The sequence below is a fragment of the Bradyrhizobium sp. dw_411 genome, assembly GCF_018449695.1.
Classification (GTDB): domain Bacteria; phylum Pseudomonadota; class Alphaproteobacteria; order Rhizobiales; family Xanthobacteraceae; genus Bradyrhizobium.
On the sequence record NZ_JAAVUY010000025.1, the window covers coordinates 1 to 83,257 of the forward strand.

Annotated in this window: 53 protein-coding genes and 2 pseudogenes; 16 read left to right on the plus strand and 39 right to left on the minus strand. The window is 60.5% G+C overall.

The annotated features are described in order from the left end of the window. Nucleotides 1-162: 162 nt before the first annotated feature. From HB676_RS30555 to HB676_RS30575, 5 genes and pseudogenes are all read right to left on the minus strand, one after another. A pseudogene (locus tag HB676_RS30555) lies at nt 163-321 on the minus strand (DUF736 family protein); the annotation flags it as partial. Between the two features lie 198 nt (nt 322-519). Further along, nucleotides 520-750 carry a hypothetical protein gene (locus HB676_RS30560; RefSeq protein ID WP_213742219.1) on the minus strand — a complete coding sequence of 77 codons (231 nt, stop codon included), beginning with the start codon at nt 748-750 and terminating at the stop codon, nt 520-522. 343 nt (nt 751-1,093) lie between these two features. Next, nucleotides 1,094-1,645 (minus strand): hypothetical protein, encoded by a 552-nt coding sequence (locus HB676_RS30565; RefSeq protein ID WP_213742220.1) that lies wholly within the window; start codon nt 1,643-1,645, stop codon nt 1,094-1,096. 153 nt (nt 1,646-1,798) lie between these two features. Next, on the minus strand, nt 1,799-3,301 hold the full coding sequence (locus HB676_RS30570; protein ID WP_213742267.1) for a carotenoid oxygenase family protein: 1,503 nt from the start codon (nt 3,299-3,301) through the stop codon (nt 1,799-1,801). Between the two features lie 36 nt (nt 3,302-3,337). Next, nucleotides 3,338-3,880 (minus strand): DUF6790 family protein, encoded by a 543-nt coding sequence (locus tag HB676_RS30575; RefSeq protein WP_346347459.1) that lies wholly within the window; start codon nt 3,878-3,880, stop codon nt 3,338-3,340. A 206-nt stretch (nt 3,881-4,086) separates the two neighbouring features. On the opposite strand from HB676_RS30575, the gene HB676_RS30580 reads away from it, so the two are divergent. Next, nucleotides 4,087-4,710, plus strand: coding sequence for a WHG domain-containing protein (locus tag HB676_RS30580; RefSeq protein WP_213742221.1), 624 nt, complete (start codon nt 4,087-4,089; stop codon nt 4,708-4,710). Between the two features lie 216 nt (nt 4,711-4,926). Here the strand turns inward: HB676_RS30580 and HB676_RS30585 are convergent, their stop codons facing one another. The 8 genes from HB676_RS30585 to HB676_RS30620 all read right to left on the minus strand — a co-directional run bounded on the left by HB676_RS30585 (nt 4,927) and on the right by HB676_RS30620 (nt 16,203). Next, nucleotides 4,927-5,328: a DUF1398 family protein gene (locus HB676_RS30585; protein ID WP_213742222.1), complete on the minus strand. Its 402-nt coding sequence runs from the start codon at nt 5,326-5,328 to the stop codon at nt 4,927-4,929. Nucleotides 5,329-5,368: 40 nt separating this feature from the next. Next, a complete protein-coding gene (locus tag HB676_RS30590) occupies nt 5,369-5,821 on the minus strand; it encodes a MarR family transcriptional regulator (protein WP_213742223.1) in 453 nt (150 codons plus the stop codon). A gap of 154 nt (nt 5,822-5,975) precedes the next feature. Next, the gene (locus HB676_RS30595) at nt 5,976-6,209 is read right to left on the minus strand and encodes a hypothetical protein (protein WP_213742224.1); all 234 of its coding nucleotides are present in this window, start codon (nt 6,207-6,209) and stop codon (nt 5,976-5,978) included. Nucleotides 6,210-6,286: 77 nt separating this feature from the next. Beyond that, complete coding sequence (locus HB676_RS30600) at nt 6,287-7,225, minus strand: DUF2493 domain-containing protein (protein ID WP_213742225.1); 939 nt, start codon at nt 7,223-7,225, stop codon at nt 6,287-6,289. Between the two features lie 306 nt (nt 7,226-7,531). After that, entirely contained in the window at nt 7,532-8,587 is a 1,056-nt protein-coding gene (locus HB676_RS30605) for a toprim domain-containing protein (RefSeq protein ID WP_213742226.1), read from the minus strand. Between the two features lies 1 nt (nt 8,588). Then, nucleotides 8,589-12,884 carry a strawberry notch-like NTP hydrolase domain-containing protein gene (locus HB676_RS30610; protein WP_213742227.1) on the minus strand — a complete coding sequence of 1,432 codons (4,296 nt, stop codon included), beginning with the start codon at nt 12,882-12,884 and terminating at the stop codon, nt 8,589-8,591. Nucleotides 12,885-13,003: 119 nt separating this feature from the next. Then, nucleotides 13,004-15,124 carry a ParB/RepB/Spo0J family partition protein gene (locus HB676_RS30615; protein WP_213742228.1) on the minus strand — a complete coding sequence of 707 codons (2,121 nt, stop codon included), beginning with the start codon at nt 15,122-15,124 and terminating at the stop codon, nt 13,004-13,006. A gap of 128 nt (nt 15,125-15,252) precedes the next feature. Further along, complete coding sequence (locus HB676_RS30620) at nt 15,253-16,203, minus strand: zincin-like metallopeptidase domain-containing protein (protein ID WP_213742229.1); 951 nt, start codon at nt 16,201-16,203, stop codon at nt 15,253-15,255. A 358-nt stretch (nt 16,204-16,561) separates the two neighbouring features. Between HB676_RS30620 and HB676_RS30625 the strand changes: the two genes are divergently transcribed. Then, nucleotides 16,562-16,861 (plus strand): HU family DNA-binding protein, encoded by a 300-nt coding sequence (locus tag HB676_RS30625; RefSeq protein ID WP_213742230.1) that lies wholly within the window; start codon nt 16,562-16,564, stop codon nt 16,859-16,861. A 73-nt stretch (nt 16,862-16,934) separates the two neighbouring features. Here HB676_RS30625 and HB676_RS30630 read toward each other — a convergent pair whose 3' ends face one another. The 7 genes from HB676_RS30630 to HB676_RS30660 all read right to left on the minus strand — a co-directional run bounded on the left by HB676_RS30630 (nt 16,935) and on the right by HB676_RS30660 (nt 29,114). Next, nucleotides 16,935-19,622: an AAA family ATPase gene (locus HB676_RS30630; RefSeq protein ID WP_213742231.1), complete on the minus strand. Its 2,688-nt coding sequence runs from the start codon at nt 19,620-19,622 to the stop codon at nt 16,935-16,937. Between the two features lie 30 nt (nt 19,623-19,652). Next, complete coding sequence (locus HB676_RS30635) at nt 19,653-23,138, minus strand: AAA family ATPase (protein WP_213742232.1); 3,486 nt, start codon at nt 23,136-23,138, stop codon at nt 19,653-19,655. Nucleotides 23,139-23,141: 3 nt separating this feature from the next. Continuing rightward, nucleotides 23,142-24,413, minus strand: a complete 1,272-nt coding sequence (locus HB676_RS30640; protein ID WP_213742269.1) for a metallophosphoesterase — start codon at nt 24,411-24,413, stop codon at nt 23,142-23,144. Nucleotides 24,414-24,451: 38 nt separating this feature from the next. Further along, nucleotides 24,452-26,836, minus strand: coding sequence for a restriction endonuclease (locus HB676_RS30645; protein WP_249780540.1), 2,385 nt, complete (start codon nt 26,834-26,836; stop codon nt 24,452-24,454). Between the two features lie 2 nt (nt 26,837-26,838). Continuing rightward, nucleotides 26,839-27,585: a DCL family protein gene (locus tag HB676_RS30650; RefSeq protein WP_213742233.1), complete on the minus strand. Its 747-nt coding sequence runs from the start codon at nt 27,583-27,585 to the stop codon at nt 26,839-26,841. 79 nt (nt 27,586-27,664) lie between these two features. Next, nucleotides 27,665-28,564, minus strand: a complete 900-nt coding sequence (locus HB676_RS30655) for a nucleotidyl transferase AbiEii/AbiGii toxin family protein (protein ID WP_213742234.1) — start codon at nt 28,562-28,564, stop codon at nt 27,665-27,667. After that, nucleotides 28,539-29,114: a hypothetical protein gene (locus tag HB676_RS30660; protein WP_213742235.1), complete on the minus strand. Its 576-nt coding sequence runs from the start codon at nt 29,112-29,114 to the stop codon at nt 28,539-28,541. The genes HB676_RS30655 and HB676_RS30660 overlap by 26 nt, the downstream gene beginning before the upstream one ends. A 396-nt stretch (nt 29,115-29,510) precedes the next feature. Between HB676_RS30660 and HB676_RS30665 the strand changes: the two genes are divergently transcribed. Genes HB676_RS30665 through HB676_RS30680 form a run of 4 tightly spaced genes read left to right on the plus strand, consistent with a single transcriptional unit; the run spans nt 29,511 to nt 39,623 of the window. After that, a complete protein-coding gene (locus HB676_RS30665; protein ID WP_346347460.1) occupies nt 29,511-31,334 on the plus strand; it encodes an AAA family ATPase in 1,824 nt (607 codons plus the stop codon). Next, nucleotides 31,331-31,999, plus strand: a complete 669-nt coding sequence (locus HB676_RS30670) for a 4Fe-4S cluster-binding domain-containing protein (protein WP_213742237.1) — start codon at nt 31,331-31,333, stop codon at nt 31,997-31,999. Before HB676_RS30665 ends, HB676_RS30670 begins: the two co-directional genes overlap by 4 nt. Next, complete coding sequence (locus tag HB676_RS30675; RefSeq protein ID WP_213742238.1) at nt 31,996-38,271, plus strand: AAA domain-containing protein; 6,276 nt, start codon at nt 31,996-31,998, stop codon at nt 38,269-38,271. Before HB676_RS30670 ends, HB676_RS30675 begins: the two co-directional genes overlap by 4 nt. Beyond that, on the plus strand, nt 38,268-39,623 hold the full coding sequence (locus HB676_RS30680) for a hypothetical protein (protein WP_213742239.1): 1,356 nt from the start codon (nt 38,268-38,270) through the stop codon (nt 39,621-39,623). Before HB676_RS30675 ends, HB676_RS30680 begins: the two co-directional genes overlap by 4 nt. 169 nt (nt 39,624-39,792) lie before the next feature. Here the strand turns inward: HB676_RS30680 and HB676_RS30685 are convergent, their stop codons facing one another. The 4 genes and pseudogenes from HB676_RS30685 to HB676_RS30700 form a co-directional block, all read right to left on the minus strand. Further along, nucleotides 39,793-43,569, minus strand: coding sequence for a hypothetical protein (locus HB676_RS30685; RefSeq protein ID WP_213742240.1), 3,777 nt, complete (start codon nt 43,567-43,569; stop codon nt 39,793-39,795). 777 nt (nt 43,570-44,346) lie between these two features. Further along, nucleotides 44,347-45,045: pseudogene (locus HB676_RS30690) on the minus strand (oxidoreductase); the annotation flags it as partial. 27 nt (nt 45,046-45,072) lie between these two features. Further along, a complete protein-coding gene (locus HB676_RS30695; RefSeq protein WP_213742241.1) occupies nt 45,073-45,993 on the minus strand; it encodes a zinc-binding dehydrogenase in 921 nt (306 codons plus the stop codon). Between the two features lie 83 nt (nt 45,994-46,076). Then, a complete protein-coding gene (locus HB676_RS30700) occupies nt 46,077-47,363 on the minus strand; it encodes an MFS transporter (protein WP_275944986.1) in 1,287 nt (428 codons plus the stop codon). A gap of 117 nt (nt 47,364-47,480) precedes the next feature. Here HB676_RS30700 and HB676_RS30705 point away from each other — a divergent pair, with 117 nt between their 5' ends. Beyond that, a complete protein-coding gene (locus HB676_RS30705; RefSeq protein WP_213742243.1) occupies nt 47,481-48,332 on the plus strand; it encodes a LysR family transcriptional regulator in 852 nt (283 codons plus the stop codon). Nucleotides 48,333-48,401: 69 nt separating this feature from the next. Here the strand turns inward: HB676_RS30705 and HB676_RS30710 are convergent, their stop codons facing one another. From HB676_RS30710 to HB676_RS30735, 6 genes are all read right to left on the minus strand, one after another. Then, complete coding sequence (locus HB676_RS30710) at nt 48,402-49,148, minus strand: SDR family oxidoreductase (protein WP_213742244.1); 747 nt, start codon at nt 49,146-49,148, stop codon at nt 48,402-48,404. Nucleotides 49,149-49,207: 59 nt separating this feature from the next. Continuing rightward, a complete protein-coding gene (locus HB676_RS30715) occupies nt 49,208-49,579 on the minus strand; it encodes a hypothetical protein (protein WP_213742245.1) in 372 nt (123 codons plus the stop codon). A 557-nt stretch (nt 49,580-50,136) separates the two neighbouring features. Beyond that, the gene (locus HB676_RS30720) at nt 50,137-51,066 is read right to left on the minus strand and encodes an alpha/beta hydrolase (RefSeq protein ID WP_213742246.1); all 930 of its coding nucleotides are present in this window, start codon (nt 51,064-51,066) and stop codon (nt 50,137-50,139) included. A gap of 48 nt (nt 51,067-51,114) precedes the next feature. Further along, a complete protein-coding gene (locus tag HB676_RS30725; RefSeq protein WP_213742247.1) occupies nt 51,115-51,957 on the minus strand; it encodes an NmrA family NAD(P)-binding protein in 843 nt (280 codons plus the stop codon). 112 nt (nt 51,958-52,069) lie between these two features. Further along, nucleotides 52,070-53,044 (minus strand): zinc-dependent alcohol dehydrogenase family protein, encoded by a 975-nt coding sequence (locus tag HB676_RS30730; RefSeq protein ID WP_213742248.1) that lies wholly within the window; start codon nt 53,042-53,044, stop codon nt 52,070-52,072. A 179-nt stretch (nt 53,045-53,223) separates the two neighbouring features. Further along, nucleotides 53,224-54,333: an alkene reductase gene (locus HB676_RS30735; protein ID WP_213742249.1), complete on the minus strand. Its 1,110-nt coding sequence runs from the start codon at nt 54,331-54,333 to the stop codon at nt 53,224-53,226. 151 nt (nt 54,334-54,484) lie between these two features. Here HB676_RS30735 and HB676_RS30740 point away from each other — a divergent pair, with 151 nt between their 5' ends. Further along, nucleotides 54,485-55,000 (plus strand): winged helix-turn-helix transcriptional regulator, encoded by a 516-nt coding sequence (locus HB676_RS30740; RefSeq protein WP_213742250.1) that lies wholly within the window; start codon nt 54,485-54,487, stop codon nt 54,998-55,000. 95 nt (nt 55,001-55,095) lie between these two features. On the opposite strand, the gene HB676_RS30745 is transcribed toward HB676_RS30740, so the two are convergent. After that, on the minus strand, nt 55,096-55,920 hold the full coding sequence (locus HB676_RS30745) for an enoyl-CoA hydratase/isomerase family protein (RefSeq protein ID WP_275944987.1): 825 nt from the start codon (nt 55,918-55,920) through the stop codon (nt 55,096-55,098). 66 nt (nt 55,921-55,986) lie between these two features. Next, on the minus strand, nt 55,987-56,406 hold the full coding sequence (locus HB676_RS30750; protein WP_346347464.1) for a helix-turn-helix domain-containing protein: 420 nt from the start codon (nt 56,404-56,406) through the stop codon (nt 55,987-55,989). Nucleotides 56,407-56,586: 180 nt separating this feature from the next. Between HB676_RS30750 and HB676_RS30755 the strand changes: the two genes are divergently transcribed. The 6 genes from HB676_RS30755 to HB676_RS30780 all read left to right on the plus strand — a co-directional run bounded on the left by HB676_RS30755 (nt 56,587) and on the right by HB676_RS30780 (nt 62,588). Beyond that, a complete protein-coding gene (locus HB676_RS30755; RefSeq protein WP_213742253.1) occupies nt 56,587-57,429 on the plus strand; it encodes an alpha/beta hydrolase in 843 nt (280 codons plus the stop codon). 124 nt (nt 57,430-57,553) lie between these two features. Further along, nucleotides 57,554-58,450, plus strand: coding sequence for an alpha/beta hydrolase (locus HB676_RS30760; protein ID WP_249780545.1), 897 nt, complete (start codon nt 57,554-57,556; stop codon nt 58,448-58,450). Between the two features lie 143 nt (nt 58,451-58,593). Continuing rightward, the gene (locus tag HB676_RS30765) at nt 58,594-59,490 is read left to right on the plus strand and encodes an NmrA family NAD(P)-binding protein (RefSeq protein WP_213742255.1); all 897 of its coding nucleotides are present in this window, start codon (nt 58,594-58,596) and stop codon (nt 59,488-59,490) included. A gap of 76 nt (nt 59,491-59,566) precedes the next feature. Next, nucleotides 59,567-60,211, plus strand: coding sequence for a hypothetical protein (locus HB676_RS30770; protein WP_213742256.1), 645 nt, complete (start codon nt 59,567-59,569; stop codon nt 60,209-60,211). A gap of 200 nt (nt 60,212-60,411) precedes the next feature. Then, the gene (locus HB676_RS30775; protein WP_213742257.1) at nt 60,412-61,053 is read left to right on the plus strand and encodes an HD domain-containing protein; all 642 of its coding nucleotides are present in this window, start codon (nt 60,412-60,414) and stop codon (nt 61,051-61,053) included. Between the two features lie 77 nt (nt 61,054-61,130). Further along, nucleotides 61,131-62,588 carry a catalase gene (locus HB676_RS30780; protein WP_213742258.1) on the plus strand — a complete coding sequence of 486 codons (1,458 nt, stop codon included), beginning with the start codon at nt 61,131-61,133 and terminating at the stop codon, nt 62,586-62,588. Between the two features lie 201 nt (nt 62,589-62,789). On the opposite strand, the gene fabF is transcribed toward HB676_RS30780, so the two are convergent. The 3 genes from fabF to HB676_RS30795 form a co-directional block, all read right to left on the minus strand. Continuing rightward, nucleotides 62,790-64,070, minus strand: coding sequence for a beta-ketoacyl-ACP synthase II (gene fabF / locus HB676_RS30785; protein WP_213742259.1), 1,281 nt, complete (start codon nt 64,068-64,070; stop codon nt 62,790-62,792). 136 nt (nt 64,071-64,206) lie between these two features. Next, a complete protein-coding gene (locus HB676_RS30790; protein ID WP_213742260.1) occupies nt 64,207-64,425 on the minus strand; it encodes a hypothetical protein in 219 nt (72 codons plus the stop codon). 519 nt (nt 64,426-64,944) lie between these two features. Next, nucleotides 64,945-66,327 carry a PLP-dependent aminotransferase family protein gene (locus tag HB676_RS30795; protein WP_213742261.1) on the minus strand — a complete coding sequence of 461 codons (1,383 nt, stop codon included), beginning with the start codon at nt 66,325-66,327 and terminating at the stop codon, nt 64,945-64,947. An 80-nt stretch (nt 66,328-66,407) separates the two neighbouring features. Between HB676_RS30795 and HB676_RS30800 the strand changes: the two genes are divergently transcribed. Beyond that, nucleotides 66,408-66,848 carry a DUF983 domain-containing protein gene (locus tag HB676_RS30800; RefSeq protein WP_213742262.1) on the plus strand — a complete coding sequence of 147 codons (441 nt, stop codon included), beginning with the start codon at nt 66,408-66,410 and terminating at the stop codon, nt 66,846-66,848. Between the two features lie 1,445 nt (nt 66,849-68,293). On the opposite strand, the gene HB676_RS30805 is transcribed toward HB676_RS30800, so the two are convergent. From HB676_RS30805 to HB676_RS30815, 3 genes are all read right to left on the minus strand, one after another. After that, a complete protein-coding gene (locus HB676_RS30805; RefSeq protein ID WP_346347463.1) occupies nt 68,294-69,688 on the minus strand; it encodes a PAS domain-containing protein in 1,395 nt (464 codons plus the stop codon). Between the two features lie 476 nt (nt 69,689-70,164). Beyond that, the gene (locus tag HB676_RS30810) at nt 70,165-72,384 is read right to left on the minus strand and encodes an ATP-binding cassette domain-containing protein (RefSeq protein WP_213742263.1); all 2,220 of its coding nucleotides are present in this window, start codon (nt 72,382-72,384) and stop codon (nt 70,165-70,167) included. Then, complete coding sequence (locus tag HB676_RS30815; RefSeq protein ID WP_213742264.1) at nt 72,381-73,997, minus strand: ABC transporter transmembrane domain-containing protein; 1,617 nt, start codon at nt 73,995-73,997, stop codon at nt 72,381-72,383. Before HB676_RS30815 ends, HB676_RS30810 begins: the two co-directional genes overlap by 4 nt. A 578-nt stretch (nt 73,998-74,575) precedes the next feature. On the opposite strand from HB676_RS30815, the gene HB676_RS30820 reads away from it, so the two are divergent. Further along, entirely contained in the window at nt 74,576-75,904 is a 1,329-nt protein-coding gene (locus HB676_RS30820; RefSeq protein ID WP_213742265.1) for a sensor domain-containing diguanylate cyclase, read from the plus strand. A 203-nt stretch (nt 75,905-76,107) separates the two neighbouring features. Here the strand turns inward: HB676_RS30820 and HB676_RS30825 are convergent. Next, the coding region (locus tag HB676_RS30825) for a VCBS domain-containing protein (protein ID WP_213742266.1) at nt 76,108-83,257 on the minus strand (7,150 nt) is incomplete at its 5' end.

Consider the following 83,257-nt stretch of genomic DNA (forward strand, 5'->3'; position numbering starts at 1 on the left):
TTACACCCTCGTCTGGTCACGCTGACCGGCCGCTGCCGCGACGGCTCGCCCGCCGAGCCGTCGCGGCTCCTCCCTCGGGATTATGTGGAGCGCGGCGATCCCGAAACCGCGGAAAACCTGCACTCAGACGACACCACTCCGCATAATCTCGCGCTATGCATAATCGGCCCGGCCGACATAGGCGCGGTGGCTCGGGGCGTTCTCGTTGGCCCGGTTGGTCTCGGGGACGAGGCGGACGTTCTTGGCCTGGAAGCTGAGCGTGACGATTTCGCCGATGAATGCGCCAGCTTCGTTCTTGGTGAAGGTGCCGATGTTCGCCATGGTAGTTCTCCTTGCTCTCTGTTTCCGAGCCGCGACCATCGCGGTCTCGATGGCGATCGACAGGCCGGAGGCGATCGGCGCTGCATCCGTCTTCGGACCGAAGCGTAGCGGAGGACGCCAGGCGGGCAACTTTCTTGTCTTGCGCGAGGAATGGCGGCGTAGCCGCCAGGGGAAGAAAGTTGAACGACGGCATTGCAGCTAGCCGATCGAGGCGCAGCCGTCGTTCGGCCAGATCAGGCCATCGTAGAGACCCGATGACCCGCGCTCGGCGTGACAGAGCCTTGCAAGGAGATTGAACCAGCGAGCGTGCGCCTCACCACGTAACATCTGGCGGTCACGGATAACGTCGTCGACGTCCGGCCGTTGCTCGCCTATCATCCGAACATAACCGACCGAGTGCGCCGTGCCGTCACGACGTCGGCCAGCCATCGGCGCGCTGGCATCCATTCGTCCGCGATGCGCGGCCCGTTCGACGGTCAATGCACGAACATCCAGCGACGCTCCATTGGACACAACTCTCGCGACGGGCGGCGAACTGCAACAGGTCGAGGTCAGGCCGCCTCGCCGGCCAACGCCTCAAGTTGACCGCGATGCTCAGCCGTCGAGCGGGACGTCGGCCAGCCGCAGCCAGGCGGTTGCGCCGAACACGATGGCGTCGACGACAGCGAAGACGTGCGTCCACGCCGCCGACGGCATTGTGAGTGCGGCAAGGCCGTGTGTCGCAGAGAATCCCGCGAACGTGGCCAAAAACGGTACAACCGAATCGAGACGTCTAATTGCTCGCTTTCTGGCTGACATGATCCGGATACCAGCCCGTGAATTTCACGGCGCCGACGAGCGCGGCCACGATCGCCAAAATGGCGAGGCGATGAGGAACGTTCGCCATGTATAGCAGGGCCAGCTCTGCCGCGACCATGACGGCGAAGGCGATGGCCCACGCACCGGTGATCACGTAGTTTGTCCGCGCAAACTCAGGACGAGCCTGGTCTTCGGCCGTGACCTGTTCTCGTGCATATTGCAGAGTAAAAGGTCGGCCGATCGCCATCGAGCCGAGCACGATCGCCAAGAGGCCCGTGTCGACGCACAACCGCACGCCGATGACGGACCAAGTCGGCGTACCGAATACAGCGTAGAGGGCGAGAGCACAGAATAGGGTTGCCGTACCAATCTCCAGAATCTTAGGAGAGCGGCCCGCTGTCATCACATCGCGAGCGATCAGCGCGATTGAAACGAGCGCGCCAACGACGAGGCCCTCGTTCGATCCAGCAAATCTATCAATGACGGCGAAAGCAATGAATGGCGCGAAGGCTAGCAAAATGCCCATGTCACGGCACCTCGATATTCTGGAGGGAGTTAAACCCGCGATTGGATAACCGCGAGAACCTTACCGCTTTCCGTCGACTTCCGTCAGCGAAACAGATGTGGTCAGACGCACCGCGGCTCATTGGCGATCCTATCGGTTGCGCCTCCGATGAAATCAGGCCTTCGGAATCCAGTTGCCGTGCAGCCCCTGCGGCACGCGTTGCGGCAAGCGGATCACGGCGACCGGGTCGGCATCAATGTGCGCCGCGTCGAGCAGCACCAGGTCGCTGGTCCGCTTCTCCTGATCGAAGGCATAGATTGCGAGATAGCCGTTATCCTCGCCGTTCCCGCCGCGCGGGATGAAGACGGCCTCGCCGGCGATCTTGTTGCCGAAATCATGGCGGACGACATCGCCGGTCTCGGTGTTCACCTTCATCATGGTGTTGAAGGTGGCTGAGGGCGGCTTGGCCAGCCGCAACGTGTCCGTCAGCGTCGGCAGGTAGACGAACCGTGTCGGCAGCGCGTCGAGCGCATCGTTGACACGCGGGAATTCGGTGACCATTCCTGCCACCTGCGCGTCGCTGACCTTGCGCGCCGCCAGGTCGATCGTCATCCGGTGCAGCGTCGGCGATTTCTGCGTCTGTTGGGCGTAGCCGAGCGCGAGGCTTTCGTGCTGAACGTAGTCGATGAAGATGTTACCGCCGCGCTCGAAAGCATTGGCGAAATGAAAGACAAAAAAAGGATCGGCGTCGAGCCATTGGGTGGTGCTACCGTCGAGCGCGATCAGACCGATGCGCGTGCCCATGCTCGGCCGCCATTGCAGGAACGATTGTCCCTGCTGGGCGGCCGCGCTGTCGAACACGGCCGGACAGACGAGCAGCACGATATAGCGTTCCGTCAGCACGAAATCGTGGATCATGGTCGGCGCGGCGAGCGCGACCGGAAAACTGTTCACCAGAGTGCCCGACGCGCCGATCTGGTGGATCTGGACGGTCGGCTCTGCATGCGAATAGTCGATCGCGAACAGCGCGCCGGTTGTCGGGTGGCGGCGATTATGCGCGCCGAGCTTGAGCGGTTTGTCGGTCCCCGCTTTCCATTCACCGATGGTGTCGAGGTCCCTGGTGATTTCGAAGCTTGTCGTCGACTCGTTGAGCGCGACCAGATGACCGCCATGTTGAATCACATTGATGAAGGCGCCGTTCTTGAACGGGCCCGGCGGATCGCCGGGGTGCAGCAGCTTCGAATCGATCGGCACCGGCTGCGCGAAGCTGCCGTAGATCGCGCGCCCGGCGCGCCGCTCGGCCGCAAGGCCGGGCGTCTGCACAAAGCGGTTGCGATAGCGGGCGCGGCCATTGTCGAAATAGACCGCGTGAATCATGCCGTCGCCATCCATGGGATAGGTGAAGGCAATGGGTTTGTAGAGCGGATTGGGACCGTTGCGCATGTACGCGCCGCTCAGGTCCGGCGGGATGCGTCCTGCGATCACGGGCAGATCGGCGGCGTCGATCTCGGGACCGATCGGAGCATAGTTGCCGCTGAGATGCGGATCGTCGGAGGTCCAGGTGATGGCCGCCGTTTCCAGCGCCATCGCCGGCTCAATGTCCGGCCCCAGAACCGCCGCCGCCGCGCCGGCAGCCAGAAAATGGTGGAAGTGTCGCCGTGTGATGCCATCAATCATCGTCGTTCTCCACTCTTCACGGTTTTCCTGGTTCGATCAGGCCGCGGTCAGCGCTGCTCCCGGGCTCGCACTACGATGGCTCAGCCACAGCAGCACAAATCCGATGAGTGGGATGAAAATGTCGGTCCAGAAGATGATGCCGGCATTGCCCGGTGCGAAATTGTGCGCGGTGACCATCTGATTGATGTGACCAACTGCCGCCCCGAGCGTGAAGATGCTAGGACCGAGCACGGCTGCGAGGCGCAGATCATAATTCCGGAAAGCCGCGAGCAGCCCGACGGCGGCGAAGCCCAGGCTCGCGGTTCCGACCTCGAACTGGAATGGACTGTCGGCCCAGCCGATGAAGCTGGCGGAGAGCTTTCCGAAGAAGACGTGCATGACAAAGTTATAGAAGTTGTCGATGCCGATGCTGAAGAACACGTACCAGGAAAGGAGCTTTTCGACGACAAATGGCCGGTCGACGGAAGATCCCGATCGTGCGATCGCAACAAGAGAGACGATCAGCCCGAGGACGAAGAAGCTCAGCGAATAGTTCGACATCACGAATGTGATGGTCGCTTTGATCAGATCAGCCAGCATCACACTTTACCTTCATCAAGCCGCGGGGCGCAGGGCACCGGAAGGGTGGTCTCGGGACAGCAATGAACGTCGTCTTGGGGCAAGCCGAAGCGTAATCGATGCGGCGCGTCATTCACTTCACCGAAGCCAAATATTTACGGTGGAAACATCCGTAGGGGCGAAGACGGCGGTTGTCAACCACAATATTTCCAGTGTAAATATTGTACATGGTCAAACGTACTGCGCGCGCCGTTTCGCGATATCATCACGGCGATCTCAAATCGGCCGCACTTTCAGCTGCGGAGAAGATTCTGGAGCGTGATGGGCTGCAGGCCGTGACACTGCGCGCGGTGGCACGGGCAGTCGGCGTTTCCCACACTGCGCCGAAGAATCATTTCGGCGATCTCATGGGACTGTTAAGTGAGATCGCCGCCGTCGGCTATCTGAGGTTTGCCGCAGCGCTTGCCGAAGCGGTCAACCCGACTTCGGGTCACGCTCGCGACCGGTTGAGAGCAATGGGATCGGCGTATGTCACATTCGCGAGAGCTCACCCGAATCTGTTTCTCCTGATGTTCCACAGCGAACGGCTGGACATGAAAAGGCCCTCGCTGTTGGCGGCGATTGACGAGTCGCGCCAGTCTTTACGAACGGCAGTCATTTCTTCAGCCGACGCCAGGCCGATGAACCCTGTTGAAGTGGCGGCGAGAGCAACAGCGTCCTGGTCCCTCGTGCATGGTCTAGCCATGCTGTTGCTCGACGGCCGTCTGAAGAACACGATGGCCTCCCTGCCAGGTGTTGACGTTGAAACCTTTCTTGAAACTGTCCTCGACGTTGCGCGTGTGGGCGACTGAGACTTATTCGACTTCAGCCATCGCAAACGGCGAACTCGCGCCGAACGTCGATGCGAATTCAACGTCGATACCCATCATGGCGTTCACTCCGTCTCGGCTCCGAATGGACGTGCCGGCGCCGAGGCTCGCCCGCATCAACACGTGCAAAGCCCGAGGCAGATGGCGGGGATCGCCCCGCCAATCAAGAATCCGGAAAGCGTCATGACCGGTACCCCGTCACTTTGGAAAGTGCTCGACATGGGTCTCGGCGGTTCGGCCGAAATAGACGACGCGGCGGCCCAGGAACGAGACGAGATATCCCGCGCAACCGGCGGCTTTCGCCTTCTCACAAAAAGCGACGTAGCTGTAGTCGGCGGTGTTCGTCTGCGCCCATCGCACCAGGCGCTCGACTTCGGTGGCATCGAAGGCAGCGGCGACGCTGCCGGCGGGGGGCTGCATATCCATCGTTACGCTGTCGCCGTCCGCCAGATAATAGGTCTGGCTGTTGCGGCGATAGTCGACCGTGTAGCCCTCGAAGCCGGCGGCAATCAGCTTGCCGACAATCTCCGGAAAGCTCAGGCTTCCATCGTGAGCAGCACGCAGGCAGGTTTCGGCAATAGAAATCCGTTCCGCGTCCATGGCGGCTTCCTTTCATTTCAAAATTGCGTGGCCGGCGGGTTCAGTCCACCGGGGTTGCTTTTAGCCCGCGCCGCTCGACGAGAACCCTCAGGATACGGTCGAGCGTTTCGTGCTCTTCCTTCGTCAACACGCCGAAGAATTCAGCATCATTCTCGTCGGCAAGCGATGCCAGTACCGGGATCTTGGCCCGCCCCTCTGTCGTCAGGGACAGGCTGTGAGCGCGCTTGTCCTGCTGGCTTTCCGCTCGCTTCACCAATCCTTTGGCTACCAACCTTTCCGCAAGTTTGCTGATAGCCCCCTTCGTCATACCCATTCTCTCGGCCAGAACTGACGGAGGTGTGGGCTCCAAATCGTAGAGCGCCCGCATGAACGCCCACTCCGCGACGGTGACATCTTCGCCCGATACCTTGCGCGCGAACTCCTGCGACACGGCGTTTGACACCATTCGCATCCAGTACCCCGTATGATCGGTCAGTTGCGAGGCTGAGGTCATGAGACACCGCTTGTTGACTAGGAAACTAACTCAAAGTGATTTCCTAGTCAACGACAATTTTGCAGAGTCGACATTCGTTGAATGCCAACCCTCTCTCACAACCATCAGCCTGGGATGTGTGCAAGTGTGAGCGGCCCGCCCCTCATTTTCCTGCTTAGCGCGAAGCGACAGGGAAGCGGCCGGCCTGCGAGCGGGTGGCGGTCGCCGGCGACTGGAAGCGCCGCACCAAGAAGCTTTTTGGGAGGCGATCCAGGTCGCCACCAGCCTCGGCGCCGAGGATCCGAAGCCGCTGTCTAACTGCGAAAGGTTGGTGCTGCGGGCGATTGCCTACTTCCGGCCGATCACCGGCGGCGAGTTCGGCCAGTTCTTCGGCAAGGAGATTTCTCACGACACCATCTGCGCTGAGACGACAGCGATTCTCAAAGAAGAACGGCGCCTATGGCGCCGACGTTTTCACACAGCCTGTCACGCGCCACCGTTGCCGAATTTCCAGACCGGGATGCCGAGCTTCTTCGCCTTGTCGGCGAGATTCTCTTGAATGCCGGTGCCGGGAAACACCAGGACACCGATCGGCAGCACGTCGAGCATCGCGTCGTTGCGCTTGAACGGAGCGGCCTTGGCGTGCCGCGTCCAGTCAGGCTTGAAGGCGATCTGTGGCACCTTGCGGTTGTCGGCCCATTTGGACGCGATCAGCTCGGCGCCTTTCGGCGATCCGCCGTGCAGCAGCACCATGTCGGCGTGTTTGATGCGGGTCTTGTCGAGCACGTCCCAGATCAGGCGGTAATCGTTGAAATCGAGTCCGCCGCTGAAGGCAACCTTCGGTCCGGGCGGCAGCATCACTTCGGTCTCGGCCCGGCGCTTGGCGGCGAGATAGTCGCGGCTGTCGATCATGGTCGCGGTGAGCGCGCGGTGGTTGACCATCGACCCGGACCGCGGGCGCCACGCCGTGTGGGTTCGCCGTTCGTAGTGATCGGCTGCATGGTCGCGAAAGAATTCCATTGCGTTGCGACGCTCACTGAGTGTCATGCCCTCGGCGATGAGCCGCTCCAGTTCGACCGAGCGCACCTCGGAGCCATCCTGTTCGCGCTGGCCACGCCTTTGCGCCTGCTCGTTGTCGTCGAGGTGACGTCCGATCCGCTCGGTTGCGCGATGGAAGAGATTGACGGTCGACCACAAGAGGTCGTCGAGGTCGGGTTCGAGCCGGGTGTCATCGAGGCTGACGATGAGGGCGTCGAAGATGTCGGCGACGGCGCCGGCGGCGATGCGCGGGTCTGGCAACGGACGCGGATCGGGTTCGTCTTGGAACGGGCGGTGACCGTAGAGCTGGAGTTCGGTCAGCAGGTGATCGGTCGGGGATGATGCCTGTGGCGGCTCGTAGCCGGTGATATCGTCGTCGGTCGTCATGGCGGCTTCCTTGTGCTCGGATCGGCCGCGCCCATCGCGGCCTTCGTGGCGACGAAAGCCGTCAAACGGGCCGGACCTGCACCGCGAAGCGGCCGGAGCACAGCGGAGGATGGTGGGGGCCGACTATTTTGTTTCGCGATGTAAAGGCGGGCTTGCCCGCCGACGGAAAATAGTCGGCCATCCGCCATTGCGGAGCCGGACCGTTTGACGGCTCGATCGCCCTCTCAGAAGGCCGGGGACGCGGACCTCTCCGACACGATGAGAAGCCAAGACCGAAGGCAGCTCATGATCGGAACGCCGCTTGCCTCATCCCGTCCTAGCCCTGACGTCCGGATGCAAGAATCGGCCAACGTCTTCCGGGACGATCTGCACACGCACCGCCGCCCTCAGCGCATCGATGCCGAGACGCCGCAGATCCTCGTTGAAGTCGTCGCAACGTGGCGACAGCGTGATCGCCTCGATCCCGGCCGCCTGTGCTCGCGCACTTAAGCTCTCCATCGCACTATCGCCCGCCGGATCGTCATCACGGACGATATAAAGCCGGCGCAGCGTTGCCGGAAACAGGATGGCGGCGAGATGCGCGGCCGAGAGCGCGGCATTCATCGGCAGGGTCGTCATGACGCAGCGGAGCGACAACATGGTCTCGATCCCCTCGCCCGCCGCCATCACGTCATCGGCGACGCCGAAGCGAACGGCATTGCCCAAGAGATGGCCCATCGCGCGCCGCGGCGTGTCGACTGGCGCCTTGTCGCAACCGGATGGATCGAGCCAGGTGCGATGCGCGCCGGTGATGTGGCCTTTGAGATCGGTGACAGCAGCGATCATCGCGGGCCAAGTCTGAGTCGGCGCGTCGGCATCGGGGCGATAGTAGCAGCGTGGGTGGAATCGCAATGCGCTGACGTCGTCCAGATGGGTGATACCACGGTGGCGCAAATAGAAATCGACGAGAGTGCCAGCGATCGGCCTCGATATCGCAATCAGCCGGCGGGCTGATTCCGGCGAGCCCACCGGCGCTGGCGATAAGCGCCCAGGAATTCCGGGCCTCGGCTCGGGCCGTGGTAAACTCAGGAAACGTCGTGCTTCCTTGGCCACGTCATGGAAATCGACCAAGCCGCAGCTTTCGCGGATGACGTCGAGCAGGTCGCCGTGCTGGCCGGTCGCCGCGTCGGTCCATTTTCCGGGACGGCGCTTGCCGGACGGGTCGCCGGAGAGCCGCACGAACATCGAGCGGCCCTTCGTATTCTTGGCGTCGCCGACCTGCCAGTAGTTTCCGACCCGGCACCCTTGGGAGAGATAATGTCGGCACACCGCCACGGCCTCGCACGCGAGCCGGTGCGCCAGCTCTGCCGCATCATGCGCCATGTCACGCCGCCGCCCGGTCGGCGATGCGGGCAATGGGGTAGCGCTCCACAATCTTGGCAAGGATCGCCGGCCCGGTCGCATCGACCGGAACGAAGAACCGCAGCTTCCAGGAGATGATCTCGCTGAAGAGACCATAGGCGCGGAGCCGGTCGCGCATGGTGTCGGTGAAGCCGGTCAGTTCGATTCGGTTGGCGCCCATCACACGGGCACGACGAAGTTGGAGCCCCTCGGCGAGATCGAGAATGGTCTTGCCATCCATCAGCGCGGTGAATGCGGTGTCCGGAGACAGCGTCGAAGTCCCCGACGCCAAAGCACTGGCGACCCAGGCCGGCGAGACCTTGCGGCCGATGATGCGCTCGCCGCTGTCGGTCTGGAGCCGATAGACCCGTGTCGACTCGTTCGGGAGACGCTTCCAGATCGGCAACAACAGACCGGCGACAATATGAATCTCGCTGTCTGTGAACGGCGAGACCTCCGCGACCTCAGACTGCCAGGCTCTGGCAAAACCTTCGCGGTCGGCTTCCTGCCAATGGGTCTGCGGCATCGCCGCCAATGGCATCGCTGTATGCTCCATCGGACGGATCAGACGCACGCGGCGTTCCACCTCGCCGTCGTCCAACATCACGCTACGTGCCGGCACCTGCACGGCGGCGCGGCCCGACTGGGTGTTGACCAATAGCAAGGCGCGCGGGTCGGACAGCCGTTCCAACGCCTCGTCGAGTGTCACCGGACGGTTGCGCTCGCGCTGGGTGACGGTCAGCAGACGGGTTTCGGCGGATGTGCCCGGATGAGTGTAGATCGTCTCGCGCGCGGAGACGGTAAAGCTCTCGGCCCGCAGCGTCTCCAGCCCGACATCGTAGGTGCCGGATGCGATCGCGCCTTCGATCCGCGCGGTCAGCAACTGCTCGAACGCCGTGAACAGGATGTTCTGCAAGTCGATGGTCAGCGCCAGGAGGCGATTGAGGAACGTGGTGATTGGCGGGAGATCGTCCTTGATGCCACCCGAGTCCGTCAGCTTCAATCCGGTCGCATCCTCGAATGCTTGAAGCGAACAGCCAGCGACCTTGCCGGTGACGAGCAGGACATAGAGCTGGCGCAAGGCCTCGCGCGCGTAATGACTTTCCAGATTGTCCTCGGCGCGGAACAGGCCCTGCCCGCCGGTCTGGCGCTGGCCTTTGGTGATGGCGCCCAGCGTGTCGAGACGCCGCGCGATGGTCGAGAGGAACCGCTTCTCGGCCTTCACGTTGGTTGCAATCGGCCGGAACAGCGGCGGCTGCGCCTGGTTGGTGCGGTTGGTCCGGCCCAGTCCCTGAATGGCCGCGTCGGCCTTCCACCCGGCCTCCAGGAGATAATGTATGCGGAGGCGGCGGTTCCTGGCCGAAAGCTCGGCATGATAGCTGCGCCCGGTGCCGCCGGCGTCCGAAAACACCAGGATACGCTTGAGGTCATCCATGAACGCCTGGGTCTCGGCGAGATTGGCGGACCCGGCACGGTTCTCGACCACGAGCCGATCGACGTAGTCTGCCCCGGTCTTGCGGACGATGCGCCGCGAACGGCCCGTCACCTCCGCCACCATGTTGGTGCCGAAGCGCTGGAAGATCTGGTCGAGCGCGCCGTGGACCGGTGATAGCGATGCTAATTTCTCGATCAGCCGATCGCGACGCGCGACAGCGTCCCGACATTGCACCGGCTGGCCGTCGCGGAACACCGGCCGCGATGACAGATCACCCTCGCTGGTCGTGAACGGCTCATAGAGCTGTGTCGGGAAGGAGTGCGCGAGATAATCCAGCACGTATTCGCGCGGCGTGATGTCGACCTGGACGTCGCCCCACTCCTCGGTCGGAATCTCGGCGAGGCGCCGCTCCATCAGCGCCTCGCCGGTCGAGACGATCTGGATCACGGCGGCATGGCCGGCTTTGAGATCGCGCTCGACGGAAGCAATCAGCGACGGCGTCTTCATCGCGGTAACGAGATGATTGAAGAAGCGCTGCTTCGCGCTCTCGAACGCCGACCGCGCGGCCGACTTGGCCTGCGCGTTCAGCGTGCCCGTGGCGCCGGTGATGTTGGCGGCCTTCATCGCGGCGTCGAGGTTGTTATGGATGACGCTGAAGGCGCCGGCATAGGCGTCGTAGATGCGGATCTGCTCGTCGGTGAGTTTGTGCTCGACCAGTTCGTATTCGACGCCGTCATAGGAGAGTGAGCGGGCCGCATAGAGACCGAGCGCCTTGAGATCGCGCGCCAGCACCTCCATCGCGGCGACGCCGCCGGCCTCGATCGCCTCGACGAACTCGGCCCGCGTCGCAAACGGAAAGTCCTCGCCGCCCCAGAGCCCGAGGCGCTGGGCATAGGCGAGATTGTGCACCGTGGTCGCGCCGGTCGCCGAAACATAGACCACGCGCGCGTTCGGCAACGCATGTTGCAAGCGAAGTCCGGCGCGGCCCTGCTGGGAGGCGGCGATATCGCCGCGTTCACCCTTCCCGCCTCCGGCATTTTGCATCGCGTGAGACTCGTCGAAGATGATGACGCCGTCGAAGTCGACGCCCAACCATTCCACGATCTGTTTGACCCGCGATACCTTCTCGTCACGCGCGTCGGAGCGTAGCGTGGCATAGGTGGTAAAAAGGACGCCCTGCTCCAGACGGATCGGCGTGCCCTGGCGAAAGCGCGACAGCGGGGTGATCAGCAAGCGCTCCATGCCAAGCGCCGACCAGTCCCGCTGGGCATCCTCGATCAGCTTGTCGGATTTGGAGATCCAGACCGCACGGCGGCGGCCCTTCAGCCAGTTGTCGAGCAGGATGCCCGCGGCTTGCCGGCCCTTGCCGGCGCCGGTGCCGTCGCCCAGGAACCAGCCGCACCGAAAACGCACCGCATGTTCGGCATCGTCGGACGCGGCCGAGACGACGTCGAAGGTTTCGTCGACCGTCCACGACCCGGCGAGGAAACGGAAATGCGCCTCGCCGGCATAAATCACGGATTCAAGCTGGGCATCGGACAGCAATCCGTCCGACACGGTGTTCGGCAGAACATGCGGCCGATAGCTCGGCTGCGGCGGCGCGACCGACGCCATCGCTGCCGATTGCACGAGTTTGGTCGGATGCGCGCACGCGCCGGGAATGCGGATCGATTGGAGACCGTATTCCTCATACAGTGCATCGCTGATGCTGCCGCCCTCGACTGGTTTCCAATCGATGACCTCGTAGGCAAGCTCGATTGCTTCGGGTTCAGGAGCCGTCGCCGGAATGGAGGAAGCGCGCGAGACGACGGGTCGCGATGTACGGGTAGCTGCCGATTGGACAGTGATCGGGTTGGCCAGCGAGGCCGTGATCGGCAGCCGCGGCGGCACGCGATCGGCGATCCAGCCGAGCAGCGTGGCAACGTCAGGCGCCAGACCGGGTGAATCTGGAAACGCGGTCGGATCGTCGGCTGCGCGCTTGTCGATCACGGTCAGGCGCGTATCCATGGTCGTGCCGTGCCTGGCATAGATCGCCCCGTCGATCGCGGCCGAGAACACGATCCTCCCCCGCTCCTGCAAGCCGACGAACGCGTCGCGCCACACCGGATTATCCGGTGCGCAGTTCGCTCCGGTGATCGTGACCAGACGACCGCCATCGGCGAGCCGCGCCAGCGCCGACCAGATATGACGCAGTGCCGCGTCGGCCATACGGCGATCGACATGCGCGACCGCCGAAAATGGTGGGTTCATCAGCACGACGCTCGGCGTGATGCCGGCGTCGAGATGATCGTCGATATGCGCCGCATCGAAGCGGGTGACGGGAACGGCAGGAAAGAGCAGTGAGAGAAGCGAGACGCGCGCATCGGCGAGTTCGTTGAGCACGAACGACGCGCCTGACAATTCCGCGAGAATGGCAAGCAAGCCTGTACCAGCCGACGGTTCGAGCACGATGTCGGAGGGCGTGATCGCGGCCGCGACTGAGGCTGCAAGACCAAGCGGGATCGGAGTCGAAAACTGCTGAAACGCCTCGCTCTCTTCCGATCGCCGCGTATGGGTGGGAAGAAGGCCCGCAACCTTCGCCAGCATCGGCAGCATGGCGGGCGGCGATGCGGCATGCGCCCGCATCGCTGGACCGAATTTGCCGATGAACAAGATTGTCGCCGCCTCGCAGGCGTCGTAGGCGGTCTTCCAGTCCCAAGCACCACCGGCATCGGAACCGGCGAAGGCGGATTCCATCGCCGCGCGCAGGCTGGCGGCGTCGACACGACGGCCAAATTCGAGATGGGGCAGGATCAGTCGCGCGGCCGCAACGATACGAGCGGCAGGATTGGCATTGTCAAACATATCGGTCTCCTGAAATGGAAAAGCCCGGCGTGTCCCTGTCGCTGTAGGGGCCGGGCATGTGATGGGATGCGGTGAGATGGAGAGATGCGGAGCGGCTGTCGCCGCCCCGCGTGCGTCAATTATTCAGCCGCGACGACGTGCGGCTGATCTTCATCGGCGTGGGCCAGGACTTCGTCGTCACCGGTGAGATACGCGGGCAACGATTCCGCTTCACCGGCCGCCGCATCGGCCACAACTTCGGCATCGGCGGAACGCAGCGGCTCGGGCAGCCAGCCGGTGCCCTCCAGCAGGCGCTCGGCCTCGCGCGCCATATCGCCCTTCTTGAGGTGATCGATGAGCTGCACGGACGGTTCGCCCTTGGCCTCGCGCACCGCTTCGAGAATGCGGGGCTTGGTGACGCGGCCGAGATAGTTGTCGACGCCGGTCTTCCAGCCCGCCGCCGCCATGTCGAGACCGACGGCGCGCGCCAGGACATCCGCCTGATCGAGTCTGCGGCGAACGCCATGCGCGGAGACGCGGCCCTCATTATATCGGTTGGCCGGCTCGTAGAGAGCGTTGACACTGAGCGCGGCGCAATGGGCAAGCAACGAGGTCTGTTCGGCCTCGTCGAACGCCATCAGTGCGTCCCAGAGCCCGCCGTCCTCCTTCGGCAATCGTGCCTTCCACGCATCGTGACGCGCATCAATCGCCTTGGTGGAGGCGCAGTCGTTCAGTCCCGGCGCCTGGGCGGGAAGCGTCGGGGAGCGCACCGCGATTTCCAGACAACCGCTCGATGTTGCGAAGCGATAGAACGTCGCCAGCACGAAACTATGCAACACCGCCACGAATGCCACCGACGGGTGGGTGGCCAAGGCATCGCGTAATGCCAACGTCCGATGCGCGGTCAGGTCGGTCATGAGCCGGTCCGGCAACGGCTTGATCGCGTCGTCCTCGTCATATTCCGGTTCGGCCGGCGCGCCGCCGACCGTGATGATGGCGCGTTGGACCGCCACCTCGGCCTCGTCACCGTCAGCGTTTTCACCGCCAACTTCGGGTGCCGCTTCGACGTCAACGCCGAGAGGCGCTTCGTCCTCTCGCCGCACATAGCCGCGGTCGACTGACAGCGCGCCTTCGTCATCGACGCTGATGAAGACGCCTGCGCGCGCGATATCGGCCGGATCGTAGATCACCGGCCGGGCGTCGAAGGCGGACAGCGCCGCCTCGATCTCGCCGAGCCGTTGATCGATCTCGTCCGGCAGTTCGTCGGCTTCGGCGTAGTCGGCCTCAAGCTTGTCGTATTCGGCCTTCAACGCCTCGATCGACGCACGTTCGTCGTCGGTCAGATCTGCCGGTAGACCCTCCAGTTCGCGCAGGCCGTCGGTGTGGTCATAGGGGAAATTGACCGCCACCGCGATCCACTTCCAGCCTTCAGCCCCAATGATTTCTGCCTGCGCCGTCAGCTTCTCGGTGACGAGGCGATCGAGCAACGGCACATCCTGCAGCCACCCGCCGTCATCGTGTTCGAACAGGTCGCGCATGACGGCGCCGCCGGCCTGCTCATAGACGTCGAGCCCGATGAATTGGGCGCGACGGTCGGAGGCGCGGACGGTGTTCTCCGTCAACATCCGTCGGATCTGGTACGGCTCGTCAAGTTGGGAGCGGCTGGCATTGTCCCAGACCTGCTCCTGTCGCGCGTGATCCCCAGTGACCGAAAACGCCATCAACTGTTCGAGCGTCATGCCGTCCTCGGCATAGACCTCGTGCAGCTTCGGGGATACCGATGCCAGCCGCAGACGTTGCTTGACGATCGCCGGCGACACGAAGTGCCGGGCGGCGATGTCGTCCTCGCTCATGCCGCCATCACGCAGCAGCTTGAACGTGCGGAACTGGTCGAGCGGATGCAGACCGACCCGCTCGTCGTTCTCGGCCAGGGAATCATCCTCGGCGAGACCCTCGTCGCGGATCACGCAAGGCACAAGCTGCGTCTTCGCCATGCGCTTCTGCTTCACCAGCAGTTCGAGGGCGCGATAGCGACGGCCGCCGGCCGGCACCTCGAACATGCCGGTCTCCTTGCCGTCTTCGTCGAGGACCGCCCGGACGCTCAGGCTTTGCAACAACGTGCGAAGCGCGATGCTCTCCGCCAATTGCTCGATCGAGACGCCCGCCTTGACGCGGCGGACGTTGGACTGGCTCAACACCAGCTTGTTGAAGGGAATGTCACGCGAGGGACTGAGTTTGATTTTCTGAACGGCTGTAGCCATGTCGGTCACTCCACGACGGGCGGCCGAAAGACTCTCTCTCGACCTCCAACCCGTCGCGGACACCCCGGCCCTCCTCTCACTCTCAAGCGCGCCGCAACGACGAACGGCTGAGGTAGAAGGCGAACGCATCACGCGGCCTCCTCGTTGCCCTCGGTGCCGACGTCGATGGCGTGCGGCTGGAACGCGAGCAGGAAATCGGACGCCTTCGATGCCGCGCTCGCCGCGCGGACGATGGCGCGGTTATCCTCGCGCAGCACCTCCAGCCACGAGCCGATGTAATCGGCGTGGCGCACCGTCGGCACGATGCCGAGCGAGGCGCAGACGAACGCGCCCGCCATTTCCGCGACCAGTTCTTCGCGCGCGTAGGATTTCGAGCCAAACGATCCGGAATGATCGCGCTTGAGCCGGCCCGGGGCGCCGGTCCAATGGCCGAGTTCATGGAAGGCGGTGCGGTGCCAGTTGATCGGCTCGAAATACGCGCCCGGTGGCGGCACCTGCACAAAGTCACCCACGACATTATAATAAGCGCGCGCACCGCCGATGCGGAAATCCGCACCCGTCGCGGCGATCAAGGCCTCGGCCTGCGGCTCGATCTGGCCCGGCGGTGGTGGGATGATCGACGCGGCGATCTCTTCGGGCAAGCCGTCGCACTGGTCGGTGTTGAAAACGGTGAAGCGTTTGAGGAACGGGATCGCGCCCGGCTCCTCTCCAGTTTCTGCAGCACGGCGGCGCTCGTCTTCCGGCGTGAAGCGATCGGCATAGACCACGGTGGTGCCGCGCTCGCCCTTCCGGACATGACCGCCGAGGCCGAGCGCCTGGCGGAAAGTCAACCAACTCTGCCCGGAGAACCCGTGTTCGATGACGGCGCCCCACAGGATCAGCACATTGATCCCGGAATAGCGGCGCTGCGTTGTGGCGTTGCGCGGTAGCGCCAGCGGCGCCTTCGCCGCCGCGGTGCCCCATGGTTGGACCCAGGGCACCCGCCCGGCTTCCAGCTCGGCGACGATCTTGTCGGTGATTTCAGTATAAAGGCTCGCCCGGTTCTGGCCGGTGCGCACGCTGCGATCATGTTTGGACATCGCGGTTCTCCGCGACGGGCGCCGGAAGCCTCTCTCCCAACCCTCAACCCGTCGCGGCAACCCAGTCCGCACTCTCACTCTCAATCGCGGTGGGTCCGCATGCGACGCAGGCGATCGTGCCCGCGATGTGCGCCACATGCCTTGCGTCAGGGATGGACGCCCGCAGGGAGAAGACCCGCAGCTTGCGGGGCTTCAGCGCAGCCGACAGCCCGGCCCGCAGGGCGACGCCACGTTAATCTCCCCAATCTCCCTATCCGGGACACGCAAATCTGTGCGCCGCCAGCCGTAACACCTGAAATCGCTGATTTTCAGGGGGCAGATGTCTATTGTCGCGGTTTCACGAATCAAAGGAGCCACGATGGCAACGCAGATGACGAAATCGCAGTTGATCGAACAGATTGCGACCAAGAGCGAACTGGCCAAGAAGGACGTCAAGGGCGTGATCGAGACGCTGGCCGAGATCGGCTACAAGGAGCTGAAGAAAAACGGCGTGTTTCTCGTCCCCGGCTTTGCCAAATTCGTCGTCATCAAGAAGCCAGCCACCAAGGCCCGCCAAGGCACCAACCCCTTCACGGGCGAGGCGATGACCTTCAAGGCGAAGCCGGCGCGCAAGATCGTCAGGGCACGTCCGGTGAAGGCTGCGAAGGACGCGGTGTAAAAGATATCCTGCGATAGAGCCTCTCGCCTTCTGGCGAGTGGCTCCCTGCAGCTCAGCACCAGTTATGCTTGAGCTACAACACAGTCGCTTTGGGAGGATGTTCCAATTCGATCCGCCGCTTTTCGGCATCTTTCTTTCGCTTGTTGGCGGCGATCCGGTATTGGTCAATCGCATCGAGATCACTCTTCATCTCGACTGGCGTCGGAACCGGGATAGCCTTGCCGGCCGCCATGTCATGTCCCGAGCGTTCCGAGACCCGTTTCATCGCCCAATAGACCTGCTTGTGATCTTCATCTTCGACAACGACCATCCGCAGGCTCTGTGTTTTGACCTCGCTGTTAAATCGTTCAACGACTTTGCCCAGTAGGACTTCCTCAACGAGTCTTTCCCAGGTTTCTCTAAGATCGGTGTAGAAGTCTTTCGCAGACCGCCGCCATGCGTCCGTCGTGAAATCCGTGACGCCGTCAAAGCCCTTCAGCCGCACTCTGAGAGTGTCAATGCGCTTCGTGACAGGCTGTGCGATCCACGGCTCATCGATCTCGCTGATCAACCCAAAGCCGGCGGCTTCCGACTTATTGATATAATTTCGGACGAGAGGAATCGCCGGACTGGCTTGAGCTGCCGCATCGACCACCTCGTTGAAAAATAGAAGATTATGCGTGAAGATGATAACCTGCCGTCCCGCAGCCGCTTCTTTCACCAGCCTTGCGGCGACCCGCCGGATCCGGACATGATCGAGAGACGATACCGGGTCGTCAATGATCATGCCTTGGCGCGATGTGTCTCCGCCAACTTCGGCGAGGAAACAGGCCAGCGCAAGCGCGCGCTGCTCGCCTTCGCTTAGAACCTTGCTGTTCGGGGTTGCTTTGGCCGCGTTGAGCCCAACCTCGAAGTAGCTTTGCCCATCCTGGCTCCGATCATTGACGGCGAACGGAATGTGCGTCAGCGCCAGAGCCTCAATCTCGGCGACGATGCGCTTTTCGAGATTCTCCATGACGAGGCTACGCCGCAGCGATGTCATCTGCCGGGACACTGAACCGGTCTCGACGACGTCGCAGCATGCGAGAAGCTTGCGGCGCTCGTCCAAATCCGCCAGACGCGCCAGAACCACGGCAAGATCGTCAGACAGCTTCTTTCTATCCTTGAGCGCGTCACGCCGCGCCCGATCGGTGGCGCGATTGCCATCGTTGGCAGCCGCCTTGTCGTCTGCCAGCGCCTCCGCCTCCAGTGCTTCCACCTCCGTCCGAAGTTTCGTTGCGATGGGGTCGGCAAGCAGAGGGAATGCAGTGAAATCGGCCAGCGCGGCAACGCCGACAATTGCATCTCGCCTCTTGCCGGCGGCCGTGCAATAAGCCGCTATTAGCGGCACCATCTCCTTGCGGTTGACCGCTAGATCGCCGAATTCGCCGAGCGCGGCCTCGACCGCCTCGCTGGTCGCGATGGCAAGGTCTTTGATCTGGCGCAGGGCTTCGGCATGGGCATCGGACGCGCCTTGCGCCGCCTTATTAGCTGCGCCCGTAACGAAATCGTTGAATGCCCGCACGCGAGCCGCAGCGTCCGCTGTCATCGGCTCCTGGCAGAGCATACAACGATCGCCTTCTTGGTCCGGCAAATGCTCATGATCAATACCGGTGACGCTCGCGGCATAGGCGCGCGCATGGTCGAACATAAGCCGCCAGGGAGAAAGTCCGACGCCGGACAACGGCATCGTCGCAAAGGCACCTGACGCGGCAAGCTTCGCGGCCTGGGCTGTCGACTCGGCAGTCGCATATAGATTGCGATAGGTCTCGACGGCGGCCACTGAGAGCGCCTCGTCGATCTGTTCCGACGCTGTCAGGAGCTTCTGTAAAGCTGCCTTGGCACGTCGGCGCTTTGCGGCCATCGTTGAGGGGTCGCTTGCCAGGGCCTGCTCAAGACCAGCGAGCTCTGCCATCTCCTGCTCTGACACTGCCGCCAGCTTCCTCATCTCATCGGCGGAAGGCAATGCTTCCTTGGACTTAATTTCGAGACGAGCGAAAAGCTTTGCGACCGCGCCGGCGGTCGTGTATCCGCCAGGCAGCGGTGTTTTCAATTTCTTCTCAATGGCTTTTATCTCGTCCCGAAATCCAGCCTCCAACTCACCGCGAAGAAGGCCATGGCGCTCGAGAAGCGCAATCTCCGCAGGCAGAAATCCGATCCGATTTTGCTTGTCGACGTAGAGGCGAGCGTTTGCGGAATCGAAAACGGAAATCCGCGCGATTGGCGCAGGCGGTTGTGTTCCGTCTTTCCAGGTGATGGGAGTGGGCTCCGTGGCACCTTCTTCGAGAAACCGGACAAGCACCTCGGCCGGTGGCTTGACGCCGATCTCAAATACGTTGCCAAGAAGGTCGTCCGCCGTCAGGCTACGGCATAGTTTCTTGGCTATCCGGCAATAGCCGCTCTTTCCGCTTCCGTTATCGCCGTAGATGACGGTGATGCCGTCGGTGGCGAAACGCAATTGCTGTTCTTCCGCCAAACGGTTCAGATGCTTGACGGGGCCGAGCGAGCAAAGCACCGCACGCGGCTCATTCGAGCTGCTTGCCTTCAGATGCTCCGTCGCGAGCGGCGAGCATGTCGGCGGCTTATCCGATACAAATCCGCCCACATGGCGGACCCGGGCGGCAATGGCGCTCTTGTCTTCCTCATCAAGGATGAAGCCTGGCTGCGCAGCATGCCTTCTCAGAGCATCCCGGGTCCAGTCATGCTGCTTGTCCGCCCATTCCAGAAGTCCAACTTCGGCCATTCCCCACCCCCGTTTTTGGCGACATTATAATTATTGATCCGTTCCGATGTTATGTATTCGTGCGTCGGGACAGACTTTCTTCGCGATGTCGCACAGGTGCCTATGATGCGTCAGGTAGATGACCTGCCCTGCTCCTGCCATGTCGGCGAACAGCCGGAATGCTTCTTCGGCTCGAAAATCGTCAAACGTCTCCATAATATCGTCAGCGACGAACGGCACTGGGCTGCGCGCTCGAACGAATTCGTGGTAGCCGGCCACGCGCAGCGCGAGATAGAGCTGGAAGCGTGTACCTTTCGATAGTTCGTGGGCGGACTTCGAGCCGCCTGCGGCCGACAGGGCAATCAGGGTTTCGCCGTCCCTGCCGGGCTGGGCCACGAGCCCACTATAATTGCCGCGACTGACCGTTCGAAATGCCGCGGAGGCGCGCGTCATCATCGAGCTACGATGGTGCTCGCGGTAAGCCCGCAACGCCTGCTCCATGGCGATCGTGCCCGCACGGAGTTGCAGGTAGCGTCCAGCACCGTCCTGGATTTCTAGCAGCGTCGTGCGGCGACGCTCCTCAATTTCCGCGACTTTGGAATCCCCTCCGATCGCCTCGACTTGATCAATCGCCTGACTTCGCGAGGCGAACAGTTCGTGGCAACGCCTGTCTTGGTCGTCGAAACGTGCCTTCAGCTCGATAAGCTCAGCCTCCAGCCCAGGTCGATCGGCAGTATCGAGGATGCGTTCGGCTTCAGCAACATCGGGGAGGCGTAATGCTTCGCGGATTTCATCCTCCGCATCTTCGACATCCGCCTGCAGTTCAGTTCGTTTGCCAACGTCCAGAAGTTTTCCAGCGATCTCGGCCAGAGAAAAAACGCCGAAGAACGATGTCATCCTACTTTTCTGCTCTTCGTGAATCGCCAGCGTTTCCGCCAGCAACCGTTCCCTCTTTTGCGCGTCTCCGAGATTATCCGTTGCTTTGGCGCGACGTGCGCGATCTGTGACCGCGTCACGAACACGATCGCCGACGCGCTGCGCCAGATCGAGGACCGTGCTTGAACCGACCGGAATCGCCATCTCGCTACAGATGGCAGCAATTTCATCGCGAAACGCGGTCTGGTCCTTTTCCATCTTATCGATGCGATCGACCAAGCCTGCCTTCATTTCGAGAGCTGGTCCAAGATCGGCGATGGCTGACAGAACCTCGCGCACGGTCGCAAGCGCCGGTATTTCGGCCTGATCGCCGAGCCAGCACGCCTTGCACGCCGTAGCCCAGGATGTGGTCCAGATCTGTTCATCTGCGCTCGCCTGTTCCGCGGCGCGTTCGCGCTGTAGTAGCTCGCGTTTTCGCTCGTCCGCAGAAGCGCGCAAGGCCCGAATATTGCCTTCGCGGTCGAGGATCACCTGAGCCGCCGTGAGAAGATCGTCGAAGCCAGATTCAGAGTCATGGGAGACGCCGGCGCCATCGAGGACAGCTTTCAGCCGGTCATGAGCCTCCTGCGCATCGGCCTCGGCTTCGCGCAAGTCACGCTCGGCTGTAAGAACAGCCTCTCGCGTTTCCAATACCTTCTCGCGCCGCGCAAGCCAACCTTCGACGTCTGTCAGCGCGACATCATCGGCGAATGATGCCGCCATCGTGCGAACAGCAGCCGCGATCTCATCGCGAATTAACTGCACGGTCGTTGCAGCTGCGTCCTTAAGTTCGATGGCCCGCGTCAATTCCGCCGTGGCGACGGTGAGAGATTGCCCATTCTGATGCAGTTTCGCCAAATCTGACATATGCGACTGGCGGCTCGATGTGATGATGTCGTCGTGTCGCAGCGCGCCCTCGAACGCGTCAGCTGATGTGGGCTCGAGATCACGGCGGTGTGCTGACCAGGCCTGCTCGCGCTGTGTCCGGATGGCGGCCGCCTCTTGGTCGGAGACAATGCCTGTCATGCCGGCGATGGCGTCGCGTTCCGCTTCGAGCCGGCGTACCTCGCTTGTCAACCGATCAACATCGGCAACATGTTGACGGAACTCCCGCTGCGCATCATCAAGCGCCGTCTTCCAATGCTGGATTGCCTCCCCACTAAGGCACGGCATTGCGAGGAGGTCCTCGACCTCGCCCCGCCAAGGATGCAGCATCCGGAGGCGATCGGTCAGCGTCATATTCGCGGCCTCACGGGCCCTTATCGCCAATCGGCGTCGCGCAACATGGTCAGCGTTGCGCGAGGTGGCGACGGCCGCCGTCAATCGGGCGATCGCGCCGTCCCTGCCTCGTTCCGTTTCCGTATCCTCTCCGGCTTCGTGCAGCGCGGCCTCCGCATCCGCCAGCCGGTGACGGGCGTCTGCAAGTTCCGTCGTGGCGGTCCGGATGGCATTGTCGATGCCGGAGCGAGATTCGACCAGCTCGCGCAGGCGACCGATGGTTGAAGCCCCGAGCAAGAGGCGTCGGGGGTCCGCTTCTCGTTCCCGCTCCATCCGGGTCAAGATGCCGGCCACGGCCAATTCCGCTGCTTGCAGTTGCAACCGCCGTTCCGGAATATCCTTCTCGGCTGTCACATGCCGGGCTCGCAGGTCAGCGAGCCCTTCCACTCTGCTGAAAAGCCGTAATGCCGGCTCGTCAACGGTGATCGACTCGATTTCAATGCCAAGTCGCTCGATCTCGTCGGCGACTGCCCGCGTTTGTACGCCGAGCTCTATCTCCTCCTTCTGCAACTTCGGCAGATCCTCGCTCCAGGTCGAAGGCGGAACAGGTAACTCGGCGAGCGGCTGGAGGCGTTCGCGGAACGATCGGAGCGCGGCGAGACGCGGCAGAACGGCGAGATGACGCTGAATTTCGTCGAGCCGCGCCTGGATGCGCGTTCGTTCACCAATCGCTTCGTCATATTGTGACGAAGCACGGTCGCGGATGTCGATGAGCCGCGCGTAGTCAGACGCCAGCGTATCGAACCGCTCCCGTTCGGCTTTCAATTCGGCGAGACGCGTTTTGAGATCGGCGAGAATCCCGCTCCGCGAACGATATTTGTAGAAGCCATCGGCCTCCGCCCTTAGGTCGAGTAACTTGCGGCTGAGATCGGAAAGGCCAGCGCTGGCCGAAAACAGCAGCTCTCCAAGATCACCTCTGCTGGCGAGAATGCTCTCGCCCCCTTTTTCCAGGGTCTCGTCATCAAGTGAAAACATGGTGCGATATGACTCGCGATCGATGCCGCCAAGTTCGCTACGGATAACGCTTTCGGCAATCGGTCGATCGTCGGAATCAAGCAGGCTGTTCTGCGGCCTCTTGATACGAACGAACTCCCGGGCTTCAGCGGCGAACTCGAGGACGCCGCCCACCCGCATGGTTGGATAAGGATGAAGGAAGCCGAACGGACTCTGCGTTCCCATCCCGAACAGCAGATCGAGAAAAGCCGCGAGAGCGGTCGATTTGCCCGCCTCGTTCGGACCATAGACGATGTGCAGGTCCGGCAGGCTTTGCGGCCTTTCACCGAAGTCGATGCTCTGACCGGTAAAGTTTCCGAAGCGAGTGAGATCGAGGCGTTTGAGGCGCATGAGCTATGCACCCTTTTCGGATGCGTGGAGTCTCGCAAGAATATCCTCAGTGCCCTCTCGCGCCAGAAGCGTAAGACCCGCCTTGAAGGCAGCCTCGTCAGCGCCGAAGCCGTCGCGGCATTCCTGCGGGAGCTGCGCTCTCAATTCGTCGGCGACTGCGGCGAGCTCCGCCTGAAAGCTCTCCGACTGAAGCACCTCCTCCTCGATGAGGCGTCGCAGTTCCACGAGCGGATCGGCAGAGGAGTCGGCTGTCTCCGTAACAGAATGGGTTGCCACTTCGAGCTTTTCGATCCAGCACGCACCGATGAGGGATCCACGGTCATCCGCCTCGGCCTTAAGGAGATCATGATCGCGCCGAATGCGCCAAGACAATGCGGTGGCACCGGTCACGCGCAGCCGGGCAACGAGATGTTCGGAGCCGACGGCCTCACGCGTCTGCTCCAGCACGCGGGTCACAGCAGTGATAAGATCGCGCCAGTCGTCGAGGCCGGTGGCGTCGATCGAGACCCGTTCAAATTGTGCGATACTGGTGGCTCGCTCCTCGATGTGGATCGAACGATCGTCCCGAATGGTGACAAGCGTCACCGATTTTGCACCGGATTCGTTGATGTCGCGCCCCTGCGGCATGCCCGGCATTACGATCGCGCAGGCACCTTCCACAATCGATCGTTTATGCACATGACCCAGAGCCCAATACTGGAAGCCGGTGGCGTGCAGGTCAGATAGACTGCATGGCGCATAAGGATCGTGGCCGGGAGCTCCTGCAAGGCTCGTGTGCATGATGCCGATGTTCACGGCACCCGCGACCGCGGGCTTGTACTTTGCGATCAAGCTTTCAGGAGCGTGCGGTTGCGCGAAACTCAGGCCATGGATTGCGACAGGGAAATGGCCCGCGTCCCGGTCGACGGCCACTGCTTCAGCGCGACCGCCGAAGACCTTCACGGAGTCTGGAAAGGTCAGTTCCTTCGTTATTCGAGAAAGCGCGTCGTGATTGCCGCGAATGATAAAGACGCGAATCCCGGCCTGATGTAGGCGTCGGATCTGCTCGGCCAAAAAACGCGCCGTTTTCATGGATGTCTGATCACCGTCGTAAAGATCGCCTGCCAGAACCAGCGCGTCGACGCGCTCTTCCAGGCATAGATCGACGATGCGTACAAAAGCCCGCCGCGTCGCGTTCCCAATCAGGTCGGCAAGATCGGGATTGCGCAGGGCAAGCGACCGTAGCGGAGAATCGAGATGAATGTCCGCTGCGTGGACGAAGCGATACGATGCGATGTTCCCCTCCCCTTATAACTCAATTGGATCCCCGTAGCCTAACGGTCAACGTCATCAAAAATGGATCGCCTCGCGGGCGCTCGGATCGCCACAGGTTTTGCTTCTTGTTCACGGGCGACCGGAGACATATGGCTCCACTCGGCAGCGTGATCGGGCTTGTCTTTCGCCTCTTTTCGCTCGCCAATGTCCTCGATCGCGCGCGCCATAGCCTGTCGCGCTTCATCGATCAGCCTTCGCGTCGAGGCGTCCAGCCCATCGAATTCCTCCAGTATATCGAAACCACGTGAATAGTTTTCGAAATGCGACTCTGGATCATCGTTGAGATCGGCATCCTCCGCAATCGTCGCAATACGCACCGGGGCTTCGACCAACGCATCCGAGCGCAGTTTGATACCGAGTGCTATTACTTGTTGCGGCGGCATCAATCGCAGAATGTCTTCATCTTCGAAAAACGACAGATCGAAATCACTCAAAGCCGTTTCTTGAAGACGGGTGCTCGATCGATCTTGATCGTATTCGTCCAGCCACCCCAAACGATAAGCGCGGGCATGTGCCAGAACCTTGGGATCCTGAGATACGCGATAACTAGCCCATGATTCCCGCCGAAGAATCTCTTCGTCGGCGACCACGACGCGCTCGAACACCTTGTCGCTGGCCCGTTCAGCTAGAAACCTGAACATCAACCAATTGATCGACGTCTCATCAGGGATTCGAGACAGTCGGGCAACCAAGACATCGTCCAAGGTCGCCGGAATCGTCGGGGCGTCCTGAATGGAACGCATGCCCTCGCAGACAAAGCTGCCCAGGATCGTTTCAATGGTCGCACCGCGGAGCAGAGCCGCAATGAAATGCGGCCGTTCCCTAAGAATGCTCGTCAGTGCGTCCGCGATTGTCGGATGAGCGAACGACCATGTCTCAGCGCCGCTGACGACAGCCGTTCGAAGAAACGATCCCTTGAGTTCAGCCAGGCTATCGCGGATACGCGGAGCCGGCACGCCGGTAAGTTCGCTCACGACGGATAGGGCTGACGCGTCGATTGTATTATGCGGCATCGCGCCTTGATGGACATAGACGAGAATGAGCGCGGCGCGAAGAGGATCGTCCAGAGCATTGATGGTGTCGATCAGGTGCTCCTTCGGTTCGCGCATGAAGCGGAGAAGCTCGCTCTTCGTGATAGCAAGGCTCTTTGTAAACGATGGGTCTCCGAGACGCTCGGCTATCCCAGGAAGAAATTCCGGAATGGTCGCGACTTCTTCGAGATGCGATTTGACGCTGCGCTTCCAACTCTGTGTCTGCGAGCCGAAGTTGATGTGATTGTAGAGAATCTGTCCTTTCTCCGATGGGCTCAAGTCACCGACATCGACAATCGCGCGGCCGTCGATAAACATTGGCAGATTGCGTTGTCCGAGCCGCCGCATCGCGGCTTCGTAGATGTGCCGCCGAGACGTCAGCAGAAAGCGATTTCCATGGCTTATCGCGGCCTGGACCTTTCGGAAAGTCGAGGCCCAATCCTGCACGTATTCCTCGCGAACGACATTGGAGCCGAAGGCGTCATCGATCCAGAAGAACCGACCGGGATCGTGGGCATTCCATGCGGCGTCGAAATCGCGCGGGCTGGTCAGATTCAGGACAGTGTGGCGTTGGCCTTCCGATGCGATCGTGGACAATATTGCGCCGATCGCGGATTTTCCTGTCGACGGATTCCCGAGCAGCAGGACGATGCCATGTTCGTTGAGGGCTTTGACGGACTTCCGATGCGCTGCGGTCGGGACATAGACTTTCAGTTTTGGGATCCAATGATCCAGTAACGCGCGGGTCTGCTGTAGCAGTCGCTGGTCCAGAATCGCCGAGAGATCGCCGAGCCCATAGACTTGTGGCACGAGGGCTCGCAAACGCGCGCTGCTACGTATCGCCCGGACTAGATATTGCTTGCCAAAGACATGCGCCTTTTTCACGCCAAGCGCGCGCAGCTTCTTCCGAAGCTCCAATGCAACAGGTGCATCGACGCTCATGCTCGTCATAAAAACGTAGGTGTGAGCTTGTCCGGCGGCGACGAGTTCCTCGACGTGCTCTAACTCCGGTGTCAAATCCCCAACCTTGAGGTGTTGTGAGGAATTCGAGGAGTGCTTGCATTGCACGCTGCCAATATGCGTTGCCCCGCCGCCGTTCGAAGGAATGAGAAAGACGGCATCTTGACCACCATCTTGCGCCTCTCGGAATATTTCGACGGGACGGTGAAGAACCTCCTCGCACACCTGCGAGCAAAGATCTTGAAATGCTCTCCAGCCGATGCTGTGCAATGCGAGATCGGTCCACGGCCCTTCGGCCCGTGCCGCTGCACCTAAGCCACCGGCATCGGGCGCCTGGCCACTGGCGAGGATGCCGCTATTTTCCGCTAATGCCTTCATCTCAATGACCGTCATCCCTACAGTTCAAGCTGCACTGGCCGTTTTATCTTTGGCTTCCGTTGCCCCGCTGACATAGCTAGGTTGCGTTCACGCGAGACGATCCGCAAAGTCGCGGCGCCTCGATGAAATTGCCGAAATGCCTCCGCTGCGGAAGTGTCGACGAAGCTGGTCGTTATCTGAGCATCCGCCGGTGGCGAGAGAACTCCAACGGGAACGCCATGTTGCCATCCTCGCGCTGCACGAAAACTCACGACCAGTTGCCCAAACGTCGGATAGGCATGGTCCAAATGAGCCTCGGCGAATGTGATCAACTCGTCCGACAGATCGCACGGTACGCGGCCGGCCTCATCGCCGTGGGTCTCAAAATGGCGCTTCTTCGCGGTGAGAAGATCGGCCGCGACCGCCCCTCGGCAGGCATCGTAGAATTCCTGCGCGTTCGATTTCGGCTGGCCCTTCACGGCACTGATGTAGCTGAAATCGGTGTCGGTCCCGTCGGTCCTATGGACCCAAAAGCCAGGTGTCGAATATCCCTCTCCGACGTTTCGGCGTCGGAAAAAGTGCTCGACACCGGATCCGATCTTTGCGGGGCTGTCGGTGATGACGGCATCGTAGCGCTCAAGGAGGGCAACCAGATCATCATGATCCGAGCGATCTTCCACGACCTCGTTGTCAGAATGGCGGGCAAGCATATCCTTGAAATGGGCTAACGCCGTTGTCTGCGTTTTCCAGGACCGACCGTTCGGCAAATTGATCGACTTCGCCATCACCCCCCCCCCATCGCATCTCTGTTAACGCCGTCTCACGTGCTGCGGTGCCTCAGCCAGTAAGAGGTCTTCGATGCTCTTACACAACAGTTTTTCGAATGAGATCGGCGCTGTCCGAAAGCATCGCGCGCTGCAAATTCATTTGCGACATCTGTGCGACCCGTGCAGACGGGAGGAAGCGTTTCATCTCGGCGTAGAACGCCGTCGCTGTCGCGTCCTTTGCCAATTCATCGAGACGGGCATTTGCCTTGACCGCAATATCAGTGGTGCCGTAATCGGCGAATTTCTTCAGAACCATCTCACGATCGGGTGTCGCGCCGAGCTTGTTGACGAGAAACCAGACGTCCCACACATCGCGGAATTTGAGAACCGCCCTTGCGGTCAACGCGACTGCCTTGTCTGCAAGGATCTCATTCGGAGTTTCGGCGTTGAGGATCACATCTTGAATCTGGACCAGGCCCGGCGTTGCACTGACCGTCAGCGGCTTGGAGTCGTAGGACGGGACGTTGGCGAACTCGATCTTGATGCGCGACTTCGGCGTCTTGGGCGTCGGATTGACCGGCACTACGATCTGCCATGCGGCGACATTAACGTCGCTTCCCTTGACGAGCTCTGGCTGTGCTGGACGTTTCAGAGCAATCTGCGCGGCATCAATGTCAAAGTCGCGCTGCAGAGTTCGTTTCGTGGTTTCGAGCGCCTTATCAACGAGGGCGTCGAACTCGACGTCTTTCAGATAGGCGCCGGCCTTGCCGCATACGAAATCGAGGTCCTCGCTGTAGCGCTCGCCGCCATAGCAAAGGCGCAGGGCGGTCCCACCCTGAAAGATGACGTGCTGAAGGACGCCCGCCTCGGACAGCGCGGACAGGAGATGGAGATGGATGGCCTCCTTCATCAAATTCTGGTCCATGCCCGCTTCGATCCCGCGGCGTTGGATGAAGGCGTCGATTGCGCTCTTAAGCCCGCCCGCTTTGCTGCTCATCTAGGCTCTCTTCCTCCGAAATGGCGTCGGCAAGAATTTCTTCGTCAATCAGATTGAGGTTTCTGCCGACACGGCGCAGGTCGCGAATGGCGGTGCGGATCGTGGCTTCCAGCGTTCCGTCATCCTGAACGACAACGTCGGTCCCGACCTCGATCTTACGACCTGTATGGGTAAACTCCACCGCGCCCCAAGGCGTCTCGAACCGCCCAGGCGATCCGGTCGTCATGCAGGTCAGGGCGGTCGTAATCTGCGAGATGACCCCTGCTTCCGAAAGTTTGGATTCCAGGCTGATGTAGTTGATCTCGCGCGGTCGCAGGAAGCGAAGGAGACCGCGCCGAGCATCCGCCGGCCGCGACCGGGCATGGGGGTTGACGTAGACGCCTCGCGCTGCGCGGATCAGCGCCCCCTGGTCCGAGAGCCGCTTCATCATCAGTTTGAGGTAAGCTGGGTCGACGCCACCCATCAGCGTCGAAAAGCTGGGGGGCGTGAAGGCCCAGACGCCGGCAACATCGGCCTGGTCAAGCTTCTCGTTGAGGTCTCGCCGCTTCATAAGTCATATTGTAGTTATCAAATTTGATAACTGCAAGCCTATTTATAGCAGAATTCGAGGAGTCGGCCATCCCGCAGCAGAAGCTTGCCCCTGCGGGAGCGCCTGCACCATGCGACCATGTAAGTGGCTCTCGCTGATAGGCCAGAAGCCCTTGCGATCGAGCTCCGTCTGGTAACGGCAATTCAGATGCCCGACCAAGTTTCCCAAGCTGAAATTCAGCGTTGCCCCGATCTTCCGGATTTTCCAACCCTTGTCGACAATCCGCCGAGGTCAGCCGGCTCGGTTTCGCCATGGGTGTGTATGCCATTTCCCGAATATCGCGCCTGGATTGCACTCGAAGTAGGCGAGCAATCCGGCCTATAGTCGCCTCGGTGGAATAAACGGGGGCATTTGCAGGTGGGTTCGGTCGAAAAAGCGCGTTGGCTGCGTGACTTACAGCGCTTCCTCCCTCTCCGGAGCCAGTTCGTCCTTTCTGGCAACACGCGAGACCTCCAAATTCATGAACCGGCACCCGGAACGATCACCGCGGTGCCGCTCGCCCGGGCCCTTCCGGACGCATTGAAAGAGGCAGGGTATCAGCGGATCGCCAGCTTTGACCTGCTAAACGGCTTCCGCGCTTTGGAGCCCGGCGACGACAGTTTTCTGACACAGCTCGGCCTGACGCCGACGAATGGCACCGCGGCAGGCGGGCTTGACCTTTTGTCCGCAACGCTTGAACGACTCGTGGGTGCTGACGGCCCGCCTGCGGTCCTAATTATCGACTTCGCCTCACGGCTGATCACGCGCAACGAGGCGCTTTCGCCGGCAGAGCATCAATTGTTCTCCCGAGCATTGATCCTTTCGCATTCCGCGCGCGCCCGCCCCGCGGGAGACCGCCGCCTGCCATTCTTCAATGCGGTTATTTGGATCGTCGACAAAGAAGGCGATCTGCCGGACTGGTTTCTCATCGGCAATCCGCGCGTTCGACACATTCCTATTAGTAAACCCGACCATACGGCGCGAAGAAGCTTGGTCCGTTCGCTGATGCGAAGTCTTCCAGGCGCTCAAACCGCCGCCGAGGCCGAGGTTGAAAAGTCCATCGAAGGCTTCGTCGATGAAACCGAAGGACTCCTGCTTGTCGATCTGAGCGCCGTCGCGCAGCTCGCTCGGAGCGAGAATGTCGCATTCGACAGAATCTCGGACGCAGTGCGACGCTTCAAAGTCGGCGTGACGGAGGATCCTTGGCGCAGGATCAGTCGCGACAAGATCAGTTCGGCAGAGGAGTTCGTGAGGAGGCGGGTAAAGGGTCAGACCCATGCCGTCACCCACATGCTAGATATTGTGAAGCGCGCCGTTACCGGAATCGGTCAATCCCCGCGGGGTGGACGACCCAGGGGCGTAGCGTTCCTCGCCGGCCCGACCGGTGTCGGAAAAACCGAGCTCGCAAAGACAATCACAAGCCTGCTGTTCGGGGACGATAGTGCTTACATCCGTTTCGACATGTCGGAATTCAGCGCGGAGCATTCCGATCAGCGCTTGATCGGCGCGCCCCCCGGCTACGTTGGATATGATGTAGGGGGCGAACTCACCAACGCCGTCCGGGAAAAGCCGTTCAGCGTCCTTCTGTTCGACGAAATCGAAAAGGCGCACCCACGGATCCTCGACAAATTTCTCCAGGTTCTGGACGACGGCGTTCTGACCTCCGGTCGCGGCGACCGTGTCTACTTTTCCGAGACTTTCATCGTATTCACTTCCAACCTGGGGATTTACACACCCGGTCCGTCCGGGGAGCGCATCGCCAACGTCACGCCCGACGAGACGTTCGATACCGTGAAACGAAAAGTTCGGGGCGAAATCGAAAAGCACTTCAAATCCGTGCTCAACCGACCCGAGATACTGAATCGCATCGGAGAGAACGTAATCGTCTTTGACTTCATCCGTCCCGAAGTCGCGGACGATATCTTCGATCAGATGGTCGACGCCCTACTCAACGATGTCGGATCACTGGGTTACGATGTTTCCCTTTCCAAGAACGCGAGAGCCACGCTCCGCGGCTTATGCTTGGCCGACCTTTCGAACGGTGGCCGTGGCATCCGGAACCAGGTCGAAGCGCATCTCATCAATCCGCTTTCACGCGCCCTCTTCGACAGTGACGCGCAAACCGACCGCCGATATGAAGTCCAGGAGATCACAACGGGCGCATCGACGACGGTTACGTTTGCGAACGGGCCGGTCTCATGACCGCGAGCATCGCACTGTCGCGCATTCATTTTCCGGTCACGACCCTGGGGCCGGGCCGGCGCATCGGCATCTGGTTTCAGGGATGCTCGATCCGCTGTCCCGGCTGCATCTCGATGGACACGTGGGCGCCGGGCCGTGGAATCACGACCATCGACGAGGTCATCAGCGCAGTAACGCAGTGGCTTCCCACTGCCGACGGCATCACCATATCCGGGGGCGAGCCGTTCGATCAGCCCATCGCCCTGCTCGATCTCCTGAGAAGGCTGCGTTCGCTCACCGAGGCGGACGTGCTCGTATTTACCGGTCACCCGTGGACCAAAGTCAGGGAAACGGTGGATGCTTCCCCCGGCTTGATCGACGCTCTCGTTACGGACCCGTTCGATGTCAGTCAAAGCCAAACGTTGGCCCTTCGCGGCAGCGACAACCAGCAACTTCACTTCCTCACCGCATTGGGCCAAACCCGCTTTGCATCCTTCCAAGGGCCGATCACCGAGGTGGAAAGAACCCTGGACGTCATGTTCGATGACCGTGGCGACGCCTGGTTCGCGGGCATACCCGGTCGGGACGATTTCCGGCGTTTGCGGGAAATGCTCGAGAACGCCGGCGCAAGCCTCAGCACTTCAGAAGACAAGCGACCGTCGAGCGGCGGGATGCCCGCCCGATGATCAGGCTCTGCCCGAACTGCAACACTGAACGGCCTCTTACGGAAATCTTCTGCGAAGGTACGGTCGACGCCCATAACTGCGGATGGGACCTTTCGGCGGTCGATATCACACTGCCCGGGGTGCCGGCTCCGAAGCCTCAGCCCATACCGACGCTGGTACATGGGCCCGCCTGCAGAAACGGCCACGAGAACTCGCCCGGAGATCTCATTTGCAGCGTGTGCGGAGAGCCAGTTGATGAGCGGCCGGCCGACCCGACGCCGGCATCGCAGCCGTCAGCCTCGCCCGAGCCGAACCTCGAGCCCATCGAGACGGCAATAGACGGTTGGCGGCTACAGGATCGGATGAGTTCATCGAGCACCGTTCGCGAGCGTTTCGCGGCGGTTCGTGAGTCAGACGGTCTAAGGGGCGTACTTACCCTCTATGCGGCGGGATCCGAGCCGGATGGCGCAATCTACGACCTCCTGCGCAAACTTCCACGTGATCATGTGCCCGAGATCTTCGCGACCGGGCGATGGTGCGGCCGCGCATACGAAGTGGTCGAAGAATTTACCGGCGGGACGCTCGCCGATCTGCCGCCTGATTTGGAGGGACCGGAAGCGATCCGGATCCTGGTCGCCGAACTTGGTCAGGCGCTTCACTCCCTGTCCGAGGCGGGTCTGAGACACCGCGATTTACGTCCTTCGACGATCCTTTTGCGCTCCCGGGATCCTTTAGATCTCGTCATCACTGGCTTCGGTTCGGCGCGCCTTTCGGAATTCGACCTCGATATCGCCTCTCCACTCGAGACAACGCGCTACATGGCGCCCGAGGCGATTGCCGGTGGTGTGGCATCGGCCTCCGACTGGTGGAGTATGGGCATGATCCTTCTGGAGCGCGTTACAAGCGGCGCGTGCTTCGAGGGTATCAACGAGCAAGCCTTCCTGATCCATGTCCTCACCAACGGCGTTCCGCTTCCGGAAAATCTGAATGCCAATATCGAGCTGCTGTTTCGCGGCCTACTCGCCCGCGACCGTCGACATCGGTGGCAGTGGAAGGAAGTCCAGGCTTGGCTTGCCGGTGAACCAGTCGCGGCACCTGAAGCTGCCGCTCGCCCCGAGGATGTCGATGGCCGCGCGGCAATTTCTTTGGGAGGCAAGCACTACCGCTCGCCGGGATCCTTTGCGCTGGCGGCGGCCGAAGCGGCCAACTGGGACGCCGCAAAAGACCTCCTACTGCGTGGCGCGGTGGCGACATGGGCGTCGGAAGCAGATTTCGAGCCGAGAATTCCCTCCGCGCTTCGTCAGTTCGCCAGAGCTGAAGGCCTGACCGACGACTTGCGGCTTTCGATCGCCCTGAAGACGCTGAACCCGTCCATGCCCTTGATCGTCAGGGGCAACATCGTCACGCCGGGATGGCTCCTCGACCATCCGGACGACGGATATAATCTGATAACTGGTCCGGCCCCGGATCTCATCCGGAAGGTCGATCCGGACGATTGGCTCTGGCGCCTCAAGCTGCGGGCTGAGACAGTCCGAAAACGCCTCCAACAACTCGAAATCGCGATCGACGAAGAAACACTGCGCGTCCACCTACTTTCGACATCCATGGCCCGCCTGGCCGCACTCTGGGAGGAAAAGCGGAAGCTGCTTCCCGACACGGACCATGCCGGCGTGGTTTCCCTGATCGAACGTCGCCAGTCGGCCGAGGAGGATCTCGTTATCCTTCTCAGCGCATCGCCGGGCCAGTTCCGATCCGTCGCCGAGGTGGTTGACGAAGCCGCCAAGGAAGCTTCTACGGCAGGACTGACCGGATTTTCACGCGATCCAGCCGCCGCACTGTTGGCGCGGCCTCGACGCGAGATCTACCGCATGATCGACGAGCGCATCGAGAATTTCGCAAGATGCGGCGTCTCCTCCGTCGACGAGTGGGCGAACCAGTTCCGCCTTGACCGGAGGATGCCGATCGCGCGCGCGTTGGCGCTGCTCTCGGTCGCTCCGGAAACCTGGAGGCCTCTGCCCAAGCAGGGATATGTGTCCACGATTTTGGACTTCTTCGCGAAAAGAATCTCCGGCGGAGTACTGCGCGGGCCGCTCACCCGCATGCTTATCGGAAAGACGGCGCGGGTGGACTTGACCGAGCTTGATACGTCGAGGGTGCCGGCGGCGGAGATTCTCGAGCATCTCCTTTCGCGCGGGACCCGGACGGTCAACGTCGATCCAGCGGCATTCTCCGAGAACGATGGGTTGGAACGCAGACTCCGTTCGCTGCACTCTCATGCGTTGCTGTACAGGCGCGATACCGGCATCGACGGCCTCTATATGGCCTTCCCGTTTCTATTGATGCGCGACGGCAGGCCGAACGCAAAGCCCCGCATCGCACCCCTGCTCCTGTGGCCGGCGCGGGTCATTCCGGAAGTCGGCAATCGCGGACACGTCACGCTGGGATATGGACGCGAGAGAAGCACCGACGCCGAAGCCGAATACGTCGTCGTCAACCCTGCCCTCGAAGGAATGGTCGGCATTCAGGAGGCCAAGAGGTGGCAGGAAGCCGCCCAAGAACTCCTTGCACGTGCGACCTTCTCAGCGTTGGACGTGATGGACGCGTTCGGACATCTTGCAACGGCCGTGGGTAATACGCTGTCCCCCTTGCCGGGTAAGGACGTCAAGGTCGGCGCCCAGGAACGGCAGATCCTTCCGTCCGCCGTTTTGTTCCATCTTGCCTTCATGGGTCAGGCCGTGATGAAGGATCTCGAATTACTACGGGGTCTACCTCCAAGCGCAACCGCACTTGAGGCCGCACTCCGGCTTTCCGATCACAAGCCTGAAAGCAATGGTCCGATCTCCGCTCGGGAGATCGAACGGTTTTTCACGGCGGACAGCGACCCCTCGCAGGAGGCGGCCGTCATGGAGGCTCGCCAGGCACCGGGCCTTGTCGTCGAAGGCCCTCCAGGAACAGGCAAGAGCCAGACGATCGTCAACATGGTCGCCGATGCGATCGGTATGGGAAAATCTCTGTTGGTGATCTGCCAGAAACAAGCTGCGCTCGAGGTGGTCAGGAAGCGTTTGGATAAGGAACGACTGGGAAACCGTTTCGTGATGATCACCGACGTCAACAGCGATCGCGGGGCCATCATCGCATCGGTACGGGAGCAGGTTGAGCGCTTGCATAGCCAGCCCGTCGGCGGAGCTCCGGCCTGGAAGCGGGATCGCGAACGGTTGGCAGCGCGCATCGAATTGCTGGAAGCGGATCTCGATCGGCAACAGATGGCGCTACATGCGGTGGACCCAAATACGGGACTGACCTATCGCACGTTGCTCGGCGAACTCCTGGCCATCGAAGCAGCTCAACCCAAGCCGATAGAACTTCCGTCGATCCGCCCGTTGCTCACGGATCTTCATCCCGCCGATGTCGTCACGCTCGAAGAAAATTGCGGACCGTTGGCAAGATTTTGGTTACCGGCCAAATTCGAAGGCAGCACTCTCTCGGTACTCAAGCTTTTCAATCCCGATCGGGGCACCGCGGACACTCTGGTGGAGTCTCTACGTATATTCGCGGAAATCGATGCAAGGCGCGAGCAGGTCGATGCCGAGACGTCGGACTCGTTGAACATCGCCGACGCCGAGCGCCTGCGCACCTGGATGGCAGGCGCCGAAAATTTGCGCTCCATCGGCGACGCTCTATGCACCAATTTGGGTCGTTGGCTTCCATTGTTCCGAAGTCCCGAGGGCAACGGTTCCCAGGGCACCAGTATGCTTGTCGGTCTCATCCAGGTCGAAGCGGGACTGTCCGCGCTCAAAGCCTCCCATCACCAGCCCCGGATTTCGGAAAAGCTTATTTCAAGTCGATCGGACGAACTGCGCAAGCTTGGCGCTATGGCTAAGACGGTCCTCAGCCCCGTCGGCGCACTGGGGCATATCAATCCAATGCGCTGGATCCGAAAGCGAAATCTGCGAAAGCTGATGACTGCAATGGAGCTAACTACGGACGATGAGGGCGTTCGGGCGTTCGATAATGCGATCGACCTGGAGATGAGCCTGCGCCCATTAAGGCTCAAGCTTACCGACTATGTAATGGCGCTCTTCAATCGCGCTCCGGACTCGAATCTTCCACCGGATCCCTTGGCTGCCCTCGCTGGCAATCTTCATTCCATCGTCACGCGCGTTCATACCTTCGTGTCGCTTATCGACGAATGCCCTCAGAAAGCCGAGTTGGATCAGGCTGCCATGACGGGCGCGATGAAGGACTTGGATACGTTCTTCGATCGTGCAGATCGTTCGCTTCAACGTCACGACGCGCGGGCGGCAAGCTCCCAGGCTCTAGAGCAGCTAAAACCATATCTCGATGAGCTTTGGATCGGGTTGCGGCGTTCAGCAATCCATGGCGGGCGCTCAAACGGGACCGCCGTCGATCTCATTCTCGAAGCTGCCCCGACACTCGCGAGCTTTCAGGAGTTTCGGCTTCGTTCGGTGCGTCTTGGAGAGGTGGAGCGCACGATCTTCCGGGCTCTCAGAGCGAAGGAGACAGAACTGCTGCGGCTGCCAGTCGCCGATCTCGATGCGTGCGTTCGCAGCACGATCGCGCGCGAGGCCAGGATTGCATGGAGGGCCGCGATGGAAGCCTCCAATCCGGAGGTCCTTTTCGACGGTGATGCAAGCGACGTGAAGGTGAAATCGCTTGCGGAAGCCGATAGGCAAATCCGGAACTGCAACAGAGAACTTCTCATCAACGGCATCGACCCCGTTCGCATTCGGCCGACGCGAGATTGGGAACAGATAACGAGGCTAACCGGCCAAAGGGCGTTGCGGCTACGCGAATTCATCGATCGCGGAAGCGCACTAGGCCTGCTCGCATTGAGGCCCGTTTGGCTCATGACGCCCGACGTGGCGAGCCGCGTACTCCAGCCGAAGCCCGGCCTCTTTGATATCGTCATCTTCGACGAAGCTTCCCAGATGCCCGTCGAATACGCCCTGCCTTCATTGTTTCGGAGCAAGATCGTCGTCGTCAGCGGGGACGAAAAGCAGATGCCACCGACCAGCTTCTTTGCGAGCAAGGTCGAGAACGATGAAGCGGCAATCTTCGATGGAGAAGATCCCGAAGACGCGGCAAGCGAGGAAGAACGGGACGTTTTCACGGAAACCTGGAACCGGCGGGAGATCAAGGACTGCCCCGATCTGCTCCAACTCGCCCGCTCGGTACTAAGGTCAAGAACGCTTCAGGTCCATTATCGGTCCGAGTATCGCGAACTCATATCCTTCTCGAACGCTTCATTCTACGGAAACCGACTGAGCGTACCGGTTCGCCATCCCGACGAAATCATACGCAAAGTGCGACCGATAGAGATGATCCGGTCGGACGGCGTATACAAGAACCAGACAAATCCGAAGGAAGCCGCCGATGTCGTCGAATACCTGAGCAATCTTTGGGAAGATGCATCTCCTCCTTCGGTCGGGGTGGTCACGTTCAATCGCAAGCAGGCGGACGCGATTGAGGATGCGCTTGAAGAGCGCGCCGAAGATGATGCATCCTTTCGCGACGCCCTGATGCGTGAGCGTGAGCGGACCGAAGGCGGCGAAGACATGGGTTTCTTCGTAAAGAACGTCGAGAACGTGCAGGGAGACGAACGCGACGTCATCATCTTCTCCACTACCTTCGGCCGTAACGAGCATGGCGTATTCCGGAAAAGCTTCGGCGCGCTGGGACATGCCGGTGGTGAGCGCCGGTTGAACGTCGCGGTGACACGCGCTCGGAAAAAGGTAGTCATGATAACTTCGATGCCGATTTCCGAGATATCCGACCTATTGACCACACGTCGTGGCCCACGAGTGCCGCGGGACTACCTTCAGGGTTATCTCGAATATGCCCGGACCGTATCCGAAGGCGCCGGGGATTCCGGCAGGACCCTGCTTGATCGGATGGTTACGGAGAAAGGCGCGGAACCCGATCTCGGGAATCACGAGGATGATGGCTTTACGAAGTCGGTCGAAAACTTCATGGAAGCGCAAGGATGGGCTCCGGCAAAGGCGCGCGACGGCGGAGCATTCAGCCTGGATTTCGCGGTCACCGATCCCCGGACGGGGCTCTACGCGATCGGGGTGGAGTGTGACGCCCCGCGTCACCGCCTTCTCGAAAAGGCACGAGCTCGGGAGGTTTGGCGGCCGAACGTGCTGGGCAAGGCGGTACCTCACATCCACAGGGTTTCGTCATACGCATGGACTCATTCAGGGGACACCGAACGTCAACGCCTCAAGGAAGCGGTCGAGAATGCACTTCGAAGCGAAGGAAGAATCCAATGAGCGGTCCCAAAGCCTTCCGTATCGTGACCCGCGCCGAAGTTATGACGATCTGCCGACGAAGCCTCGCCCGACTGGACGCCGCCATCGAGGACTGGATTTCTCGTGGCCAACGCAATGGCACGATCGATAAAGCGGACATCGACAAAGTCATTGCGCGACGGGACGCCCTTCGTGGTCTGCTGTCGGTTGATAAATTTGTCGAGCTTCAGAAGCAGCTTCCGGCTGAAATATCTTATCTTCAGGCCGACGCCGAACGACGCGCCGAGAAGGCTGCCGAGCTGGAAGCGCAATCGAAGCGAGCCATGAGACGGATGAAAGGAACCGCGCAAGCGCTCCTCGCCAGCCTCGAGTCGTCGGGCGTCCAGATACCCTACGAAATTCGGGAGGGACTAGCGTCTTCGGGAACGCCCTCCGAACGACTGGAAGCAGTAATCAATAAGGCCTTTCTCATGCTTCATTCGGCGCCCGCGACCAACGGCGTTTCCGATCTGCAGCGCGACATTGCTGACCGGCTTGGTGCAGGCGAAAAACGCATGAGTTTGGAAGAATGGACGTCCCAACAGCCTGGGGTGACAGAAGACCAGGCGCTGCTTCGGGTCGACGGATTTCTGGGAGAACTGAAAGGTCTCGGCATCGATCCAGGCCCGTTCTCGGCCCGCGTCTCAACTCTAGAACTTGAGTCCCCTGCCCGCCGGACCCTTCTCGCCGATAGCTTACTCCTCGACCTGGCGACCGCCGTCAAGAATGGTCGGGAACACAGCCGCCTCCAAAGCGACCTCCGCGCGCGCCATGCCGAGCTTTCGGAAATGAAGTCTCCCGAGGCCGCTTCGCTTCGATCCGAAATTGGCCAAAGTCTTTCAATGGTTTCGGCTGGCAATGAGGCCGTGCTCATCCAGCGTGCGGACTTTCTCATCGAAGCAGAGGTTCAGGCGATCGCTGCGGAAGAGCGCCGGCGCACCGTGCTCGAAGGCTTAGCAGGTCTGGGTTACGAAGTTTCGGAGGGAATGGCGACAGCCTGGGTCAATGGCGGCCGAGTTGTTCTCCGGAAGGCGGCCAATCCCGGATACGGCGTTGAGCTTTCCGGAGGATCGAAGTCCGACCTCCTTCAAGTCAGGGCGGTTGCGTTCGGCAATTCAACCGAAACGCGGGATTCAAGCCGGGACCGTGACATCGAAACGATCTGGTGCGGAGAGTTCGAACGACTTCAATCTTTGATAGCCAAGGATGGCGGACACCTAGCAATTGAGCACGCGCGGCCCGTCGGACAATTCCCGCTGAAAGTCGTTGAAGATAAACAAGGGACCGCTGGAGACAACGACGCAGTCAAGGTGACCCGCCATCTGCCTCAGTGAACGTTCGTCCTAGCTTCGAAGCCATCTTGCGGCAGTGAGATTCCGCAAGAGAACAGGCTAATCGCTGACCTCGCTCTCTTCCGTTTATGATCCAGAGCGAACGTCGCGGGCCTCAATCTGCACTTTCTGCTTCAAGCTTGTCGTCTCTCATGAGATTTACTAGTCAAAATTATATTCGATCAAGGTCGGCAAAGGTGTGCAACCCCGTTCGCGCCTTCATCTGCTCCCACGCGAACTGCATTGGCACCGGATTCCGGAAGATCAAATGACCTTCAACGAGCGGCGTCTCGGACATACCAACGTAAGCCTGCAACTTTGGAAGATGCTGCGTTATCAGATCGATCCTGTCGAGATGCTTCCTTAGGTCGTCTCGCTTGCCGTCATCGTTCATCTCGCCCCGGTAGTCCGAAAGTTGCTCGGCGATTTCGCCTTCTGTCTTGCGATACTGCAGGTCCTTGCACTCGCAAAGCAGAAGACGACGCGTCGCATCGTTCCAAGCAAGTACGTCGACGTCGCCGTAGTCTAGATCGAAGCCAGTACGCAGAATTTCGGTGACCTTCTTCTCGACGGCCGTCTTCCAACCAAGCTCCGTCAACCGTTCGGCGACTTTCTGAGCAAACGCACTGCCCATCTTGTGACGAGAGGATCCAGCCCATGACCGCATTTTCGGCTTTAGCTGCCAACGGGGGAAGTCGCCGCGATGATAGTTACCCAGCATGTAGACGACGGCCTCCCGCACGAGCCCTGGCACCAGAATGAAAGTCGGATCATCCTGCAGATCAATTTGGATCAGGGGCTTTCGCAATACGGAAAGCCGCCGCCGAAAACGCCATGGAAACCGATCTTTTTCATTAAAACCATCGGGCACGGTACGCCACAGCGGCCTACTAGCAAGGGTGAGATTCTCCACAATGCGCCCCGCGGCAAGCGGCGACACGGCAGACCCATCGCTAAAGAACCCCAGCAACTGGCTCTTCTTGATAGAAACTATCGCGCGCCCGGTTTTCAGAACGTTGTCCTCCAGAATATCGAGAAACTTGCGCATCTCATCAAACGTCCCACCGGTCTCTTCCTCCCAGGCTTGCCAGAACGCGTCCGGCCACGGACTCGTGTCTGTCGGGGTCGCGACAATCTCTTCAAAACCCTCCGCGTACGAGTTGACGTCGTCATCGACCCGCAAGTTGCTCGCCACACGCGCAAACGGCGCAAGGATTCCATCATAGAAGGAAAAATTAGCGTGGATATCGCCGAGAGGCGTTATGCGTAAGCGAGGCTCCATACCGTCCCATCGGATCGCATCTGACCAACCGCCGAGCCTATGGACCATCATGATCTTTGCCATAAGGCGGGACAGATCAAGCTTGCCCATTCCTCGACCATCCACCAATGGGCACTCGCAGATCGCAAATTCGATCAGAATGCGCGATGCTATAGAAACCGTCGTGCGATCAGCCTCACGTTCCGTCATCGTGTCACGGGTGGCGACCTGGTCGTTGTGCAGGGCCAACACCGCTGCAGCGGTGCGGCTCCAGTTATCGCCATCCGCCGCCGCGCTCTCATGGTTGAGCAGAACGGTCCCAATAACGGATTTGCGATCAAGTTGACGAAGTTCCTGGCAGATCTCATCTTCGAGCAGTTCGACAAGGGGATTTAGATACGAGAGGCACTCCTGCTTTCCGACGATATTGCTTCCCTCTGCACGCTTGCGCAGCCGCCAACCAAGCCCGAGCTTGAGAAATGCGTCGTCGTCCTCATCGATGGTGACGGGGGCGACCCAAACAGAATCCCGCACGAAGTCCCTAAATCTGGCGGTAAGAACGACGTGAGCCTGCCTCGCATGGACGTTGGGGACAATTTCTCCGAGCAAGGCGTCTCGCTCCGGATCGGATAGGTCTTGCCCAGCCAGCGCGGCAAAGCTCTCAAGTAGACATTCGACAAGGGCACGCTCCGCTATGTTTTCCGGATGAAACAGTGCTTCTTCGAAACGGGGGCCGACTGTGAGAGTAACGGTCGCTTTGGCATGATCAATGGACGGAGTGACTGCCGCCTTCGCGTCTTCGAATGTGAGGCGGGCAGGTCTACCGATTCCTTCTTTGTTACCGAGCTGTCCTTGAAATGTACATTTGAGCGATAGAGGCCCGGCAGGCAGTCCCGCAAGGACCCGTTCCATGACGGGAACGCCCCGGCAGAGCCACGTTTGCAGCATTCTCATCCGATCTTGAGCAAACGGACGAGCGGATTTGTCCGCCATATCCAGATCGCACCACCAAACATGCGATGGCGATTCATAAGCGGTGAGCGGGAAGCCACCGCTACCGCGACCATCGTACGCATAGTAGGAGGGCTCCCGGCTATCCTCTTTGAAAATCGACCTGCCTTCTTTATAGAGCTTCAGCCAACGGCCGTCCCTGGTTTGAGCGCAGTGCGGGTCGATGAAATGCAGAACCGCCGCTCTCACACCACGCAGAGCATTCTGTTTTACGACGATGGTGCCCTGCAGATCATCTTTGGCAAACTCGTCTGGAATGTCGCCATGCGGAACGAGGTGACCGTCCAACGAGCGTGACCATCCGACAAGATTGAGGAGGCCGTTCATATTATAAAGCGCGACACCAAGCTCATTGAGGCGCATTTCGCTTTCAAGTAGTCTCCACATCGAAAGCGAATTGAAGTCATTCAACCAGCATAGTGTGTGCAGATCGGCAGCGCCGATCGCCTGAAACCGCCAACCCTTCGGCAATCGCGGGACGGGGAATCGAGTGGCGGCACGACCGATGCCACACCCGACGAGCAAAGTCATTCCTGCGCGATATCCCGGCGAGGAACATGCTGGATCAGTTGCGGTCTCTATCCACGCTCCGACGTCTTTGCTCAGCTTATCGAGATCGGGCATTTCTCCGACTAAGCCGTCTTGAGCAAAGTTCTTCAAAGGATCGACAAAAAACACGACATTGATGAACAGCCCCGGATCGACCTCCATCATCACGCCGGCGAGGAGGCTATCTTCTGTTCGTTGAAATTCAATCGGAGCACCCCGGCGCTCGCCGAGCAGCGGGATGTCCCCGAAGAGATGGCCGTATTCGAGCGCCAGGAAGCCAATAAAGGCTTCCCGACGATCAATGCTTTCCATCGTCTCGGTGACGTAGCGGCGAATAGCGGCGCTCGTTGCTGTCGGCAGAAGGAAACAGAACTCGCCATTGCGATGCACGATCGGAAATCGCTCCAAGGTAGAATTTCCAATCGCCTCGTAGGGCAGCATCGCCCGTTGGTCCGCCGGAAATCCAAACTCCACCAGATGTTCAGGGGCGATTCCGTGCTCTTTAAAATCCGCCTCGGCAAATGAGACAATTTCGGCCCATGTACCGATCGTGTTTAACACCGAGGCCGGCAGCACCTTGGCTCGCTCTTCGCTACCCAACTGATACCTAAAGAGTCCCGCACGCTGGCAAACAAGGTCTGACAATCGCAACAAAGCATAGACGGGCTCGCGAAGTCCGTCGGTAAACGCGCCGTCCGGCAGACGCTCCAGGACGTTCACGACGCGCTGGAGGTCGAAGCCCGCAGACTCCCAAATTCCTTCGAGGACCCGGAAATCGCCGCGCGGGGTCGTGATCAGCGTCACGAAGACATCTTCCGCCGGATCCTCCTTGGAGCCGAGCCTTCCTTTTCCAGCCTCCGCAAAGAGGCGCCCCACGATCTTTCGGCTAGGCTTGCTTCTACCGTCACCCACGGCGAGCGTCAGATGCACGAGAGCTTCGAGGCGAAGACAATTGCTTTGAAGCTCCGGTACCGTGAGCAGTCCGCCGAACGTTGCCGCAAGCCGGAGCGGATCGAACGCTTGAATGTCACGCAGGCATGCCTCTAGCTCGGTAACAATAGGCTGCAGCTCGGTACCGCCGCTTATCTCCGCCATCAGGTCTTCGCGATTCAGAGATGGTTCGTTCAAAAATCACCTCTCTGTGCCGCGGACCATGATTATCGACGCGTCTACTCAACGACGCGAAACATCCTGAAAAAACGCACCATACAGGATCGACGGCATTCGGCGGTTACCGGCCGCAATTTCGTGAGAACGAAAGGGAAAGAATAGTAGAACCTTCGTGCACAGGATTTGCACACGACCCCCACCTAACTATTTGATTTCAAAAAACTCTCTACCCAATCCATCATGGGTGCAATGCAAAATCGATGCGATAACATACTGATGTTATTTCGCTTTATCATATGGTCCGGAATAGCTGACTTTTGGGCCGACAGAAATTTAGAGCTGACTATTGGGGCATTTTCCTTTCATTTCAAGTTCTTAAGTCGATCGCCGGTTCATTCCTCGATGAGGCCGCGGCTTCTCCGGTACAGCATTGCAGTACCGAATGAGCTGATGCAGTACCGCACCAGTTCCGATCCTCTTCACCGCTCTCGGTGCAAGGTAATGTGCCGCTCTGGCCACGCCTAGGATAGAACAAGTGCCATCGTAGTTTCGGCGGCGATAGAGCAAGGAAACTTGCGGGCAGCGATCCCGAAGTTTGCGTTTGCGCAATCAGAACCGCAGACTTGCGAAAGCTTCGAGCCATATGGGCTCCAGTTTGATTACGAATTACTTTCCGTCAATGATGACACCGCATTTCGAGGGGTAAAAACGGATGAGTACAGTAGTCGTTACCGGATCGAGCAGTGGAATTGGCCTCGCAACTGCCGTGACATTAGCCCGAGCCAGCCACACGGTGTTTGCGGCGGTCACTGCCTTAACGACCGTCTCGGCAACGGCGTCCGGCGTATCGGCCTTTAGCATCACTTGACGCATGAGCGCAGCTACACCTGCGCGGGCCGGCGCATAGGCGTCGAGCGATTGATCCGGTGCGGTAAGATTCTCCTCGAACGAGGTTGCGGTTTAGGCGGGCTCCACCAAAACGACCCGTATCCCAAAGGCTAGCACCTCATGGTCGAGGGATTCCGAGTATCCTTCGAGGGCGTGCTTGGTCGATGCATAGAGGGCGGAGTACGGAGCCGGGATCAGGCCCAGTACGGAGCTCATGTTGACGATCCTACCCGCATGCTGACGTCGCATTGACGGCAGAACGGCGTTGGTCATCCGGATCACGCCGAACAGGTTCACGTTGAACAGCGACTGTGCCTGGCCGACCGAAGACTCTTCCGCGCCACCGAGCAAACCGATGCCGGCGTTGTTGACCACGACATCGATACGCCCCGCCTCCTTGAGCACAGCCTCGACCAGCGTCGTGACCGAGGCATCGTCGGTCACGTCGCACGTCAGCATGGTGATGCCATCGACCTGCTCGGGGGCGGGCCGGCGGCTGGTGCCAAACACTCGAAAGCCAGCATTTCCGAGGGCTTTCGCCGTCGCCCGTCCGATCCCCGTGGATGCGCCCGTGACGATCGCCACCCCTGCTCGTTGGTTCGACATTGTGTCTCTCCTGATCCGATTTCTACATCAGCGGCTGGAAGCATCCGGAATCAACACGATGGCGCCGTTAGCCTCACGGCGCTCCAGCATTTGATGCGCTTCGGACGCTCGGGCGAGCGGCAACACTTTTGCAACGTTCGCCTTGATAGTTCCCTGCGCGACGCCGGAAGCTAGAAAGTGAAGGCCGCGCTGAATTAAGTCCGGACGTTGATAGAAGGTCGGTAAATAAAAGCCCACAATCGAATGCGCTTTGGCCATCAGCCGCCTTGGCGCGATTGGCTCGCCAGGGCCACGCGTAGACCCGACCACGACCTGTCGACCGAGCATCGCCAGGCACGCGAAATTCTGTTCGAAAACATCGCCGCCGATCGTCTCCAGAATGACATCGACGCCTCGTCCTTCCGTGAGGTTTTCAACAACCTTTGGCCAATCCGGCGCGTCGTAGGGGATGGCGTGATCCGCACCCAGACCGCGCACAAAGCTGCGCCGCGCCTCGGTACTGGCTGTTCCGATCACCATGCCGGCGCCTAGCGCTTTTGCAATCTGAACCGCCAGACTGCCAACCCCTCCGGCCGCGCCTTGAATCAAAACGCTCTCGCCTGCCCGCAAGTTGGCACAAACCTGCAGCGCGAGAAATGCGGTCACGCCCTGGCAGGGCAGACTCGCCATTGCGATATCATCAGCGTCGTCAGCGAGAACGACAACCATGTCTGCACGCGCCACGGCCCGTTGCGCGTAGGCACCATGGAGCATCAGCGCCATGACTTTGCGCCCGAGGAGCGCGTGATCGCAGTTCTTTCCTACGCCCACCACGTGTCCGACGACCTGCAAGCCACCGACATGCGGCAGATCAACGCCGCCCACCCGCGTATCGGCGCGATTGTAGACGCCCGATCGCCCGCGCACGTCGGGAAAATTGACACCGATCGCCGCCGTCTCGATCAACACTTCGATAGCTCCCGGGATCGGGTCCGGAACCTCGACATATTCCAGGACCTCGGGTCCTCCAAATCTCTCGTACCGTATTGCCTTCACGACAAATCTCCTTCGACAGCGACAAAAGCTTTCGAAGGGCAGTCTTCGCCATTGGCGGCGGCGGACGACGATTTGCTCCGTATCGCCAGCCACAATTGGCAAATCGATGCGAGGGCAGCCACAGCCGCGGCCAAATACGGTAACTGGGCCAGAGGAACACCGCCGACGAGCGCCAATCCTCCCAACGCGGCGCCGGCCGCGCTGCCGGAATAATGAGCGGAACTCTGCAGGGCTACCACCACCCCTCCCTTGTCCGGGTGGAGCGACAACAGGCGATGTTGTTGTGGACCTTGAGAGGCCCAGGCGGTCGCCCCCCACAGCCCGAAACAGCAGAGCCCGAGCGCGGCGAGCGGAAGGAGCCAATTCAGAACGATGAACACGACCGTCATGATGGAGAGAACCGCGACCATCACCCATTCGGGCCGGCCAGTCGCATCGACAAGCCTCCCGGATATGTAGATCCCGACCAAACCTCCAAGACTCCAAGCCCACAGGTGGGGCAACACCGAAGCGCTTGCTGTCAACGCCAGCAGGAGCGGGGCGACGTAAGTGTAGAGGCCTATCGAGGCCACCGACGTGGCGAACGAGATGGCTATCGTCGCCGCTACTCGTGGATCGGCCAGCACTGAAAGCCGCTGCGAAAGCGAGGGCGGAACGGCCGCGAAGATCTGCGGCAGGCGCAGCGCAACCGCGACCAGCGCCAAAACGCTCAACGCCGTGATCGACATCAGCGTCATCCGCCAACCCAGATATTGGGCAAGTACAAGACCGCACGGGACGCCCACCGCCGTCCCCATCGCGAGCCCGCCGACCACCAGTCCCAACGCCCGCCCCCGCTGTCGATACGGAACCAGGCTCGCGGCAGCACTGAATGCGGTTGGGCTATAAAGACCCGCACCGATCCCCGCGATAGCGCGTGACACCAGCAACACCGAAAAGCTGTCGGCGATCCCGCTGAGCGCATTAGCGAGCCCAAATATCGCAAGCGCCGTGCACAGCACGTGGCGAACCGACCTGCCGGCCGTCAGAGCGCCGAAGATCGGAGCCGAAACGGCATAGCAAATCGTAAACACGCTTACGGTTTGCCCGGTGATGGCCGTCGGAACCCCGAAACTCTCTCCTATCCCGGGGAGCAAACCCGCCATGATGTAAGCATCGATACCAAGAACGAATGTACCAAGGCATAAGGGGAGAATTGCGTACAATAGATGCTCCTCGGACCGGCCGTTCAGGTAGCTAAATAGTTCGTCATTGCTGGAACCCGTGCGCGGAAAGCCGGACATCTGCTCGCCCACCTGCCCGTGCCCGCTTCCATTTTTAAATGGCGCACATCATCAAACATCTGGATGTCCGGAGCGGAAGCACCCAATATCGCCCATCGGATGGGAGACATTGCACCGATGTTCGATTGGAACGACATGAGGTATTTCCTCGCCCTGGCGGAGGGCGGCACCTTGTCGGCGGCGGCTCGGCTGCTAAAGGTCGATCACGCCACGGTTGCGCGGCGCATCACTGGCCTCGAACGAGCATTGGGCGAAACGCTTGTCGACCGCCTGTCGAAGCGCTGGCAGTTGACACAGGCCGGCCTGGACCTCGTGCGGCTGGCGGAAGGCATGCGGACGGAGGCTCATTCTGTGGAGCGCGCGGTACGGGCGCGGCGTGAAAGTCCGTCCACGACCGTTACGGTCAGTGCACCGCCGGCTTTCGCAAGTTATTTTCTCGCACCACGTTTCGCCGAACTCCGGGCACGCCACCCCGATCTCCAGGTGTCTCTTTCCGGCACGCAAGCGCTGGCTTCACTCAATCGCCAGGAAGCCGATATCGCGGTGCGCTTGTGGGCACCGACCGAAATGAGCAATGTCTCCCGGCGCATCGGAAAAATGATTTATGGCCTTTACGCAGCGCCGGACTATTCACAACTGCCTTCGACGCAATGGTGCTTCGTCGCCTACGACGATTCGCTGGACCACGTGCCCGAGCAGGAGTGGTTGCGCTCATTCGCCAATGGACGCGCCATCGCTTTTCGGAGCAACGATCTGGCTGGACAACTCGCCGCCGCTCGTATGGGCATGGGCATAGCGGCCCTTCCCCGTTTCCTCGTAGAGGCCGCAGCCGGCGTCGTCGCGTTATGCGACGATTCCTTCTCGCGCGAGATCCATCTTTTGATTCACAAGGACATGAGGCGCGTTCGTGCGATTCGAATCGTGATGGATTTCATCGCCGAAAAGGTCGATGCGGACATGCCACGCTGAGAAAACCCGTGAGGCCGGTAATTCCTGAGCAACCGTCCGGCTGGAGATGGTTGACCAGCGCCACATCGCCTAGATCTGCGCCCAGCCGCCATCGGCCTGAACGTCCGCGCCGTTGACCAGGCTCGCATCGTCAGAGACGAGGAATGCTACGACGGCGGCGATCTCATCGGGCTTGCCGATGCGGCCGAGCGGCGTCTGCCCCGCCAGCATTGCCAACAAACTCTCCGCTTGGAGGCCCGCGGCGCCCATCAGCCCGGGTGTCCTGATCGCACCGGGGCTAACGACGTTGATCCTTATTTTGCGGGATTTAAGCTCGTTGATCCAATTGCGCGCAAAACTACGGATCGCTGCCTTTGTCGCGGCATAGACACTGTTGCCACCGATTCCCTTGTGGGCGACCGTGGATCCAGTCAGTACGATTGCCCCGCCATCGGTGATGAGCGGAAGCGCTTTCTGAACGGTAAAGATCGTCCCCTTCAGATTGGTTGCGAAGTGACGGTCGACCACCTCTTCGGTAATGTCGCCGATATTCTGGCGTTCAAGAATACCGGCATTGGCGAACAGAATGTCGAGTCGGCCTTTGCGATCCTTCACCGTCGCATAAAGGCGGTCCAGGTCGCCGAGCTTTGACGAGTCGGCTTGAACGGCGATGACATCGCCGCCAATTTCCGCAACGGCTTTGTCGAGCTCATGCTGACGGCGTCCGGTTATAAATACCGATGCACCTTCGGTGACAAAACGTTTGGCCGTCGCCAGGCCTATGCCTGTGCTTCCACCCGTGACGACTGCGACCTTGCCGCGTAGCTTGAACGTCATATCAATTCCTCTTCTGGGCTATCGAACTCGACAACATGGCTACGCAACTCCCCTCCCACTCAAAGGAAAAGGCCCTGCCCTAGCTCGTCGGACAGAATAGCTTTCACGCCAGCGGCAAGTGACAGAACCGATCCTAGCGGACTGAAGGCGATGTTGAGATCGGTGACCTCGCCTGCATCATTTCGCACGATCGAGACCAGACCAGCGACCTTCTCCCCGGCGGCCAAGTCCACTTCATATACGAAGAAGGTGCGGCCCTCGATACTTCCCAGAAATTGGGGCCTTTGGTCGAGGTAGAGACTTGCCGTCGATTTGACCACCTTGAGAACCAGCGCGCGACCGGTCACCGGCCCGCGCAGGATCGACGAGGTCAATGTTACATTTTCGGCAAGATCATCGAGAAAGGGGTGACGTTGAGGTCCGCTGGTCATTAGGTGCTCCGTTTGCAAAGGTTGCTCAAGTTGGTCGCAATCCTGCCGTCGCGTTACACTCTGATGTCCAGGGTCGACCCATCTGGCATTGTCAGTAAATCCGGATCACCAACCGAGTCTTTCCCGGGCGTTCGCCCGTCGGTCAACGCGACTGCTATCCCGCTGCCGATGCCTTGCGCTCCTCGCGGACCCGCCGCCGTCGTTCCATGGGCAGTCGCTTTAATCGTGCCGACCGCTGTCACACTTCCCGCAAGGATATTCATCTTCCAAACTCCCAGATGTCGTGCACCGCGTTGAAGTCTTTATAATATGATTATAATCATACTATACAACATGCGCGCCAATGTCGAAATCGATGCCTGTCTCTTGTGAATCCCATAAAAGCTCCCGGCTTCTTCGTCGTTCTCCGTTTGCCAAACAGAGGTTGCCAGGCAAGAATTTCCCGGGCGACGCTTCGTCCGGCAACAATTTTCGCTTTCAGTGACCCGCCTTCCAAAGCTGGCGCGCGACCGGAAAGATCCTTCGTTCCGACCGAAGTTACTTTTTATCGAAGGGCGTTACTTCGAGAACTTCCTGATGATCTGCCGAGCGATATCGGGGGCATCCTCCTCGAGGGCGAAATGGCCGGCATCATAGATATGCACCTCGGCCTTTGGCACGTATCGCTTGACCGCTTCGGCGCCAGCGACCGCAAAAATCGGATCGCCCTTGCCCCATACAACGAGTGTTTCAGGCTGACTTTTCTGCAGGTAGCCCTGCCATTTGGGGTAAAGGTCTAGGTTCGACGGAATGTCCAGTTGCAGATCCGTCATGATACGCCTCTTCTCCGGATCTCTGAGGGCGTAGGCATCGCTAGCCCAGGCATCCGGATTCAACTGTTCTGGATTTCGGGCGCCCTTCTTGTAGAGCAGCAGAGCGGTATCGATAACCACACGGCTTTCAGCAGCGGCCCGCTTTTCCGGCGTCCCCGGCCCGGCGTTGGCGCGCACGGCTTTGAGGCGTGCCGGATCCCATCCGTCATCCGATATGGGGGTGTTCTGCACAATGAGCCCTCGAATCCATTCGGGATGATCGGTTGCGATCCTCATCCCGACCGGGCCGCCAAAGTCCTGCATGTAGACGATCACTTTGGTTTCCCCGAGTTGCTGAAGAAATTTCTCGGTCACACCGGCGACGCTGTTGAAGGTCGGTGTGAACTTGTTGGCCGGCGGCGCGTCGCTGAAGCCCATCCCCGGGTAGTCCGGCGCGACCAGATGGAAGCGCGCTGACAGCAGCGGAATCAGGTCGCGAAACATGTGGGACGACGACGGGAAACCATGAAGCAGGACAATGGTCGGCTTGTTGCGATCGCCGGCCTCGCGATAAAAGATCCGGATGCCATCGACGGACGCATAGCGATAGGCGACCGGCGCCGCGAGCACCGCCGCCGGAGCAGACAACATCGCCCCGACAAGTCCAGCCACGACAAAAGATTCAAGGCGCTTCATGTATTCTCTCGATTTAATTGGAGGATGACGATTCCTGCTGGTCGCCAGTCAGGCGAGACCAAGGAAGGCCTTGAATCTCATGGGCTCGGACCCCGTCGCTTGCCGGAAGCCATCAGTCACCGCGGCTGTCGCCTGGTTGCGGTAGGCGCGGTACAGGGTCAGGCCGTATTCCACGCTCTCGGCGTTCAGCGAACGCGAATCATAGTACGCGCCAAGTTGTGCTTCGCTCAACGGCGTGTAGGTGATGGTGCGTCCCAGTTTTTGCGACAGCAATTCCGCCACTTCGTAATGATCGAGCGCTTCCGGACCGGTGACGAGATATTCGCCTATGAGTCCCCTGGCCAGCGCTGCGGCGATGAATGCACCGACATCGGAGCCTGCAACAAGCGCGGACTTCCCATTGCCGGTCGCCAGTGTGATGGTGCCGCGCTCAATCATCGGCGCATAGAACCCGGTCGTATAGTTGTCCATGAAGAAGCCGGAGCGAACGATGGTGTTTTTCAGACCGGAATCCACGATCTGCAGTTCGACCTTGCGGGCGATTGAATTGTCCAGCGTGCTGCCGGTCAGGCCGGAGAGATAATTGCCGGAGAGATAGACAAGGTGCCGGATCTTCATATCTGCGGCCGCCGCGATGAACGGCGCAAGCTTCTTGTCGATCCGACCATCGAGCGGCGGCCCGATCAACACCACGGCATCGATGTCCTTGAACAGCACGTCAAAATCGGTGCCGCCATCGGCATTATAAGAACGGACCTCGACTTCGCGAGAAAACGACAGATCGCGAACTTCGCGCGCGGTGGTGACTACGTCGAAGCCCTTGGTCAACAACGCTTCGACGCAATTTCGACCGGCGCTTCCGCTTCCGGCTGTCACAAGGACGGTTTGCATGATCTTGCCTTACTGTTCGCGCCCGAAAGCGGACGACTATTAAAATCCTGATTAAACTTGCTGTTCGGCACCACGGCGCGAGTGATAGTTCAAATCGCGCTTCCACGCCGTACTAGGCAGTCTTGAACAAGATCTTGCCCTGGTACCGCGCAGCGGCCTTCACGGCTTCCGAAGCCTGATCGAACGTGAAAGTCTGGGCGACCGGCGTGCGGATGGCGCCGGACACGACAAGCGGGGCGAGCCGCTCATACATCTGCACGTAGTCCTGCGGCGTCGTTCGCTTGAACCAGTGTCCCAGCCAAAATCCATGCAGCGTCATCTCCCGATAGATCAGCAACCGGGCGTCGCCGACAAACGGCTTTCCGCTCATCGCGCTGTAGGCCACCAGCCTGGCCTTGTCGGCGAGACATCCGAGCAGGTTCATGGTCGACATATCGCCGACGCCATCCAGCGCCAGGGATATGAGTGCGTCGCCAGTAGCTGATGCGACGCGCTTGGCGAGATCAGGCCCGTCGACCAGCACCACGTCACCGCCGAGCGCCTTGATTTCGTCCACGACGTCGTCACGCCGGACAACACTGACCGTATTGAGACCGAGCGACTTGGCGATCGGTATTACCGAGCGGCCGACTCCCGAATTGGCGGCGTTCTGAATGACCCAGGATCCCATCGGCAACTTCACGAAGTCCGTCAGCAGAAGATATGCCGTCGGCGGGTTGATCCCCAACATGGCGAGCTGATCAACGTCACCGTCAGGCAATCGCCGAAGCCACCTCGCGTCAGCCTTGATCCGTTCGGCCCATACGGGTGCCGGATACGGGACGATCGTCCGATCCCCGATCTTCAAATGGGTTACGCCATTGCCTACTGCGGTGATGCGGCCGACGCCCTCCTGGCCGACGACGCTCGGCAACTTCGGCAGATAGCCGTATCGGCCGGAGATCATCAACAGATCGCTCGGATTGATGGGCGAAGCCTCGAGCGCGATGACCACTTCACCGATGCCGGGCGCATCCACGTCGGGCAGATCGACGACCTTCACCACGTCCGCCGGATTGCCGAAGCCTTCTATTTGTATCGCCTTCATGACCACTCTCCACCGATCCTGCTATGTTCGTGTGATGACGCCGTAGCCGCGAAGTTCGCGACTGCCAGACTTCTTTCGCGATCGCGGACGGCTCGATGAAGAAATCGTCGGGCCTGGATTTGGGCGGTCGACGCAGTCAACCGCAGCCTTCACGCTCTTCGCAACGCCTGCGCTCGACGTCACTCCGCCGCTTCAGCCTGTTCGAATACGGGGTAGTCCGTGTACCCGGCCGCGCCTCCACCATAGAACGTCGCTCTGTTGTAGGGATTGAGCGGCGCCCCGACCTGAAGGCGCCTCGGCAAATCCGGGTTGGCGATGAAATGGCGCCCGAAGGCGACGGCGTCGCCCTGACCGGTACGAACGGCCGCATTGGCCGACTCGCCGACAAAGCCGCCCGCAATGATCAGGGTGCCTGGCCAGAACGGACGAAGATCGTTGATGGCGAGCGGTGCTCCGGCCTCGCCGGCGTCGGTGCTGCGAGATTCGATCAGGTGCACATAGGCGATTCCAAGCGGCGCCAGTCGTGACAGCACATGGCTGTAGAGCCCGATCGGGTCCGCGTCGCCCGCATCGTTGACCACGCCGAACGGCGACAGACGTACACCGACGCGATCGGCGCCCCAGACATCGATCAGCGCGGCGATCACCTCCAGCAGCAGACGGCTGCGATTGTCGACCGACCCGCCATAGCCATCAGTGCGATGGTTGGTCTTGCTATGAAGAAATTGTTCGATGAGGTAGCCGTTCGCGCCATGCAGTTCGACCCCGTCGAACCCCGCGGTCAGCGCGTTGCGGGCGCCCTCGCGGTAAGCCTCGACGATCCCTGGAATTTCGTTGATATCGAGTGCGCGCGGTGTTTCATAAGGCACCTGTTGCCAATCCTGCGTGAAGGATTTTCCAGCCGGAGCGATCGCCGACGGCGCGACCGGGACAACGCCGCCAGGTTGAAAGCTCGGGTGCGAAATCCGGCCAGTATGCCAGAGTTGAAGGAAGATGATGCCCCCTTTGGCATGCACCGCATCGGTGATCTTCTTCCAGGCCGCGATCTGTTCAGCCGAGTGAACGCCCGGCGTCGCCGGATAGCCCTGGCCATAGGGCGTCACCTGGGACGCCTCGGCAATGATCAGCCCGCCCGGCGACGTGCGCTGCGCGTAATATTCGACCGCCAGATCGGTGGCGACATTGCCGGGTGTCTCTGCACGCATCCGCGTCAATGGCGCCATGACGACCCGGTGCGACAGGCTGTAGCGTCCCAACTTCAGGGGCGTAAACAGTGAGATCTCGCTCATGCTGAATTCCTTTGCCGGCACAGCCGGAGGGATCGGCCCGGCAAACTGGTTTAATTTTGCTACCACGTGGACAGCATGAGGCAGATAGTTTAACTTTGCAACTAGAATCTTTCCGCCATGCTGGCGGGGGACGCTGACGGGGAATTCACAAGTGAAGGGCAAGCGCACCAATCTGGGAGAAAAGGCCTGCGCGATCGCGCGAGCACTGGGAGTAATCGGCGACTGGTGGTCAATGCTGATCATCCGCGACGCATTGGCGGGAAAACGCCGCTTCGGCGAATTTCAATCCAGCTTGGGGGTGGCGAAGAATATTCTTTCGACACGTCTTCAGAAATTGGTCGAGCACGGGGTGCTGACCGTGACTTCGGCGTCGGACGGCTCAGCCTACAAGGAATACGTACTCACGGCGAAAGGCGAAAAACTTTACCTCGTCACCGTGGCACTTTGGCAGTGGGGCGAGGAGTTCTGCTTTGCTCCGGGTGAACTCACCTACGATATGGTCGACAAAGAGACATGCAAGCCGTTTCAGCCACTCGAACTCAGGACGCGGAGCGGCCGCGTCGCCGGGCCCCGCGATTTGCAACCGTTGCCACGTGTAAAGTCGAAGGTGAAGCACTCGAAGCAAGGTGCGACGGCACGCGAGCGTTCCGGAGGCGACATTCGCTAAGTCTGCCGTGAATCCACGGCGCTCGACTTTCGATCAGGGACCCGAAGAGAGAGAGGGTGATGTTTGAGGTCGGCCGCCCCACTCTCAGTTCTATCTCATGCACGCCCCTTGCGATCGTGTTCGCTCACCCGCCTGCTGGCCGGGAAATGAGCCTTGGGAATCGGAAGGCCGGCACTGACGGCATCGACGGCGTTGCGAAGCGCGGATTGAACATCCGGCGTATCGAACAGCGGCATCGACATGTCGTACAACTGCTGACGGGCTTCGGCGCGCCCGCGATCCCGCCAAATCTGCATCAGTGCCTTGGTCCGCGCGTAGGCGTCGGGCGGCCCCAAAACCAGACGCGCGGCCAGTGCGTGCGCCGCCTCGTCAAGTGAAGCGTCGTCCACGACTCGGTTGACGACGTTCCACGCCGCCATCTGCTCGGCTCCCGTCGGCTCAGACAGTAATACGAGTTCAAGTGCCTTGGCGCGGCCAATACGTTCGGCGAGTTGATAGACACCGCCCTGCAGCGTCATGATGCCAAGAAGAGCTTCGGGAAACATGAAGCGCGCCGATTTCGCCGCGATGACGAGGTCACATCCCAATGCCAGCTCAAAACCGCCGCCCATGCAGCCGCCCTGAACGACTGCGATCGTCGGGATCGCCAATCCTTCGAGCAGGTCTATCGCCCTGGCGAAGACCTCGACCCGGGGGCGAAGGTCCTTCGCCGGGATGCCCGGCCAGTCCCGGATATCCCCGCCCAGACAGAAGTCCGGGCCCTTTCCCTTCACCAGAAGGACGCGCGCGTCACTCGCCGCCACACGCTCGACCGTGTGGAGGATTTCCTCGCGCATCTGGAAGTTGATGCGGTTGCCGCCGGGATGATCGAGCGTCATCGTGGCGATCACGCCGTCGAATTCGAGATGGACGAAGTTCATGGCTCACCTGTTGCTTGTGGAAGTGCGCACACAGAACGCACACGTCGTGGCTAGCTGATTGCTCGATCAGCCTTCGGTGCAAACGATATCGGAGCGACGCACATCCCGGTCGCCAGTGACATCTCCCGGAGCGACCGCTTCGCCACAGGCGGCGCAGCGCATCTCAAGACGGAGCTTGGCTCCGCAAGAGTGGCGGAAGGCCACGATGTTCTCGGGATCGTCGCGCACGAACCGGTCGCCCCAATCGCGGATCGCGTGCAGAACAGCGAAGAGCTGCTCCCCCGCCTCGGTCAGATGGTACTCATACCGAGCCGGACGCTCCTGGTAGAGCCGGCGCTGCAGAACACCCGCGGCCTCCAGCGACTTCAGCCGCGCGGCGAGGATGTCGCGCGGCGCACCTGTGTTGAAGACGATGTCGTCGAAGCGATGCTGGCCAAGGGCGGCGATCTCGCGAAGTGCGAGCAGCGCCCATTTCTCGCCAATCACTTTCAAGGCGGCATCAATGGAACAGACTCTAGGGTCGGCCGTGCGTGGAGATCTCATCACGGCTTTGTAACCCGCGCCGAGTGGATTTGCAATTCAAATCCATTGACAAGGCGCAGAGGAAGGCGCCCCCTCAAGTGGATTTGATTTTCATACCCACATTGTCGGCGAAGGAGAGTTGCCATGGGCTTTGTTTCAGACACGGTCGATACAAGGCGTATCGAAGGAAAGTCGGCGACCTACGCCTATCGCGATTTCGGTGTCGCGAGCTCCAGCCCGCCGCTGGTGCTGCTTACCCGCTTCCGGGCGACCATGGATCACTGGGATCCCGCGTTCCTGGACGTGCTTGCCTCCGAGCGACGCGTCATCCTCTTCGATAACGCAGGTGTCAGCGAAAGCTCGGGTGAAGTCGCATCGACCTTTGCGGGGATGGCGGAAACTGCGGTCGACTTTATCGCCGCGCTAGGCCTGAAGAAGATCGACCTGCTCGGCTGGTCGATCGGCGGGTTCGTCGGTCAGATGCTTGCATTGAACCATCCGGGCCTGATCCGGCGCCTGCTTGTTGTGGGCAGCGGTCCCGGTGGCGTTCCGGGTTCGCCCGTGCAGGATCCGAGGGTGCCGCAGATGATGACCGCTCCGGTCAGCACCGAAGAGCACTTCCTGTATCTGTTCTTTGGGCTTGACGAAGAAAGCCAGCGCGTCGGCAAGGAATCGCTGAAGCGCCTTGAGCCGCGCCTGTCGAAGTCACACGCCGACGTCAGCGCGGAGGCTTGGGGCCGGCAGTTGCAGGCGATCATGAAATGGGCTGGCGGGGATGGTTCCGCATGGAGTCGCCTGGAAGAGATCACCATCCCCGTGCTCGTCGCCAACGGCGCTCACGATGTGATGGTGGACGCGGGAGATTCCTTCGCCATGGTCCGGCGCCTGAAGAACGCAAAGGCTCTGTTCTACGGCGATGCCGGCCACGCCTTTCTGTTCCAGCATCCCGATGAATTCGGCAAGGCCACTCTCGATTTCGTTCGTTGACGGCAATCGCCATCCGGGAAGCGAGACTGATGGCGTTGCATCCAGACATTCAGGCTCTTTGCCCTGACCATCCACCAACCCGCCGTCACAGACGGCTTCTTTTCTCACGGAGTTCCCTATGTCCATGATTTCAACACCTGATCGCGTTTTCCGCGCCGATGCAAAAACACCCGCGCCGGCAAGTGCCGGCAAGCTCTCGGCAGACCGTCTGACCACAAAGGACGGCACCAGCCTTTATTTCAAGGACTGGGGCTCGGGACCAGCCGTCGTCTTCAGCCACGGCTACCCGCTGTCCTCCGATGCGTGGGAGGACCAAATGTTTTTCTTGCTGCAGAACGGCTATCGCGTCATCGCCCACGACCGTCGTGGCTTCGGACGGTCAAGCCAGCCGGCCAAGGGTTATGACTACAACACCTTCGCCGACGATCTGGCGCAACTGGTCGATACGCTCGATCTGCGCGGGGCAACCTTCGTCGGTCATTCGATGGGCGGCGGCGAAGTCGCGCGTTATGTCGCGCGCCATGGCCAGAGCCGCGTCGCCAAGGTCGCCTTCGTCTCCTCGGTAACACCGTTCCTGCTCAAGACTGCGACCAATCCGACCGGCGCGCCGAAGGAGGTGTTCGACGGCTTTCGCGCGTCCGTACAGGCTGACCGGTCGCAGTGGAATCTCGACGTCACGACGCCTTATTACAGTTTCAACCGGCCGGGTGCGAAGGCCTCGGAAGGCTTGCGGCAGGACTATTGGCGGCAGGGACAGGCAACCGGCGTGCTCGCGGCCTATCATGCGATCGGTGCTTTCTCGGAAACTGATTTCCGCGACGACCTCAAGCAGATCACTGTCCCCACGCTGGTGGTGCATGGCAGCGACGATCAGATCGTCCCGCTGGAGATATCTGCGAAGTTGACCGCCAAGCTCATCCCGCAGGCCAAGCTCGTGGTTTACGACGGCGGATCCCACGGCTTGCTGCATGTCGACAAGGACCGGCTGAACGCCGATCTGCTGGCGTTCCTTCGCGATTGATACTGCGCCTCATTTCAACGGGTGGAGGATCGGGTCAGAACTCCGTCCCCACCCCTCGCAGCGGCCAAATAGCTGTGTAGCGAAAACTGCCGCCCCACCGTCCGTCGAAGCCCTCGGGTAACCACCCACACTGGAGATAGAAGATGAGTTCGGACAAGTTTCTGGTCACCGGCGCGACGGGTGAGACCGGCCGCTGCACGGTCCAATGCCTTCTCGAAAACGGGCATGCTGTCCGCGCATTGGTGCATAAGGAGGACGACCGCGCCGAGGCGCTTCGGCGGACGGGAGCCGAGGTCGTTGTCGGTGACCTCTTCGAGCACGATGATGCAATTCGGGCGACCGCCGGCACCACCGCCGCCTATTTCTGCTATCCCGTTCGCCCCGGCATCATCCAGACGACGGCGTATTTTGCCGACGCGGCCAGGCGCGCCGGGCTCAAGGCCGTGATCAACATGTCGCAGATCTCCGCACGGGAAGATTCCAAAAGCCATGCGGCGCGCGATCACTGGATCGCCGAACGGATCTTTGATTGGTCAGGTGTTCCGACCGTGCATCTGCGACCGACCTTCTTCTCGCAATGGCTGCTCTACCCGTTTGCGCGCAAGACGATTGTCGAGCAGAGCATCATTGATCTTCCCTATGGCGCCGGGCACCATGCCCCAATCGCGGCCGAAGATCAGGCACGTCTGATCGCTGCGATACTGTGGGAGCCGGCCGCGCATCTCGGCAAGACCTACACGCTCCACGGTCCGATCGAACTGGATCAGCCGGGCATCGCCGCTGCCATCAGCGACGTGCTCGGCCGAAAGATCAGCTATCGGCCGCTGACCATCCCCGAGTATCGGAAACGCCTCGAACAATTCGGCTTGCCGGAGTTTGTGATCCAGCATTTCTGCGCGATCGCCGTCGATTATCAGAACGGCATCTTCTCGGGCACCGACAGGATCATTGCCGAGGTGACCGGCGTGCCGCCCATGACTGTGCAGGACTTCGTCGCGGCGCACCGGGCCGCCTTCGATCGTCTCGACGCGGCAGCGTGACGGAACCGTCCAGGACGAGCCGGCCGACGACGAGCGAGGCTTTCGTAATTCCAACAACCCAAACCAAGGAGCCCACATGACCGCTTCCATTGAAGAATACGACAAGGCAATCATCAACCGCCAACCCAATTTCGACGAGCGCAAGACCCGATCTGAATTCCGGAAGGTCATCCCCAATCTCAAGACAGTTGTGGTCCATTGCTTCGACCCGCGCGTGACAGGCGGTATCCCACCGGCTGTCGCCAAGGCCCTACCCGGCCAGATCTATCCCGGCGAAGTATTCGAGTTCGTCGGCGATAACGGCAAAAAAGGTATCGGCTCCAACACGACCATTTTTCCTGTCGTCGTCGCCGGCGGCCGCGCTTCCGGTAGCGCACAACGATCGATCAGCGTTGCGTGCCATCTCTTCGACATCGACAACGTCGCGATCGTGCATCACACCGACTGCGGCGGAACACACTTCACTCCGGAAGGATTCCTGGAAACCTTCAAGGAAGAGTTCGGTCAGGATATTTCCGACCTGTGGGATGCCGACGATATCTGCCTCGAGAACTTCACACAGTCGCTACATCGCGACGTCCGAAGCGTCAGGAGCTCACGCGGTACACCCAGGCACGTGAATGTCTACGGCTTTCTCTACGATATCGAAACCGGCGAACTCCATCTGGTCGAGGACAGCCCTGGTGACAAGACAGCCCCCCGCGGCACCGCCTGGCGATAAAGGAAGCTGATCGTGCAACCCGGATGTCGTGTCGTCGACGGCTTCACCCACGGCTCTCCTCGTCCTGGTGGCGGGATACTTCTACCTCAAGCGTTCGCATCAGCCGTGAACTTGATGCGACCACCTCCGGGACACGCCAGCCGATAATGTAGGACATCATCAAGTTTAATACGCTTGGAGAGCCAGAAAAGGAGCAGACCATGACCATTGCAAACCAGACAATCAAAATCCCCGACAGCAAGCTTGCGCGAGAGGTGACCGAGATTATCCGCGACACCGAATCTGAACTGCTCTTCAATCATTCGAGCCGGGTCTACCTGTTCGGCGCACTGGCCGGCGAACGTCGCCGCTTGAAGTTCAATCCGGAGCTGCTCTATACCGGGGCCATGTTCCACGACATGGGCCTGACCGAGACCCACAGCAGCGCGGACGAACGCTTCGAGGTGGACGGCGCCAATGCAGCGCGGGATTTCCTGAAGCGGCACGGAATTACGCAGGCCGACATCGATACAGTTTGGGCGGCGATCGCGCTGCATACGACGCCCGGCATCCCAAAGCATATGCACCCGGTCGTCGCGCTGGTGACGGCTGGCGTCGAGATGGATGTCCTCGGCCTGGCCTATGGCGAATACTCGGACGCCGAACGTGAAGCTGTCGTGCGGGCTTTCCCGAGGACACCGCATTTCAAGGAAGACATCATCCAGACGTTCTACGACAGCATCAAACACAAACCCGACACTACCTTCGGGAATGTTAAGGCCGATGTGCTCGCCGACAAGGATCCGCATTTTCACCGCGGCAATTTCTGCACCGTCATCCGCCAATCGCGCTGGCACGGCTGACATTATTTCTTCCCTAAAATTCGGCGCGCCCCACGACGCAAATCGCAAGCGCCATCACCGACCTGAGGAGTCCTACGATGATTGATAAGCCATCACGCCCCTATCTGAGCCATGCGACTGGCGCACCGGTCAGCGACAACGTCAATATCCAGACTGCGGGTCCGCGCGGCCCGGCGCTGTTGCAGGACATATGGCTTCTGGAAAAACTGGCTCACTTCAGCCGGGAAGTGATCCCGGAGCGTCGGATGCATGCCAAGGGTTCGGGCGCCTTTGGCACCTTTACAACGACGCATGATGTCACGCGCTATACCAAGGCCAGGATTTTCTCCGAAATCGGGAAGCAGACTCCGATGTTCGCGCGATTCTCCACGGTCGCGGGCGAGCGAGGAGCCGCGGACGCCGAGCGTGATATTCGCGGCTTTGCGCTGAAGTTCTACACTGAGGAGGGCAACTGGGATGTGGTTGGCAACAACACGCCGGTGTTCTTCTTTCGCGATCCGCTGCGCTTCCCGGATCTCAACCATGCAATCAAGCGCGACCCGCGCACGGGCATGCGCAGTGCAGACAACAATTGGGATTTCTGGACGCTGTTGCCCGAGGCGTTGCACCAAGTGACTATCGTCATGAGCGAGCGCGGCATCCCGCGCAGCTATCGTCATATGCACGGATTTGCCAGCCACACCTACAGCTTCATCAATGCAGCGGACGAGCGAACCTGGGTGAAGTTTCATTTTCGGACCCAGCAGGGCATTGCGAACCTGACGGATTCGGAAGCTGAAGCCTTGGTCGGAAAGGACCGCGAAACGCACCACCGCGATCTTTTCGAGAGTATTGAACGCGGCGACTTTCCACGCTGGACGCTGTTCATTCAAGTCATGACCGATGCCCAGGCGAAGGCGTTTCCTTTCAATCCGTTCGATTTGACCAAGATTTGGCCGAAGGCGGATTTTCCGCTGGTCGAGGTCGGCTTCTTCGAGCTGAATCGCAATCCCGAGAATGTCTTCGCCGAGGTGGAGCAGGCCGCATTCTCGCCGGCAAACGTCGTGCCCGGCATCGGCTTTTCACCGGACAAGATGTTGCAGGCGCGGCTTTTCTCCTATGGAGACGCCCAGCGTTACCGTCTTGGCGTGAATTTCAACCATATCCCCGTCAATGCCCCGAAGTGCCCGGTTCACAGTTATCACCGTGACGGCGCGATGCGTACGGACGGCAACCTGGGCGGCACGCCGACTTATTTCCCGAACAGCCGGGGCGAATGGACCGATCAGCCCGGCCTGAACGAACCGCCGCTTGAAATTGACGGCGCCGCGGCTCATTGGGATCATCGGGTTGACGACGATCACTATCAGCAGCCCGGCGATCTGTTCCGGAAGATGGATGCCGGTCGGCGGCAGACATTGTTCGACAACACCGCACGGGCCATCGGTCCTGCCGCGGCGCATATTCGGGAACGCCATATTGCCAACTGCACCAAGGCCGATCCCGAATATGGAGCCGGCGTGACGACAGCTCTGCGTCGACTCGCATCTGCCTGATTGTTTGGTCAGCTACGGAACTGCAAGCGCGGGATCGCAGCCTGTACGAACGCCGATACGCGGAGCCATGGTGGGCGTCCGCGTCTCGCCGGACTGGTTAGCGATGCGACGCATCAAAAGTCCGGCGCTTGGTCGCTGTGAATGCGGGCGACGTGGAGGTCCGTTGGATGCAACTCAGGCGTGACCGGCTGCGTTCGTGCTTCAGTTGGCGGTATCACCGGTCCAGCGGCGAAACAGAATGCTGGCGTTGACGCCGCCGAAGCCAAATCCATTGGAGAGCGCATAGTCCATCGCCAACGGCCTTGCCCGCCCGGCCACGAAGTCTATGCCTTCGGCAGTCGGATCAGGTGTTTCAAGGTTCAGCGTCGGCGGGGCGATCTGGTCACGCAGAGCCAGCAAGGCGAAGATGGCTTCCAGGCCGCCGGCAGCGCCAAGCAGGTGTCCGGTCGCCGATTTGGTCGCGCTGACTGCAACGCCGCCTTCGCAGCCGAACACAGCCTTGATAGCCTCTATCTCGCTTTTGTCTCCCACTGGGGTGGAGGTAGCGTGAGCATTGACATGCTTGATGTCCGAGGGCCGAATTCCAGCCTGGTCGATGGCAATTTCGATGGCCCGGCGGGCGCCGTCACCATCCTCTGGACCGGAGGTGATATGATATGCATCGGCCGTCGTGCCGTAACCGACCAATTCGGCCAGCGGCGTAGCTCCTCGGGCGATAGCGTGATCAAGGGCCTCGATCACGACAATGCCGGCCCCTTCTCCCATGACAAAGCCGTCGCGCGCGATATCGAAGGGTCGGGATGCGCTCGCGGGCGTATCATTAAAGCCGGTGGATAAAGACCGCGCTGCTGCAAAGCCTCCCAGGCTTATCGAGTTGATGCAGGCCTCCGCACCGCCGCAGACGGCGACATCGGCCTCGCCGGCCCGGATCAATCGAGCGCCGTCTCCAATTGCCTGAACGCCGGCGGCGCAAGCCGTGACGGGCGCTCCGATCGGTCCCTTGAAACCGTGACGAATCGAAATTTGTCCTGCGGCAAGATTCACCAGGAAGGATGGAACCGTGAAGGGCGACAGACGCCGTACGCCACGCCGGTCCACCGTCCGCACGGCCTCACTGATGGCCAGAAACCCGCCGATGCCTGAAGCGATCACTGTCGCCGTGCGCTGCTGGTCCCGAGGAGTCGCAGGTTTCCACCCCGACTGGGAAATCGCCTCTTCGGCGGCGGCGAGGCCCAACAGAATAAAGCGATCCATCTTGCGTTGATCCTTCGGCGAGCAGACCGTGTCGGGATCGAATCCGCCGGTGGGATCGTCTTTCCGATCAGGCACGATCCCGCCGATTTTGGAACCGAGGTCGGCGACGATATCTTCAGACAGCCGCCGAATACCCGAATGTCCCGAAAGCAGACGCGACCAGGTTGTCTCGACGCCAGCGGCGAGAGGACTGACCGCTCCCATTCCTGTAACTACGATCCGGCGCATTCGCTCTCCTATCGCTGTTGCCTCAGCTTCGCCGACAGAGAGAGCGGTAACGCCTGCCCCAACGTCAATCCGATCGCGGCAACCGTGGTTTCAGCTGGCAGAACTATTTTTGCAGAGGGCGATGATCGAAGCGAAGCTACAGGATCGCTTTAGGCGAGACTGGAACCACAAACGTGCCGCCGCGACTTAGCTTCAACACTTGCTCCTCCAATCGCGTCAAGCGGCGATCGAGAGCCTCGATCTCGTTCACGCTCGCAACGCCACTGGCGCTCATGGCTTCATCGATCGCAGAGAGATGGCGCCAGGTACGCAGCCAAAATCCTTCCGCGCGCGCAGACAACGAAATCTGATTCATTTCCCACTCCTTCTTCGTCCGATTGTGGTGCCGCATTATAGATGATGAACATAATCTAATACCGGCGCGATACAAGGGGAAGCCGAATTGGGCCAAGTGGTCACGCAGTCGACGCCGTTCAGTACACGCGGGCCGATCCTGCTTCCTGAGTATTCCGGGGAGCCATTCGGACAGGCAATGGTGCTGACGCAGATGACCAGTTACTTCATGCCCATGACGTGCCCGATCCCGCGGCTGCGCATCAGCAAGCGATCATTGCGCTCGGCAATGCGGTCAAGCCCCAGGCGCTGGTGATAGGATTTGGCGACACCTTCGCGGTGCTGATCGTCTCGCTGGTGCCGGCCGCCATCGGATCAGCTTGCGGTTCACGAACTCGCCGAACCCGAGTTTCGAGAGAAATGTCAACCTGTCATTCTCGATAAGACACGGTCACACTTTCCGGCAGCAAGGATCGGCTCCAGGAGTCCGCAGATTTGGAGAGCGACTTCCCGGATCCCGCGCCTGCGACACTTTCTGGCTTCAGACAATCTGCATCCGTGTCGACGGCGCTTTGATCGCGGCCGCAAGAACGTACAATGCCTGGGAGAGTTCGGCGCGGTTGCGCGCAGCACCAAGCGCGATGCGCACGGCGTGGGGCGGCAAACCAGCCCCTTCGACCGCGAATGCTTCGCTACCGACTACCGCCAGTCCGTCTCGAAGAAGACGCGACACGAAATCCGAACGGGTCCATTGACCCGGCAGTGATAGCCAAAGGTGATGTCCCCCTGGTTTGCCGGCGAACTTCAATCCTTTCAGGATTTTGGCCGCGAGTTGTTGGCGGGCAGTCGCCTCGCTTCGAATTGCCGAGACGATCTGATCGGCGATGCCGGCGCGAAGCCAATGCGTGGCGAGTGCGACCATAAGCGGCGGAGACATCTGCATCGTCGCCTGAAGACCGCTCCTCAAGACCTGCTCCGATGTCGCGTTAGGCACCAAAACATATGACACCCGAAGCGCAGGCGCGATGCATTTCGACAGGCTCACGGCGAGATAACTGCGCTCAGGGATCAGGTTTGCAATCGGTGATACCGACGGCTCAAGCAATCCGTAGGCGTCGTCCTCGATCAGGACCGTCCCGGCGTCGCGGATAATGTCGGCAACAGCCTCGCGGCGTCCCGGACCGAGCGTGATCGTTGTCGGATTGTGCAGGGTTGGAACGAGATAGACCGCCTTCGGCCTGTGTTCCTTGCATGCGTTTTTAAGCGCGTCGGGATCAATCCCCTCGCCGTCCATCGCCACGCCGACAAGACGGACGTTGAGTTTGTCGGCCGCCGCCTTGATTCCGGGAAACGTGAGCGCCTCGGTCAGCACCACGTCGCCGGGAGAAGTCAGCGACAGCAATGTGTTGAACAAAACCGCCTGCGTCCCGGGATAGACGATCAGACGTTCGGCGGTCGCCATGGGCACGCGGGGCTGCAACCACTTGGCGGCGGTCTCGCGTTCCTCGTCGCTGCCACCAGGACGCTGATAGTTGAGGAGAGCCGTAAAACCGCTTTCATTCTGGATGAATCTGAGGCCCTGAGCGATGCGGGTCTCGAGATTCGCCTCGACCGGCTGCGCTGGCACGTTCATCGAGAGATCGATCTTGACCTGATAGGCAATGTCCACGGCGGCGCGTACCGTCGTTTCTGACACGAAGGTGCCTTGACCTACCCTGGCATCGAGCAGACCGCGCCGCCGCGCCTCACCATAGGCGCGAGTCACCGTCGTGAGATCAATGCCGAGCGACTGCGCCAAAGCGCGATGGGTTGGAAGCTGCTCTCCGCGGGCCAGAAGACCGCTCGCAATATCCGCCTCGAGCGCATCGACGATGCGCCTGTAAACCGGACCCGACCATTCCGAAATTGTAGGGATCCAAACCATGCACTTCAGCCAAAGTGTTTTGATTGTTGGTGATGAGGCACCTATTGTATGGATAACCAATGCGGTCAAGGAGCATTTCGATGGCCCTCATCAAAGATCCGATTTCTCTCACCAAGGCGATGTGGCGCGGCTTCCTGGGCAAATGTCCGAACTGTGGAAATGGCCATTTATTCGAGCGTTTCCTGAAGGTCGCCGACCATTGCGAGATGTGCGGCGAGGAGTTTCATCATCACCGGGCTGATGATTTTCCGGCCTATCTCGTGATCATCGCGGTCGGACACGCCATCGTCCCGGTGATCCTAGCAGTTGAGATAGAGTATGCGCCACCGGTATGGCTTCAGCTCGTTGTATGGCTGCCGCTGACCCTGTTCAGTGCGCTTTTTCTGCTGCAGCCGACCAAGGGCGCGATCGTCGGCTTGCAGTGGCAAACAGGAATGCACGGCTTCGAGGGTTCAAGACAACGGCGGCTTGCGGAGGCGGCGCTGCATCTCAACGCGGCGGCGCCTTCCAAGGCGGCATAAGATTTCGAAAAGATAGCTGCCTTCGGTCGGCATCGACGAATGTCACTTTTACCAGCATCCATTAGTGGACCGGACGGACCGCATGATAGGGCGCGATTGTCGCGAGCCATTGGTGATCGTCGCAGCTTGCCGGTCAGGCTCGGTTCAACTCCAGGAGAGAACGCTATGATCAAAACGCCCAACAGCACGAAACGAGAGAAGCTGTCACATCTCGTAGTGAAATCCACACGAGCCCAAACCGACGATATTGAACTGACGGAAGGGCTGGAAAATACATTTCCTGCCTCGGATCCTGTCAGTATTACGCAGCCAAGGCCGTCGCGGTTCTGAACGGAGCGTGTATCTCGTACAAAGGAGTTTGTTATCGACCACCGCTCGGCGCTGATCGCCCCGGATCAATGGCTGGGTGAAACGCCTGAGCGGTAACCGCTGGCTTAATGTCCGCTTCGCCGTAAAGCGCACCCGTCGTAGTCGACGGCGGCTTGCACGATGGCCGTGCCCGTCGGTCCAATTTCACGCTCGGGACTTTCATCACTCATCGGCTTGCTCTCTCAGCGAACAGCACCGAGCCTGGACGAAAATCGTCGCCATTCACCGGTCGCGGAGGGCAACATCGTGCGAACGAAAAGGAAGTAATAGTAGAAACTTCGTGCACAGGATTTGCACACGATCCCGATCTAACTAATTGATTCCGCGTGACTCTCTACCAAATCCATCATCGGGGCTATAGAAAATCGATGCGCTAACATGTTGATTCTGTTAGCATTCCAAACGTGAATCCGTCTACGCAGTTTTCGAGCCGACAAAGATTCAGATGTTCCTGATCTGAAGCATTCTCCTTTTCTTTCAATTAGTTACTGCGGTCACTGCATTGCTCAGCCGCCTTGATCTGCTAGCCCCTTGCCCATCCGGTACCGCGTGGCAGTACCGATTTCGGTATACATACCGCATCGTCAGGACATACGCTTCTGTTCCCATCGCAACGTTGACCGCTTTAATTCCTTTGGCTTCAAACAAGGGGACCGAAGAGCCGACCGAAGTCACGGACAAAATAACGCTGCACCCTATGTGTGCCTAGGCCCGCACCGTTCTGATCGTAGTTTCGGCGATCATAGAGCAAAAGAACTTGCGTGCGACGGGATTTGCCGAGAACCGGGGACGGTACACTGATTTTGGCCGGCAAAGGGAGGTGGCGTCCGTTCTGGACGTGCTCTGTGCAGTTGAAGCTCGCGATGGCCGCGATCCCTGCGCCGGCAAGCCGCAGCATGCGCCATCATTATCGAGTTCACCCTGAGCCGCCCACGAACTTCGACGCGTTGCGCATCGTCGCGACGCTCGAAGGGTCCATATTGATCCGCGCGAAAAGTCATCCACCGCTACTTCTGCCTTCCGGATGATGCAGTGGGGCGGATAGGTCTCTCGGAGCTAAGCCAGCGCGCGATCTTTCATGATCGGGGAAATTCAAACGTCCATTGCACGCCCGCAGGAGCAAAATCCAGCATACCGCTGCCGTTGAGGGCGCGAGGCACGATTTGCTCTATCACGACGTGGCCGAAGCCTCGTTTTTGGGGCGGCGTAACAGGTGGTCCATCCTTTTCGGACCAGCAGATTCGAACCCTGTCTTCCGTCTCATCGACCTGCCAGCGGATCGATACCTCGCCCTGCGGTCCCGACAACGCCCCATGTTTTGAAGCGTTGGTCGCCAGCTCGTGTAAGGCCAGCCCCAGATGTTGCACGGCATCGGGCTTCAGGAAGATCGGGGGGCCGGCGGCGTCGAGCCTTTCGTTGGTTTCGCTGAAGGGCCGCATCTGCGCCGATACGAGATCGTGGAACGAAGTGCCGTGCCAGCTATCCTTGACCAGCAGATCATGACAATGCGCGAGCGCCAGCAGCCGCTCCGAAAAACGCATTTGAAACTGCACAACGTCGCCCGCATATCGCGCGGTCTGGTTGGCGACCGCCATGATAACGGCAAGTAGATTCTTGGTCCGGTGTGAAAGCTCGTCGATGATGAAGCGGATGTGCTCTTCGCGGCGACGCTGTTCGCTGATGTCGATATGGGTTCCAATCCACCGGTAGATCGTCGACGTCGCGTCGCGAAGTGGAATAGCCCGGGTCAGAAATGGGCGATATTGACCATCCCTTCCGAGCAGTGACAGCTCGATCTCCAACGCTACTCCGGCTTGAAGGGACTGCGCCCAGCGGCGGCGCACTTCCGAAAGCGACGGCGGGGCGAGAAGCGCTTGCCAATCATGGGCACTGCCGTCTCCGGTTGGGACGCCTGTGTAGTCGTACCAACGGCTGTTAACCCAGAAGATCCTCCCGTCGGCTTCGGCCATCCAAACCAGTTGCGGGATGGAGTCGGCCAGCGTGTGAAATTGCCGCTCGCTTGCCCGAAGTGCTGCTTCGACGCGTTTGCGTTCGGTGATCTCCTCGGCTGCGACGTTGACCCCCACGATCCCGCCATCCGGACCCCGGACCGGATGCCAATAGGTGACCCACGCACGGTCCTCGATCTGATCGGGGCGCTGGCCGGCTACCTCGATTCCGGTCACCGGCTCGCCGGTTGTCATGATGGAGCGGATGATTGCTTCGATCGTTTCGGCCAACGCCGGTACGCACTCTCGCACCGTGCGTCCTAGATGCCCCTCAATGGAAATGCCGCATATTTCGGTGAGGCGCTGGTTGATGTGCAGATAGCGGCAGTCGGGAGACAAGTAGGCAAGCCCGATTGGCGCAGTATCGTAGATAACCTGTAGGGCTGGCTGCTGGACGAACGGCCCGCTGGCCGGGGGAGCTGATTGATAGGCCTTCACGTTACGATCCGCCTCGCTCGCCACCGCATGCCTCCGCGCGATTCCTGGTTTGCGCCCGCACTTGGTCCGTCAAGATGTCGATCCAGTTCGTGCGCTCTTCCAAAAGTGACGTCGTCGAAAGTGCCGACGGGGCATAGGTTCCGACGATTATGTTGTTATCGTCGTCAAAAATGGCAGCAGGAGTGTGGCTTCGTGTACAAAACTACCAGAAGTATATCAGAAATTGCACTTCTTTAATTTTACAATTGAAATATCAACAACTGGAAGTAAACAGCAGACCGATGAAATTGATTTGAAATGAAACGGACGCCAAGAGGATCGTTCCGAGAACAGCGGCTGACGGCGGCGACAATGTTGATCGTGGCGATGGCGCCGATTCAAGTAGCTACGGACGTGTCGAGCCGCGTCTCAATCAAGGCGGCGCCCGATTGCCGGAAGAATTCTCAGTTCCTGTCCTGGACTACATCGCCGGCTAAAACCGGGCGAATTCGCGCAACGGGTCACGCCGTCAAAGCCAGGGCCGGCGCGGTTGGGCCGGCGCGCAGCACATTTCCGCGTTCCAGAACGACAATCTGCTGGCAGGCCTGGATATGTGCGGTGCTGTGAGGCGCCCAGATAACCGTCGTCGTTCCGCGAATCGAATCGAGGTAGCGCAGGATTCGCGGCTCCCACTCCGGCGTACCGGCGATGCCGTCACCGTCGAGTAGCAGAATTGCCGGCCGATTGAGCGTCGCCGCAACAAAGGCGATCAGATGGCGGAACTGCAGCTCGGCGATATCCTCCGAGAAGGGGTTGAGCTCGCGATCCAGCACTCTGTCGGCGCTGCGGCCGAACGCGGAAAGCTCCCGCCAGTCTGGACCGACGACGCGTTCCAGGGCGGCAAAGGCATCGGTATCGCTCAGTGTCGGATTGCGCAGGCGCAGATAATCACGAACGGTAAGAGGCAGTGCGGGGACGACCTGCGGCACGTAGCCGATCCAGGCACGATATTCCGTCGTATCGAACTGCCGGATGTCCCGCCCACCCATCAAAACGCGACCGGACTGGGGACGCCGCAGGCCGGCCAGACATTCCAGAAGCACGCTCTTGCCACCGGCGCTGGGGCCGACGATGGCGAGCCGTTCTCCAGCGCGTACGCTAAAGGATACGCCATTGAGTGCGGCATCGTAGTCAGCATCGGGTCTATAATAAACTCGCTCGGCCGTGAGCGTGACATTGGCGAGCCCGACCGGACTGGAGAACTCGGAACCCGTGCTTTCGGCCGGTGTTGCCATTAGCTGGTCAAGTTGCCGGATGGAGCTTTGCACCTGACGCAAGCGAACGATCGAACCGAAGGCCTGCTGCGCGGGCGTCGTGATACGCCAAATCAGCATCATGGCGGCCACCAGCCCGCCCGCGTGCATCACGCCACCTAGGACCAGAACGACCCCGACGCACAATATGGCCAACACGGTCAGCATGCTCAGCACCTGTCCGATCGCCTGAGCGCGGGCGACAGCAATCGCGTAGTCCCGGTTGCGGGACGCCGACTCACGCGCGAGTTTGGCGAAGTTGCCAAGCCATCGGGTATCAGCACCGGCCCGATAGAAGGCGTTCATACCCTGAAAGGCAGATACCGCGTTCTCTTCAAGACGGCTGGATGCAATGCCGGCAGCAGTCGATTTGCTGCCTACGTAATCGGAGGTCGGCAAGGCGAGCGCCGCATAGGCGATAAGAGCGACGATCGGCACAAATACCAGCCACCCACCCATCAGGGCGATGACGACCAGGAAGATCACGATGAAAGGGTAGTCGATCAGATTGAGACCGCCGGCTCCGCTCAGAAACATGCGCGCGTTCTCGAAGCCCCGCATGCGGATCAGGTTATTCAAGGCGCCAAGCCTTGTCGTCGTCTCCAGGGGCAGCGCCAGCATCTTGCCCATGGTTGCGGTGCCGATGCGCGTTCCCGCCCATGCTCCCATCGACGAACCCAGGAACTGGCGGCCGACACTCAGCATCCAGCCGCCCGTCACCACGACAAGCGCCAGCAGCGCAAGGCTCCAGATCGTGGCCGTCGCCCCTGAGGGAATCACGACGCTGTACACCGCCATGGTGTACAGCGACACGGAAAGTGCCGCCATGTTGATGACGAAACTCACGGCGAAGAGCTTGAAAATCTGGCTGCGCATCCGCTCGAACAGACCGCGAAACCAATTTGGCCGCGCCTCGTTGACCGCGTGGAAGTTGATGTCCGGTTCTACCGCGAGGATCGTATCGCCATTCGAAAGCGTAAGACCGAAGTAGCTGCCGTCAACCAGCCAGAGGTCTTCGCCGTTGGGCCGGCCGAGATAGACCCCGAAATCTCCAGCACGCGTCCGGACAAGACTGCCGGCTGGCAGCCGGCTGGTATCAGTCGGGACACCTGTGGCCACCACGCGGCGGGTGCGGAATCCGAGGATGGGAAGGATCAGTTCGAGATGATCCAGCGTCATCGGTGTGTCGGCGGAAGGCAGCAGGGCCGCCAAGCTCCGTGCCGTGCCAAGCCACCCCAGCGCCACAAGCATCGCTGGCAACGCAGCCGCAACGGGCGACGCGGCGCGCCGGTCGTCGCCGACGGCAGCTTCCAGGCGCTCCAGCCATACCGCTTCGGACCAGGTCGTCGGCCTCTTCGGCGCCGCGGGCGACGCATCCGACGAAGGGGAAGAGATGGACGAAGCGGAAGAGATGAGTGTCTCCGTCATGTTGCTACACCTCTGCGATCGACGCGCACTTTCATGTCGGCAAGCTGCAACAGCGCTGGGCTGCTCGACACAACAAACACCGTCGTATGGCCTTTTAGCTCCTTCAGGAGGTCATGGAGCTTCGCCACGCCGTCGAGATCGAGCGAGCCGTCGGCGTTGTCGAGACAGAGGATAAGGGGGTCACGAACCAGGGCGCGGACAAGGCCGATGCGCGCGGCAATACCTGGGCTCACGATCTCCGTACCGCCCGAGCCGACCGGGGTCATCAGCCCCTGGCGCAAACCATCGACGAATGCGCTCAGGCCAAGACGTTCGGAAAGCTGGATCGCCGCCGCTTCATAGTTCGGACTGAACAGCGTGAGGTTATCGAGAAGCGAGCCCCGGATCAGCTCGGCGTTTGAGCTTGCCTTTGTCACACATTCCCTGAAGTCCTGTGCATCGTATGCGCCGATCGGCCTGCCGTCGAAGGTGACGGAAAGGCTTAATGCATCCTCGAGCCGCATCACTGTCCTGAGCGTCATCGTGCCGACCGGCGAATTCGGTGCGTCGATATGAACGAAAGTGCCCTGCGGGATAGTGACTGAACCGCCGTGCATGTGCAGAGCCTGGCCCGACAAGACGATAGGACCACCGGTAAAGCGACGCTTCTCGTCGATGTCTGCCCCGGCCCACACCGGAGCCAGCGGGAGCGACAGGACTTTGCTGATACTGCCTTCGGCTTCAAGCCGCTGATGGCGACGACCGAGATAACCGAGGGCTCCCATCGCCGGCCCAACCGATCGCCCCGCGAGAAGCGTGCACGCTGCGAGGGCCCCCGTCGTCAACTCGCCCGCCACGACCATGAAGGCGCCAGCGGTCACGATGCCAATCGTCGAGAATTGGGCCATCAGGCTGCCATTCTCCCTGATGAGCGCCATCCGGTTGGCTATACGCTCGGTCGCTTCCATCACGCGCGCGACAGCATCGCGATAGCGGCGCGTCAGCAGGGTTTCGGCTGCCATCGCCTTTGCCTCGACGATCCCCTTGAATATGCCCCAGCCGAGCTTCTGCCGCTGCAGTTGGGCTTCGTGGGCATCGCGCTGGGCCTTTGCGCCTGACCGGACGACCGCCAGGGCAGCAAGCAACGCCATGATCGTGAATGCCAGCGGGATCAAGGCAAGCCAAGAGCCTATATAAGCGATCAGCGCAATGTAGATCACGGCAAAGGGCAGCTCGTGCAAAGCCACCGCCGCGTTTCCGGACCAGAAGTCGCGGACCTCGCCCGAGGCCCGGATCGCATCCGACAAGTCCGGGATGCTGAGTTGATGGAAGGCCTTGCTGTCGGCGTGCATCACATGGTCGAGCACACGCACGGTCATCTCCGCCTCGAAGGCCGATCCGACATAGGCGAACAACACCGCTCTCGTGTATCGCACGATGGCTTCCAGCACGATAGCCACGGTCACGCCCGCCGCCAGCACGAAAGTCGTGCCGTAGGCCTGGTTCGGCAGAATGCGGTCATAGGTCTGAAGCAAGGCGAGTGGAATCGCGAGCGCCAGTATGTGGCTTACAATCGAAGCCGCGACGCTGACTGCCATCACTCCTGGAGGCTTGGCCACGTTCAAGCTTGCCATGGCTTCCTATCCTGCACGCGTAGATAAGCATTCGCCCGTCGCGCGATTATTGTCCATCGAAAGACGTGAGGGTATCGATCAAAACGAGCATTGTGGTCAACGAAATGCAGCGGCCTTCGCAGCTAATCGACGGAAACCACTATGAACATTTGAATCAAGATGAAGCTTCGGACATCGCAAGTCTTGCGATACTTCGTTTGAACGAACCGGCGGATATTTGCGATGAAGACCGCACTTCGGCGGAAGCGAACGATAGGACTTTTTCTACAGGGCCGCTACACCGCCCGAGGCATGTACGAAGCGTTCACCATCTCGCGAAACTCCGTCCTGCGCAGAAGGCCGATTTGGTCCGGTGAAGGCGTTAGCGACACAACCGATGCATATCCTCATTGGTCAGATCGCTTGTGCAGCGGGTGCAATTCCGACAGCATCGGAACCTTTTTACTTCAATCCATCTTTATCTTTTTGTCTTTTTTATCTTTTTTTGTGAGCAGACACTAAGACCCAACATCGCACTCTTCTCGGACGGCGACGAGAGGATCACGGATACCATTCAGTGGCGTCAAGCGGAGGTTACAATGTCGAACAGGATTCGCCAGCTCCAGGAATTTGTCGATGGTATTGCCGCAAGCGTTGCGATCATCGGTCGCGAGGAGACAGGCGAACTGGTTGTGTCTGCCTGTAACGAGCACTTCTTCGAGATGACGGGCGGTCGGCGCGGAGGCACCGGTACCCGGAACTTCCCCATCGCGCTAGACACGCTGATCCCGAGTTATGCGCGGCTTGATCTTCGCAAGAAACTTCAGGAATGCTTCTCGACCGGAGTCGCTCAGGAACTGGAGCAAGCCTACGACTTGAGGGAAGGAACCCTTTGGTGGCGCCTGTCACTCAAGCCGTTCCGGCATGTAGCAGGCGGAGATTCCACGGTGCTCGAGATCCTTATCACGGGCCTGGATATCACGTCGAAGATGCTTCTGACGCACGAACTGGAGGTGAGCACCTCCCGCTTCCGCTCGGTCGTCAACGCCGCCTATGACGCGATCATAACGATCGATCAGACACACAATATCACCCTGTTCAACCGCGCCGCACAGAATCTCTTCGGATACGATTCTTCCGAAATGCTTGGCAAGCCCCTCGTCAGCCTTCTTCCAGAGGCGTATCGGGCCAATCATTCCGCGCATATCCACCAATTTGCCCGATCGCCCGTTCATTCCAGGCAGATGGACGAGCGCAATCGAATTTACGGGCAACATCGCGACGGATCGCTGCTGCCTGTCGAAATCGCGATCTCCAAGATAAACGTCGACGGCTTGCTTGAATTCACCGCCGTCATCAGGGATATCTCGGATCGTGTCCGGCTTATGGACCTGCTTCAGAAAGAAGCCGGCACCGACGCGTTGACCGGCTTGCCGAACCGACGAGAATTCCTCGATGTCGTCGAGAACGTTCTCCGGACGGACGATGCTCTCTCTGTTGTCATGCTTGACATAGACTTCTTCAAGAAGGTCAACGACACGCATGGCCATGACGCCGGCGACGAGGTTCTGCGCGTTCTCGCGAAAGTGGGGACGGCGGCCAGCCGCAATATGGATGTGTTCGCCAGGTGGGGCGGCGAGGAATTCGTCGTGGCAATGCCGGGGACGGACCTTGAGCGGGCGCGGACGCGGGCGGAAATGCTGAGAGCGACCATCGAGAAGCAGGAATTCTCGCATAGTTGGAGCACTGGCAAAGCGATTCCCTTCACCGTCAGTATCGGCGTGGCGACGCGGGCACAGGACGAGCACGACGTGGACGCGATCCTGAAGCGCGCAGATCAGGCGCTATACAAGGCAAAGGAAGGAGGCCGGAATCGCGTGGAGACGGAGCAGGTCCACAGGGCGCTGGAGCCATCCGGAGCCGGCTAAATCCGCCGTCGTGCAAATTACGCGATGCAATTAAGAGTTTGCATCGCCGGCCTTCACGGCAATCGCTTGGCTATGCTACGGCCTGCGGGTCATTGGAATAAAGCGGATCGCAGCCGGCATTCCAATAACCATCGCATATCCCTCTGGTGAAGCCAGATGGCATGTTTTTCCAAAAGCTACTCCATACTTTTCCGCATCACGCGCTAGCCGCTATGGCTCTGACCGTGCTCAACCGCTATCGGTTCGGGCGGCGCTGCCGCCGCGGCCGCTGCGGCGTCATGATCGGCCACTTGATGCTGTTGCGCGCCCGGATCGCCGGACCCCGACGCCGGCCCGTGCTCGATCTGCACATCGGCGAACAGGTGGTCGGGTGGCGGCGGCTCCTGCCCCGCGTGCTCGGTCCCCATATTCAACTGGCCGTATTCGACAGCGCCCGGCGACTGATGATCGGCCGGCTGCAATGTCGGCGCATGGTCATCGACGTGTGGCGGCTGGACGAGGTCCAGATAGGCGCCAGCCGTCGACGACGAGGGAACCAGGCTCGCCTGATCGTGGGCGACATCGATGTGAGGATGGTTGGCCCCGTGATCTGCGATCTCCGGAGCGGCCATGCCGTGGTCGTGCCAATGGCTGCCCGCGACAGGCGTTTCAATATCCTGACCAGTGGCCGGATGGCCGGCGTCGGACGCCATATGCTCGGGCGACGTCGTCTGACCTGGGTCTGCTCCGTGTGCAACATTGCTGTCGCCATCGCCCGCATGGGTGGTCCCGTCGGTATGGGCTGTCGCCTCTCCAGGCGCGGCGGTGGCACTCTGATCAGTTCCATGACTGCCCGTGACCGGCGTCTCGAGATCCTGACCGGTGGCGGCGTGGCCAGCGTCGGAGTCGGTAGAAGCCACATGTTCGGACGACGCCGTCGGACTTGGATCCGCCCCATGTGTGGCACTGCTGTCGCTCGCACTGGCGGTCGCATCGGTGTGGGCCGGCGCCTCCGCAGGCGCGGCGGAGGCCGCATGCGACTGAGCACCGTCTGAGACATCGGCGGACTGAGATAAAGCCTGCGCACCATGATCGCCGACGGCCAAATCCGCCGACATGGTTGCCACCTGCACATCACCGATATCCGCCGGCGTGATCGTATCGTGTACTGCCGTTCCGGAATCGACACCGCTGTCGGCCGTCGCGTGTAGTGCAGGATCGAGGTCCTGGTAAGAGAACGACAGGTCGGCCATGTTGAAGCCGGTATTCTGCACCTGAACGGAGAACTGCATGGTATCCCCCGCATGCAGCTCAGGCTTGTAGTCCTGCCCCTCGTTCGTGAACGTTCCTGTTGAAGGGTCGAATGAGACCGTGCCGTTGAAGCCGTCGAGCCAGCCGGTCGAGACGACCGCGTTCGGGTTGTTGAGGCCAACCTGCAAGCTCCATCCCTCGACTCCGCCGCCCTTCAGCATGTCGTCCGCCAGGGTCAACTGGAAGGTCGCGTTATAGCCGCCGCCCCAGCTCGGGTTATACCAGTCGTTGACGCTGACCAGCGTGACATGGCCACCCGCATCGATCGGCTCGCTAGCAGCAGGCGGTGCAACGTCAGTGCCGGTGCTGCTGCCGGCTGCTGCGGTCGAGCCGGAGTCTGCGGTGCTATCCACCAAAGGATTGGAGCCCTGCGCGGAGGACGCGGCATCCGAGGTCAACGTCCCCGCATGAGCCGCATCCTGTGCACTCGCCTGGTGCTCGTTCTCGACCGAGCCGGAATCAGCGACAGCATTTGCATGCGAAACAGTATCCGTAGGGGCGACCGTGGCCACATCAGGCTGAGCGCCGGCCGCAGCAGCACCAGTACCAGCGTGATCCGCATCGGGCGTGGGCGCCGCACTTGTATACATATCATCCGCCGCCGAACTCTGATCTGCTCCTTGCATCGTACTGCTCTTGTCGCCATCCTCGGCACCCGCCGCCACAGCCGTGTCGGCCTGATGAGCCGTCGACTCCGCAGGAGCGACGGGTGCCGTCGGTGGCTGAGCGTTGCCGGTGGCTGCAGCAGCATCAACATGGTTCACTGATGCATCGGCCGGCGCAGCGCTCGGCTGCCCGGCATCTGTCGCAGCCGCCGGTGCAACGGTTGATGGCGTGGTCACGCTACTTACAGCGGGGTCGCTGGATGCGGCCTGGGCCCCAGCATCCATATGTGCATCCGCAATGATGGGGCTTCCATCGACGGACTGCGTGGCAATGTTGCTGCTATCGCTTGCGCCGCCCGATACAGCCATATCGGTCGGATGGTCCGTCGTCTGTTGCTGATCGACGGCTCGTGTCGTCGCATGGCTGTCATCGGCCGTCGCCGACGACAATGCGTGATCCACTATCACCGCAGTAGCCAACGCATCGGTGGCCGACGTGTCGCTGGCCTGCGTCACCGGCGATGCAACGGCTGTCTGCAACGTCGAAGCCGTGACCGACTGCGCCATTGTCGTGGCGCCCTCGACGTAGATCGGATGATCCGTCGTGGTTGTGGACGTATCGGATGCCATGACTGGCTGGCCGTTGGCATCTACCCGGCCGGTCGCATAAAGGGGCGTCGACGTTGTCGCGGAAACTTGCAGGTCCATGTTCTGGTGGACACCGTCCGGCAGCTTCGCTGTAAGGTTGCCCTGCGACCAGTTCGTGACGTCGATCTTGTCCGACGGACTGCCCACCGTAACCGTGTGCGTCCCGTCCGACAGCACCGTTCCGGCAACAAAGCCCGAAACCTCAAGATGGCTGATGGTGTCGTGCGGGTCGCCAAGCTGCGAGGAAATATCGACATGCAGTGTCGATCCCGCCGGCACCGACGCCAGACTGCTGTCCACCGGCACCGTATCCTGATGCAAGCCGCCGACGGCGGAGATCGAGTGTTTTCCGGTCGTATCGACGATCGATCCATTCTGGGCACGAACATCGATCAGCAGATTGCTCTGAAGCTGCTCGGACACCGGTCCCGTCTTGACCTGCGCAGCGGTCTCTGCCTTGTCGGTCATTGCGACGTTGAAGATCGTGCCTTCGAAATGCTCCGTAGTGCGATAGCCGCTGCCGGCAGGGCTGGCGGTCGTCGGAGGCGTGTTCGCCTTCTCCGCGATAGCCATGTACATGTTGCCGGGAAACGCCTTCGGAGGCGTCGTCGTCAGCTCGAGCGTGCCATTGTCGTAGACCTTCAGCGTATTGCTCTTGGCATCCCACGTCAGAGTAACACGATGGCTTTCGCCGTCCGTCAGGTTGATGCCGGTCGCAATGTTGACGTCGCCGCCGCCGGGCTTGCTCATCCCGACCTTCATGTTGGCGGGATCCCAGAGCGTCAGCGTGTTCTTGTCGCTCGCGGAGCCGATATTGACGATCACAGGTCCCTGGCCGGTCGTGCTTTCGGGAACCGATTTTCCAAGAACGGTGAATTCGAGCGTGAACTCGGTCGGCGCCTTGGTGGTGAGGTTCGGCACCACGATGCGGCCGAGGTCGCCGGCCGAGCCGGTGTTGATGACATCGCGCACGGTCCCTGCCGTGATCGAAACGTCAGCCGCATCGGCGACAGGCTGAATCGCGACGCTGGCATGGGCGCTGACGGCCTGATGACCGTCATCCACCGTAAAATTGAGCTGCGGGGTGACGTTCGAAACGTTCTTGCCCGGCGTATAGGTCCAGGTTCCGTTGTGGTTGTCCACCAGCACGCCGCTGGACGCGCTCGACGGATCGAGCGCGACATTGGTGACCTTGAGCGTATCGTGATCGACATCCGTGACTTGGCCAGCCTTCAACAGATCGTCCATGCTGAAGGTGATGGAAGTGTCCTCCTTCATGTTGCCGATGCTGTTCAGGCCGGGACTGACCTGAGGTACGTCGTTGGTGCCCGTCACATCGATTGACACGATCTGCGTGGCGGTCGCGCCAGCCGTATCTGCAGCCTGGATCGTGAAGGTTTCGTGGACGACCTGCCCCTGCTGCAGCGACTGCGCCGCAGTATTGTTCAGTGTGTAAACCCAGTGCCCTGTGTCCGGATCGATTGAAAGCGAGCCGTAGTCCGAGGTCGCAGCGCCGTCGATCGACCATGTCGAGTGGTCGCCGATATCGGCATCCGCAGCGGTGAGCGTCCCGCTTGTCACCAGCGTCACATCTTCCTGCGCTGCGCCGGTATATGTACCTGTAATCACCGGCGCGTCGTTGGTGCCCGTCACCGTCACCGCAATCTGATGTTCGGCCACGGCGCCCGTGCTGTCGGTTACCTTGACCGTAAAGACATCCTGCGTGGTCTGACCGGCCCGCAACCCTTGTGCCGACGCATCATCCAATGCGTAGGTCCAATGGCCATCCTGATCCAGGGTCAACTGACCATAGCTACCGTGGCCATCGTTCACGACGCTCCAGGCCGCGGTGTCACCGATATCGGGATCGCTTGCCGTGAGCCTGCCACTTGCGGTCGTCGCCTCATCCTCGGTCACCGCGCCGGTGAAGGTGCCGGAAATCACCGGGACATCATTGGTACCGGTCACCGTTACCGTGACCTGATGTTCGACGGTCGCGCCGGATTCATCGGTCGCCGTGACCGTGAAAATTTCCTGCGCGTTCTGGCCTTCCTTCAGGCCCTGCGCCGATCCATCGTCCAGCGTGTAGGTCCAGTGACCATCCGGACCGATGGTCAGTTCGCCGTAAGTGCCCTGGCCATCATTGCCGACGCCCCATGTCGCGGTATCGCCGACGTCGGGATCGGTGGCAACGAGCTGGCCGCCGACCGTCGGCGTGCCGCCATCCTTGATCTCGCCTGTCGAGACGCCCGAGATCACCGGTGCGTCATTGGTGCCGGTCACCGTCACCGCGATCTGTTGCCCGGTCGTCGCGCCGGATTCATCCGTTGCCGTGACCGTGAAGATGTCCTGTGCCGTCTGGCCTTCCTTCAATGCCTGAGCCGGTCCGTCGTCCAGCGTGTAGGTCCAGTTGCCATTTTCGTCGATGGTCAGGTCGCCATAGGTACCATGGCCATCATTCACCACGCCCCATGTCGCCGTATCACCCGCATCCGGGTCCGTCGAGGTTAGTTGCCCGCTGGCAGCGCTGTCGGGACCGGCGTCTTTCACGTCGCCCGTCGTTGCGCCTGCAATCACCGGAGCATGGTCGGCATCCACCACCGGCGGCACCACGACCACGGGCTCCGCCGCGCTGTCCGGCGTCTTGACAGGCGAGATTGGCGCGCTGCCTCCGGACGAATTGTCGTCAGCCCCGCCAACATGGACCGACACATTTGTCGTCCTTGAGTCACCATTGGCGGATTCCGTAGAGGTGACGCTGACATTCAGATCGAACGCCGGCGCGCCTTTCGGCACCGTCATCGTCAGGCCAGGCAACTGATCCGGTGTCAGCACCCAGTTGCCTTCAACCTCGGAACCGGCACTGAAGGTCGTGCCAACCGGCACATTCGACATATCGATTGTGATATTGGACAGTGTTTCCGAGCCGTCCGTATCGGTCAGCGCCGTCGCGATGTTCACGGGATACTGGATGCCGGCAGGTCCGCTGCTGCCGCCACCTGTCAGAATATCCGATGCCGGGATGTCGCCATCGGCAAAACTGAAGTTTTCGATATCATAGGCCTTGTCGGTCCCGTCGCGGTCCGCAACCGTATCAACAATGGTGAATGACCCGTCCGCGTTCTGCGTAATCTGGTATTCGTTGCGATTTCCCTCGAGCACGAGGGTGTCCTTTCCGCCACCGCCGTAGATCGTGTCGTCGCCCTTGCCGCCGGAGATGATATCGTCGCCATCGGCGCTGGTGTTCCAGCGATAGTCGCCATAGATCGTGTCGTTGCCATCGCCGCCGGCGATCTTGTCGTCGCCGGCGCCACCGATGATGAGATCGTTGCCTTCGCCGCCAAGTATTTGATCGTTGCCGCCTTTGGTCTGGTAATCAAAATCACCGTACAGCACGTCATCACCGCTGCCCCCCGCAATCTTGTCGTCACCATCGCCGCCAAAGACAGTGTCGTTGCCCGCACCTGCATCGACCACGTCGTTGCCGGGATTGGATGAGACGTTTTGGAAATCGGCATAGATCGTATCGTTACCTTCACCACCAACGATCCGGTCGCTGTCGTCTCCGCCGGTGACGGTGTCGTTTCCGGCTCCCGCATCGATATAGTCCTTGCCGGACGACTGATAATCCATATCGCCATAAATGATGTCGTCACCGCCCCCAGCCTTGATGGCGTTGTCGCCCTCGCCAGCCCGAATCCAGTCGCTGCCCTCGGTGCCGGTTTGATCGTAGTGACCCGGATCGGTGATCGAAATATCAATGCCGAGGTCAGGAGCGTTGCCGCCCTCACCACCGCTGCCACTACCGCCAACCTCGGTGCCGGGCCCGATCGACACCGTCAGATCGGGTGCATCCGCCTCCGGAATGACGTCGACCGTTGCGGTCTGATGTGTATAGGCTTGTCCATCCGTTACATCATAAGACAGCGTGATGTCGCCGCTGAAATCCGGCGGCGGCGTATAAGTGTAGTAACCGTTTGCGTCCGCACCGCTCAACGAGCCAACGCCACCGTTTACCACCAGATTGGCGACGCTCAACGTCGGGCTGTCGAGGTCCGAAGCGCCGTGGAGGAACTGGGTATCCGAAATCGTGATCGTGCCGTCCTCGTTTACCGAGAAGGCCAATGCGGACTCGACGACCGGAGCGTCGTTTTTTCCCGCAACGTTGATCATCACCTGTTGTTCGGCAACGGCGCCCGCGCCGTCGGTCACCGTGACCGTGAAGATATCCTGATGCGATTCACCTGCGCCCAGCGCTTGCGCCCGATCATCCAGCGTATAGGCCCAATTGCCGTCCTGATCGACACTCAGCGATCCATAGCTGCCGTGACCATCGTTCACGACAGTCCATGTGGCCGTATCACCCTGGTCAACGTCGGTGGATATCAGTTTGCCGGATGCACTCGGCTCATCATCCTCGGTGACCGCTCCGGTCGCGATGCCGCTGATGACAGGGGCATCGTTGGTACCAGCAATCGTGACGCTGACCTCATGGGTGGCGATGGCCCCGGCACTGTCGGTCACCGTGACCTGGAAGATGTCCGTGCGGGTCTCGCCGGTCTTCAGGCCCTGCGCCGAGTCATTGTCCAGCGTGTAGGTCCAGTGGCCGCTCTGGTCGATCGTGATCGCACCGTACGACCCATGATCGTCCGCCACGCTCCACGTCGCGCTATCGCCGATGTCGGCATCCGAGACGTCGAGCTTGCCGGATGCCGTCGGGACTTCGTCCTCGGTGACCGAGCCCGTCGCCGTGCCACTGATGACAGGGGCATCGTTGGTGCCAGCAATCGTGACGCTGACCTCATGGGTA

Coding starts and splice junctions, on each gene's coding strand:
- HB676_RS30730 (WP_213742248.1), bottom strand. CDS start 53,044: ATGAAGGCGATACAAATAGAAGGCTTCGGCAATCCGGCGGACGTGGTG.
- HB676_RS30680 (WP_213742239.1), top strand. CDS start 38,268: ATGAGCGGTCCCAAAGCCTTCCGTATCGTGACCCGCGCCGAAGTTATG.
- HB676_RS30650 (WP_213742233.1), bottom strand. CDS start 27,585: ATGGCGAAGTCGATCAATTTGCCGAACGGTCGGTCCTGGAAAACGCAG.
- HB676_RS30675 (WP_213742238.1), top strand. CDS start 31,996: ATGATCAGGCTCTGCCCGAACTGCAACACTGAACGGCCTCTTACGGAA.
- HB676_RS30755 (WP_213742253.1), top strand. CDS start 56,587: ATGGGCTTTGTTTCAGACACGGTCGATACAAGGCGTATCGAAGGAAAG.
- HB676_RS30585 (WP_213742222.1), bottom strand. CDS start 5,328: ATGGACGCGGAACGGATTTCTATTGCCGAAACCTGCCTGCGTGCTGCT.
- HB676_RS30790 (WP_213742260.1), bottom strand. CDS start 64,425: ATGAATCAGATTTCGTTGTCTGCGCGCGCGGAAGGATTTTGGCTGCGT.
- HB676_RS30760 (WP_249780545.1), top strand. CDS start 57,554: ATGATTTCAACACCTGATCGCGTTTTCCGCGCCGATGCAAAAACACCC.
- HB676_RS30570 (WP_213742267.1), bottom strand. CDS start 3,301: ATGATTGATGGCATCACACGGCGACACTTCCACCATTTTCTGGCTGCC.
- HB676_RS30710 (WP_213742244.1), bottom strand. CDS start 49,148: ATGACGTTCAAGCTACGCGGCAAGGTCGCAGTCGTCACGGGTGGAAGC.
- fabF (WP_213742259.1), bottom strand. CDS start 64,070: ATGCGCCGGATCGTAGTTACAGGAATGGGAGCGGTCAGTCCTCTCGCC.
- HB676_RS30605 (WP_213742226.1), bottom strand. CDS start 8,587: ATGGCGCATGATGCGGCAGAGCTGGCGCACCGGCTCGCGTGCGAGGCC.
- HB676_RS30745 (WP_275944987.1), bottom strand. CDS start 55,920: ATGAACTTCGTCCATCTCGAATTCGACGGCGTGATCGCCACGATGACG.
- HB676_RS30580 (WP_213742221.1), top strand. CDS start 4,087: ATGGTCAAACGTACTGCGCGCGCCGTTTCGCGATATCATCACGGCGAT.
- HB676_RS30725 (WP_213742247.1), bottom strand. CDS start 51,957: ATGCAAACCGTCCTTGTGACAGCCGGAAGCGGAAGCGCCGGTCGAAAT.
- HB676_RS30670 (WP_213742237.1), top strand. CDS start 31,331: ATGACCGCGAGCATCGCACTGTCGCGCATTCATTTTCCGGTCACGACC.
- HB676_RS30655 (WP_213742234.1), bottom strand. CDS start 28,564: ATGAGCAGCAAAGCGGGCGGGCTTAAGAGCGCAATCGACGCCTTCATC.
- HB676_RS30660 (WP_213742235.1), bottom strand. CDS start 29,114: ATGAAGCGGCGAGACCTCAACGAGAAGCTTGACCAGGCCGATGTTGCC.
- HB676_RS30615 (WP_213742228.1), bottom strand. CDS start 15,124: ATGGCTACAGCCGTTCAGAAAATCAAACTCAGTCCCTCGCGTGACATT.
- HB676_RS30765 (WP_213742255.1), top strand. CDS start 58,594: ATGAGTTCGGACAAGTTTCTGGTCACCGGCGCGACGGGTGAGACCGGC.
- HB676_RS30780 (WP_213742258.1), top strand. CDS start 61,131: ATGATTGATAAGCCATCACGCCCCTATCTGAGCCATGCGACTGGCGCA.
- HB676_RS30610 (WP_213742227.1), bottom strand. CDS start 12,884: ATGTTTGACAATGCCAATCCTGCCGCTCGTATCGTTGCGGCCGCGCGA.
- HB676_RS30795 (WP_213742261.1), bottom strand. CDS start 66,327: ATGGTTTGGATCCCTACAATTTCGGAATGGTCGGGTCCGGTTTACAGG.
- HB676_RS30560 (WP_213742219.1), bottom strand. CDS start 750: ATGGCTGGCCGACGTCGTGACGGCACGGCGCACTCGGTCGGTTATGTT.
- HB676_RS30715 (WP_213742245.1), bottom strand. CDS start 49,579: ATGACCAGCGGACCTCAACGTCACCCCTTTCTCGATGATCTTGCCGAA.
- HB676_RS30810 (WP_213742263.1), bottom strand. CDS start 72,384: ATGACGGAGACACTCATCTCTTCCGCTTCGTCCATCTCTTCCCCTTCG.
- HB676_RS30630 (WP_213742231.1), bottom strand. CDS start 19,622: ATGGCCGAAGTTGGACTTCTGGAATGGGCGGACAAGCAGCATGACTGG.
- HB676_RS30700 (WP_275944986.1), bottom strand. CDS start 47,363: ATGTCCGGCTTTCCGCGCACGGGTTCCAGCAATGACGAACTATTTAGC.
- HB676_RS30815 (WP_213742264.1), bottom strand. CDS start 73,997: ATGGCAAGCTTGAACGTGGCCAAGCCTCCAGGAGTGATGGCAGTCAGC.
- HB676_RS30635 (WP_213742232.1), bottom strand. CDS start 23,138: ATGCGCCTCAAACGCCTCGATCTCACTCGCTTCGGAAACTTTACCGGT.
- HB676_RS30775 (WP_213742257.1), top strand. CDS start 60,412: ATGACCATTGCAAACCAGACAATCAAAATCCCCGACAGCAAGCTTGCG.
- HB676_RS30565 (WP_213742220.1), bottom strand. CDS start 1,645: ATGGGCATTTTGCTAGCCTTCGCGCCATTCATTGCTTTCGCCGTCATT.
- HB676_RS30625 (WP_213742230.1), top strand. CDS start 16,562: ATGGCAACGCAGATGACGAAATCGCAGTTGATCGAACAGATTGCGACC.
- HB676_RS30645 (WP_249780540.1), bottom strand. CDS start 26,836: ATGACGGTCATTGAGATGAAGGCATTAGCGGAAAATAGCGGCATCCTC.
- HB676_RS30770 (WP_213742256.1), top strand. CDS start 59,567: ATGACCGCTTCCATTGAAGAATACGACAAGGCAATCATCAACCGCCAA.
- HB676_RS30575 (WP_346347459.1), bottom strand. CDS start 3,880: ATGCTGGCTGATCTGATCAAAGCGACCATCACATTCGTGATGTCGAAC.
- HB676_RS30620 (WP_213742229.1), bottom strand. CDS start 16,203: ATGTCCAAACATGATCGCAGCGTGCGCACCGGCCAGAACCGGGCGAGC.
- HB676_RS30720 (WP_213742246.1), bottom strand. CDS start 51,066: ATGAAGCGCCTTGAATCTTTTGTCGTGGCTGGACTTGTCGGGGCGATG.
- HB676_RS30800 (WP_213742262.1), top strand. CDS start 66,408: ATGGCCCTCATCAAAGATCCGATTTCTCTCACCAAGGCGATGTGGCGC.
- HB676_RS30590 (WP_213742223.1), bottom strand. CDS start 5,821: ATGACCTCAGCCTCGCAACTGACCGATCATACGGGGTACTGGATGCGA.
- HB676_RS30600 (WP_213742225.1), bottom strand. CDS start 7,225: ATGACGACCGACGACGATATCACCGGCTACGAGCCGCCACAGGCATCA.
- HB676_RS30705 (WP_213742243.1), top strand. CDS start 47,481: ATGTTCGATTGGAACGACATGAGGTATTTCCTCGCCCTGGCGGAGGGC.
- HB676_RS30735 (WP_213742249.1), bottom strand. CDS start 54,333: ATGAGCGAGATCTCACTGTTTACGCCCCTGAAGTTGGGACGCTACAGC.
- HB676_RS30820 (WP_213742265.1), top strand. CDS start 74,576: ATGTCGAACAGGATTCGCCAGCTCCAGGAATTTGTCGATGGTATTGCC.